We start from the raw sequence: 99,643 nt of genomic DNA, 5'->3' as shown, positions 1-99,643 counted from the left end.
TATGCCCCGGCAAGCCGGACCATAGAGTACGAATTGCGTAAACGCAATTCGAATCCCCCCGCAAGCGGGGGAATGAATTCCGCAAGCGGAATTCTGAAAGAGCGTCAATTCGCGCAAGCGCGAATTGCGAGAGTCCCCGCAAGCGGGGCCTCTTTGGCTGGCTACAGGGGAGGGTGCATCACGTGCGGGCCTGTGTAGGTGCTGGGAATTCAGGTGCCACCCCTGTCACGAAGGTGACGGTCCGTCGGCCTGATGGAGCGTCACCTGTGCCGTAGTGACGGGCTCCGCTGCGCTCCACCCGCCCCCTTCCCTGCCCTCAAGCCTGCCCGCTCACGTTCACCAATACCCTGTCAGCTTGCACGTCAACCCGCTACCATGGAGCAAGAATCAGCCAAGTGTCAGCCTCTCGGGCGAACCTTCATCGAAGGTGATGCATCACAGTGTACCCCTGTGTAGAGTCTGGGACGAGACACCACACCCATCGCCCGAATGTGCCTTCCTGGCTTTCCATTCTGATTACGCAGCACTTTCCGCGAAAAGGAGATTTCCTGTGGTCATGAGGAAGAGCGATCTACGCGATAATCAAATCGAGACCGTGGACGCGATCATTCGCGGATTCGACATTCCGACCGGTGGCATTCCTGCGAACGGATTGCGCGGACAGGTGATCTCTGCGTGTGGCACTGGAAAGACCATCTCCGCTGCTTTCGCTGCTCGCCAGATGCTGCTCCGCCGGACGCTTTCCAACGGGCGGATTCTGGTGCTCGTTCCCACGCTGGATCTGCTCACGCAGACAGTGAAGGAGTGGCGCCGTGTTGGGCACACGGGGCCGGCGGTCGCAGTGTGCTCGCTCCAGGATGACCCGGAGCTGTGGAGCATGAAGGTGCGCTCCACCACCAATCCGGTGCAGCTGGCTCTGTGGCATGGCGAGGGGCCGGTCACGATCTATGCGACGTACGCGAGTTTGGGTGTGTTGGCGGAGGCTTTTGAGGGCGCGTACGGGCAGCAGCTGGCTCCGGTGGACTTGGCGGTGGTGGATGAGGCGCACCGTACTTCGGGGTCGATGGGTAAGGCCTGGGCGGGCATTCACGATCAGGCCGTCGTGCCGGCGTACCGGCGGTTGTATCTGACGGCGACGCCGCGGATCTGGGAGGAGCGGCTCGATCGGGAGGTTGCTGAGGGGGTGCGGGACCCTCTGCCGCGGGAGATGGCGGCTTCCATGGATGACGAGTCTGTGTTCGGGCCGGTGTTCTACAAGCTGACGCTCGCGTCTGCCGTGTCGCGTGGTCTGCTGGCCCGGTATCAGATCATCGTCTTGGAGCTCCAGGACCCGGTGGTGACGCCGGAGCGGCTGATGGGTGAGGAGCGGGGCAGTGAGGAGGTGCGCGGGCAGCGGCTCGGAGCCCTCCAGGCCGCGCTGCTGCACACCATGGCGCAGCACAGCCTGAGCACGTGCATCACCTTCCATCACCGGACGATCGAAGCTCAGGCGTACGCGGAGGGCCTGGAGCGGGTGGCGGCAAAGCTGCGCGCGGACCAGCCGGAGACGTACCCGTCGCGGATCTGGGCGAACTGGCTGTGCGGGGAGCACGACCCCGAGCACCGGCGGGATGTGCTGAGTGAGTTCGGCTCGACCGGGCGGCGTGCGGTCCTCTCGAACTGCAAGGTGTTGGGCGAGGGTGTCGACATCCGGGCCGTGGACTCGGTGGCGCTGCTCGACCCGAAGGGCGCGCCGCATGACATCGTGCAGGCCATTGGGCGCGCGCTGCGGCAAAAGCCAGGGCAAGGGAAATTGGCCTCCCTGATCGTGCCTGTATTTCTCCAGCCCGATGAGAAGCCCGAGGACATGTTCACTTCGGGCTCGTATCGGCCTTTGGTGAAAGTTCTTGAGGGGTTGCGGGCTCATGATGAAGAGGCCGTTGAGTTGCTGGCCATTCCTCAGGAGCCGCAGAAGGACTTCGCGCAACCGTCCATGGATATTGGTTCGGCACCGGAGGACGGCGAGGAAGAATCTCGTATGCTGCTGCGTTTTGCGGCTCCGCGGGATCCGGCGATGGTCGCTGAGTGGGTTTCGTTCAATGTGATCGACACGGAGCGGCAGGACTGGGCGCGCGGCTGGGCGCAGCTCAAGAAGTTCACGGAGCGCGAGGGTCACGCCAGGGTTCCGTACGGGCACAAAGAGGGCGCGTATCCGCTGGGGCAGTGGATCGCGGAGCAGCGGCGGGCGTACGGGGCCGCGCAGATCACGGGCAGGCGCGCGGCGCGGCTAGAGAAACTGGGCATGGTCTGGTCCCTGGCGGACGAACGCTTTCAGGAGAACCTGGAGGCCGCGAAGGCCTACTTCGAGGAGCACTGGACACTGTGCGCGCCCCGGTCCGCGACGATGCTCGATCGGCCGCTGGGGCAGTGGCTGTCCAATCTGCGCCGCGCGGGTGCCTTGGCCGAACGCCCCAAGTGGGAGGCCGCGTTGAACGAGGTGGATGAGGACTGGAATCCGGCGTGGTCGGCGGAGTGGCAGCGGCACTTCGCTGCGGTGCGCGAGATGCTCGTGGAGGAGTTGGAGGAGAGTGAGAGCAGGCTCGTCTCCGTGGAGCCGGGCGTCACCGTGCACGGCATGGACATCGGGAAGTGGCTTGAGCGGCAGCGACAGCACGATGTGTGGCACGGCCTGATGGACGGTCAGCGTGAGCGCCTGGAGCGACTCGGCATCCGCCCCTACCCGGCACCGCAGGAGGTCACCCCGGAGAAGCCCGCTAAGGGCGGCTCTGACGCCTTCGCGCGGGGTGTCGCGGCCCTAGAGCAGTACAGGGCCCGTACGGGCTCGCTGACCGTCCCCAGGGGGCACGTAGAGACGATCGTGGTCGAGGGCAAGGAGCACGAGGTGAAGCTGGGGGTGTTCCTGTCGAACAACAAGAGCCGCCGCACCAAGCTGACCCCGGACAAGCTCACTGCACTCGCCAACCTTGGATTGGAGTGGGCAGCATGAGTACCGAGCAGGATCAGCCGGCCCCCATCCTGGATGCGCAGGAAGTCCAGGAAGCGGCTCGACAGTGCACATGGGCCTGTACCGAGCCGGGCAACTGGCTACGTGCCGATGGTTCCGACGATGTGCTGGCCGCGGCGCTGAGCGCCGTGCGCGAGCATGAGCGGGAAGGCTACGTGCAGCGGCTGGAGGTGTTCGCCGAGCAGCACCGCGCGCGCCTGGAGGAACTGCTGCAGCGCTACGGGCCGGGAAGTAGGCCCGCTTCGCACGGCCGGTACATGTTGGTCGGTCAGCCCGAGAGTCTGATCGTCTGCGAACGCATGGAGAGTGCCCCGTTCCTCCTGCGCAGCAGGTGGGGGCTGGAGTACGTCCTGCTGGACGACCTTGAGTTCGCGTGGGGGCCACGCATTCGCACCAGTCGCTGACTCTCCCCACCCGGACTCCCCGCCACGTGCTCCCGTCCCTCGCGCCCCTGCCGCTCTCGGCAGGGGCGCTTTTGGCGTTCGCGCTCGCTCCAGTGCAGGCTTGCCGCATGATGAAAGTGCGGTATAGTTCTTTCGTCGGCAGGTCAGTGGCAGGCCCCGACGTCGAAGGCACTCCCTGCATTTGGAAGGACCCCGGACCATGCAGCTGATCACCTCCCCCGCAGACAACGCGATGCGCGGTCACGACCTGTCGTCCCCCGTCGTTGTGACGGATGAGCACCGTCGGGCGGTCGCCTACACCGTTCACCACGCTGCCTCTGACCGGTACAGCGTGATGACGCTGGACGGCCGTTGGGTGATCCCGGGGAAGGACGGCTACAAGTCGCGTGGCGCGGCCACGCGGTACGTCCGCACCAATGAGGCTGAGTTGGTTCCGGCCGTTCCGGTGGTAGAGCCTGCCCGGTGCACGAGGAGGGTCTCCCGCAGTTCGTACGGCCGGTCGAGCACCGTCACGTGCAACCGCGGTCTGCAGTTGGCCATGGGCGGCCACACCGAATGCTCTTCCTGCCACGTGTTCGTGTACGACCGCCCGGAAGGCTTCACCTCGGAGCTGGACCCGCAGCGGGGCTCTCACACGCTGTCTTGGGTGCGTGAGCGGGGGGACGTCGAGCGTCGGGTGTCCCTGCTGTCGGACGCTGCGGCCGGTCGCCCGGTCGACGCCGCAGAGGCGGAAGCGTCCGGCAACGCACTGGCCGAAGCGCGTGTGCAGTGCGCGGAGGCCGAGCGTGCGTCCGGCATCGTCAAGGAGTACTACGCGGAGGCCGCGAGTGATTCGGCGGACGCGCTTGCATGGGCGGACATCGCTGCGGCTGCTGAGACTCTGGCAGAGGTGCGGCACGCTGCGGCCATGGCGCGGCAGTTCGCCAACCACGCGGAGGTCGTGAAGCGCGCGGCCCACCCCTACCCGTCGCTCGCGCAGAAGGCTTCGGAGAGTGCGTACGTCTCCGCCAACGACGATGCGGTCATGCCCGAGCACGCCAAGGCTGCAGACAGTGCGTACTCCGATGCGAACAGCCACGCATCCGACTGTGATGAGCGCATGGGTGCGATCGAGGAGTACGCCCAGGAAGCGCAGGATGCCGCGCGCAAGACTGAAGAGTGCGCGGACGATCTGTGCCTGACGTGCGGTGGATTTGAGTGCGCGTGCCGTGCGATCACAGACGCCATCCTTGCTGGGGCCCCGGTTCCGATGACGGATGTTGAGGCGGCGGACGTAGCCCCGAAGGTGTTCGACTGCGACGGGCAGGGGTCGCTTGACGATGTTCCGGCCGAGCCTGCCCCGGCGGTCCGTCCGGCACGGGCGAAGCGCGCAGCGTCGGCCCCGGTGGTCGACGTCCGGTACTCCCTGGACGTCGACGCCGACACGGGTCTGTCGGGCCGTCCGGGATGGGCCCAGGGACGTACTGCGGAGCGCGCGGCAGTGCTGCGGGGGCACGTGACGGAAGCGGACGCGCGAGAGGCTGTACGGCGCTTCCCGCGCTGCGTACAGATCAACGGGCGCGGCACGGACAGTGAGAAGCGGCGCCCGAGTGCGGACATGCACTGCGCGGGAGTGACCCTGGACCTGGACGCCGCGCGCGGCGGACGTCCGGGCAGCGACAACGCGGACATGATCGCTGCCGGTCACGCGTTCCGGGGCACGCTGCCCGACGGCACCCCCGTGGCCGGAACGTGGGGTGCGGTCGGCCGCGCGTTCGCCGAGTGGATGATCGCCAACCGGCCGGAGTACGTGTGCGCTGCGGCGGAGTCGCAGGCCTACGGTGCGGCCGTCCTGCGGCAGCGTGAAGCGGTTGCGGCGGCGGACGCTGCCACGGGCGCCGTGATGCTCGGGAAGGCCCGGACGGAGGCTGCGCGGGCGCAGGTCGCGTACGACGCGATCCGGCCGCACATGAATGACCTGACCGATGAAGTCTGGGACGCGCTGTGGGCCGTGGCGCGCCGCGCGCGGGAAGCGGCGACGGAGGCCGAGCGCGCTTACCGCGCCCGGGGCTTTGAGTTCGGTGACACGGTGGCGCGGTACGCGGCAGCAGCAGCAAAGGCGGCGGCGGAGCTGTGGGAGTTCGCGCAGCGGGGTGGACTGAGGCTGCCGCGCGTGGCGCCGGTAGCGCCCCCGGTTGCTGGCGACGTTCAGGCGGACCCCGGAGCGGTCGACGCGTGGGAGTCGGAGGGTGGCGCCTGCCCCGGAGTTGAGGTGCCGCGCGCCCCGGAAGGTGGCCAGCCTGCCGCGCTGGCCGACACCACTCCGGCGCCGAGTGCTCCCGCCGGGTGCGCCCCCGCGACGGCGGAAGTCGTCGATTACCGGAGCGGCGGGGTGCTGCTCCGCACGAGGTGCGCGTGCGGCTTCGTGCACGGCGGGCATGTGCCGGTCACTGCCCGCGGTTGCGGGGACGCGCCCGCACGGGTCATGGCGGACGTGAGCGACTGGGACATCGAGGACGCGCTCACCACGGCGGGGGTTCGCGCGACCGCTGGCCGGCGCACGTGGCAGCGAGGAGTCCTGGTCTCCTCCCACCAGTCCGACGTCCGCGGGTTCGCCACGGTCGTTCCGGTCGCCCCCGCCGTACCGGTCGACGCTGCGACGCCTTCCGACGTTCCGACCCCGGAAGCGTGGTGGGCCAAGGACAGGGAAGCCAACGCGCGCGCTGCCGACAGCAACGCCCGCAACACTCTGGCCATGATGGCCAAGGGCCCGCAGCGCTCCAAGGGAAATCCTGACGATTCCGCGCGCGTGGTGCTGTGCTGGCGCGAGGAGTCGATTCCGCAGCGGTGGGAGGTCGTGGCATCGTGGCGCGGACATCGCTTCTGGGTTGCGTGCCACAAGGGTGAGTGGTTCATCACCCGCCAGGACAAGCACCCTGCCGACCTGCGGAAATCCCCCCGCACGTGGCGCAAGACCGAGCAGGTTCGCACCGCCGACCGAAAGCCGATCCGGTCCCGCGAGCAGGCCGAAGCGCTCATGCTCGCCCGAGTCGAAGAGCGTCGCACGTTCGAAGCGACGATCCGCGGGACGATCGAGGATGCGGCGACCGCTCCCGCACCGACGTGGACTCCGGCGCCGAGCCCCCTCAAGGCGCCCAAGGCACCGACGCCGTTGACCCCCGCCGATGTTCTGGCCGAGTGGGGCGACGCCGTGACGTACGAGGAAATCGCCCCCGCAGCGGCGGGTTCTGCGGACAGGGCGCCATCGAGCGTTCCCCCCGCCCCTGTCTCCGCGGTCGACGTAGTCAGTGACCCGTGTGGGGTCGATGCTTGGGAGGCGGAGGGTGGCGCCGTGCCGGGTGTCGAACCCCCGCAGGCCGAGTACTGGCTCCCGGCGGACGAAGAGACCGGCGCTCCGGCCCAGTGGGAGTCGGACCGCACACGGCACTATCTGCGCTGGATTCGCGCGCAGGACTACGTCCCCACACTGGGATGGGCTCACGCTCACATCAAGGTCATGGAAGCCGCGGAGGCTGGCCGTCTACGCATGCTGACCGGCAATCGGTTCGTCGCTCTGACTGCCTCAGCCGGCGCGCGCCCTGTAAAAGCTGAGCGGGTCCAAGCTCTGTACGACGGGGGATTCCTGACGCGGGGAAGGGTACGCGGGGAAGGCGACGGCCGGTGGGCGGTCCTTATGGCATCGCACGCCGGACGGGAGGCTCTGGCTCTGTGCCACACGTGGCCCGCAGGAATCCATGCGACCGAAGCGGACGCGTACAGAGCTCGCCTGTCGCACGTAGCGGGCCGGTCCTGGATGACCAGCGACGAACGCAAGAGCTGGGCACGGCGTCTGCGCACGCCCCACGGGATGATGTCCGCCCCGTGCACGGGCGAGCCCGCCCCAGAGGCCGAGCACCCCGCCCCGGTCCCGGACGGGCGCGGCCGGACGCCCGACGCTGCTCCGGCGGCGCCTGTGCCGGCCCCGTCGGCGAACCCCGGCGCGCGAGGGCCGCGGACCGCAGCGGCGCATGCCCACAGCGGCACGCGGCACGAGCAGCTGCGCCACACTCCGCGCCCCCAGGAGAAGAAGACCCTCTTCTCCACATGGGAGAAGAGGTGTCAGCGGCCCATTCCCGGTTACCCAGCACGTCTGACCTGCACGAACATCAGGCAGCCCGCTTCGACGCCGGTAGTTACGCCGGTAGTTACGCCGGTACCTAGGCCGGTAGTTACGCCGGTAGTTACGCCGGTACTTGCTTGCCCGGCATACCCCGCTCGTTCTGCCCCACTGGGCCCGGCGATGAAGGCGCCCATGGCGGCAAAGTTGTTGCTCGACCGTTTCGCCGAGTTGAACGGGCTGGTGGTGGCCGAAGCACACGGTGGGGTGAGGGTGTTGAGGTGCCCGGACTGCTCGGCACCTTCCGGTCGAGTGCACAGCAGATACGTACGGCGGCTGGCCGAGCTGCCCGTCGGCGGTCGTCGAGTCGTGGTGAAGCTGACGGTGCGAACATCCGACTTACCGCCCACGCGAGTGGCGCACCCAAGGAATCCGGCCCGGCGCACCATCGCCTCCCGCTACGAAGATCACGACCCGTTTCGTGACCTTCGGAGGAGCCCGTGCGCATCCGCGCCGCAGCCGTCCTGGCTGCCCTTGCCGCCCTGCTCGCCCCCACCACCTCGGTCCACGCTGCCGACCCCGGCGACACCATCAACCTGCCCGTCCGCGATGCCCTCGCCGCACTGACCGTCACCGACGAGGTCCGCACCGGCTACGACCGAGACCTCTTCCGCCACTGGATCGACGCTGACCGTGACGGCTGCTCAACGCGGTCCGAGGTCCTTCTCGACGAAGCTGTCACTGCCCCCGACCGCACCGGGCGCTGCACCCTCACTGGCGGACGCTGGTACAGCCCCTACGACGACCAATACGTCGACGGCCCTCGCGCCCTCGACATCGACCACTACGTCCCGCTCGCCGAAAGCTGGGATTCCGGCGCCTCCGCCTGGACTCCCAAGGAGCGCGAGGCGTACGCCAACGACCTCGATGACACGAGGTCGTTGATCGCGGTCACCGCGGCCAGCAACAGGAGTAAGGCGGATCAAGACCCCGCGACGTGGATGCCGCCGGCCGCGGGCTACCACTGCGAGTACGTGACCACCTGGGTCACGATCAAGACGAGGTGGTCCCTCGCCGTCGACCCGGCCGAAGCTGCCAAGCTCGCCAGCACACTGAACGAGTGCCCCAACACACTGATCGAGGTCGAGCGGGCGCGGTAGCCCAGCACGACGGCCACTGAACTACCGGAAGCGGTCGGGCCCGGGGGCGTGAGGAGCGCCCCGGGCCCTCGCGCGTGCAGATGCGGGCAGGGCACGTCGTTCCCCGGCGCGGGGTGCGGCTCGCCGGTACGGTGACCAGCTCACAGAGCGGGTCCCACCGGCCTCCCAAGGAGCCCCATGCCCACCGCGCCCCACACCGCCGCCGAGTACTGGGACCGCTACCTGCCCGCGCACGACCCCAACGCACCGGCCCCGCAGCCCGAGTTCGAGTGGACTCAGTACGGCGGCCACGGGCCCGGCGCCGAGCTGCTCGGCGCCCCGCGCCGGGCCCTGGACCTGGGGCCCGCGCAAGGCAAGGAAGCGGTGTTCCTGGCCCGCCAGGGCGTGAAGGTAACCGGCGTCGACCTGTCCCATGTCCAGGTGGAACGGGCTCGCTCCTGGTGGAACGCCGAGCCCAACGTGCACTTCGTGCAGGCCGACGCCTGCGACTTCCTGCGCCGCGACGAGAGCGTCTATGACGCGGTCTACTCGGTGTGGGGGGCGCTGTGGTTCACCGACCCCGACGAACTGCTCCCTCTGATCTTTGGACGCCTCGACCGCGGCGGCGTCCTGGCCTTCAGCCAGGCCATGCCCGCCGCCAGCGTCTACGGCCCCCAGGCTATGGGCGGCAAACACCTGGAGCAGGCAGAACTCACGGTGCTGCGCTGGCAGTACCCGCCCCACACTTGGGCGGACCTGCTCAAACGGCACGGCTTCACCCAGGTCGAGGCCTACGTGCTGGACGCGCCCGACGACGGCAAGGCGGGAACGCTGATGGTGTCAGCTGTACGGGCGTAGCCAATCCGCACAGCCCAGTTGCCCGCACACGAGGCGCCCGCCGGGCCTACGTACGTAACCATGCTTCCCTCTCCGCGTTGTCGGATGCGATGAGCGACGCGGCGATCGACCTCAGCACGGCATGGGATCTTCTCGAGGGCCAGGAGGAGCGGGTGCCCGTCATGAGCCTGGGTGAGGCGAGAGTGGCGCTTGAGCTGGCGCACTGGATCAGCGCCAATGACGAAGGCGAGGCGGGCGAGCTCGCGGCGGCGTTCGTCGTCCAGCTCGCCGGCCGCATCCCGGCACTGGACTGAGCTGCTGATCAGAGAGTTTTCTGCCTCCTGGCCTGGCCTTCATCGGAGCGGGCACAATGCGGGGCATGACGCGAAGAGGGCGAGGGGCCATGCGGGATGCTGAGGCGTTGCTCGGGTCCAGCGATACATCGCCTGTGGTTGATCCCGGTCTGCCCGCCCATGTGCGCAAGTTCTTGTACAAGACCTCGCCTTCGGATCTGCAGAGCTATGGCGATCCCGCGCTGCCGACGCGGTCTGCCCTGTGGGATGCGGTGCCCTACCTGATCCGTGCCGGTGTTCCGCTGGGCGCGGGAACGGGCCTGTGGTGGTTGCTCGACAAGAACGCGGACAGCACGGCCTCGGCCGAATACTCCAGCAACATGGGTGCTTGGCACTACATGTTCAGCCGCGCCGCGGACTTGCTGGGCTCCATCCTGCCGTTGGCTGCTGGTGTGGCTGGCGCCTGGATCGTCATCGGGACCATGCTCGCCCACGACTGGACCCGGATCTGGAAGGAGGTCCGCACGGCACGGGACCGGTTTGTGCTGCCTTCTCAGCTCACCGAGGATGCCTCGGCCCTCCTGCGGCGGGCGCGCACTGCGGCGCGCCAGGTCCTCGGCTCCGAGGTCCTCGCCCGCGATCTGATCGACCGGCAGCATGCGGAGCTCCAGCTCCCCGCCCAGTTCTGGGACGTAGCCCGCTCCCTGGCCACATACAGCCGACTCATCGACGAGACACCCAGCGACGTGCAGAGCGGGGAGGCGGCCGGGCTCCTCAAGGCCAGGAAGAGCGCGCTTGCCACTGGGCTCGGAGACCTCGAGCGGCAGGTCGAGGCGATCGAGGCCTTCGCGGCGCAGACCGCCGAGGCCGACGCCCGTCTCCAGGAACTGCGCCAGGTCGAGCAGCTCGAGAGGGACAGCGGCGAGTTGCTCGACTTCCTCGCCTCCACCGCGCGCACCGAAGTTGCCGTCGACGGACTGGGGCAGATGTCCAACGAAGCGGCTGCGGTAGCTGACCGGTTCACGACTGCGTTGATCGCCGCGAAGGAAGCTGCGGTGCAGGCCCTGCCCGCCGCTCCTTCCCGCTCTAGCGGGTCCTCCTGACCCTTCGGGCAACGGGCATCTGATAGCAGGAAGGCAGCAAGCTCCGCGGTCACGTCACTCAGCTATCTGTCACAGAGCTTGGCCGTGCACCCCACGACGGAACCGGTCAACGGCAGCCGCCCAGACATCCGGTTCCCGATCCCTCGGCTCGCCCAGCAACTCCGCAGCCTCGTCTTCCTCATACTCCCTTTGCTCTGCGAGCGCCTGGGCGACCATCTCCCGTTCCGCTGCACGATCAGCGGCGGGCAAGCCCAGAAACAGTGCGGCGGCCTGACGGAGCAGAATTCCGGCGTCGTCGACCAGCGCCATGGCTCTGCCGATCTCCCGCCAACTCACCCCGGAGCCGCGTGCGGCCTGCGTGGCATATCCGGTCTCCACGTGCATGAAGAGCACGAGTCCTTCCACCATGGCCAGAGCCTGCTTCGGGTCCACCAGCAGACACCGCCGGAACTCCTCCCTCAGCACGCTCTCCGCCTCTGCCGGGGTATCAGTCGTACTCATACTCCGCACAACGAGCGCGAGGGTGATAGGCGACCCGCATTCATGCTGACCAGCCGATCTGCTCTCACAGCGAGCTGACACGGCTGACGGGCCGGGCATCGCCTGCCGCTGGACCGCCTTTCCGGGCGGGGTAGTCACGGACCGGCTCCTTCCCGGTGCGGTAACCGGGATCGCTGTCGCCCGCAGCCGGTTACCCACGTGTGCGCCACTTCGGTGAATCTGCGGTTACCCGGCTCTGACCTGGCCTTTTGCCGTGATTGGGGAAGCAGTTAGGTAAGGGGCGGTGGCGATGGTTCACGGCAGTTGATCCGAGAGGAGCCTGCCGTGAACACCGCGCACGTCGACAACAACGTGGTCAATCGCCTGAACGCCGAGTGGCGTTGGCTGTGCGACCGCCCCGCTCCCGCTGCTCAGGTGCGCGGCTGGCTGATCGAGGCGGGCGTCGTCGACGAGCAGACGCCGCACCGCCTGGACGAGCTCCACGACCTCCTGCAGCAGCGCTCGCAGGAGGAGGGGCGGCGCTTCAGCGACGCCTGGCTGACGGTGCTGCTCGAACGCGCGGTGAGCGAGGGCGAGCAGGCGCAGCTGGCGGCCCGGGTAGTGGTGCAGGCGATGCTGCCCGGCGCTGTGCGGATGACGCGGCGGTGCCTGCGGGCGGGCGAGGAGTTCACCGACGTGGCGCAGCTGGTCGTCGCCGCGCTGTATCAGGTGGTGCGCTCCTTCCCCATCGAGCGGCGCCACCGGCAGCTGGCGCGGAATCTGCGCCTGGAGCTGTGGCACATCGTCTCGCGTGAGTTGGGGCGGGAGTTCGCGCCCAGCGGCGAGGAGCTGCCCGGCGAGAAGGAGCTGCGCGAGGGCTCGGTGGCGGATCCGCTGGCGCAGGCCGAGGTCGTGCTGCTGGCCAACGCCGCGGAAGCCGCCGGTCTCAGGAAAGCCGCGGAGCCGGTGGAAGAGCTCGCCGGGGCCCGCGGCGAGCTGGTCGAACTCCTGGTGTGGGCGCTGGCAGAGAAGCACCTGACCACGGATGCGGCAGCCGCGATCTCGGATCACTACCGCGAGGCCGGCGCGGTGGAGGACCTTGCCGCGGCCCGCGCGGCGGGGGTGAGCGCGGCGGCAATCCGGCAGAAGCGGCGGCGCGCGGTGGTGCGCCTGCGTGCGGCGGCCCCGCTGTGGGCGGCCGCGGCATGAGCCGCGCAGCAGTACGCGGAGAAATCTCCGGACCGGCTGTCACATCCGCGGCTTGCCGCCTCCCCTTCCCGGGACGTGCGGGTCTGCGGCCTGCGCGAGGCGGGCTGATCGAAGCGAGGAGTCAGGCGATGCGTGAGGAGCAGGACGGCGTGGAGCTGCAGGCGGATGAGGAACGGCTGGTGGCGATCAAGCGGAGGGCAATGCTCGTGGCCACAGCCTTGGTGAAGGAGCCGTTCGCCGAGCGGACGGTGGAGGCGCTGCGGGCGTACATGGACGAGGACGCGGATGAGGGCCAGGAGTTGGCAGATCGTCTGCGGTCGCTGCCCGAGGGGGTGCTGCGCGCCCGCATCACCGAACTACAGGCACGCGCGACGTATATCGGCGAGCTCGGCGGGGGCAAGACGCGGCCACCGTGGTCGCTGGGTTCCGCGGGTGAGGCCGAGCGGGAGGCCGGGGCATGAGGGCGGCCTGGCGCAAGGCGCCTGCCCCGGCCGACGCGTACGAGGACCAGCCCCCGGAGTTCGAGGAGGGCGGGGCGGAGGCGGAGGCCGGGTGGGTCACCGTGTCCAGTGGCGCGGCCGCGAACCTGACCGCCCTGGTGCGGTGGACGGCCTGGGCGCTGCTGATCGCGGGACCGGCACTTGGCCTGTACGCGCTGGCGCAGCCTTCGACCGCGGTGGGTGCGCCCCAGCCGCGGGCCACGGCACCGGCAGTGGTGCGGGATGCGGCCGGGCCGGCGGGGTTCGCCGAGCTGTACGTCGCGGCGTACGCGCGAGCCGGGCAGGGCAGCGAGGCCTCGCTGCAGCCGTACTTCCCGGGCGTGCGCGATGTGGTGCTGGACGCCAAGCCCGGTGCCCAGCGTGCGGAGCGGCTGGCGACGGTGCGGGTCAGGGAGGTCTCGGACGGCTACTGGTCGGTGACCGTGGCCGCGCACCTGACCGGGACCAAGGGCCCGGCCAAGAAGGACGATTCGCCGGACGCGACGGATGCGGCGGCTGGTGAGGTGCTGCGGTACTTCCAGGTCGCCGTGCGGTCGGCCGGACCCGGTGGCGCGTACATCGCCGCCGGACTGCCGGCCGAGGTCGCCGCGCCAGAGCCGGGCGAAGCGCCTGAACTCGGCTACGGGCATCCCGTGCCCGCGGACGAGAACGAGGCCGCCAGCGCCACCGTGGGCGAGTTCCTCGCCGCCTACCTGAGCGGCACGGGTGAGCTGGACCGCTACCTGTCGCCGGGCACCAACCTGAGCGCCATCTCCCCCGCCCCGTACGAGCAGATCAAGCTCACTCAGCTCGCCGAGCGCGGAGGCCAGTTCCAGCCGAACGCGGACGTGAGCGAGGGCGCCCGGCGCGAGCTGCTCGTCGACCTCGAAGCCACGGACCGGGCCGGTCAGACCCGGCCGCTGACCTACGCGCTCGCGCTGCAGGCGCGGGACGGGCGCTGGGAGATCTCCGCGCTCGATGCCGCGCCCGCCCTGGGCAACTCTCAGAAGGGACACAACTGATGGAAAGCCTGGTCATGGCCGCCGGCGTGCTCGACGACGTCAAGTCGATCGGCACCGATTTCAACGACATCCTCGTCAACGTGGCCCCGCCGATCGCCGGCGCGCTGTTCACGCTCTACATCTGGGGGCAGACCAAGTCCCCGCTGAAGGCGTTCGTCGCCGCGGTGATGGCGGGGGCGATCTGGTGGGGCATCGCGAACATGGAGACCCTGCGGGACAAGACCGGCGAAGACCTCGACCGCAAGGACAACGCATCGGCGCAGGTCCTCGTCGTTGACGTGCGCGAGCAGCGGTGAGCGCGGCGAGCTCGGCGGCCCAGGAGCCGTTCAGCAGCGAGGCCGAGGAGACGCTGATCGGACGCTGCTACACCAAGGCGCGGCGCCATCCACTGGTGATCGGCACGTTCCCCGGCGGCGGCCGGCTGTGGGGCGGCCCGTACACGATTCCTCAGCTGGCCGTCGCGGCCGCCTCGTTCGCGCTGCTGCTGCTGTTCCGGCCGCTGTGGGCGCACTTCGGGGCGGTAGGGAACGTGCTGATCGCCGTGGCGGTGCCGATCTCGCTCGCGTTCGCGGTGCGGCGGGTCAGCGTCGATGGACGCAACCCCCTGGCCGTAGCCGGCAGCGTGCTGAGCGTGCTCGGCTCGCCCGCCGAGGGACGCCTGGGCGGCCGCCCGGTCAAGGAGTTGACGCGGCGTACGGCGGTGCGCGGGCGCTGCACGCTCACCCTGCGCCCTTCCCCCGCACCAGCCGTGGCAGCCGTGGCAGCCGCCGCGCCGTCGGAGCGGGCTCTCAAGGCACGCCCGCTGCCGCTGGCGGCCGCCGTCCCGGCCACCCCGCGGGTGAGGCCCGCACCCGCCCCGGTGGCGGCCCCGGTGGGGGTGTCGCAGGGTCCGGCCGGTCCGGTGCGGGTGCGCTCGGGGATCCAGGCGCGGCTAGCCGCGCACGCCAACGCAGCACACAAGTAAAGGGGAATTGAGTCATGCGGGTCCCGGTGCGGCACATGTCGGGCAATGTCATCTGGACGGTCCACGGCAGTGTGTGGGCGATCTGGCGGGTGGAGGGCTCGGCGCACGCCAACGCCTCGCGCCGTGCGAAGAAGGAGCGCCTGGGCAGTCTGGAGTCGCTGGTCAAGCAGCTGCGCGGCGAGTCGATGCTGCTGTCGCTGTGCCCGCAGGTCAACCCCGCCTCCGTGGTGGAGAAGATGACGGCGGGGGTGAATCTGGCCGACTCCCCGCGCTACACCCGCCTGGCACACACGGTGCTGGACCAGCTCGAGCAGCTGGAGCTGACCGGGCGCACCGACTGGCTCGCGGTGAAACTGCCCACCTCCCGCCGCCAGGCCGTGACGGATGCGGTGCGAGCCTCGAAGGCGGAACTGGCCTGGACGCTGGGCCTGCTGCCCGCGCCGGTGTCCGCCGAGGAGGAGCTCGAGCGGCTGGTGCAGGCCGCCGACATGGCCGCGACCTGGCCCTCCGCGGTGCGGATGCGGCCCGCCAGCGAGGCCGAGATCATGTGGATCTACGGGCACAGCGCGCGCCGCGGCGTCGTCGAACCGCTGCTGCCCGAGGGACACACGCTGCATCAAACACGCGGGCGGGGCCGCTCCGTTGCCGCGCTCGGGCAAGTGATCCTCGCCGAAGGCGGCCTCTCCCGCCAGAAGCCCGCCCCCCGCGGCCGGAAGCGGCGCACGGCCACGGCGCCGTCGTTCCAGCGGCGCTGGCTGGAGTCGACGACCGAGTGGGGCACCTCCTACCAGGCACTGCTCGGCCTGTCCCAGATGCCCGAGTCCTTCATCTTCCCCGGCAGCGAATTCCTCGCCGACGTCGACCAGTTCCCCTACCCCGTCGACTGGGTCGTGCGCCTGGCCGTCGAGGGCGGAGCGAGCGCCGAGGCCAAGTCCCGCCGCCAGGCCCGCGAACTGGCCGGACAGTACAGCGAGTACGACGCCGAGACCGCGGGCGTGCCCGCGAGCGTGGACAAGGCCGCCGCCGGCATGGACGAATACCGCGACCGCCTCACCTCCTCCGCCTCCGAGGTCGAGGTCCGCGCCATGGTCACGCTGTGCGTGTGGGGCGACAGCCCCGGCGAGGCCGAACGCCGGGCCACCGAACTGGCCGGGTACTTCGGCGGCAACGAGTACGTCTTTGACCGGCCGCGCGGCGAGATGGAGAACCTCTGGTACGGGATGCTGCCCGGCGCCCGCACCCCCCGCGTCATGCTCCAGTACGCCCAGTACCTGCTCGCCCGCGACTTCGCGATGGCCGGGCCGTTCGCCGGCAGCGGCCTGGGCGATGACCACGGACCCCTGTACGGGCTGCAGTTGGCCGGCGGCGGGATGCGCCCGGTCCTGATCGACTTCGCGCGCGCGCCGCGGGAGAACGCCTCCGCGTCGGCCGCGTACTGCGGCGAGCTCGGCGCGGGCAAGAGCGTCGCGTTGAAGGCGGCGGTGTACGCGATCCTGGCCGCCGGACGGCGCCTGGGCGTGCGCCGCAGCCGCGGCCGCGCGGTGATCGTGGACCGCACGCCCAAGCAGGAATGGGTGCGCTTCGCCCGCGCCTGCCCCGGGGAAACGCAGGTCATCACGATCGACAACACCGCCTCCGTCTCCCTCGACCCCCTGCGGATCTTCGAGGACGCGGGCGAGGCTCAGCGGTTCACCGAATCGTTCCTGACCCTGTTGCTGGGCACGTCGCCGATGAGCGACGAGGGCATCGCCCTGTCCGAGGCGATCGCCTCGGTCCTCGCCGGGCCACGGCCCTCGATGCGGGTGCTGGCCGAGGAACTGACCACGCGCGGCGCCGAGGATCCCGCCTCCAGGACGATGGCGCGCCGCCTGGGCGCGGTGGCCCGCAAGGACCTGGGCCGGGCCCTGTTCGACGAGACGCTGCCCGTCGTGCGCACCAGTGAGGCCGACTCCGTGGTGTTCTCCGTCGCCTCCCTCGCGCTGCCCAAGAAGCGCGAACTGGAAGGGTCGCTGGACCGCCTCGAGTTCGAGAAGACCTTCGGCCGCGCGGCGATGTATCTGATCGCCGCACTCAGCAGGAAGATCGCCTTCGCGCGCGACGAGGAATTCTCCGCGGTCGTGTGGGACGAGTGCTGGTGGCTGACCTCCAGCCCCGAAGGCTGCGAGCTGCTCCTCGAGGTCGTCCGCGATGGCCGCAAGCACAACTCGGCCGCCTTGGTCGGCTCGCACGATCCCAACGACATCGGGCCCGCGGACAGTGAGATCGGGCAGGTCATCCTCGGCCTGATCCCTCGCAAATTCCTCTTCCGTCACACCGACCGGGAACTGGCCCGCCGCGGCCTGCGCTTCCTGGGCTGCGACCCGCACGACGAGGACCTCCTCAACCTGGTCACAACCAGCCTCTCCCCCATCAACGTCGACGACGAGGAGAAAGCCGCACGGGCCGGCGAGTGCCTGCACCGCGACCTCAACGGGCGCATCGGCGGCATGCAGATCCTCATCCCGGCCGACAAACAGGCAGCGAAGAACATTCACTCCCAGCCTCTGGCAGCCGCCGCATGAACGCCCTCAACCCCGGCACCGTCCGGGCGCGCACGCTGAACGTGGGGCGGCGGTTGGGCGGCGGGGTGAAAGCCTGGGCCAGGCCGCGGCGGGCCTTCGCGCTCGGCGCGGGGCTGCTGCTGCTCGCCACGCTGCTGTCGCTGCTGCTGGCCGGCAGCGCGGGCGCGGCTCCCGAACCGCCGCCCGCCCCCTCACCCTCCCAGTACGAGCCGGGCCTGGAACCGGAGGTGCCCGGTCTGCTGCCGCCAGAGGAGCGCCGGGACGAGCCCAAGGTCCCCTACGCCCCCAACGGGGATGAGGACGCGCAGGAACAGAAGGACAAGGAGGACAAGGAGGAGGAGCGGGCGCGGAAGCGGGCTGCCTGGCTCGCGGACTGGAACAAGCGCATCGCCCAGTACAAGAACGACCGGCGCAACGGCGGCGTGCTGTCCGCGTTCGAGGTCACCGACCAGTACGGCAACCCCGTCTCCGCCTACCGGATCTACTCCGACACCGGCAGCTGGAAAGACTGGGACCTCAAGATCGAAGCGTTCTTGGTGGAGATGCTGTTCCTGGCCACCAAATGGCTCGTGTCGTTCGCGTGCTTCCTCATCGCCTGGTCACTCAGTTTCAAGCTCGCCGGGCTGCTCCTCAAACCGGCCCTGATCGTCTCCGATGCGCTGTATGCCAACGTGGTTGTGCAGATCGGGCTGCCGGGGGTGTGCCTGACCTACGCCGGGACCATCGCCGGATGGCACCTGATGTTCGGTCAGCGGGCCCGCGGCTGGGGCGAGGCCGCCGCCGCCCTGGTCATCTCCGCGCTCGCCGTGACCACCCTGGCCGCCCCGCCGCAGATGCTGCTGTCCGAGCAGGACGGCGCCGTGGCCACCACCCGCGCCCTGGCCATCGAGGTCGCCGCCCTGGTCCTGGACAACCAGGACCTCAACACCGACAAGCCCACCACCCTGACCAACTCCGGCAAGGACGGCGGCGGGTGGGAGAGCGCCGAGTCCAACCAGCTGTCGCGGCCCATCACCGACGCGCTCGCCGACGCCTTCGTCGTCCGCCCCGCGATGCTGCTGTCCTACGGGCAGACCTTCGAAGGCAAGTGCGCCAAGGAGTTCCAGGAGTCGCGGATCGAGCAGGCCGTCGCCGACCAGTACATGGACGAGCTGCTGGACAGCGGCGAGAACATGATGAAGGAGAAGATTCCGTGGGTCGGCGACACCCTCGGCGGCCTCATGGGCAGCTTCACCGAGGTGCCCGACCGGGTCATCAAGGAGAAGGCGAAGAGCAAGGGCCCGGTCGTGAAGTTCGAGAAGGCCTGCGTCAAGGGCGGCGCCACGTCGCTGAAGAAGGCGTCGATGGACAAGGTCGGCGGCGCGTTCTTCATGCTGCTGGCCGCGTTCCTGACCTGCCTGTTCATCACCGTCGTCGACAGCAGCTTCCTGTATGCGCAGTTCTGCATCGCCAAAGAGGCGATGATCGCGAAGGTCGCCCTGGTCATCGGAGTACTACCCGGCCCGGGACGCTCCTGGCTGTGGTCCAGAGCCACCTCGACCATGCGCTCGCTGGCCCTGATGGTGGCAGCCGTCCTGGCCCTGGCCGTGCTGATCGTGGTGATCACCGCCATCATCAACGCCCCCGAGAAGGATCTGCCCGGCGGTGTCACCGTCCGCTTCATCGTCATCGATTTCGTGTGCATCAGCGCGTTCGTCTACCGCAAGCGCCTGGCCAGGGCCACCGAGAGCGCAGCCCTGCGCGCCCGCTCCCGCCTCAACTCCAGTGTCTTCGGTGGCAGCGAGCCCTCCGAACTCGGTCAGCAGGCCCCGCGACGCGGCATCGGCCGCAAGCTGCTGGTCGGCGGGATGATGCTCGGCGCGATGGCCGCCAGCGGCGGCGCGGCCGGCGCCGCCTACGGACACGCACGCGGCTCCACCGCGCTGGTCGGGCGCCTCGCGCGCGGCACCGGCCGGGTGATCGGCGGCACGGCCAAGGCCGCCGTCGGCACCACGAAGGCCGCCGCCAAGGGCGGCATCGCGGTGACCAAGTTCGGGCTGAAGTCCACGATCGGCCTGCCGGTCTACGGGCCGCGGGCCGCCCGCCGCACCACCGCGGCGGTGGCGGCGGTTCCTGGACAGGTCACCGGCGGAGTTCAGCAGCTGGGCCAGCGTCTGGCCCAGGTCCACCAGCAATACGCCCCGCCCGTGGCGAACTTCGGCAAGGAGTATGGGCACAACCTGCGCTCCCTCGGACGCATCGCCACCGGCCGGCGCCCCCTGGGCCGCTACACCCCGCCCCAGCGCCCCGCAGCCGCTGCGGCCCGCGCCGGGCGGCGACCCGCCGCGCCGGTGCGCCCTGCAGGACCTGCGCGCCGCCCCTCTCCGGCTGCCGCCTCGCCCGCGCCGCGGCGCCGTCCGCTGCCGCCCCGGGTCCCGCAGCCGCCGGCCAGCCAGCAGCAGGCCGCGCTGCAGCGGCGCCTGGCCCGCGTCCAACTGCGCATGCCACCGACCGGAAACAACAACGGGAACAACGGCAACAACCCGCCGCCTCCCGCACCGCGGATCCCCGTGCGGCCCGCGCCCCGCCGCCGCAGCGGCGGCCGCCCGTGACCGGCCACAAGAAGGCGCTGCTCGCCTCCGGCCTGCTGCTCAGCCCGATCGCGTTCGTCCTAGGGATCTGCATCCTGTTCGTCGCCGCGGTCGCCGGCGGCGCCGCGGAACACGAAGACGAGGCCGGGGCCGGGGGCGCCCCGGCTGCGGGGAAGGGCGTGCCCGCGCACGTGGACGGGGTCAGCGCGGTCATGCTCGCCGCCTACGGCTCCGCGGCCGACCGCATCCGCACGGTGCGCCCCAAGTGCAGCGGGGCACGCTGGTCGGTCATCGCCGGGATCGGGAAGGTCGAGTCCAACCACGCCGGGGGCCGCAAGGTCGCCCCCGACGGGAAGATCACGCCGCGGATCATCGGGATGCGGCTGGACGGCAGCGGGGCGGGCGGGAACACCACGGCCTTCCCCGACACCGACGGCGGCGCCTGGGACGACGACACCGACTACGACCGGGCAGTTGGGCCCATGCAGTTCCTGCCCTCCACCTGGAAGGGCGACAGCGGTCAGGACGGCAACGGTGACGGCGTCGAAGACCCGCACAACGCGTTCGACGCCGCGCTCGGCACCGCCGCCCTCCTGTGTGGCACCGGGAAAAGCGACCTCAGCAACGACACCACGCTCCGCAAGGCGATCCTGCGGTACAACAACGCCGGCTGGTACGCCGACAAAGTCCTCGGCTTCATCCGCCAGTACGACCAACTCGCCCCCTCCACCAGCGACAACACCGCCGTCAGCGGCCGCGCCGGAGACGTCATCCAGGCCGCCCTCGCTCAGCAAGGCGTGCCCTATGTCTGGGGCGGCGGCAGCACCAGCGGCCCCACCGGCGGCGGCTTCGACTGCTCAGGGCTGATGATGTACGCCTTCTACAAAGGCGCCCACATCACCCTCCCCCGCACCTCACAAGCCATGCGCAGCATTGGAGAGGGCGTGTCTCGCAGCGATATGAAGCCCGGCGACATCATCGTCTTCAACAAGAACGGGTGGGGCCACGTCGGCCTCTACATCGGCAACGGGAAGATGGTCAACGCCCCCAGAACCGGCAAAAACGTCGAGACTACCCCTGTCACCACCGGCTACTGGACCCAATACGCCTGGGAAATCCGCCGCGTTCTATGACGCGCCTTTCGTCCTGATGACCGGGTTACGCGTAGGGATTGAGAGGGCTTACGCCAGTGCCGGCGTACAGCTCAGGGGCGGTGCTGATCACGTGGAGCGTTTCGCCCTGGGACAGCGCCTGCCAGTGCAGGGCGGCTGGGTGTACGACAGCCCACGGGACAGTGGTCGGCCAGGTCAGCGAGTCCCGCAGGTTCGCTGTCTCGAAGGGCGCGATCGTCATGAAGGGACGAGAGGCTGCGTGCGTTCCGGCTCCCGGCGTCTCGCGCTCGGCGGTCAGGATGGACAGGGCCGGGGCGATGATGTGGCCCCGGCGGTGTGAGGCCTCCACGTACAGGCTGGTGAAGAACTCCTCTCCCCTGAAGAGGCCGATCAGCGCGGTGTGATCGAGGACGACGGTCAGGTTCACGCGGCGTCGGTCCCGCTGTTCTTCCCCTGCTGCTCGGCGTGACGCGCGACGAGATCCCACGCCGCCTGGCCCCGGGCCTTGAGCTCGGGGGTGTAGGCCAGGCCGAGATCAGCGGCTGCCTCGCGGGCACGCTCCTCGCGCTCAGACGCCGTCAAGCGAGACAGGGCAAGTTCCTCGACCAGGTCGGCGATGGTCGTGCCGCCCTCTTCCGCGAGGACGCGCAGCCGGTCGCGGGCTTGCTGGGTCGTCTTGATGCTCGTGTCCGGTTTCCCCATACCCGCCACTCTACCGCCGGTAGAACCGGTGTGAAGCGTCTCCGTACTGCTGCAGTGGGGTCTGGGCCCTGACCAGCACGAACTGCTTACAGCGAAGGTGTGACACGGCTTCTTGGTGTGCGCCGTCCGCCCCACGCTGTGGGCGAGGTGGAGAAATTCTTCGGCCGGTGTCACATCTGGTGCCGCTGCGCTCCCCTTCCCTCAACGCACCCCGGATTGGGGACCACCGATGCGGAAGGCAGGCACCATGCCCGACCTCCACGGCCCGACGGCCGTTGCTCCCGATGTCGTCTCCCCCGCGTCCCCGGACGATGCAGTGTGCAACGACGTGCTGCGCCCCTTCGCCGGCCAGCCGGGACGCTGGGAGGAGCAGTGCCGCCGGGTTCAGCGGTATGGCGCTGAGCTCCACTCTCCCGAAGCGCCCCATTCCGCTTCGGTGTTCATTCGCATCGGGCGGCGAACGAGCTGGGGCTGGATGCGCTGGCAGGCCTCACTCGGCGAGGCAGAACCCGAGGAGCCCTGCCAGATCGGTGTCCTGCCACCGCAGATGCCTCGTTCCGCGGTCCTTGCTCGGAGGTGGCTCAACCGGCGCCCGCCCGGGTTGCGGCTCTTCTCGCTCACCCTCCCCACAGCGTTCACCGCGCTCGTCAGCCTCACGGCAGGGCTCCACGCCCTGGCCAGGGATCTGCTGCCGGTCGGTGTCGTGGTCCCGGTGATGCTGCTTGTTCCGCTGTATGTCTCGGTCCTGCCGCGTCATCTCGACACCGTCGCCCGTCGCTTCGTCCGCGTCATCGAGGCCGAGCCGGCCCGCGCGTACCTGGGGCGCCTGATCGTCCTGCACGACCAGGTCGCCCAGGCGGCCGCCACCATCGACCTGCCGGAGCTGTCGCACGCGGCCCGGCTCGGTCACCGCGTGTTGTGGGACGCTGCCGGCCTGCTGGCCGAACGCGTCACCTGGCCGAACTGTGACGCCAGGCTGCGCGCTTACGAGGACCTCTACAGCGCGCTCGCCCGCCAGGTCGCCGAAGCCGCCGCTGCGCATCAGGACTTGGACCGGACGGTGAACCTCCGCGCGGAACCTCAGGACGAGTTCCCCGACGGCCCGACCGGGTCGGTAGAGCTGGACGGCGACACGCTGCCCCCGCAGGTCCTGGCCGACCACGCCGCCGCGTTGGGCGAGCTCGCTACCGCGCACCGGTATGCCGCCACCCAACTCAACTCGCTGCGCGTCAACCGAAGGGGCCGGGCATGACGCCCCATCGCGACGGAACCCTCGACGACCCGATCAGCCAGGCCGAACGCGTCATCACGGCCAGCTCCCACCGCCTCCAGCGCCTTCGGCGATTCATGACCTGGCTGGGGGCCCTTGGCCCCTTCCCCGTACTGATCGCCATCGTCTGGCTGCTCGCCCTCGTCGTGCAGCACCAGCTGCATCGGTGCTCCCAGATCCTGAACGAGTTGTACCTGTCACCGGGTGGTCTTGTCGGTGCGGTCCTTCTGATCCTTGGTGGCTCGGTCGCCGCACTCGCCTACGCGTGCCTCTTCCTCGCCGGCGCTGCCCATCTCCTGCGCCACCGCAACGTGGGCAGCCTCGCGCGCTTCTGGCGGTACCTGCGCCGCCAGCCGGAGAGCTGATGCTGCGCGCCTGCGCTTTGCCTCGGCACCGGCGAGATGTGGTTGGAACGCTGATCGTGCTGGTGACGGCGTCAACGTCGCCCTGGGCACCCCAGTACGGGTCACGGGCGGTCGGGATGCCGCCTTCCTCCTGGCCATGGTGGATATCCTCGCCCCATGGTCGAGGCCTTCGTCAGTGGGGACGTACTCCACCTCGCGTGTGGCGTCTGCCCGTCGCGACGCCTGCCCGTCGGTGAGTTCGACGTGTACGAAAGGCCCTGCAAGGAGGCGCCTTTCGATCCCTCCGACGGCTTTCGCTACTCCGCGGACCGGGTGCCGGTGTGTGTGCACCCCGAGAAGGTCGGCCTGCCTGTCGCCATGTACAAGAGCGAGGGCGCGCCGCTGGTCAAGAAGGTCGAGCTGCCGGAAACGGAAGCCGAGCTGGTGCCCTACCTGCATGATCTGTTGTATGGCGCGGCGCCTGCTCTGCTCGATGGCCTCATCGAGCAGGCGTACGCGGAGATCCCTCGGGTGTTCCCGGATGTCGATGTGCTGGAGACGCTGCGCCGTGCGCTCAGCTAGCGAGGACCTCCCCATCAGGCGCAGTGCCCGTCCACGCGCCTGCGAGCGTACAAGCAGAAGGGCCTCTCCCGGTCCGTCGTGGAACCGGGAGAGGCCGTGCCGGGCTTGGGCTAGGCCGCAGGCGCCGGGGCGAACGTGAAGCCGTGGGACAGTCCGTTGTCCCTGATCCCGATCTTCTGGTGCTCAATGTCCAGGAGCGCGAGACGACGGTCGACTTCACCCTTGTCGATCCAGTACCGGGTGGGCGGCTCGTCGCCGAATGCGGCGACGTAGCAGGCGTAGGTGTAGCCGCCGGTGTCGTAGGTGAGGTGTTCCTGGTCGGTCTGGTGGATCACCGTCATGCCCAGTCGCTCGGTCATCCGCGTGAGCATCTGCGGCTGGGCGAGCATGGCGTGGGTGACGTCGTCGACCGGGTTGGGCAGCGCGATCTCCGCCGCGCGCTCGTCTCCGGTCAGCGCGAACACGGCAGACTTCAGGAGTAGGGCGCGCAGGCCCTCGGTGAACAGGGGCTCGCCGTCCCTGGCGATGTCCCACTCGGAGATCACCGCGAAGCCTGAGTAGCAGGGCCAGTCCTTGTTGTAGGTGAGGACGGCGGTGCGGAACGCGGTGAACTCCTCATCTGTCTCGAACGCCGTACGCATACGGCGTGCGGCCTCGCCCACCTCGTGGGGCTGCGGCATGGTGACGCTCATGGATGTGCTCTCCTTTCCCCCGCCACACGTTGTGGCGGAAGCCTCTGTGCACCGGGCTCGGCGTCGTGCTGCCTGATGAGGGGCTGGCCCAGGCGAGTTGAGCCCCGCGCCCCTCCTCCGAGTCGTCATCACCGAAGGAGGGGGCGGGAGAAGGCGGTCGATTTGCCCTCGACGCGGGACGCGCGCAGGACGCCGGGGATCCGGCGGGCTTTTGTCCTCACCGCGCGCCTCCGTCGGCTGCCGAGCGCGTTGCGCGGGCTCCCGCTCGCCCGGCCGCGGCCAGGTCGTCCAGGTCGACCGTGGTGCAGCCGTGCAGGCTGACGCGATGTAGGGCACCCGCACGTGGTTCCAGTAGTGCTGATGTGCGCTCATGGCGTCACCCGTCTCCCGTCGGCGTTGCAGGGAGGCGATCGGGTGAGGGGCCGGGGCCCAGGAGTTCTACCACCGTGATCAGAGCGGGCCCCGCCGGGAGGTCGAGCCTGCCCGTCATCGCGGTGTGGCCCCGTACTGCCTCGACTACGCCGGGATCCTGGGGTGCCTCCAGTTCCGTCAGGTCCTGGCGGCCGGTGAGGGCGACCACGCCCACGATGGCGCGGCTGGCGTCGAGGGCCGCGGTGACGGCCTGGCGTGCGCCGGGGAACTCGAGCTCTGCGGCGAGTGCGGTCAACGCGGCGGCCTCGTTGCCGAGCTCGTCGGCCACTGCCCCGGGCAGGCCCCACCCGAGGGCGGCCAAGCCCACGTTCAAGCACGCGTACTCGCGGGTTTCCGTGGCGTGGGATGGAAACGTCCAGGTCATCGACCGGATGGTCTGGTGGGGAGTCCTCACACGTAAGCGGCCGTACGGCGGCACCCTCTCCAGCTGAGGCCGCACCACGTGCGGGAGGTAGCTGGGGTTCATCTCCGCGTACAACGCGCGGGCGTGTTCAGGGGTGATCTCGGGGGGCATCGGGGGTGTCCTCGGTGGCGTGGGGAGTGGTTGGCAGCTGATGGCTGGGGAGGTCGATTTCCGCTCGCACGGTGGTGCCGCCGTCGTCGGTCTCGCTCTGCTCCCACCGGCTCGCCACGGTGGCGACGAGCCACAGGCCCCGGCCGTGTTCGGCCTCGGGACCCGCACTTTGGGGGCTGAGATGGCGGTGGGGACCTTGGTCGTCGACGCTCACTGCGGCCGTCTTGTCGGTGAGCGTGACGGAGACGACGACTTCTGGACTGCGGGTGTACGTGACGGAGTTGGTGGTGAGTTCGCTGACGATCAGCTGCAGGTCCCTGCGTACGGCCTCGGCGACGCCCCAGTCAGTGAGCGTGGTGCCGACCTTGGCGCGGGCGTCGCCCGGCGTCTGCTTGGAGGACCCGGACAGCCGGAGCACAGTGCACAGCGTGCCAGGCTCGTGGTCATCACCCGGGCGTGCCTCTGCGTCGCGGTCCGGCTCGACGGCGCTCTGGCTTCCCGGTGCTGATCTGTACATCATCCGCGCCCTCCCGGGCGGCTCGGCGGGGTGTCGGCGCGGGCATCGCGCCGGTGGGCAAGTGCGGTGGTGACGGCCTCGCGCAGGGCGTTGGCGTCGGTTACGGCGTGCGGGGTGTGGGACGGCGAAAGGATCCAGCAGCGGCCGCCCACACGACGGCCGCTGGCGGCCGTCACATCGGGGGCGGGGCACCGGAGTTCGGCCTCGGAGACGCATTGGGTGTCGGGCAGAGGCGGCCAGGTGGCGGAAGTACCGGCGGGCACGGTGAACTCGACGGCGCCGCGCGGGCGGGTATCCAAGACCGGGCCGAGGGGGATCTTCCGCTCCTCGAGCAAGGTCCGCACCGCGTCGGCCAGAGAGGCAGTGATGCGCACGACGTCGGCCCCGGTGACGCGGACGGTGGCGCACCGGCCTACCTGCCAGGCCTGCCAGAGGTGTTCGCCGGGAGGGGTGCCCGGCGTCCAGGACTCGGCGGGGCGGCGGGGTCGGGTGCCGGGTGTCCATCGCTCGGCGGGGCCGTAGGCGGTCATTGGGTGCCCCCGGTGTTCCGGCAGTGGCGGCAGACCTTCACGGGCCAGGCAAGGAGGCCCTGGCCCACCGGGCCGCTGATCGTCTTGGCCATTCCGCCCGGTCGTAGGTCATCGGTGCCGCTGCATCGTGCGCAGGCCCGGCCGTTGAGCCGGGCGTCTTGATCGGGCGTCGTGTGTAAGGGGTCTAGCGGTGCCGCGCGTACGTCGGCGGCTGCTGGCCGTTTCGCGGACATCACGCCCACCCCTCTTGATCAACTCTGCGCTATCGCGCTGCTACATCACGTAGCGACTGCCCCTAGAGTGCCGCTGTACGCACGTTCTGCACAAGTGCTACGCACGTGCGTGGAACGTGCGGGAGCATTTGTGCGAGATCGCAGAGAGGGAGAGACCTGATGTGTGCAGCTCGTCCGGGAGATGCGGCAGACTGGGGCCAAGCAAGTGCGCGCACTAAGCGCCGGAAGCGGAGAGCGAGGGCGGGGATGCCGGCACCAACCAGTCCGACGGTGCACCGTCGCCAGCTCGGCAAAGAACTCCGACGGCTGAGGAAAGACGCGAACAAGGAACTTGAGGACGCTGCGGTCCTGCTGAAGTGCCACCGCACCCGCATGAGCCGGATCGAGAACGGCCGCGGCGGCGCCGTGGCCAAGCCCGGCGACGTGATCCAGCTGTGCGAGTTCTATGGCGTGACGGACGAGACCGTCGTCACCCGGCTTCTTGGACTCCTGAGCGACAGCCAGAAACAAGGCTGGTGGGAGGCATTGGAACTTCCCCCGGGCCTGGAGGCATACATCGGCCTCGAGACCGATGCCCGCAAGGAGAGCGCCTTCGAGCCGCTCCTCGTGCACGGCATCCTGCAGACCGCGGAGTACGCGCGGGCCATCCTGAACGCCACACGCACCCACCGGCCAGACGACGTCGACGACCTCGTCAAACTGCGCGAAGGACGCCAACAGCTCCTCACCCGCACCGAGGCGCCGCTCGACCTATGGGCGGTCATGGACGAGAACGTCATCCGACGTCCGATCGGCGGGCGCGAAGCGATGCGCGAACAACTGCAGCACATCCGGGACCTGGCCCAACTGCCGAACGTGACGATCCAGATCTTCCCCATGGACAAGGAAAGCCACCCCGGACTGGGCGGCGCCTTCAGCCTGCTGGAGTTCGAGGAAGATCCGGCCGTCGTCTACGTCGACTCGCCTGCCGGAAACCTGTACTTGGAGAAGGAGCGCGACGTGCGCCGCTTCGTCAAGACCTTCGATCTGCTGAAGGCTTCCGCTCGCGACCCCGATGAATCAACGGCGCTCATTGAAAGCGCCGCGGAGGAGATCTGATGAACAGCACGACCGGGCGCCCGTCGTCCGTCGACCTCACGAACGCTCCTTGGAAGAAGGCGTCCGCCTCCAGCTCCAACGGCGGCTGCCTCGAAGTTGCCCTGCTGGGCAACGGATACGTCGCGATACGGGACAACGAAGACCTGGGCAACGCCCCCTTCATCGTCACCGAGCACGTGTGGCGGTGCTGGCTCGACGGCGCCAAGCACGGGGAGTTCGATCTCCCCTCTGCCTGATCAAACCCGTATACGCATTGAAGGGGGCCGTCCTCGGCCCCCTTCGGCATTTCCGAAGGCCACGGCGTCCACCAGGTTGGGTGGGAGGGAGCCTCTCAATTCGCCATCATCGGCGTACCGCACGCACCACTCCTGCATGATCTCGCTGCAGAGGAGACCTAATCATGAATCGCCCCACCCCTCCCCGCTACAACCCCGAGGAACTCGCCTGGTAGAAGTCGTCGGCGAGCAGTGAGAGCGGCGCCTGCGTAGAGGTGGCACGAGCTCCGGAGGGCTGGATGGCGATGCGTGACTCCAAGATCCCGGACGGCGTGAACGTCCTGGTTCCGACGTCGGCGTTCGTCGGCTTCGTCGCAGGTGTCCGCAACGGAATGATCTGACGGCTGACCACGCACGCACGTGGTGAGTGGGGTCGGGCCCAGGCTGGGTCCGGCCCCACTCACGTCTCGGCTGTCCGGCTCCGCTCTGTTGCCGGGCCCGACCGCTGCCCAGGTCCCCGTCCGCTCACTGCTTCTCGGCGGGCGGCAGGTCTACACGCCGCCCACTCACGGGCCGTGAGAATTTCTTGTCGTTGGCTGTCACATCCCGCCCGTCGCGGGTCCCCTTCCCCAAGTGCAGGCGGAGTTCGTCCGCCGCACGGTGAAGGGAGGCGTGGTCGTGATCAGCGACGTGGTGCCGCAGGGGCTGGACGTGGGAGCCGGGCTCGGGATCGTTCTGGATGCTGCGGTCTCGCATGCGGGGTGGATTCTTTCGGCCGGTGCGATCGCTCTGGTCTGCTGGGCGTCCTCCACTGTGTGGTGGCGCCGGCGTGCGGTGCGGGAGTTGGCCGCTCGGCGCCGATTCGCGATGGTTCCGGCGGTGACGTTCGATCCGCAGCTGGCGGATGTCGGGCAGGCCGCGGCGCGTCTGAGTGAGGCGCGGGCGGCAGCGGGGCCGATCCCGGAGCGGGCGGCCGCGATGAGGGTCTGGGTGACGGCCGGGCAGGAGAGCCGTCTGAGCTATGGGTGGGAGGGGCCGGAGCGTGCGGCGAGTGTGCTGCGGCTGCCCGGCTACCGGCAGGTCGAGGTGCTGGCCGCCGAGGCCGCACGGGACTGTTCGGCCCGGGTGCGGTTCGAGGGCGTCGACCCGCTGACCGAGGGCGGTGGCTGGTGAGCCCGGCCGTCCTCGTCAAGGACGAGGCGAGCACGCAGTCCGCGGAGCCCACGGCAGTGGAGGCCGGGCGGGGGCTGTATGTGGCGCGGGCCGAGCTGGTCCTGGCCCGCGCCGATCACCGGCCGCTGGGCAAGCCCGTCTTGAATCCCGACCCGCTGGAACAGCTGGCGGCGGCGTTCGCCGAGGTGCGTACCGAGAGCGGCGAGGAAGCAGACCTCGCCATCGACCTGCTGCCGGTGCCCGGAGCCAAGGTGGCGCGCCGCCGGCGGCGCCTGGTGGCGCGGGCCACCCGCCGGGGTCCCTCCGCGTTCGGCGAGCAGCTGGAGGGATCGGGCAGGCAGGGCGGCGGCTGGGCCGCGGTGTGGGGCGTGCTCAACGGCACGGCCGTGCAGTCCTCTTCACAGGGCCGCCCGCGGGTGCCGCGGCAGTCTGATCTCACTGAAGGGGTCGGCAAGTTCACGCCGGATGCAGAGGTGTTCGCGCTGCAGGTGCTGGTGCGGTGTACCGCGCGGCATCCGGCCCGGGCGCGGGCGCGGCTGCATCAGGTGATGGCCGCGCTGCAGGCGCTGCGTGGGGAGAACCGCTTCGTGCCGGCGGGGCCGCGGGTGGGGATGTGGCGGCCGTACTCGAACGCGTGGTGGCTGCGGCGCGGGTTCGACCGGAAGTTCGTGCGCGGTGATTTCGCCCCGGCCCGGCGCAGTTGGGTGACCTGGCAAGAGGTCGCCGGGCTGCTCAAGCCCCCCACGGTGCATTGCACCGCGCAGAACGTGGTGCGCACCGGCGGGGTGGTGGCGCCGGCCCCGGCCGGGCTGCCCACCTGGACCGGACAGGCCGACGTGCTGCCGCTGGGCATGGTGACCGGCGCCGACGGCGTACGACGGATGGCGGGGGCCTACGCGGACGAGGTGCTCTTTGGCGCCTCCTTCGGTAAGAGCGGCTACGGCAAGACGGAGCAGGCGCTCGTGCAGTTCGCCGCGCGTGCGTACGCGGGTGATGGCGGCTGGTTCCTGGACCCGCACCGGGCGGCCTGGCAGCGCATCAAGCCCTACCTCGCCCACCCCGCGCTCGCCGGCCGGGTGTGGGAGATCGACCTGTCGCGGTCCCGCGATGAGGAGTTGATGACGTGCTGGAACCTGCTGTCGATGGAGGGGCGGCGCCCCGATGAGGTCCAGGAGGTCGTCGGGGCGGTGGTCGGGGCTATCGCCTCCGCGCACAGCTGGGGCGAGCGGGCCACCCGGGCCCGCACCATCCTGTCCAACGCGGTCCGCACGCTGGCCGAGCTCTCCTACCTGATGGTGCAGCAGGGGCACCCCGAGCTGCAGCCAACGATCTTTCAGATCTCCTCGCTCCTGGAGGACGAGGACTGGCGCGAGCAGGTCCTGGCCCACCTCCCGCCGAGCACCGCGAAGTACTGGCGCCGATCGTTTCCGAATGTCGAGCCCAACGCCCTCAACACCGTCACCAACGTCCTCTACCGCATGGGCAACTCCCGCTCTCTCAAGGCCTTCCTCGGTTCGCCGCGCTCCGGCTACGACCTGCGCCGGGCCATGGCCACGTCGGCAGTGGTGGGGGTGTGCCCGGGTGGGACTGGTGAGAGCGACGAGTTGATCTGCGCGTTGCTGCAGTTCGATCTGTTCCGCGAAGGGATGGCGCGCGCCAAGATCGCCGGGCAGCTGCCGGTCTGCTGGGCGTTCGTGGACGAGCTGACCGCGGTCGACGGCGCCTCGCACGGCTACGTGGCCAAGATCCTGGAGCAGCTGCGCAAGTACAACGTGCGCTTCATGGGGATGACGCAGATGGCCATGCGGCTGTCCGACACCACCCGCCAGGCCCTGCTGCAAAACCAGTCCTGGCTCTCGGCGACCGGCGCGGACTACGACGAGGCCGCGTTCCTCGCCAAGCGCATGCCGGGCCTGGACAGCCAGACCATCCAGCAGACCCCGCGCTACCACTACATCCAGTCCGTCGACCTGCGCGGCGAGCGCACCACGCCCTTCCGCGTCGAGGGCGTGGCCGTCAGCGAGCTGTTCGCCGACTACTACAACCCCGACGGACTGGACGCGCTGGACGCGGCGATCGACGCCACCCTCTCCCGGCGCCCCATCGGCGAGATCCTCGCCGACCTCGAGGTGCTCGACGAGCAGATCACAGACCACCTCGCCACCCGCTCCGCCCCCGCCAGCCGGCGGCCGTCCGGCGGCACGGGCCAGGACGTCGTCCACCGCCTTCCCCAAACCTCGTAAGCAAAGGAGACCTCTCTCGTGCCGACCGCTCCCGTCTGCCGTCCCAGCCTGTCCCGGCTCGCCCAGGAACTGCTGCCCGTCCTCTACACCCACCGGCTACTCACAGCCGCCCAGCTCAACCGCCTGCTGCGCCCCCAGACCACCAGCAACCGCTACATGCGCAGCCAGCTCCAGGCCCTCCAGGAGCACGGCCTGGCCGACGCGACGGTGCGCCACCACAACCATGTCGGCGAACTCCTCTGGTACGCCACCGCGCTCGGTGCCGACGCCATCGAAGCCGGGCAAGAACTTCCCTCTCGCAGCTACCGGATCACCGAGCGGGCCGCTGCCAGCGCCCTGCAGGAACACACCCTGGCCATCAACGAGACCGGGTTGGCCATGACGGAGCACGCACGACGCCTCGGTGACGAATGCGGGCCGCTGAGCTGGGACATGGAAGTCCTCCACCGCGTCCGCGACGGCGCCCGCCACGGCGACGAGGCCTGGCTCACCCCCGACGCCGTCCTGCGCTACACCCGCACCGACGGCAACGAGCGGCGCCTGCTCAACTTCTTCATCGAGGTCGACCGCACCACCATGAGCGTGGCCCGCCTCGCCGCGAAGCTCCACGCCTACGCCCGCTACGCCACCTACATCCCCCAGCCCGCCCCCGGCCGCAGCCGCCACAGCACGAACGGCGACCTCGTCCAGGAAGCCTGGCGCGAGCGCTACCCCACCCTCCCGCGGATCCTGATCGTCCTCACCGGTGCCCCCGAGCCAGTCCTGGCCCGACGGGCCTGGGACCTGCGTGCGCTGGCCGCCGCCGACACCCGTCTACAGCGCGCCGCCGCACGGACACCGCTCCAGGCCGGCGTCACCAGCCTCGGCCTCCTGGGCAAGCACGGTCCCTTCGCGCCGATCGTCACCCCGCTCCTGGGCGAGGACGCCACCGCCACCGACGTCCTCCTCCAGCCGCGCTCCCCCGCCGCCGTATGACAGCTGCCACGTACCCACGCACTGCCCACCACGTCACCGTCAAGGAACAGGAGATGTCGTGCGCCTTCGCATACGCCGCCGCCCCACCCCGTCCGCAGACTCGCCCGTGCGCGCGACCGGATGGGATCCGGCGCAGCACTCCTGCTCCGAGGTCGTGGACGGGATGCCGCAGCTCGAGTCCCCGCTCGTCACGGAGCTCATCGCCCTGCGCGCCCACACCCGCCACCTCGGCTGGCTCAGCAGCCGCGAGACGTGCCCCGACCAGTACCGGCACCTCGCCCGGATCGCACTCCAGGGGCTCCTCGAGGGCTGGCAGCACCAGACCGGCGGGTGCGGCCGTCTCGAGGATCTTCTCCCCACGTGCCCGCCCGACCCGGGCGAGCGAGGGCAGGACTCGCATCTGAAGGCAAAGGAGGACTCGCCTCGTTTGGATGTCACATCCGGAGCCCGGGGGCTCCCCTTCCGTGGATAGGGAACGACCTGCCCTTCAGTGACGAGAGGAAATCACGGGTGCACAGGACAACTTGTCGACTTCAACGACCGCTTGTGACCAGATACGTACCGAGTTGTGAATGTGAACTGCCGGAACCGGCTGGGAACTTGCCTGGCATATGCGTAACCTCCTGATTACTGAAAACACATCGCCGCAGCTCGACGAAGCTAAGCGGGGTGGCTCCACGCCAGATGCACCCTGTTCTGCGGCCCGCTCGCCTAGCGCCGTACGGGGAGGCACCGTGACACGAGCAGAACAGCCCGAGGCAAAGCCCTCTGCCGTTCGCATCCGAAACCGGTACGCCGGAGTAGTCCTGGCTGGATGCACCGTAATCGCTCTATCTGGCTGCAGCAGCGATGACAAGAACGACGACGCGCGAGAGACCACTCCCGCGCCCAGCACGCCGGCAGCGCAGAAGTCGACGCCGAGTGCGGACCCGCAGGCAGCTGCCGAGGAGGAAGTGCTCGACATCTACCGCCGCTACTGGGACGACAAGGCCGCCGCGTACAGCAAAGCCAGTCTCAAGGGCAGCGATATGAAGACCTACGTCAAGGGCAACGCCCTGGGGCAGGTTCAGGCGGACGTGAAGAATCTGAAGACCCTTGGTCAGATCACACGCAGCAAGCCCACGCTCGACCCCGAAGTCGCGAGCTTGGACCTCAAGAAGAAGGTCCCGCTGGCCAAGATCTCTGACTGCCTCGACGTCTCGAAGTGGGATCTCGTCGACAGCAAGACGAAGAAGAAGGTCGTTCTTCCCGAGGACAGGCGCACCAAGTACGTAAACAACGTGACTGCGGAGAAGTGGGGGAAGCAGTGGGTCATTCTGGAAGTGCAGCCTCAAGACCGAGCATGCTGAAGAACCGCCTCTTGACCATCGCGTCAACCACGGTGCTGCTGGGGATGGTTGGGACGACGCTGGCCAGCGCCAAACCCGAGCCGAAACCCAACGTTGGTTCCTGCGCCGTACTCGACTTCTGCGTTGGAAGCAGCGTGGCTGGTTCTCCCGGATCGAGTCATCAGAAGCCCGGTAAGCCCAGCGGCAAGGGACGTAAGGGGCCCAACATCCCGGGCCCTTGTGTCGTGACCAAGATGGACCCACAGCCGCCCGCGGGCAGTGCCGCGTGGGATGGGCACGACCCCAGCGAGGGCGCCATCTACACCCGCACGTGCCCCGCGAGCCTCGCGGCCGGCAACGTCCTCGGCGGGCTCGCAGGCGCGCCTCAGACTTTCTGGGCCGCCCAGCCTCCGGTAGCCAAGGTTGACCCCGCGCAGCTGGCCCAGGAGGCGGTGGACAAGATGACGCTGCTGGGCCCGGACATCGACATCAATCCGAAGCCTGGCGGTAAGGGGCTGACCGGGATGCCGGTGTGGATGGCTGCCGATCAGTCACAGACGACGTGGGGGCCCAACTCTGCCTCGGCCTCGGCCGGCGGGATCACGGTGACCGCGACGGCGAAGGTGTCCAAGGTCGTGTGGGACATGGGTGACGGCAAGAAGATCCCGTGCGTCACGGCAGGAACCCCGTACAAGAAGTCGTTCGGAATGCGGAAGTCGCCGGACTGCGGCCACATCTACACGCAAACCTCGCGGGAGGAGCCGGGCGGCAAGTTCGGGGTCACCGCGACCGCCACCTGGTCCATCGACTGGCAGGTGAACGGGGGCGGCGGTGAAACCGGCGAGCTGACGGAGATCCGCCAGTCCCAGGTCGCGCTCACCATCATCGAATCGCAGGCCGTCAACTAGGCCTCGCTGGAAGGACCGTACGGATCATGGACAGCACCACGGCGCCGCTGCCTCCGCGTCTGGAGGGAAAGCGCCAGCCCGATCTGCCGATCAGCGCGGGCGCGAAGAAGTCAAAGAAGGCCTCCGGCGGCCCCAAGGTGAAGTGGGTGGCGGCCGGGGTCCTGACGATCCTGGTCGGCGTGCTGGGTGCGCTATATGCGGTGAACGTCGCCGGGGACCGGGTCAATGTGTTGGCCTTGACCCGGAATGTGGCGGCGGGAGAGAAGATCACGGCCCAGGACCTGACCGTGTCGTCGTTCGCCGAGGACCCGGCGCTCTCGCCGGTGCCAGCATCGGAGCGGGCCACGGTGATCGGGCAACGGGCCGCGGTCGACCTGCGCGCCAACAGCATGCTGACCCGCTCACAGTTGCGGGCGGGCGGCGCGTTGGGGGATGACAAGCAGCTGGTGGGGGTGGAGGTCAAGCGCGGTCAGGCGCCCCGCGAGGGTCTGTTGGCCGGCGATGCGGTGCTGGCGGTGGTGCTGCCCGCCCAGGGTGAGGAGACGGCTTCCGACGCCAAGGGCAACCAGGCGCCGGCGGATCCCGAGACGGTCAAGGCCACCGTGGTCTCCGTGGGCCGGGCGGATGCGACGGGGTCGGTCACGGTGAACCTTGCGGTGCCGACCACGGACGGGCCCCGGCTGGCCATGAAGGCGGCCGCCAAGCAGGTCGCGCTGGTGCGCGAGCCCAGGAGCTGACCGATGGCCCTCATTTCTTTGGTGTCCGCGAAGTCGGACGGGGTGACCACCGCGGCTGCCGCTTTGGCGCTGGCCAGCCGGAATCCGGTGCTGCTCGCTGAGCTCGACTTGGCCGGTGGGAAGCTGCGGCATGGGCTGCTGCGTGACGTGCAGCGCGGTGACCGCCACCTCGACGGCACGGTCGGCCTGCACCGGCTGCCGCAGGCGGACTGGGAGCGGGCTCGCGGTGAGCAGAACTTCACACCGCAGGTGGCCCAGCATCTGTGGCCGCTGGACGATACGGAGTTCCGCTTCGCGTTGCCGGGGCTGACCGATCCGCGCCAGGCCGCGTCGCTGTCGTCGACCTGGCCGGCGCTGCTGAATGTGCTGCAGCTGACCGACCAGCATCTGGGCTGGGACGTCATCGTCGACGGCGGCCGGCTTGTGCTCGATGGCGGTCGGCTGCACCCGGTCCTGACTCCCGCATCGGTGCTGCACGAGGCGGATGTGGTGCTGCTCGTGGTGCGCATGACCGAGGACTCTCTCGTGCTGGCGCATCCGATGGTCGAGGCGCTGCAGGACGAGCTCCAGGCGCGCGGGCATGGCGCACGGTCTCTGGGGCTGTTGGTCATCGGGCCAGAAGACGCGCGCACCGGGGTCGGTATCGACGACATCGTCGCCGAAATGCAGGCGCCGGTGCTGGCCCGGCTGCCGTGGGATGAGCGGGTGGCCCGCTATCTCACCCAGGGGGGTCCGATCCCGCGGGGATTGTCGCGGTCGGTGCTGATGCGCAGCGCCCGCGATACGGCTGGCCCGCTGCGCGAGTTCGCTCAGCGGCGGCGGGTGCACCTGCAGTTGCGTGCCGCGCAGGCTGCCACGCCCGGTGTGCAGCAGATCGTGCGGCAGTTGGGCCGTCTTCCGCAGGGGGCATTGGATGGCTGAGGGAAAGGGCCCCAACGGGCACGGCGCGGGGACCCGCTTGGGTGCTCTGCTCACCGAAACGCAAGCCGCTCGTCCCGCCGTCGAGGCGGCACGGCAGCGTCCGGAGCCGGTCGCGCCGGCAGCCCCGAGCGCGGGCCCTGCTGATGTGGCGGGTGCCGCGTCGCTTCCTGGGGTGCTTCCGGTTTCGCCGCAGGACGTGCAGGAGTTGCGGCTGCGGGTGGCGGACGACATCAAGGAGGAGCGGCAGCGTCGCGGTCATCCCCTGGAGCGTCAGGATGTGGAGGAGGTCGCGGAGGCCTTCACCCATCGGCGGGTGGCCGAGTGGGCGGCCGAGCATGCGCTGACCCATCCCCCGCTGACTCGGGAGCAGCAGGAGCAGCTGCGCACCGAGGTGTTCAACCTGTTCTTCCTGGCGGGGTCGCTGCAGCAGGTCCTCAACCGGCCCGGCGTGGAGAACATCGTTCTCGACGGTTCGTGGATGTACATCGACTACATCGACCAGCCGCGACAGAAGGTGCCTTCGCCGTTCGGCTCCGACAAGCGGGCGCTGGACTGGGTCAATCAGATGGCCTCGCAGTCCGGACACGGTGAGCGGCAGCTGACGTACGCCAACGGCTGGGTCGACTTCCGGCTCCCGGATGACTCCCGAGTCGCGGCCACTGTGCTGACCAGCCGGCAGGCCATCGCGATTCGCCGCCACCGGATGGAGAAGGCGGGGCTGTCGGACCTGGTGGGGTGGGGCACCCTGGATCCGCTGCTGGCCACGTTCCTCTCGGCGTGCGTCAAGGCCGGTCTGAACGTCGTGCTCGCGGGCGACATGAACAGCGGCAAGACCACCATGCTGCGGGCGCTGGGCCGTGAAATCCCGGCGCGGGAGCGCGTGGTGACGCTGGAGACCGACCGTGAGCTGCTCCTGGACAACGACGACACCCCCGCTCACGTGCTGGCGTTTGAGTCCCGGGCATCCAACGGCGAGCGTGATGACAGCGGCCGCCTGATCGGCGAGATCACCATCGCGGATCTGGTGCCGGTGTCGCTGCGCTACAACGCCACCCGCGTGATGGTCGGTGAAGTCCGCTCCGATGAGGCGGTGCCGATGCTCGAGGCGATGTCAGCCGGAGGGTCGGGGTCGATGTGCACCTTGCACGCCCGCGATCCGGAGGGCGTGATCGAGCGGCTCATGCTGCGGTTGTCGATGGCAGGCCTGACGGACAACGCCGCCTCCCGTCTCATCGCCACCGCGGTGGATCTGATCGTCTACATCGACATGATCGACGAGTTGGAGATCGGCGGACGACTGCACCGCTTCGTCTCCCATGTCTGGGAGGTCGATGGCCGGAGCGAGAGCGGCGGAGTGGCGCTCACCCGGCTGTTCGCCCCGCAGGGCGAGGATCCGCGGGCGATGCCGACGAAGGCACCGATGACCGCACGGCGGATCGCCAAGCTCGAGCGGAAGGCGGACTTCGACCGACGGTGGCTGGCCGCCTACCCCCAGGGGCAGTGGCCGCCGATGGAACTGGTGAGGCCCACATGAGCAGCAGCGAGCTGACCCTGGTGGCCGCGCTTGCCGGCCTGCTGATCGCCGCCGGGCTATGGGTGAGCATTGCCGCGCTGCGCGGCTGGGCCCCCCAACGTGCCCCGCGCCCCCGGGCGGGCGCCGGTCGGCGTGCGGGCAAGGCGGTGGAGGAGCTGCCGGAGGTGTGGCGGCGCAACTACCGCCACTTGCTGATCGGTTCCGTCGTCATCGGTGTCGGTGTGTGGGTATGGACGGGCTGGCCGGTGCACGGGCTGCTTGCCGCCGGGGCGCTGTCCGGGCTGCCGTTCCTGCTGCACCCCGGAGGTTCGGCGCGCCTGCAGATCGCGCGCCTGGAGGCGATGGCGCAGTGGCTGCAGCAGCTGGCCAGTGTGCACGGCGGCGGCAAGCCCCTGGAGCAGACCGTCATCGACTCGCTGCCCAACTCCCCCCGTGCGCTGCGGCGCGAGATCACAGATCTGGCCGGGCGGCTGGAGGCACAGCTCCCGGCGGTCGACGCCTACCGGCTGTTCGCCGACGATCTGGGTGACCGCACCGGCGATGAGGTCACGATGCTGTTCATGGACCACGCCGGCACCCGGGGACCGGGTCTGGCCAAGGCGTTGACGCGGATGGCAGAGCTCGTGGGCCGCAACGCATCGGACTTCCGCGACATCGACACCGACCGCGCCAAGGTGCGCTCGAACGCGCGGCGGGTCTCGCTGTTCGTGTTGGCGGTGGTGTCGGTGGCGCTGGCCAATCCCGCTTACACCGCCCCCTACGGCACGCTGCCCGGGCAGGCGTTCCTGACGGGGCTCGGCGTGCTGTTCGTGCTGGCGCTGCGCTGGATGCGGCGGATGGCTCAGCCACGGCCCGAGCCGCGCCTTCTGCATCCGCTGACCAACCGTGAGCTTGAGAAGGAGGAGGTGCCGGCATGGTGACCTCCACGCCCGCCCTGCTCAGCGGTGCCCTGGTGGGCGTCGGCGTGCTGGTCGTCGTGCGCGCGCTGGTCCCTGCCCGGCCCCGGCTGGGACAGGTCCTGCGCCGCACCCACCAGCCCGCCGCCGTGCCCACCCACGCCCTACCGGCCGATGGAGGCAGGGGCGCGGTGTGGGCGGAGAGGATCGGTACACGGCTGCTGCAGACCGAGTCGGTGGCCTCCCGCCTGCCGGTCACCGACCTGAAGCTGCTGCAGATGTCACCGGCTCAGCTGCTGGGCCGTTGCGCCCTGTACGCCCTGGTCGGGCTGCTGCTGCCGCAGTGGTTCCTGCTGCTGGTGACGCTCGTCGGGGCGCATCTTCCCCTGGCGGTGCCCGCGTTGGCGTCGCTGGTCATCGCCGCCTTCTTCGCGTTCAAGTGCATCGATGACGTGAAAGACAAGGCCAAGGCCCGTCGCGAGGAGTACCGCTACACCAGCGCCTCGCTGCTGGAACGGATCTCGCTGGCCCGCTCCGCGGAGGCCGGCGCGACCGAGGCCTTGATGCGAGCGGCCTCCTTCGGCGACGGACCGGCCGCCGTACGCATCCGCGAGGCGCTGGACGACGCACGCCTTTCCGGCATCAGCCTGTGGACGGCACTGGAACAGCTCGGCGACGAGCTGGGCGTGCCCGAACTCTCCCGCCCCGCACACATCCTGGCGCTGGCGGCCGAGGAACGCGCCTCGGTCTCGCGGACCTTGGAGTCTCAGACAGTGGCGCAGCGCAAAGCACTGCTGTCCGACCGCAAGGCCGAAGCGAATGAGGCCACCGAGAAGATGGTGATCCCCGCTCTGATGGTCGGCTTCCTGATGATCGTGTTCATCGCGGCCCCCTCCTTCGTCCGGATCATGTCCATCTGACCTCACCCCTGCCTGATCACCCTCTTAGACCACCACCATTGGAGGACTGCGATGAACGACTCCCGATTTTCCCGCACCATCGCCCGCGCGCGCAGCCACTGGGAGCTGGTGCGCTCCCGCTGCACGGACGCCGGCTACTCCGTGACCGAGTGGGTGTACATCACCGCCGGCGGCGTCACCGTGGGCGGCCTCATCTATGCCGCGATCCAGACGAAGGCGCTGGAGAAGATCGGCATCATCAACGGCGGATGACGACCATGACCCCTCAATTCGCTGCCAGATCGCGCTGGTGGATGCGCCGCTGGACGCGATGCCGACAGCAGCCGGATCGCGGCAGCGGCGTACTCGAGCTGGCCATCGGCTTCCCCATCGTGATGCTGCTGATGTTCAGCATCATTCAGGGCGGGTTGTGGTTCCACGCCCGCGAAGTGGCCGCCCACGCCGCACAGAAGGGCGTGGATGCCGGGCGTTCCTATGACGCAGCGCCCGGCGCGGGCTCGGATGCCGCCAACGCGTTCCTGACGAAGATGGGCGGCTCCCTGCAGCATCGCAGCGTCGCCGAGGACTCCGACGGAGACCAGGTTGCCGTCGAGGTGCGTGGCGAGGTGGTCACCCTGATCCCGGGCGTGACCATCGCGGTACGCCAGCGCGCCCAGGCCCCGGTGGAGGAGTTCACCCCATGACGTGGTTCAACCGCCCACCCGATCGCGGCAGCGTGTCCCTGACCACGGTGATCTGCGCCCCCGGATTCTTCCTGCTGCTCGGCCTGGTGATCGCGTTTGGGCGGGTGGACCTGGCCACGGGCTCCGCAGACGCCGCAGCCCGCGCCGCGGCCCGCACCGCCTCCCTCTCTCGCGATCCGATCCTGGGCGAGCAGGAAGCGCGCACCGCGGCGCTGACCAGCCTTCGCGAGTCCGGTCTGAAGTGCTCCAACGTGGATGTGGCCGTCGACACCAGTGGCCTGTCCGCACCCCTCGGCGAGGCCGCCACCGTGTCCGCCACGGTGACCTGTACCGCCCGACTGGATGACATCGCCCTGCCGGGCCTGGTCGGCCACAAGAATCTGACATCCACCATGACGTCCGTAGTAGACACCTGGCGTTCCCGCGCTGGCGGCGCCTCATGAGGCGCGCGATGTGGCAACGGATCCGCCACCATGCCGGTGACCGTGGCGGGTTGGAGCTGTTCTATCCCGTCATGGCACTGGCCGCGTTCATCCTGATCGGGCTGGTCGTCGACGGTGGTGGCGCTCTGAACGCCTCCAGCCACGCCGACTACGTCGCCCAGGAAGCCGCCCGCGCCGGCGCCCAGCAGGTCGACCCGGCCCAGGCCATCACTGGCGAGGCCATCGTCGTTGACCCCGATGCGGCCGCCGGGGCGGCCCAGGCCTTCCTCGACGCAGAGGGCCTGACCGGAACGGTGAACGTGAGCGGCGACGGAAAGACCCTGTCCGTCCAGGTACAGGGCACCTACGACACCAACTTTGCTTCCCTGCTCGGCTACACCCAGCTGAATGTCACTGGGGAAGGTTCTGCCACCCTGCTCCACCAGCCTGGAGGCTGACGATGCCCCACTCCCCTGCCCGCCGCGCCGTCCGTGCCCCGCTGGCTCTGGCCCGCGCCGTGCTCGCGCTAGCGGCGCTGGGCATCCTCGTGGTGGGCATCCCGGCGGCACTGTGGAAGATCGGTCATCTGCCGGGCAGCCTCCCCTCGTTCGACGATGCTGTGAACGCGCTGTCGGCGCCTGACGACGGCAGTCTGCTGATGACCGCGCTCACGCTCGCCGGATGGATCGCCTGGCTGTGGCTGACCGTGCCACTCCTCGTGGAGATCGCTGCGGTGATCGTCCGCCGGGGCACTCCGCACCTGCCGGGGATGGGGACCGGGCAACGCGTCGCCGCGTTCCTGGTGGGCAGCATCCTGCTCGCCGCGCCCACAGCGGCCAGCGCCGCAACCCCAGCCGTCGCCGTCAGCGCCCCGCAGCAAACCGATGTGGCCACCCCCACGTCGACGACCGCAGCCGCTGACCCGGATACCAACCCGGCCGCGCCCGATACGCCAAGCCACGAACGACTCCACCAGGTCGAGCGGGACGGGGCCATCGCCTACGACCTCGCCCAGGACTACCTCGGAGACGGGCTTCGCTGGAAGGAGCTGGCCCGCCTCAACCCTGAGCTGCCCCTCACCAAAGCCTCCTCCGAAGTTCCCAGGGGCACTCAGCTACGACTGCCTGCGGACGCCCGCCCCGCCCCTGCCGGCGCGCACCACGGCCAGGACCGCGTCGACCACGAGACGGCCGCCCAGGCAACCTCCGACAAGCCGCAGGAGCGCGTCGCCGAAGACGGCGACACGCTCTGGGGGATCGCCAAAGACGTCTACGGAGACGGCACCCGGTACCCCGAGCTGTACAAGGCAACCAAAGGCCAGCCGCAGCCCGGCTCCCTGCCCACCGTCAACGACCCCGATCTGATCTATCCCGGGCAGCACATCAACCTGCCCGCCGACACCTCCACCGACCGCCCGGCCACCGACGGCGGTGACGGTGGCCAGGATCCTGGCAGCACTCCCCCGCCGTCTGCTGACGACGATGCTCCCTCGCCGGACGAACGCGACGCGGACAAGCCGGATGCCGGAGCGGCGAAGCCGTCCGCTCCGCCCACCACTGCCTCGCCCAAGCCCGAGACCTCGAAGCCCGAGGAGGCCGCGCCGGACGAGAAGACGCCCTCGGCGCCCACACCCAGCGCCACGGGAAGCCCGGCCGCCAAGGAGCCCGCACAGCCCTCGCCCGGCACGAAGTCCCCTCAAGAGTCCGCCGACGCACCAGAGTCCGGCGCGGGCCAAGGGCAGCAGGCGGGGGTGATGGGGCTGGCGGCCACCGGCGTCCTCGCCGCCGGATTCCTGACGTTCCTCGGTGTCCGCCGCGTCAAGCAGCTGCGCCGGCTGCGGCGCGGTCAGGCCATCGCCCTGCCGGACGGGCAGGCAGCGAGCACCGAGCACGCGCTGCGCGTGTCCGAGGCGACCATGGACTCCTCCGTCCTGGTCACCGCGCTGCGTACGGCTGCGGTCCATCTCGCCGAGGCCGGGGCGGCGCTGCCGCCGCTGGCGGCCGCGGTCGTCGGCGAGCGCGAGATCGTGCTGCATCTGACCGCGCCTGCCCCCGCGGTGGCGCCGTTCGACACCGAGCCCGGCACGCTCGAGTGGAGCTGCCCCACCGCCAGCCCCGAATTCTTGGACCCGGAGGAGGCTGACGCGGTGGAGGATCCCTATCCGGCGCTGCTCAGCCTCGGCTGGGATCCCGCGGGCCGATTCGTCCTCGTCAATCTCGATCACGTCGGTCATCTGCACCTGACCGGCCCCGCTCGCACCGCGGTCCAGCGGGCCCTCGCCCTGGAGCTGTCCACCAGCGAGTTCGCCCACCACCTCGACCTGAGCCTGGCGGGCTCGGCGGTCCGCGAGCTCGCGGCGGAGATCCCCGACCGTCTCACCGCGCACGACGACCTAGACCAGGCGCTGCCCGCCGTGGCGGCCCACCACCGCGAACAGCAGCAGGCCTTCACCGTGCTGGGCTGCGAGGGTCTGCTGAGCGCGCGGACCGGAGCCGACACCGCGGCCGCCTGGACACCACATCTGGTGATGGCCGACGGCCTCACCGACACGGACGCGGAGGCGCTGGCCGAGCTGGTCCAGATCGTGGAGGCCCAGCCGCGCAGCGCCACCGCGCTGATCACATCGGGGCCGCTCCCCCTCGAACTGCCCGACACTGCCTGGGTCCTGAACACCGATCCCGCCGCCGGACCGGTGCGGCTCCCGCTGCCGGGCACAGAGCTGGACTGCGAGCTGCAGGCGTTCTCGGATGAGGAGTGGTCCAGCGCCCTGGAGATCTTGGAGCGCAGCCGGGCTGAGGCCGTCCCGGAGGAGACCTACCGGGAATGGGCCGCTCCCCTGCCTCCGGCCGACTCGGATGCTGCTGTGCCTGCGGCCGGAGCCTGGGGCGGTCTCCCGTGGGAGCCCAAGGTCGTGAGCACGCCGACGGAGGCTGCGGACGATCCGGGGCAGGTGCCGAGCCTGGCGCACTTCGCGACATACGAGGACCCCGAACCGGGCGACGACGACCAGGACCTCGGCGAGGTTCGACAGCTCCCGCCCGAGCTGATGCGTACGCCGCGCGAGATCGCGCAGGACGCTGCCGGCCTGGAGAGCGAGGCGGGCGAGGGCTTCGACGCAGCGATCTCGTTGGCCAAGACGCCGGTCCCGGCCCAGCAGAGCACGCCGACGCTGAACGTTCGCCTCCCCGAGCCCGAGTCCGAGCTCGCTGTCCAGGAACCGGCCGGGCCTGTCCCGGCCCAACCGCCGGTCATCGGTCCCGGAGTCACCTCCGCTGGCCCGGTCATCCGGGTACTCGGCCCCGTCGACGTCATCGGTGCCCGCGGCGAAGTCAAGGAGAGCAGCAGAAGGCGCACGAACACCGAGTTGGCCGCTTGGCTGATCCTGCACCCTGGTCGTGATCACCAGCCGCTGGATTCCGCGATGTGGCCCACCAAGGAAACCCAGACCGAGAAGCACACCAAGTACCGCAACGTGTGCGTGAGTCGCTTGCGCTCGTGGCTGGGCCAGGACGACACCGGACGCCCGTTCCTGCCCAAGTTGCCCCCCAGCGCCGATGCCCGGTACTCCCTCTCCCCCGCCGTCACCTCCGACTGGCACCAGTTCCTCCAGCTCGTCGACGCCGCCTCCGCGACGAGCGGGCCGCATGCCACCCAGGCGCTGCGTGAGGCCCTCGAACTCGTCCGCGGTCGGCCGTTCATGTCCGATGACCGACGCCGCTACCGGTGGGCCGAACACCTGGCCCAGGTCATGCTCAGCAAGATCGTCCTGACTGCGGAGGATCTCGCCCAGCGCTGCCTCGACAACCGCGACCCGCGCGGAGCGGTGTGGGCGGCCGCCAAGGGACTGGACGTCGCCCCGGAGGTCGAGAGCCTCTACCGGATCCTCTTCCAGGCCTACGCCGCGCTCGGCGACCACGACGCCCTGGAGCGAGCCGCGGAGGCCCTCGAGGACTTCAACATGCGGCTCGGTACCGAGACCGAGGACGACACGATCGCGATCCTCAACGAGCTGCTGGTGAAGGCCTGACGCCGGTCGTCGGCCATCGTCGGCCATCCGCCGTGCTGCGGTGGGCCGACGATGGCCGGCGTGGCCGGTGGACGTGGCCGACCCATCGCCGGGTCGTCGTCGCTTCATCGCCACCCATCGCCCACCCGTCGTTGGCCAGTCGCTGACCCGTCGCGGCTGGAACCGCCCTCCATCGCTCATCGCTGTGTCGGTCATCGCTCGCCGGATACCAGGGGCAGCGGAGCGATGAGGGGGCCATCGCCGGTGCGCACCCCTCGCGCCATGGCCAGCCTGGATGAAGCCGGGTAACCGCGGTCCCGCGCGGCCGGTTACCGGGGCTCATCGGGGCCAGCCAGGATCGGTCATCGGTTACCCGATCCGGGTAATCAGCACCGACGGTGGTTGATACCTGCAGGTCAGCCCGCGGTTACCCGCAGCGGCCGTCGATGATGATGGGTGAGGCGTCGGCGCCGCCGTCGATGCGCGGGAGGCCCAGGAGCCTGCTCGTGCGTGGTCATCGGTGATGGCCGGTGCTGCGGGATCGGCCATGGCCGGTGGCCGATCCGGCCTGATCGGCCAACTCATCGCTGGACATCCAACGGCCAATCGCAGGGACTACACGCTGGCCGGTTGGTTGAATCCGCAAGCAACCGGCCAGCGATAGCCGGCTTCTAGCGCTGATTCGGTACCGACTGCAGCGGCCGGTACGTCGCTCGCTCCTGCTCATCGATGAAGGCGCGCGCCTGACCGGCCACCCTCCGCGCCGTACGCTCCGAGAGGTTCAGCTTCCGGCCGATCGCCGCTCCGCTCATCGTCGGCTCGGCGCGCAGCAGCTCCACCGCCGCACGGACCCGATCGTCCTCCGGCACCGTTTCCGCCTCCTCGGGTGACGGCTCCGGCTGCAGGGCAAGCTGGCCGGCCACCGCCAAGTCAGTCTCACCGTCGCTCGGAGCCGAGGCGGATTCCTCAGCCGCTCCGGCCGATGCCGGAGCTGCCTCCGCGTTCCCGCCCGCCATCCGCAAAGCGGATGACTCGGCGGTGGCCACGGGCAGCGACGTGGCCACCGGCTCCGGGGAACGGGACGGTTCAGCGGACGGTGCGCCGAAGAAGGCATGCGGCTCTGCTGCCGCAGTCGCGACGGCGGTGGCCGCCATCGCACCCATCGGTGCCGGTGACGTATCCGGACCGCTCGCACTCTGCTCCTCGGCCACCAGGCCGGCGCCCACCTCTCGCTCCCGAAGGATCTGCAGCAGGGGGCGCAGCTCGCCATCCGAGAACGGGCGACCGTCAGTGCCGGCTACGCCGTAGGTGTCCATGAGGTAGTAGCCGAACTGATGGCCCGTGGGAGCCACGCCGTACTGGCTGACGTAGGCGCGGAACGCCTCGCCGTAGCCCTCAAGTTCCGCATCGTCGACCGGCGTGACGGCGACGTACGACTCATGCGTCGTGGCCTGAAGAGGCAACGGCTCTGGCAGCGAAGCCTCCCCAACGCCCGCCTTAGCCGGCTGCTGCTCCGGCGCCTGGAGCTGCTCGCGTTCAACCTCCGGGGCCGTGACGGCGGTAGGGGTTTCTGCACGACCGCTCGGCGAGCGCCGCGTCGGCTCGATGCCCGCCGCTGCGAGCCCCGCGGGCGCCGTCTCCGCCAGCGGTACGCCGAAGCGCGCGAGCCGCAGCGGCATCAGCGATTCCACGGGAGCCTTGCGGCGCCAGGAGCGGCCGAAGCGGGCCTGGAGACGGGCCTGGTAGATCAGGCGGTCCTGCTCCAGCTGGATGACCTGCTCGTACGAACGGATCTCCCACAGCTTCATGCGGCGCCACAGCTTGAAGGTGGGCACGGGGGAGAGGAGCCAGCGGGTGAGGCGCACGCCCTCCATGTGCTTGTCCGCGGTGATGTCCGCGATCCGGCCCACCGCGTGCCGCGCCGCCTCCACGGCCACCACGAAAAGGATCGGGATGACCGCGTGCATGCCCACGCCCAGTGGGTCCGGCCAGGCCGCCGCGCCGTTGAACGCGATCGTCGCCGCCGTGAGCAGCCACGCCGTCTGGCGAAGGAGCGGGAAGGGGATACGGATCCACGTCAGGAGGAGGTCGAGCGCCAGCAGGACGCAGATGCCCGCGTCGATGCCGATCGGGAAAACCACCGAGAAGCTGCCGAAGCCCTTCTTCTCGGCAAGCTCGCGCACGGCCGCGTACGACCCCGCGAAACCGATACCGGCGATGACGACCGCACCGGCGACGACCACGCCGATGAGTATTCGGTGCGTGCGTGTCAGCAGGATGGCAGCCCGGCCGTTCCCCTCAGCCACTTCTGTTGTCACTCCCCTACTCGAACCACACAACTGAGCAGCCATCACAATTTCACAGGCACGTCATGCAAGGCAGGTCCCGACGCTGTCGAGCACCCCACACGACGAAGATCACTTCTCCCGCTCCACTCGGCTGAGTGCCGGTGAGTACACGTCCGACTGGACGCCCCCACGCAAGTTGGTCAGCGCCGGTCGGCGCCTCACGTCGGACTGGGTTCCCTGCCCTGTCCACGGACAACAGTCGAGTCGAGAACACGGAGGGCGGCACCAAGTCTGGTGCCGCCCTCCGTGTTTCCCGCAGGAAACATGTCGATCTGTCGAGAGGTCAGCCTGCGCGCTGGGGGAAGCCGAGTGCAGAGGCGACCTTGTTGTACTCCTGGGCGGGCATGCTGTTCGGGGCCAGGATCGGCACGGGGCACTCGTCCCTGTAGATCTTCGGGACTTCGCCGGACCAGTGGACGAGCGGCAGCAGGACGTCGGCGTATGCCTCCTCGATCTCGCCCAGAGTCCGGAAGTGTTCCTTAGTACCGAAGGAGGAGTTGGGGGCGCAGCAGACCAGGACATGCCGCATCTCGGGTTGGATGCCCTTGACCGCGTACTTCCGCAGCTCCCTGATCTCCTGGAGCTTCTTCTCGAGGCGGACCAGGGCGCCGCCCTCCTTGAAGGTGCACAGGATCGGGGGGACGACCTCGCCGTCGACGTTCTTGTCGAGGGCGACGAACGCAGTGACGGTAGCGCGGCCGTAGGTGGCAGGGCAGTCGATGAGGACGGCATCCCACTGGCCGTCCATGTCGGCCAGGCCGTCGCGGATCCAGTAGGAATCGGCGTACTTGGGGTCGTTGAGGAGCCGCTCGGTTTCGTCGACGTCGGGGTCGTCGACGTTGCCGGGCACGATGAATACATTCTCGATCGGCTCGTACGCGGCGTCGGGGTCCTCAGGGTCGATGTCGTCGACCAGGTAGCGGGCCTGGACGACAGCGTCTTGGAGCTGGACCTCCTCCTTCATCACGTGAGTGATGCCCTTTTGCTCGGGGCGGAACCTACCGAACCCGAGTACTTGGCTGGAGTTGCACTGGGGGTCGAGGTCGATGACGAGGACCTTGTAGCCGCGGGCCCCGAGGATCGCGGCAAGGCTGGTGCAAGAGCTGGTCTTGGCGGTGCCGCCGGCCTTGAGAGCGAAGACCAGGACGCGGGTCTTCTCGAGGACCCTGGTGCGGGCTTCGAGCACGGTGCTGGATGTCATGGATATCTCCGGGGGAGCGAGAAGGGAGCGGCGGTCACTGCGCCTCGGAGGAGACCAGCCCGAGGAGCTCCTGCTCGTACGCGGTGGGCTCGTACGCGACGGCCTTGTTGGTGATGAGGAAGTTCAGGTGGGCCCGGTCGCGGTCGTCCCAATCGGGGGCGTTCTCGGTGGCGTGCACCTCGTTGGCGGCCAGGGCGATCGCGAACGCGGCCCGGCGCTGGAGGTTCGCGTCGTCGCCTTCGGAGATCTTCGTGAAGTAGGCAGAGGGCCGCCGCTCGGCCTTCGATCCCTTCCCTAGTTCGCGGAGCCAGGAGTGGGCGAGAGCGGCGGCGTTCTTCCACTCGATCGGATTGAGGACGGCCTTGACCAGCAGCGCCGATAGATCGGGTGCGCTGGCGTACTTCTCCTGCGCGAGCAGCAGCTGGCAAGCGAGGCTGCGGCGCTCCGCCGATTGCTTAGCCGCCGCGAGCTGATCCTGTTCCTCTTGGTGCTCACCCTCGTTCGAGCTGGCTCCCGTTCCTTCAGCGTCCGGGCCCTGCTGCTCCTGGTCGTCGCCTTCGCCCGTGCTCTGGTGCGGGATCACCGACGACGAAGCGTCAGCCTCGGAGTCGGCTCCGTCAGGCTGGCCGGAGGCCTCCGTCTCGCCCCCTTCGTGTTTCCCGCGGGAAACATCGTCGGAGTCGCGCTGCCCGTCCCGATCGGCCTCGGATGTTCCGGGCGCCTCGATCTTCGTGTTTCCCGCAGGAAACACGGTCGACTGCACCTTGAGTCGGCTCTTCGCCGCCTCTGCGGTGATGCCCTCGTCCCGCATCCAGCCGAAGGCTCGCAGCTGGAGCTCGTGCGCAGCCTCGGTGTCGTTCTTCTTGTCCGCGTCCCTGATTGTGGACAGGGCGTACCCGTCGCTGAGCGACAACCGGCGCTCGTGGAGTTCTGTCTGGATCTCCTGGGGGAGGTCCAGCAGGTTGAGGAACTTACTGACCGTGCCGCGATTGCCGTAGCCGGAGCGCTCCGCAATCTGCTCGCCGGTCATGCCGCGCTGGCGCAGCAGATCGAGCTGGAGGGCCTGCTCAATGGGGGAGAGGTCGTCGCGGTCGTTGTTCTCGGAGATCAGATTCTCTTCGACCGTACGGTCCTTGGCCCACTTGTCGCGCAGGATCAACAGCATCGGCTTACCTACCGCGAGTGCTGCGGCGTGGCGCCGGTGGCCGGGCCCGAGGATGAAGGTGCGTTCCGGGTGCTGGACCTGCTCGGCCCACTCCGGGTACTGCTCCATGAACAGCTTGGTGTGCATGGCAGCGCCGGGCGTGTGTACACCCTGCCGCGTCACACTGTCGATCATTTCGTCCATGTTCCGCAGCGCGAGACGGCGGTTCATGGGGTTGGGGCCGACGTCAGCCGGGTCGTGCTCGAAGAGCTCGCCGTCCTCTGGCTCCAGCGCGTGAATCCCGGTAGGACCAGCAGCAGGGGCCTCCGGGCTACCGACGCCAGCCTCGGTGCGCGCTTCGTTGAGCTTTCCGCCACCCTTGTTGCGCTTGGGCTTGCGGCGAGCCGGCGTCGTCATAAGGTCCTCCGAGATGGTGCAACTACCGATGCACCGAACCCTAGCGTTCACGCCACCAGTAGCAGGCGGCACGGGGCAGAAACGGCACCTCACCCCGCGCCCACTTGACGTCCCGAGCCTTCAACGGAACATCAAGGGGACGTCATTAGTGCATCCGTGGGTTTGATTCCGCTACCGAGCGAGGCGAAAGGCGCTGTGCGGCCCGCTGGCGGCCGATCTCTGCCTCCGATGACCGGCCATGCCGGACCCCTCGCGTTCAGCCACGTACACCCCCGTTCTGGCGGTCGCTTTTTTGCCGATTTGCACAGAGAGACCGAAAGGCCTGCTCGCAAGCGGCGGTTGCGGTGCATGACCAGGTGGGGCTCGGCGGGCCCTGCAGCACCGCGGGCTCGCCTCACCGCCGGTGCCCTGAAACGAACGAAGGCCTGCAGCCCCTGCGATTGCAGGGGCTGCAGGCCTTCGCCGAACTCGATCGTGGGTCAGACAGCCAAGTGGGCAATCCCGTCGTCGACTTCACTGGTCTCGATCTCACACGCGATCGTGGTGGTCACGCCCTCGCTCCTTCGACGGCGACGGCTAGGAGCTCGGCGGCGTCGTTCGCGTACGGGTCGCTGTAGCTCTCGTGACTACTGACGTCGAATGGCGCGCCCACCGCCCGGGCAGTGAACCTGGACTCGCCGGGGGCCGCCCGGCCCTCCAACTCGGCATTGAGGAAGCGAACATCGTATTCGGCGTGCCGGGTCTGGGTGTATGGGCCGAGGCGGAGGAGCGTGTGGCTGGTGTCGTCCTCGCAGCGGGCTTCGACGTGAATGCCGTAGTGGGCCGGGGGCATACCGACGTCGTCGGGGAGGTCCAGGCCTGCTGCGGCGTGGGTGAGCGTCGCGTAGACCGGCTGCCAGACACCGAGGATCGCGGCCGTCTCGCAGCGGAGCCACCCCCGTCCGGTGTAGCCGAGCTTGCGGCCCTGGAGGTAGGCCGCTGCCTGCGGGGTGTCGGGGTGAATCAGCGCGACGGCGATCAGGTCGGGACCATGGTCGTCGCCGGGGCGCGGGTGAGCGCGCTCGACGAACGGGCCGACCCTCAGGGCGACATCCTGCGCGCTGCCGGGCGTCCAGAGCTCCGGGTCGCGCAGCGCGGCAAGCATCGCGCGGTACGCGTCGACCACGACCTGGTCCTCGGAGGAGAAGGGGCCGGGCGTGTGGCCACAGCGGCGGAAGAGGCGGCGCTTCATCGAGTGAGCTCCTGTTCACGGGTCGGGGTGTGCCAGCGGAGGGCGAGGCCGTTGTCGGCGTTGTGAGGATCAGTGGCCGCAGGGCAGTCGGTGCAGGGGGGGGAGACGCCCAGGGCGTCGCCCCCCCTGCACCCGCCGCTGATGTCACACCACGGTGATCAGCAGGGCGGATGCCAGCAGCGCGGTCTGGTGGAGGGCTTGGTCTGTGAGATACATGCCGTTCATCCCGGCTGCCTTGAGTTCGGCGAATCCCTTGGAGCCGATGTGTTCCAGGAGCCAGCGGACTGGCCATCGGCGATCGAGGAAGGCGTGGGTCACGGCCGACACCACAAGGCCCGCCACCAGGCCGGACCAGGACATCTGGAGCGGTAGAACAGCCCAGACGATCGTCAGCATCACGGCCATCACCAGGTGGTACTGGGTGACGTGTCCCAGGCACGCGCCCCAGCCCTGCCTCGGACTGGCGCCACCGGCGATCTCGGCGGTCGACGGCGCGGCTTTTCCTGCGGCCTGGTGGTCGGTCTTGCCCGATCACGTGGTCCGCGAGGTTGTGGCCGACAGAGAGCACGGCCCAGACCGAGCCGAACGTCGCCAGGGTGGCGATCTGGTCGATGGAGGTCATCAGTGACCACCTACAAGAGCGAATCGCGGGGCGAGACGGTGACGCCGTACGGCCGCGACACCGATGCCCCTCAACGGAGGACCGCCGGTCGCGGTCACGGGCCACGGGACCGAGACCCTCGGCATGGTGGACATGGTCTTTGCCGCGATAGACCAGTGGTCACAGGTGGGATGTAAGTCGCCGAACGTGGCCAGGAGCATGCCGGATAGGGCCAGTCGTTCGACGCTGATGGGCAGTTGAGGCATGCGGGAGTTCTCCCTCGTCGTGAACGGAGCGGGCTGACCGCATCACTTGATGCGGTCAGCCCGCTCATGTCGGTTCGGCGGTGCCGCCGTGGTCGTCGTGCACACCCGTGAGGGGATTCAGCTCGTGCAGTTACTGCCGTGCGCGGCGAGGTCGCCCCTGGTGTGCAGGTCTGCGAGCGTCACGATCAGGTCGTCTTGGTCTCGGAGTTCGAAGGTGGCGCCGCGGCAGCCGGGTGCGCTGTCGCATGGTGCGATCAGCGTGAGGACGTGGCGCGTGCTTCCCTGGTCGTCGGTGTGCACGGTGTGGTGGAGGTGGAGGCCATGGCCGAGGTCGACGTGTGCGCTCGGCGGTGTGTCGGGGTTGAACTGTGCGGGGCTGCCGGTCCAGTTGTGCTGCTCCAGCACGGAGCCGAGCGTGGCCGCGTACGAGCTGCAGACGTGGCGCTGGGCGGCGAGTTCGGCTTCTGTGCGCTGTTGTTCGGCGAACTTCGCGCTGTATGGGAGCACGAGGCGTAACAGGGCCCGGAGCAGTTCATGGGATTCGTCCTGCGGGCCGGAGTGGGGGTGGTCGTGGAGCTCGGTCATGGGAATCTCCGATTCGTGTCACAGGCCGGGCTGTCCGTGCCTCGGCGCCGTCCCGGCCTGTGAAGCGGCTGGGACGGCACTGAGGTTCGTCAGTGGAAGGGTGTGACGCGGGGTCGGCCGCGGTCGCGGGACGGGCTAGGCCGCCAGGTCCTCGTTGGACTCATCGTCGTCTTCGAGCGCTGAGGGGTCGGCCCCGAGCGCGTAGCGGCCACGTTGTTCCTTGCCGTCGATGATCTCCAGGTGGATCTCGCCTTTGCGCTTCAGGGCGGTGAGGGTGTTGCCCAGGGTGGAGTCTTCGAGGTCGAGCAGGGCTGCCAGATCCTTCTTGTCGACGTAGTCGAAAGCGCCGCCCATCTCCTTGAACGCTTCGAGGATCTTCTCCGCTGCGGTTTTGGTCTTGGGGACGTCCACGCCCGCGTACGAGGATGGCCTGCTGTCCTCGTCGTCGTCGCCCGTGATCGGCGTCGCGGCGATCTCGTGGCGGTTGTGCCAGTCCGGCCAGTCGGCGGGGTAGGCGACCTCGTCCGGGTTCACGTAGGGCTTGGCCCGCTCCAGGATGAAGGTCCGCATCATCTCCGCGGCGCCGCCGGGGCCCAGGGTGTAGCCCAGGCCGAAGGTGGAGCGCGGGTCGTCTAGGACGGTGTCTTCGGTGAAGACCAGGGGCTCTTCGACGTCCCAGGTTGCGGGGATCTGCCCGGGGTCGATGCCGTCGAAGCCTGTGGAGGCGAGGTTTGACTGGTCGGAGTCGGTGCGCAGCAGGACGAGCGATCCGCCCTGGATCAGGTTGGTCCGAAGGCCGGTGGAGCCGCCGAGTTTGTCTGCGTTGATGGCCTGGTTGACGATGCCGAGCGGAATACCCAACGAGCGGCTCTTGGCGCCCATGGCTTCCAGAATGATCTTTGCTTCGCGCCGGTACTCGTCGAGTTCGGTGAGTGGGACGTGTGCCTCGTCGACGAGCATGCGTACCCAGGGCCGCTCCGGGGTGGCGATGAAGTTCTTCATGCCGAGCCTGGCGGACTGGGCGATGCGCCACTTCATCAGGGCGTATCCGACGCGGAGTCCGCCCACGCAGCCCTCTTCGCCTAGCCCCGAGTAGGCGGCCATGTCGACGATGTCCGGGTTGGATGAGCCCTTGGGGTCGCTGTACAAGATGGCGTGGCCGTTGACGTGGTCGGCCAGCGCGATGATCTGGCACAGGCCGCCCTTGCCGGAGCCGGTGACGCCGGCGACGAAGATGTGGCGCGCGCCCAGGACCGGGTCGGTGAACTGGAGCCGGGCTGGGCGGCCGCTCACGTGCCGGCCGATCTGCACGTAGCCGCCCTTGGAGGCCTTCAGGACGTGAAGGCCGGGGAAGGGGACACCCTCTTCGAGTGGGTTGTGCTGCATCTTGCGGATCGTTCCCAGTCGGGGGTTGCCCGGCACGCGGGAGTAGGAGCACAGGAGTGTGGTCGTGCGCAGTGCCCCGGCGAGGTCCTCCTGTGAGGGGGTCAGCAGGCGCGGGGTGTCCTCGTCGGCGACGACCTGGGCGACCTCGCCGCCGGTCATCGGGTCGGCCTGGACGTCTTCGAGGTGGGAGCCCTTCATCACGGACGGGGCGACCCACTTGGCCCAGGCGCCCTGCAGGGTGCTCGTGTCCAGTTCGGCGGGGGCCGTCAGGTTCACGGTGATGTGCCGCTGTCCGGCGTGGGCGCCTGGTGCGAATTTGATCCATCGGGCGTCGACGCGGAAGACGCTTGAGACCGTCTCCGCGGTCACGTTGACCGCGACGCCGGCGGGTGCGGTGATCGTGCCGGTCCACTGCTTGGGGCGGACGACGAGGTCGCCCAGGACCTGGTTCTTGTTCGTGCCGTTGTCGGGGTGGGAGATGTGCTCCCCCCAGGCCCGCATGATCAGCTGCCATTCGGTCGGCGGCAGGTTCGGGGCGTTCACCGGAATCGGCGGCACGGGAGCCTGTTTCTTCTGTCGGCCCAGCACCTTTCGCAGCTTGTACGGGGCCAGGGCGACCGCGGCCCACCAGCCCAGGGAAAGGATGCCGGGCACGGAGGGCAGGGTGAGGAAGCCCGCCATCAGCGCGTCCGTGCCCTGTGCGCCCAGGGTCGTGCCCATGCTGAGCGCCAGGCCGCTGGTCACGGAGGACAGGAACAGGGTGGAGCGGTGCGCGGACAGGACGTCGCTGGCGGGGAGTTGGTCCATGACGGCCTTGGGGATGGTGCCCATGTAGTTCGCGGCGAGGAAGGTGCCGCCCGCCAGGAAGGCCAGGGGGCCGACGACGGCGGCGGACCCGCCGAGCATCGGGGCCAGAGCACCGACGGCGATCGGCGCGGCGGAGGTGGTGAGGGCGACCGTGCGCTCCGTCGACGCTGCGCGCGCCGTGGTGTTCGTGGACACGGGAGTTTCTCCTTGCGGGGTTGCGGCATGGCCGTGTGGGTGGGGGAGGGCAGGGCCCAGGTCGTGTGGGCCCCGCCCTTCGCGGCTATTCCTGTTGGAGCCAGTCGGCGCTGATGTCGTACTTGCCGATGAGGGTCGAGCGGTCCATGGCCTCCTGCAGGCCGCCGTAGGTGGTTTTCGCCTGCTCGGCGGAGGCCTTGGCTTGCTTGGACGTGTCGTCGGCGGCGGCGGCGAACTCGATGGCGCCTTCGGACACTCCGGCTGTGATCTTCATGAGGTCGCGGGTCTCGCCGACCGTTTCGGGGTCGACGGACTTGCCTGCGATCTGGTCGGCGACGCGGCCAGTGTCCTGCGCGTCATCGTCGATGATCTTTGCCTGGGTGCGGATCTGCTCCGCGCTCTTGGCCAGGTTCTTCTCGTAGGCGTTCACCTGGGCGACGAGCGCCTTGTACGTGAGGTCGGACATGGTCCATCTCCTTCTAGGCGGCCTTGGTGTATCCGGCGTCGCGGAAGAACCGCAGTTCCGGGGAGGTCGACTCATCGGAGTCGACGATCGCCTGGTAGAGCGGCTGGTAGCGGGTCTCGATGTTGGCGATGAGTGCCTTGCAGGCGTCTGCGGCCCTCACGGCTCGCTTGTGCAGCTCCTCCGCCTTGCCCGCCTGGATCGTGGCCCTCTCCACGAGCTTCTCCAGGTGGCCGATGAGCTTCTCGCCGCCCTTGACGCCCTTCGCGTCCTCTACGAGCTGCTGGATCTCCTTGGCCTGCTCTTCGGCGGCGGCCTGGAGCGCCTTGGTGGCTTCGGCGACCTGCTGCATGGCCGCGGACTTCGCCTCCAGACGCCGCTGGAAGCCCTTGTACGTACGGACTTCCTTGCGCTCGAGGCTCTTGCCGTTGCCCAGGGTCAGCTTCGACGCGTCGATCTTCTTGACCTCAAGGGGCGTTGCTACGGCCGCTTTGCCCATGCCCTGCTCCTCCTTCTCGTTCTCCGCCTGGTCCTGCTGCCACGTCGCGTGCGCCTGGTCCAGGCGCTGCTCGTCCTTCTTGCGGACCTCCTCCTGGTCGCCCCAGCCGTCCTTCACGCCGCGCCCGTATGCCTTGATGTGGCCGTAGACCCTGTTCGCGCGGACACCGTCGCCGTGACCCGTCTCGCGGGACTTCTGGGTGTCGTAGGGCTTACCGTCGGCGCCCGTCAGCGGCTGCTTGCCGTTCCTGCCGTCGTCCTTGCCGGCCGAGCCGGGTCCCGATCCACCGCTGGAGCCCTTCGAGCCGGCCGCGCCGTTCTTGCCTGAGCTGCCCTTCCTCGCCGGGCCGCCGCCCGGGGAGGACCCGCTGGCGCCGCTCTTCCCGGAGCCGGTGTCCTTTTCCTTCGTACTCTTGCCGCCCCCGGACGAACCGGAGCCGTCCTTCCCCTTCGACGCGCCGGGGGAGTGTCCGTTCTTTCCGCCCCCGGATCCGTCGATGCGTCCGTCCCCTTTGGAACTCTTCGGGGACTTGCCGCCACCGTTCTTGGGCCCATCCTTTCCGGGGTTTCCTTTGCCACCTCCTCCGCTTCCTACCGGACTCGCTCCGGAACCGGAACCTGAGCGCCCTGAAGGGCCCTGGCGGGAATCCGTTCGGGAATTCTTGGGCCCCTTTTCCGTCCCGCCCGTGGGGGATTTACTCCCCATGGACTTTCCGTTCGGGGCTGCCGATCCGCCGCCACTTCCGCCCCTGGATGGGAGTCCTCCGGAACTGCTTATCGTGACCGTCTTGGCCGTCTTGGTCTGGTTCGCCTGGGCCTGCGCTTTCTGCAAGTCCAAGCGCTTGTTCTCGGTGCCGCCGCCTTTAGCCCAGCGCTTCACTCCGGCCAGGCAGAGCTCCTTCCAGACACTCTGCTTGTACCGCGATCCGGCGGCCTGGGTGCTCTCCTCACCGCCCTCGTCCGGTGCGTGGTAGGCGGCACTGGTGACGCCGGGCGGGGCGCTGTGGGTGTCACTGTCTCCGCCCCCGTCGGTGCTCGCGGCACTTCCCTGGTCGGGCACGGGCCGGGCGACCTCTTCGGCGGCGAGCGCCTGCGCGATCAGTCCCCGTACGGGCCCGCCGGGGAGGTTGCTGTCGGGTGGGTCGTTCGGGCCTGGTTCGGCCGCAGGGACCGTGTCGGTCGCCATCGCACTCCTCACTCTCTGGAGTTCCTACTTACTTACCTCCCGCCCCAAAACCGCAGGCAGCCCCTCGCATGGGAGTGCTGATCCGGGGTTCTCGAGCCGGGAAGTAAGTAGGAAGTAACTACGCTGCGTTGCCCTTGCGGCCGCGGATGACGAAGTACCCGACGAGCGCCGCGCCAGCGCCGAAGCCGATCAGGGTGCCCTGGTTCAGCTCTACGCCGTCCCCGGCGCCGGCGTCCTTGGCTGATCCGGCTGCCGCCATGTCGGAGCCGTCCTCCGAGGTCGGGTACTGGGCTTGGCAGTCATCCACGATGTCCCTCTGGGAAGGCGCACCGTAGCCCTTGCCGACCTTGCTGGCGTTGCTCTTCACGCACGCGTCGACGGACGCCTGGCGGGTCCTCTGCGCGGTCGTCTGGTCCTTTCGGTCGATCGCGTCCGCACGGTTCAATTCCTTGAGCCGCTCCAGCTCCAGGCGGTCTTTCTGCAGCGCAATCTCCTGAGTTTTTGCCTCCTGCGCGGCCTGATCGGCTGCATTCGACTGGAACCAGGTGATCCCGACGCCGGAAAGGATGGCCGCGCTAATAGCGATTCCCGCCTTCCCGCGTGGCGTCAGGCCCGTCTTGGGTGTTGCCTGCGGGGAACCGTATGGCCCGTGCCCGGCGCTTTCCTGAGGGGTGCTCATTCCATTTCCCTTGATAATTTCGATGAACTGCTGATCGTCGTTGGATGGCACCTTCACTCTCCGTTCTCAAGAGCCATTCGAGCAGCCGCCGTGAGCAGTCCTTCGACCTTTTGGAGGGTTTGTTCCGGCAGGTCATTCCAGGCGTGAAATGCCATGGTGACGCCGTGATTTGCCAGTTCCTTCTGCATGTACTGGACGGCTCTTTCGCGATCGTGCCCGGTGACGTGGCCGGTGCGCTCGAGCATCGACTGGGCGCCGCGCACGCACATGCGCCCGGTCACCGTGATGTCCAGGGACTGGGCCCACCCGAGGGCCTTCAGCACGTCCCTGACCTGGAGCAGATGGACTGAGGGCGGCTGGGCTACCGGCCCCTGCCACCAGCCCCAACTGGTCAGCACATTCCGCACGCTCACCGGGATCAGACGGTGAGATCGGGGAGGAACGACCTGCGGAACGGCGATGCCGTGGATGTCGCTGCGTTCCTGGGCGAGCGCGGCGGCGATGAAGCGGCGCATCGCGGGCGTGGGCGGCGCATCGGGTCCGTCGAGGTGGAGTGGTGCGGTACTCGGAGGCGCCGCTGTGCGCGTCGGCGACATGGGGGTTCTTTCCTTTCGTAGCCGGGGCGGGTGTTTCGGCCGGGGTGAGCGGCCTGCCGGCCGTGGCCGTCACCGGTCCGCGCTCACGCTCGAGCGCAGGCCGGTGGCGGCCAAGGGCAGCAGGGGATGAGCGTCAGGCGCTCGCCGGGGCGCTCGGGCTCGGAGCTTCGACCTGAGCGCGCAGTCGCTGGGCGGTCGGGCGGGAGACTGGTTCGTCGGACAGGCCCGCTTCGGTGAGCGCGTCGATGATCTCCTTCGCCTCCGGTCGGCGTCCGAGCTCGGTGTAGAGGAGCCGGATGCGCGCGTGGCGGCGCTCGGTGAGCGCCTCACTCTCGCTGCGCGTACGAGCACTCTCCGCTCGGTGAGCGTCTGCGTCCTCAGTGGCGCGCTCACCCTCGTGAGCGCCGGAGGTGAGCGCCGGGCGCTCATGCTCACCGCGAACGTTTCCGGAGGTGAGCGTGCTCACGCCGGAGTGAGCGTGCTCGGGTTCTGCCTCGCGCTCGATGGCGTGAGCGTCCTGGGGGGTGAGCGTGTCGGCGAGCGCGGCGGGCGCCTCTCCGAGCTTGAGCGCCATCCGCTGCTCCAGCGGAGCCTTGCTCCGCCACCGCCGCCCGTACTTCTCCTTGAGCTGCGCTCGCAGGTAGGTCTGCTCCTGGAGGCGGGTGAGCGCCTCGCCGTAGGAGGTGATCTCCCAAAGGATCATCCGGCGGCGGAGGCGAGCGGTGGGGATCGGGGCGAGCAGCCAGCGGCTGCGGCGTACGGTCTCCATCCGCTTCTTGCCGGTGACCGCGCCGATCCGCGTGGCGTACACGTGGGAGGCGATCTCCGAGAAGATCACCCACAGCAGGGTGAGGGCGGCGTGCCCGAGGCGGCCCGCGGTGGAGTCCGAGGCGTTCCAGTTCAGGTAGACGGTCACCGCGGTGAGAGCCCGGGGCACCCACCGGATCCAGCGCAGCTCCATGCCCATGCGGATCAGGACCAGGCTGGCGCCGGTGAAGGCCGGGACCGCGACGTCGATCCCGACGGGCAGCAGCCACGGCCACTCCCAGCCCCACCCGGCCGCCTTGGTCTCCAGCGCGGTGTAGGAGGAGAGCAGGCCGAGGGTGGAGACGGTCGCGGCGGCCAGCACGATCGCGACCACGCCCGCCAGTTCCTGCCCTGACAGCGGCGGCACCACGCCGGCGGGCCGGGCGTCGTTGCGTGCCTTGCGGCGGGCGGCACGCGACTCGGCCCGGATCTCCCGGCGCCGGGCCCGCCGCACGGTGCGCTGCGTCGCCGCCTCCAGGATCCGTTCGCCCTCAGCTCGGGCCTGGGCGGCGGCGTCCTGGTCGGCCGTGGCCTGTGTCGCCGCTCCCCGGGCCGCCTCCGCATCCTGTTCGGCCCGTTCGCGCAGCCGGGCGACATCCTTGTCGACGGTGGCCCGCAGCTCCTCAGCGGTAGACCGGGCGTCGGCCAGAGCGCGGTCGGCGTCCCACCGAAGGCCGGCGGCCACCTTCTCGGCCCCGGCCCGCACCTGCGCGGCCTGGTCGTCCGCGCTCTCGCGCATCCGGTCGGCCTCGCCCCGCGCCCGCTCCAGGAGCTGTTCAGCATCGGTGGTGGCGCGGGTGCGGGTCTCGGCCGCGGTGCGCTCCGCGTCGGCGAGGGTCTTCGCGGCGGCCTGCGCGGCCTCGGTCCGGACCTCATCGGCCTGCACGGCCGCCGTGGTGGTGGCCTCTTCCGCCTGGCGGCGGGCGTCGGCGAGCAGCTGCTCCGCCCTCGCTTCGGCGTCGGCACGGACTTGGTCAGCGTCGGCGGCCGCGGTGGTCGCGGCATCCGTGCGGACCTGGTCGGCGTCGGCCCTTGCCGCGGCGAGAGCACGGGCCTGCTCGGTCATGGCCGCTTCGGTGATCGAGGCGGCCACGGTGCGGGCGCCGTCCACGAGTTGGGCGGCGCGGGTCTCGCCATCGACAAGGAGGCGGGCGGCGGAATCGGCGGCCTGGTCCCGGACGTCGGCGGCGCGGTCGGCGGCGTCGGCCAGGACCGGGTCGGCCTCCGGGACCACCAGCGGCGCGGTGTCCTCGAGGGTCTGGGAGGGGATGGAGGCCGGCGGCGTCGACGCCTTGGCCCGCCCGGCGCTGCGGGGCTTCGCGGCCGGCGCAGCCTTGCGCCTGCGGCGGGTGGCGGTCTTGGGGGCCACGGGGGAGTCCTCTCGTGCAATCCGGCGCCTCCGTGTAAGAGGTCACCGCGGGTCGGCGTCGGTCGGTAGGGTCGTGACCAGGCCCTCCGAGGCCCCGGCAGCTCTAATGCCGAGGACTCGGAGGGCCGTCTGTTGGGAGTGGTCGGTCAACGCCGGGCGGGCGGCGTGCTGTTGATCTGCCCGAGGTACTGGCGCAGCCAGGCGACGGCGGCCGGGGCCATTGCCCCAGGGGGTCGGTCTCGCGCAGCGGCGCGGTGTCGATGTCGTGCATCGCGTCCGCCGCCGGGAGCAGCCGCGTGTAGTCGGGGTCGATCCCGGCGACGCAGCGGTTGCCGCTCAGCCCAGCCGCCCGTGCGACGGGCGACCGGCCTGGTGGAACAGCGTGGTGTGGGTGAGGGAGTTGCCTGCTGCTCCCGTCCGGCGGAAGGTCAGGCGGCGTTCGCGGTGGTACGCCTGCGGGCGGCGCGCCGCTTCATGTTCCTGCGCTCGTCCTCGGAGAGGCCGCCCCAGACGCCCTCGTCCTGTCCGGACTCCAGGGCCCACTGCAGGCACTGTTCGATGACCGGGCAGCGGCGGCACACCGCCTTGGCCTCCTCGATCTGCATCACGGCCGGGCCGGTGGAGCCGATCGGGAAGAACAGCTCGGGGTCCTCTTCGCGGCAGACCGCGTTGTGACGCCAGTCCATGACATGTCCCTTCGAATGCGGTGTGCTGGGCTTGGTGGAGGTGGGGCGGGCTCGTAGTGATCTCCGGCCCTCAGAGGCGGACCGACCTGTGCGGCCGCGCCGTTGAGGGCTGACCTTCCACGTGCCCGCCCCGTGTGCGTGACGGCAGACAGCGCTACGTGCCGGGGGTGCGGAGGTGGCAGCAGATCTGCTTGCCGATGGGGGAGCGCCTGATCGTCCAGCCAGGGGCAAGGACGTCCAGGAGGACCAGGCCCCGGCCGGACTCGGCCTCGGCGTCGTCCGGCGCCGCAGATCGGCGGGGAAGAACGGCGGGGGCGGGGTCATGGACGTGGACGGCGACGCCGGTCCAGGTGGTGTGCACGTCCACCACGAGCGGCACGTGCTCGCCGCAGGCCTGGACCGCGTTGGCGTACAGCTCCGTGATCACGAGCTGGACGTCGTCGATGGCCTCCGGGGCGACCCCGTAGGCCTCCAGCACGGTGGCGCTCTGCCTGCGCAGCGCCCGAAGGTTGTCCCGGGACGCCGTCACGTACGCGACGAACCCCTGACTGCGGTGGCGCAGATACAAGCCAGCGACCGGTGCCGGGAGTTCGGGCCGCAGCTCACACATGGCTCCGGTTCCTGAGACCGTCGCCGTGCTCACCGCACTCCTCCGCTGCCACTCTGGCCCTGGCGGACCCGGCGCAGCGCCTCGTCCATGTCCGGGTCGCTGTCCACGCTCAGCGGGACTGGCATGATGTGGGTGTAGTTCACAGTCGGTTCCTCTCTGAGTGATCGGCCGACAACGGCCCTGGGGTGCATCCCAGGGCCGTCGTCGTTGAGTCAGCTGGTGTTTCCGGTGTCGCCGCCGCCCTCTGGGCGGGCGACGACGGGCAGGCGGGCGGCGGTTAGATCAGCCGCCGCTCGGCCTGCCATTCCCTGTACTGGTTCTGCAGCTCGACAAACCGCTCGTGAAGCGGCGTCCCCGTCTGACACAGCTGGTCGTCGTGGCAGTTCGCGCACTCCGAGGTGTGTTCTTCGGAGGCCTGCCAGGCCTCCATGTAGTCGAGGAACAGCTGGTTCTCTGCCACGTACTCGGTTCCTTTCTGCTCGCCGGGTCGTGCGTTCTCCGCCGTGACCGGGCCGATTTCGGGCCGGTCACGACTGGGCAGCGCACGGCTGCGACGTATGAGTTGATGAGGCGCGGCGGAGCCGGGCCTGTTGCCCTGTGCGGGCTGCAAGGTGCGTGCGTGAGGTGAGTTGAGCCGGGCCTAGACGACTGATCCCGTGACGCATCACGGGGCGCGGCGGCGCGGACAAGGACTTACAGGCCCACCGACGTGGGCAATGCGACCTAGCCAGGGACCTACCTGGGGGTCTGCCGGAGGGAGCTCCGGCTTCAGTCCTTGCATCAACTGTGGAGTTCTCAAGGCGCAGGCGAATCCGCGCAGATCCCACTACCGCGACGTGCACGGCGAGGGCTGTCTGAATTGCGGCCGACGGGTGTTGCAAGTTCCCCCAACTTCGTGTCTGAAGTGGGCACAGGCATGAACTTAGCCCCTGAGATCCACCTCGTCAACGACTTCAGACACGAAGTTGAATCACCTGATGGGCGCCCAAAGTATGGGTATCCACGGGTGCATGCAGGTCATCGCGCGCTTCGCCCACTAACTTCAGACTCGAAGTCCACTGAGTTAAGTCGGGGTGCCGTTACTTCAGACTCGAAGTTCGGCTAATCTGCGGACCATGCCGCCGAAGCCAAAAGAAGCGCCAAGGGTCCGCGAGATCGCGGCCGACCTGCTGGCCCAGATCACCTCGGGAGAGCTGTCGCCAGGCGAAAAGCTCCCGAGCACCGCCGAGCTGGCGGCACAGCACGAGGTCTCGGACAAAACGATCTTCCGCGTCATCGCCCTGCTCAAGGCGACGGGGCACGTCAACAGCCGCCAGGGGAAGGGGACTTTCGTCCGGAAGGTCCAGCCGCTCGAATGGCACTTGCACACCTTCGAGAGCGGGCAGCGCCGTGACGATCCCGCACTGGGACGCGACGACTGGAAGGCGGCCGTGGCTGAGCAAGGTCGTGTCGCCACCCAGGACACACCGCGCGTCTCCGTTGTGCCGGCGCCGGCGGACGTGGCCCAGTGGCTGCGCGTCAAACCAGGGACACACGTGGTCGTCCGGCGGCGCGTGCGGCGAGTCGACGGCGAGGCCTATCAGCTCGCCGACAGCTGGTTCCCGGCGAAGATCGCCCTCGATACCCCGCTCATGTTCGAGGAAGACGTCACGATGCCTGGCGGGATCCTGGCCAGCACCGGGAACCCGCAGAAGAGCTGGCGGGACGAGTTCATGGCATGGCCCCCGATCACGGCCGAGGAAGCCGAGCGACTGGAACTGCCGCCAGATATCGGTACGCCCATCGTCCGGCACGCCCGGATCGGCTTCGGCGCCGACGGCGAGCCCGTGCGCGTGATGGTCACCGTCGCCCCAGGTCACCTGAACAAGTTCGTCTACGAGGGCGAGGCCTAGATGCCGTCCGCTCTGACCGTACGTGTCGCCACGACAGCCGACGAGGGGGCCTTGATGCGCCTTCGAACCGAGGCAGAGGAGTGGCTGGCGGCCGCGGGTATCGACCAGTGGCGCGCCCCGGGATTCCGCGAACGGGCCTTGGCCAAGTGGCACGCTGACATCGAGGCGGGCCGTACGTGGGTGGCCGTCGACAACACCGACGAGGTGCTCGCGACCGTGACACTCGCCCCTGCGGACCGCGACTTCTGGACTGACGACGACATCCCGGAGTCGGCTCTGTACGTGGCCAAGCTCATCACCGCGCGATCGACCGGAGGCAAGCATCTCGGTGGCCGGCTGCTCGACTGGGTCGGCTCAGTTGCCCGCGAACAGGGCTTGTCCTGGGTGCGTCTCGACTGCTGGCGCGCCAACACGCAGCTGCAGAAGTACTACTTCGCCGAGGGGTTCACCCACGTCCGCACCGAGGCGCCGGAGCACCGACTTTCCGGGTGGATGGCTCAGCGCCCGGCCTCCGTTGTGATGCATCCCAGCGACCGGCTGCAAACGCTGCGGCGTTAACCACGCAGGGAGTTATGACGTTGTGACAGGCGTGGCACGCCGCTGGTCAGCGTGGTGGTAACCGGCACGGCGAACGGTAGTGCCAGCGCCGTACGTGCTGTGTCGAACGTGTCGCGGTTCGACCAGGGGCCAGGCGGAGGAGAACTTCAAGGGCCGACACACCATCAACTTGCGTACAGAGCAGCCTCACCAGTTGTAGTGTCTGTGTAGCTTCTAGAGTGATCTTGGGAGGAGAATCGAGTGAAGCAGCACGACATTGGCGCTTCTGTCGACTCACTGCTTGCCCGCTCCGCGTCCTTGCCCTCTCCGGCTGAGCGTGCGCGCCTTCGCCGGGCAGGGGGCTTCACTCAGGCCGAGTTCGCCGAAGCGCTCGGCGTCCACCGCGTACAGGTGGCCCGTTGGGAATCCGGGCGGGCCGAGCCGAGGCCGCCTCACAAGCAGGAATACGCCCGGCTTCTGCAGGGCCTCGCCGCGAAGCACCCCGCACCTGAACCCGACCCAGTCGCCGGCTAGAGAGCGAAGACCATGACCAGCCCACCGTAAAAACGCGGAGCGGCCTCCGTCGCCACAACGGAGACCGCTCCCTAGCGATCGACTCGGCCTCATCAAAGCCATCGAGTCGTGAGCAGCGAGGTGACCTCGACTGCCGGGTGATGCCCGTGGACCCTAGGGTCCGCGTGGTCACCTACCCACAGGATAAGCGCGACAGCCCGAGATTCCAGAGCACGGGCCCTTTTGTCCGCTATCTGACTGGTCGCAATGCTGATCACGGCTCCCCGATCAGGGGAGATCCACCAATGCACCACTTCCGTCGCCGCCCCGTCGCGGCCGCGGACCTGCCCACCCTGCACGGCGTGGGCAGAGATTCTTCCGCTCGTTCTGTCACATCCGCGGCTCATCGCGTCCCCTTCCCGGGCATGCGCAAGTTCTTGATCACCTCCCGTGCGGCAGTCTGCTTCGGGCCGCTCCTGGCCCTGTTGCCGCCGCTGCGGATTGCGGACCCGGCGGCAGCTCTCTTGAGCGTCGCGCAGGACCTCGCCTTTGCGAGGGCGGACCGATGACCGGCTACGCCCCGAAGCAGTACGGCCCCGAAGTCCGCCGTGGTGGCGGCTTGCCGTTTGGGCAGATCGTTTCGCAGTGGATGTGCGATCCGCGGTACAGCACGAACCTGCGAACGCTGTACGGGATTTTGGTGACGTACGCCGACACCGGGGCGCGGGACACCAGGCAGGGCAAGCCGTACCGCCGGGAGCTCGCCGCGCAGCTCGGCGTGTCGGAGAAGACGCTCGACCGCACCGTTCTGGAAGGCCTGTGTGCCGGTCTCTGGACGGTTACCGAGCGCAAGAAGCGGGGGTCGAAGAAGGTCAACGACGCGAACATCTACTTCCTGAACGATGCCGAGTTCTGGCGTGGCCAGTGGTCTGACCCGTTGAAGCCGGGCGAGGCGGCGGCAGACGTGGCCAAGGCCGTGGTGGAGCAGCGCGTGGAGGCCAAGCGGCGCGCTGGGGTCGAGCCGAAGGGCGGGCGGAAGAAGGAGGGGGTGGCGTCACCGGTGACGCCACCTTCCGACGAGGGGGGTGGCGTCATGGGTGACGCCAGGGGTGGGGTCACCCATGACGGGACGGTGGCGTCACCGGTGACGCCCAATATCTATAACCCTGTCCAGAGCCCTTCTCCAGATCCCGCGACCTCCGTCCCTCCGTCCATGTCTGAAGCTGGAGAAGACGATTCAGAGATCGGTTCGGACACGGACGGAGGGACGGACGGGGGCGGCAGCAACATCGAGGACCAGGAGCCGGGGCCCGCATCGGCCGGTGGATCTGGGACAGCGACGGCTGACGCCGTGCTGAAAGACAGCAGCAACGAAGAGGGCTGTGCCTCGCCAGGCGTTGTCGTCGTGCGGGTCGAGATGACGCCCGGGGTGGAGGTACTGCGGGCGATCGCGGCAGAGGCTCCCGAGTGGACGATCACCCATGCGCAGTCCCTGCGGGATCAGGGCCTGGTCGTCTCCGGAATGCTGGAAGAGGGGTTCACCCCTCAGGAGATCCGGCACGCCCTGCTGTCGCGATCGCTGCCGCAGCCGCTGCACACCACGGTCGCTGCGGTCGTCGGGCGGCGACTGCGCGACCTGATGGCCGCGGGTCCCACCGCAGGAGTACGGCCGATCCCCGCTCAGCAACGGCCCGTCGGGCAGTTCCTCCAGCCGACCCTGGAGGAGCGGGAGATCTGGACCCCACCGCCCGTGGATGTGCACTCCGTGCATGACACGCACCCTCCCTGCGCCGGCGAGGATGGGTTCTGCCCTCGTCTCGCCCTGCCGGGCCAGGACTTGTGCGGGGTCTGCCTCGGTGGCGAGCAGTCGGTGTGCGCGGACGGATGCGGCCGTGGGGTGATCGCGCCCGGCACGCTGTGCCTGGTGTGCCGGGAGACGTCATCGGACGGGGAGAACTGCCCCGGATATGGCGGGAAGCCGTGCGGTCGGCCAATTCAGACCGAGGGCTTGTGCGGACGGTGCAAGGTCTTGGCAGAGGAAGCCAAGCGCACCGCCGAAGCTGAATGGGAGCAGACCCTCACGGCCGCAGCTGCCGCGACTGCCGTAGATCAGCAGATCCCCTCTACGGCCTTCTGATCAAGGCCTGAGTGCCGATCTCCGCCATTGGGTACCCGCCTTTACCCAGGGGAGAGATCGGCGCCCAGGAGGGCGCATGGGCGACCAGCTCCCTCGTTAGAGGGATGGTTGACCGCATGGCCCTCGTGCACCGCATTGGTCGTCTCACATGCGCAAGAATCCTCCGTGCCCCTGCCGGAGAGCCCTGCAGTTTGGAGGACGTATGGCTGACTCGCACAACTGGGTGGACCTGTGGCGGCGTGCTGCCGAAGCGGACGCCGAGGGCAGCCGGCGCTTGATCGGTGATGTGTGCGGCGGGCTCGAACTGGTCACCGACAGTGGGGGACCGGACGATCCGGACGAAATCATCGCGCTCGCGATTGCCGGGGCCAAGGCCGCTGAAGCCACCACTGCGGGGCTCGGCCTCGAATGGGCGCTCTACACCCCGCAGCAGGCCGCTGTCGTCGCCTCGGCCCTGTATGCGCAGATCGACGCGGCCGGAGCAGCGTTGGAGGAACTGGCCGGATACCTGCATGTCATGGACGCGCGTCACGACGTCGTGCTGCCGGAGTTCAACGACCCTGAGACACCGAACCTCAGCAACGCCGAGATGGCGACGGCATGTGCCGGACAGGAGGCGCGTGCCGCAACGTGCGATGCGGAGACAGCGGTACGCATCCTGGCTGAAACCCCGTACCTGGGGCGACAGCCACAGGACGCGCACGAGACCATCACGGCGGTGGCGGACCTGCTCGGGGAACAAGCAACGCTGATCACCGAGCACCACGTTCACGACGAGGCGGAACTGCGCGAGAACTACGACGACGGCTCCGGTTGTGGCTGCTTGGTCCAGATCACCGACAGCGCTGGATCCCCTTGGGTGTTCCAGCGGGGCGACAACTCCTGGAACCTGTGGAAACACACCGACATTGACGAGAGCAGCATCCTGCGGACCTGGATCGAGCTGGACGCCGGGGATGAGCGGGCCCATCCCGGGCACGTAGTTTCCTTGATCAACCAGGAGATCGCCGCTGCCCCACAGCCGAACACATCCTCGGCGCTGGCGCGTCCCTGATCGCGCAGGACCGGTTGTTTGAGCTCCCGGCCCGACTTCTCAGTGTCCGTAGGAGTTGCGGGCGCGATGACAGATCGCGTTGCGATGAGACTGACCCGATTCCGCTAACTCCCCACCATTCACTAAACACTTCGTTTAGCGTGCGGTGGGTGAACCTACTCCGCTCCCGCGGCACTCTCCGCAACCTCCCCCCTGCCTGCAGCAGTGCCGACATCGCCCGGATGACCGGCCTGTCCAAGGGCCGTATCACCCAACTCCGCTCACCCGGCACGGCTGGTACGGCCACCCCTTTGCCTGTGCCGGATGCCGAGGACAGCACCGAGGAGCGGCCGTTGTGGCGCGGCCGCACGGTGGCCCGCTGGTGCGCGGCATCCGGCCGCCGACTGCCGGTACACGTGGCGTCGTGGCTGCTGCCGGGCCCGGACGGCCCGCACCTCGAGCACAGCGGGCAGCGCACGGTCCAGCTGTGTCAGGAACCCGGCGTGGATGCCGACATGAGGCGGGCGCCGGTCGATGTGCATGTCGCCTCCTACACGCCGCACGGTGGGCCGGGCAGCGGCCCCTCGCTCTGGCTGGCCACGGTGATGGCGCCGGGGGAGAGCGCCCGCCTCCTGGGGTGGCCGCCTGCGTGGCCGTACGGGAGTCCGCTGCAGCACCTGGTGCACGAGCTGCTCGCCGGCCTTGACCCGTACGAGGAGGCGCAGGGTGCGTTGCTGGGCACACTCGTGATCCTGCCGACGGAGGCCGAGCCCAGCTTCAGCAGCTACGCGGGCCTGGTCCGCCTGCTCGACCTTCACCGCTCCGACACGACGGGCGCCGACGAGCTGAAAGACCTCGTGGATCGGATGCGGCAAGTGCCCGCCGGTGCAGACGAGTTCAACGACATCGCCGCCGCGATCGGGCACCGGCTGCCCTGGTGGCCCGCGGGATGTGCGACACCACCGCTGGTCACCGCGTGGCGGCCCGGCATCCAGCTCACCGAGCCCCTCCCGCCGCCGCTGGCCGAGGCCGACGCGTTCCGCCGCCGCTGCGAGGCCAGCGCCGACCGGCTCACCGGCGACCTGGCCGCGTCGGTGCGCGAGCTCGGCGACTCCCGCTGGGGCCAGGCCTCCGACGCCTGGCGACCCGGCGCACTCCCCGACCGCACCGCTCTGCCTGCCGACTGCGACGAGAGCGTCTGGCAAGTCCCGGTCCGGTTCACTCTCGCCCCCGAGCAGCATGCCTACAACGGCGACTTCTGGCAGGGCCTGCGCTGGTTGATGGAGCACGCGCCCTCGCAGCGCCTGGCCCGCGATGCTCACCGGATCTTCGGCGACCCTGACAGCGCCCGCACCGTCGTGATCGACACGGCCCAGCTGCCCGCGTGCGCCGCCCCCCGCCTGACCGAGGCCGTCAAAGCGGCCCCGGCGAGCGGAAGTTACCGCGCCCAGCTGGTCCTGGACGCCCTCGACGCCCACCCGCTCGGTGCCGCGGGAGCGGTCCTGGGCACCTGGCCGGCCTTCGCCGGACCCGGCTGGTGCGCCACCGCGCCCGGCACCAGCCTCGTCGCCCTCCACGTCCCGCGCGCTCTGCCCGCATTCGACACCACCATGGGCGCACCGCTGGAGACCGTGATGCTGCGCACGGTCAAATCCGACGGCCGCTACGGCCCGGCGCCGGTCATCGCGCTCGTCGTCACGGACCAGGACCAGCTCGTGGTCCTGCCCGAATGCGGGGACGCAGCCGACCTCGCCGCTGCGATCGAGCACGTCGTGTGGCACCCCGTCACCCCGGTGCACCTGGTGGGCCTGGCCCCCAGCATGAACGAGGAACTGACCGGCGCGGTGAAGTCCCTGATCGACACGACTACCCGCAGTACACCCTGGGAGCAGCTCACCCGACTCGTCGGCCCACACCCGGAAGACGGGTACTGCATGTACTGCCGTAAACGCAGTTAGGCAGTGCTCAGGAGATCCTTCCGTGGAACGCCGCCCTGCCGCGGGCCCGTTGTCGAGGCGCTGCGGTTGACTGAGTCCGCGCCGCGCGGTGGTCTCCGGGACTTGGCCGCGGCTGCCGCGGGCATCGGCCGCTCGGGGCCGCGCACGCCGGTCTCGCACCCTCTGCCGTAGTTGATGCTCGTCCTACTGCGGTACGTCGCGTAATTCCCCAGACCTAACGTCACGGACGTCCCCGTGGGGAACGCGGAGTTGCTCCGCGACGACCAGGCGGATGGCGTACTTCCCGGGCCGCCCGTCAACCAGCTGATACTTCTCGGCGCCCTTCTCAGGATGCGATTCCGCCGGAGCGGCGGCGACTCGGCGACGAAGCACGCGGCCAGCGTGATCCGCTCGCTCTTGGGGGTGGTCATCGTGGGCTTGCCGTGACGGCAGGATCGGGTGGGCCTGTTGTGGCGATCATGCGACCTTTGATCACTGCGGCCTTGGCCGCGACCGGTGCCCTATTGCTGATGGCTCCCGCTTCGTCAGCGGCGGTTCCGGCAGATGCGAACGTTCACGAGGGCAAGGTGTCCATCTCTGTCCGGGGGAAGAAGCTCCACGTCGCCAGTGCGGGCGGTTCGATGGACGGACACGTCAACGGTACGAAGGGCAGGTTGTACAGCGTCTACAAGGGAAACAGGTACGCGGTCACGCGGTGGAAGATGGCCAAGTTTGCGTCAGCGGGCATGACGAAGTTCGCGTACGTGGACTGGAAGCTCAACAAGCGCTTCTACAACGGCGAGTGGCTCTGCATTGAGTTCAACAAGGCCAACGGCACGCCCTGCGCCAAGATCCACCGCTGACAGCCCTCAGCGACCGAAGTTCTCCCGGCACAAGGCCACGATGGCGGGGTCGGCCACACCGTGCGCCATCTGGCACACGACCTTGCCGTCGTACGTCTGCCGCGGCCGCGCGGGCCGCGGCGCCACCGGCTCGGCACGCCGCTCCCGGCGATGCGCTGCGTGCTGGGGTGGCGCCGGCTCCTGGAGGACGGGGGTGGGGGGACGTGGAGGGACTGGCGCTGGACGCGTGCGGGCGAGGGCGGCGGGCTTCTCACGGGGAGGCGCTGCCTCCTTGGCCTTCTTGAACCTTTTGCCCTCTGGCTTGCCGGTGCCGCTCTTCAGCAACGCGTCATGGACCGCAGGCTGTACGGCCGGAGTGCCGGACTTGAGCGGAGAGAGGGCCTCGCCGCGCGGTTGGCGAGGTGGCAGTCGATCCGGATCGACGTGCGGGCTCACGGAGGTGCACCCGGCGGTACTCAGCAGGGCGAGGGCTACAAGGGTCACGATCCGGCGGCGCACACGGCCCACTCTTCCCCAGCGCGGAGCCCGGAGGCGGGTGCCTTACGGGTGGTCAACCTGACCGAGTGATCACGGGCCGCGCGATGACGACGTAGACCAGACCGGGAGGGGAGGTCTCTCATGCAGCCCGGCGCCGTCGCACGAGGGATCAGGGCCGTGATGGGCGCCCACCTACCTCGCCGTTCGTACACTTGTTCGGGTAGCGTGAGAGGTGGAGGTGAGGGCCGTGAGTGAGCGGAGCAGCGGGGCCGGGGCGGCGAGCGTGATGCATGTCCGGTGTCCGGCGGGGCTCCCGGAGCGGCTCTACCGGCAGGTGCTGGAGCTGCTGAGGGACCTCACGCCGACGGTTCAGGCGATCCCACCGGGCAGCGCCCTGGCCGAACTGCGCGGCGCGTTCCGGTGCCTGGGCGCGGATGCGCGCCGGATCGGTGAGGTCGTCAGGATCCGCGCGCTCGCGCACCTCGGTGTCGACCTCCGGATCGGTGTCGGCCGGTCCTGGGCGGTTGCGGCGACCGCCTCCGGGCAGATCGAGGGGCCGGGCGGGCTGCTCGTCGTCGAGGCGGACCAGACCCGGGAGTTCCTCGCGCCGCTGCCGGTGGGCGCGCTGTACGGGGTGGGCCCGAAGCAGGCGCAGGCGCTCACGGGGTACGGGTTGCACACGGTGGGTGCGCTCGCGGCGGTGCCGGTGGCCACGGTGCAGCGGATCCTCGGCGGCCGCGCCGGACGCCTCGTGGCCGAGCGCGCACGGGGAATCGACCCGCGCCCGGTCACACCCAAGGATCTGCCCGCGTCCGCTGTGGTCCGCCGTCGCTTTGAACGGCACGAGCTCGATGGCGGCCGGGTGCGCGCTGCGCTCCTGGACCTCGTCGTGCAGCTCGGCGCGACGGTGCGCGGCCGCGAGCAGGCGGCACGCGCGCTCACCCTGCAGTTGAAGTTCGCGGGCGGGGCGAGCTGGGAGCGCTCGCGCCGTCTGCCGGAAGCCACTGCCCATGACCTGGACCTCAGGACGATGGCGTACCGCCTCATGGACGCGGCCGGGCTCGAGCGCGCCAGGCTGATCGGAATGGCTCTTCGCGCCGAAGACCTTGTTGACGCGAAGAGAGCCGCGGTGCAGATCACTTTCGACAGGACCCGCGAGTCGCGGCTGCTCGCCGAGGGCGCCATCGACCACGCCAACTCGCGTTTCGGCGCGGGCGCGGTGGTTCCCGCGGCCACCCTGCTCGGCAAGGCCTCGTAGGAGGACGGGATGCGCCCCGAAGAGCTGTTGCCACACGCCCCCTACATCGCGGCGGTCGACCGTGAGCTCGCCGCGCGCGGTATCCCGCCTGGGCGATTGTGGACCTACGGCGCCGCCTACCCGGGCCAGCACGCGACCAGACCAGCGCAGCAGCGGCTGTGCGCACTGCTGGAGTGGGACCGCAGCCGCTGCACGGGCCTGGGAGTGACCTGGCACTGGGGCGACGACACCGGATGGCGCTCCGCTCGCACCGGCCGCGGAGGCCGGCGACTCGCCGACACCACCCGGCCGCTGGGACCACCGCTCTATGCCGATCCGGTGGCGCTCGCCGACGTCGCCCAGGCCCTCGTGCGCGGGCAGCGCCCGGTGCCGTGTGACCAGGTGGGGGAGTGGAGCGGGGCGGCGCAGGTCAGGCGGGCAGTGGTGGCCTTCCGGGGTGCGCCGCCAGCCGGTGCCTGACCGGGGCACCGGCCCGTCAGCCGACACCATTGTCAGACGTACGGACTAATCTCGACGACGTGACCGACGACTCCCACACCCTCGAATTTGATCCGTTCGACTTTCCCGCTGACCTGATCGCCCTGCAGCTGCGCGCCGCGACGCTCTACGCCGAGCTGCACGTTTTCCAGGCGACCCTCCCGTGGTCGCGGGTACCGCACGAGGGATGGGAGGCCACCGGTCAGGGAGGCGGCCTTCGCGGCTACGAGTCATCACGGCCCAAGACCGATGGATGGACCGCGGAACAAGGCGCGAAGTACGACAAGCTCTTTGACGACCTGCGCGAGGCCGCCGCCGACGTGCAGGCACACCCCCACTGGCAGCGCTGCACCAGCGACGTCGCCGTCCGAGCGCGCATGGCACTCAAGCACGCCGAGGGCGCAGCACCTGCCGTCCCCGAGACTGAGGGGCTGACGCAGGCCGCCTAGTCACACCGCGCCCCCGTCCGGCCGGTCGTAGGTCCCTGACCGCGCCAGAAGACGACGGCTGATCAGGCGACCTCCTCCCCGCTCCGTCCCGGCGGTGGAAGGGGTTGGTCATGTCCTGGACGCTGCCCGACCCCATGCTCGCCGCCGCCGTGCACGACCCCGCTCTGCCGCCCGATTGGGCGGCAGAGCCGAAATGGGACGGCTACCGGGCTCTGCTCGCCCGCTACGCGGATGGCCGCGTGGTGCTGCGCTCACGCCGCGGCACCGACATGACGGCCGCCTTCCCCGAGATCGCCTCGGCAGCCGCCGCTCTGCCCGGCGACACCGCGCTCGACGGCGAACTGGTGGTGTGGGAGAACGACCGGCTCGCCTTCGAGCGCCTGCAGGGCCGGCTGAACCGCACCGCGGCCGCGGCCGCCAACATCGCCGCCGTGGCGCCGGCCCACTTCGTGGCCTTCGATCTCCTGCGCCAGGGCGAGGACCTCACGCGCAAGCCCTACGCGTCGCGCCGGGCGGCCCTCGAACGGCTCTTCACCGACTACGAGCTGGGACCGCCATGGACCCTGTGCCCCTCGACCACCGACCCCCGGCAGGCCGCCGAGTGGCTCACCTGGAGCGCGGTGGGAATGGAAGGGCTGGTCTTCAAGCGGCTCGCCGAGCCGTATCTGCCCGGCCGGCGGGGCTGGCGGAAGTACCGGTCGCGGCAGAGCACCGAAGCGGTGATCGGCGCCGTCAGCGGTAGCCTCGCCGCCCCTGCCACGGTGCTGCTCGGGCGTCTGGACCGCGCGGGCCAGCTGCAGTTCGCCGGCCGCACCACTGTCCTTCCCCGCCCCCTCGCGCAGACGCTGGCCGGCCAGCTGACGCCCGCACGCCACGGGCATCCCTGGACGGGATGGTCCTTTTCCGCGGGATGGGGCACCAACAAGAAGCTGACGGTGCAGCTGGTCGACCCACTCCTGGTCGCCGAGATCGCCGCCGATGTCTCCCTGGACACCGTGGGGCGCTGGCGACACCCCGTACGCCTACTGCGCATTCGAGACGACCTCACCCCCGCCGAGGTGCCGCAGTACGGCACGGATGCCTAGGACACGGGCTGGCTGCGGGCACTGTTCCTCGCCGCCGGCTATCTCGCCGACGCCCTGCACTCGGCCACTGGCGGCGGCAATGATGTAGTGAACATGGATAACGTCGAGCGGTCGCCGTCACTCCTCCTCGTCGCCCGCCTCCTCGTCGTCCGTCATCTTCTCGTCGAGCCCTCGCAGCAACGAGTGCATGTTCAGCAGCGCTGGAACCAGGTACTCCTCACGAATCGAGGTGGACGATGCTGTGTGACAGATCGCGTGCCTGTTGTGCTTGCCATCCACAGTGGCGCTTGGTGCGAAGGTCTCCGACAACGGCCGGATGACGAGGTGCGCACGAAGTTCAAAGATGCCGACGCGCCTTGATGGCAACGGCACGGTGGTGATGATGGCGGTCAGTGTTGTTCCAGGTCCGAGCTGCTGGATGGGGCCGCCGCGCGGACCACGGACTTCCTTGAACTCATCGTGGTACCAGGCAAGCGCCTTGGTTTCCATCGCCGTGTAGCAGACATTGGTGGCTAGGGACAGACCCGCCTCCCACAGGCCAGCCCGTGCTGCGTCGACCGCGCGCAGCCCCAAACCGGCGAGGTCCTCGAGCTCCTCCTGCCTCACCTGGCGCAGCCCGTCGGCCACCTCGTCGAACAAGTCCTCACGCTGCTCGTGCAGGTAGGCGTATCGACTCTCCCGGTCGGGCTGAGAGAGCAGGGCCCGCAGATGCCGCTTGCTCGGCGCCCAGATGAGGCCGATGCCGTCCTCGGTCACCATGTCGATGAGCTGCGTCCACTCGGTCTCACTGAAACCTTGCAGGTTCGGCGGAAGGAGGATGTCTGCAAGTTTCTCGGCAAGCCCCGGCAGCTGCGGCGACAGCGGCCACACCATGTTCCGGAAAGGGTTCGGCAGCACATCATTGATGTCGAACCGTACGGTCGGCGCAAACCCCTCGAAGAAACAGTCGATGCCCGCAGCCTCGATGATGCTGCGACGCAAGGTGTCAGCGATTCCCGTGATACTCCTGTTCAATCCGAACGGGTCGAACCCCAGGGACGTGGTCAGGCTCGGAGTGAGGTCTACGTAGTAGGGCTTCATGAACGTATCCCGCACCCACGGGACGTCGACCGGCCTGATCACCAGGTTGCTGACATGGGACCTGAGCACAGCCTCTCGCTGTTGCGTGAGCCGGCCGAGAGCGTCTTGGATCCCTGAACTCTTAATGATCTTGCTGGACATTGCCTCATATGCCGGTGCCTTCATGACGTCAGCGGCGATCGAACGTCCCATCAAGTCGTATGCAGTCAGCACATGCGGTTTCTTCCGCTTCTTCTCGCCCATGCATCCATGATTCCGGATAGCACCGACACCCCGCGCGACGTTAATGCCACGCGCCCTGCACAGTGCGTCCTCCCTGATCGCTATCTGCGGACTAGTACGGCCTGGCCTGCGCGGCCGACTGAGCTCTGTACTTAGCGAACGGTGCCAACTCGCGTGCTCGGTCGCAGCCTCTCGCCTGGCCGGTGGGAAAAGATCTTGATGGGCGCGGGACGAAGCTCCAGTGGGCGAGCGGTACAGCCTGATCAGCGCATTCCGTCGGTTCCCCACTCCTCCTGCCTGGCGGCGGACACCAAGCCGATGCCTGCCGACGCTGACCCGTGCGCCGGGCACTGAAGACCGCGTGAGCGTATGAGAGGTCAGTCTTCCCCTGGGATTTCCTCGCCGTGCAGCCGGATATCAAGGTCGCCGGCCCAGGCCAAGGCCCACGCGCGCAGGGCATCTACCCGGGCGGGTTCCAGGCCGTAGTCGGCGAAGTCCTCGTCGTCCCACCATTCGGCGCCGACGAGGCGGTCGCGCAGCTCGTGCAGGCTGAATTCGTAGCGGGCGTGGCGGCGGCCGAGCGTTTCGAGGTCGGCGGTGGTGCGCAGCCGGGAGGCGGCGTGGACGTCGATGAGGTCGCGGACCGCGCCCCGATCGGCGAGTGCGCGGACCTTGGTGCCGATCACATCGTCGAGGGCGAGGACCGGTCCGAGCTCGGTCGTGGTCGGCGAGGACCAGAAAGCTTCCTTAAGGATGTCGACCTCGCACTCCTCGCCCGTATGCGGGTCGGCGGCGATGAGCCGACCGGAGAGTGGGCTGGTCTCGATCTGGCGGACATGCCAGCCGCGCCGGGCGAGGCCGTCGCTGACCGTGCGCGTGATCTCGTCCATAGGAGAGGGGTTCTCGGTGGCCACGTCCAGGTCCTGGCTGAGGCGGTCGACCAGGCCATGGGCCTGGACCGCGTAACCGCCGGTGATGACCAGGGGATAGGGCGTACCGATGGCCAGGACGTCGGCCAGGAGCCGGCGGTGCAGGTCGCTCAGATTCACGCGGCCGTGGTCCTGGCGGTGGCCAGTTCAGGGAAGGCCGCTTCCCAGGTGTGGCGGAGCGGGCGGCTGATCAATGTCCGCAGCGTGGGCCACTGAGCGGTCAGTAGGTCCCGGTTCAGGAGGTTGATCAGGTCCTGGTGCTGTCCTTCGGCCAGGACGGTGCGGTACAGACCCATCCGCGACCGGGGCTGATCCAGCGTGTACGAGCGCCGGCCCGACCAGGCCACATGCAGAGGCAACTCGACCGAGCCGCGGCTGGGGCCCGTCAGGTCCGCCAAGCTGGCCGGTAGACGCCTCGCGTACTGCTCGCACAGCACCTCGAAGGCGTCTGGCACCGGAAACGATGAGGACGGAACAGCCATGCCCCCAGTATCACCTGCGGGGCCTTTGGCGGTCACCATCACGCCTCAGCTTCGCGTGCGCCAGCTGGGGGGCAGTTCATCGAGTGGGAAGATGGCCCACTCCCAGTTTCGAGCGGGCGTGAGCCGTGCCGTCACTGCACGGCCACGCCCTTCCTGTTCTGCTTGGCTGCGCGCCTGCTCGAGGGCTTGGACCAGGCCGAGCGCGAAGTGTTCTGGCAGCGGCGGCTCATCGATGACTCCGATGGCATGAGCCACAACCAGACTCGAGTCGAGCGCTTGGCGGTCGACGCGGACGCCGTGGGTGCGTTCGCTCTGCTCGATGTGGAGCACCGATTCGGCACGCACCAACTCCAGGCCGTTGTATCGATCTGGGGCCACGTAGATCCAAACGTCCACCACTCTGTGCTCCTCTTCCGTGTCTCGGCTTGGCCGATGCGTGCGTGCGGTCTCTGCCTACTGGGGGCCTAGCGGCTGGTGCGCAGAACCTCGCGGCGGCTGGAGACGAGGTCATGCCACCGCGCCCGGGTGGCCTGTTCACCGTCGAGCCATTGAGGGGCGGTGTGGTCGGCGGGAAGTGGGAGGTCGGCCATGAAGCACGCGATGTCGACGTAGTAGGCGTAATCCCTGCCGCCGGTGAGTTCGCGCAGGCGGGAGACGGTGGTGCTCAGCCTGTCGTGGTCGTCCAGGACGGCTTGGTGGAACGCGGCGGCGAGCTCGAGGGTGGGCGTCATGGAGGTGAGGCCCGCGACGTCGAGCTCGGTGCGCAGGACGCGGACGCGTTCGTCGAGCGCGGGGCTGCCGGCGTCACGGATGAGGCCAGCGATGGCTGCGTTGATCGTGGTGGCGCGCAAGTCGAGGTTCGCGAGGAGCTGCTCGGCCAGGTCGAGTTCATCGTCGGCCTGGGACGGGTCGACGAAGGCGACGGCCAGGGCGCGCAGCGCCTGGTTGTGGGCGGCCTCGCCAGTCTTCGCGTGCTGCTCGGCCTCGCTGCGCCCGGCCAGATAGGCGGCGGCCGCGCGGGCCGGTTCCCCCTGCAACCACCACACGTCACCCAGGACCCGCTGGTGGCGTCCCTCCCAGCCAAGCGTTTGCGCGGCGGCGAAGGCGGTGGGGAAGTCCCCGGCCAGGCGCGCGGCTTGGGCAAGGCCTCGCCGGGCGGCCGGGGCCAAGCGGCCGCCGCCGTCGGCGACCTGCTGATAACCGCGGCGCGAGTCCGTGCTCTGCCCAATGTCGCGCAGCGCCTTGGCGCGGTAGTAGACGGCCATCTCGTGCAGCTCTGCGGGCAACAGCCCAGAGTCGATGATGTCGGTGAGCCGGGCGACGGTACGTCCACGATGCTCGCGTTGACGGCGCGCCAGGGCACTGAGCATCTCCACCAACGCCTGGGCCGGCGTCTGCAACGCGGCCGTTTCGTGGTCGTGAGCAGGCGGGGCTAGCGGCTCCCACACGGAATCCCCGACGTACTGAAAGGCAGCCTCGGTGAGCCAGGCCAGTTCGAGGCCGAAGTCTCTGGCCAGGCGCAGGCCCTGGCGCAGACAGCCGATCAGCATGGCGCGATCGCGCCGCGGCCCATGGCTGAACTCGCGGCCCAGGGCGGTCAAGGCGCGCGTCGCTGCCCGTTGCCAGTCCTGAGGTGACCAGCGATCGTCCGTGTGGTCCTCGGCGTGACGGATCGCGGAGCGGACGACCTCGTGGAGATGGAAAGGCCACAACGCTGTCAGCTCGTCGCGAATGAAGGGGCGCTCGGTCAGCCGCAGCGCTGCCGCATCATGGGCGAGTCCCGCGACCTCAGTGGCCAGGGAGACCGAGAAGGCATCCAGAAGGGCCACCGAACGCAGGACGTGGCGTTCATCGGTGGTCAAGTCACTGACCGTGCGGGCGATCAGGGCGGGGAAATCACCGAAGTCATCCGGCTGCGGCGGGCGTCCGGTGCGCCGTATCTCCAAGAACCGCATCACCGCCAGGTCGAGGTACAGGGGCAGGCCATGGGACCGGTCGGCGATGGCCCGGCGCAGGTCCGCTTCGATCAGCGGCCGTCCGTCGCGCGACAGGCGCCGGGCGAGGTGCTCGTCGCGGTCCTGGGGGGAGAAGTCGCCGATCAGGATCTGGCGTGCGGTGGGCGCGCTGTGGCCGCGGGAGCCCGGCACGTGGGGGATAAGGCCGGGCCAGGCGGCCGGTCCGGCCCAGTCGAGCTGCCCCTGCAGACCCTCCTCGGCCCACTGCAGCCGGTTGCGTCCGGTGATCACGAACATGGCGTTGGGCATCAGCCACACCACGCGCTGCAGCAGCCGCTCCAGGTCGCGATTCGTGCGGTCGCCGACGTCTTCGAAGGTGTCGAACAGGATCACCGGTGTGACCTGCTGCTCTGCGGGGAGTTGGGCCAGGTCCCAGGCGAGCAGGTGGGTGGCGAAACTCAAGGTCTCCAGGTCGGGTTCGGCTTCCAGGATGTCGGCCAGGCGCGTACAGCCGGCCAGGGCCCTCACGGTCTGGCGACGCTCGCGCAGCGCCCCGACCAGGGCGGTGGTGAGCTGGCCGACGGCGCCGCCCACGGTGCCGGGCATGGCCAGGGCCTGGGCGACATCGGCCATCGCGGACTGCAGCTGGCTGGGCAGGTTCACCGCGCTGGTGAACCTGGAGAACATGCCGCCGCGCCGCAGGTACTCCTCGATCGGCTCGCCGGGATGATTGCGCTCCCAGTGCCGCCGCAGCGCCAGGTCGAAGGCAGGCATGGGCCGGCCCAGAGCGGCGAGCGCCAGGCGGATGGAGAGCACCACGCGTTCGAAGTCGACGCCGGTGGACCGAGAGAGGTCGACGCGTACCGGCAGGAGCCGCTCGATCGGCCAGGCGGGCGCCTCCCACTGGGCGGGACGGCTGCCGGAGTGCGTGAGCGCGGCTTCGATCTTGCGGGAGAGCGTGGACTTGCCGATACCGCCCACCCCGTGAGCGACCAGGATGTTGTGCCGCGCGCTCGCCAAGTCCTCGACGTCGAAGGCCGGGCTGGCGACGCGCTGCAGATGGTCGGTGAGCGCGGCGACGACGGACTGCCACTGGGACTGCCGGTTCGTGAACGCCTCCCCGGCCTCCACGGACCGGTCATTCGCACCGAACAGCATCCGCAGATCCCGCGCCACAGCATCCCCCAAGAAAGATCATCAGCGGTCTCAACTTATGTGCCGCGCCCCCGCTTCGTGCAACCTTCCCCGCAACCCCGGCCCCGGGCCACACGGTCTCGGCCAGAGACAATGACGTCCCCTGATCCCGATCTCCGAAGGAACACCCCGTTTTGTCTCAGCATGAGTACGAGAATCCCGAGGACGCCGAGCAGCTGGTGCAGAAGGTGAGTCGCTGGTATTCGGTCCAGATCATCGAGGAGCGGCGAGCCGCGGCGCCTGACCCTGAGCGCCTCAAGGTCCTGAGGGACGGGCTGGCGCAGTGCGCCGCCGATCAGCAGGCCCTGGGCGCCGCCGAGCCGGACGAAGTGGCCGAGATCGCAGCCCGCTATGCGGCCCGGGCCAAGGAGCTGGGGGGCCAGTAGCCAGGCCCCTGTTGGAGGGGAACGGGCAGCGGTGCCGAGACGACCGTCGTGGCCAGGGTGCGTGGCTGGAAGCGTGCGGGCATCAATGGCCAAGCCAGTGCGGCGATGTCGACCAGGTCGGAGCGGTACTGCGGCAGCTCACCCTGCAGGAGCTGGAGAGTGGTGAGGAACTGAGCCGCCTCGGCCGATGTGTAGGGGAGTTGCTGCGCTTCCTCCAGCGCATGCCCCGCCCGGGGCGGCCGGGCCCAGGCCCCGCTGAGGGTGCGCTCATTGCGATACAGCGCGCTCAGGTCCCTGCGGATGATGGAGATGGAGCCCACGATGTCCGGCTCTGCCTCGGCCGCGCGGACCACGTCGGCCAGGACGCCGAAGGACACGTCGTGCGCGGCGGCCGACGTGAAGCGGGAGCCGCCGCCCAGGCGTGCCACTGAGGCGCATCGGGACGCAGTGCCCAGTCGGCTGTCCGCGGCGCGGACCCCCAAGACGATCAGCTCAACGCGCCGTCCCGCCCGGTGGTCGCGGCGCGCACTGGCCAGGAAGTGCTCGACGCTGTCCGGGGCGATCTCCACCAGCAGGTCGCCCCCGCGGCCCCGTACATACGCTTCGGCCCGTTCCTGCCACGCCCGGTAGTCAGCCCGGATGCGCAAGGAGGCGGTGCGCGGCTCTTCTTCGAGGAGCTGGTCGTAGTCGGGGTGCAGGGATTTGAAGATTCCGCCCTCGATGCGGGTGGGGTTGCGGAGCCGCAGAGCGCGGCGCAGGGCCCATGAGGCCCGGGTCTTTCCGGCTCCCTGCTGGGCCATCACATACAGCGTGACCGGCTCGCTGTGGGCGGTGATGTTGCTCAGGTACATCGGGACGATCAAGTCGTCGAAGATGAAGTCGTGTTCGTCGCGGGACAGGCGGTGGTAGTCGATCCCGGGCGGCACCGCGAGGGGCTGGGCGATGCGGCGTACCGGCTCGGCCAGCGCGCTGGCGCGTTGAAGACCACCGGTCACGGCAAGGCGCCGCTCCGGCGTGCTCACTGCCGGGTGCACCCGCTGTTCAACGCCGGTGATCTGGCCGCGGAATTGCCAGGTCTGCGGCGCGGTCCACGGCCGGGCCAGCTCCCCAGCATGCGCCTGCTGTACGCCCACTGCGGACCGCCATACTCCGTCCTCGGTGAGCTCGTTGTCGTAGAGCACCTCCAGATCCCGGCGCACCACCATCATCCGGTCGACCAGGTGCTCGGCCTCGATGACCGCAAGTGACTGGGGCAGACCGTGCACGCATCGGTCGAGGTTGTCCCAGGAGACATACCGCCCTGTCCCGCTCTCGCTCGCCACCAGGCGGTCCAGCACGCTCACCTGCAGCACGGCCTCCGCCGTAGTCACCACCACGACCTCAACGCGGAACCCCGCCGCGCGGAAGGCGATGGCCAGGGCGCGGGCCTCCTCGGGGTCGGCGAGTGGCGTTTCCAGCACCGCGTCGAACCGCATGCGGCGCACGTACTCCTCGACCGCCGCCTGCCACCGCAGGACATCAGGGCGGACCTTCACCCCGGCTGTGCGCTCGTCGCTCTGCAGGAGCGCGGCGTACTGGGGGTGAGCGGACTTGTAGAGGTCGCGGCCGATCAGCACCGCGCCGCCGCGCTGGCCAAGGACTGCCATCAGGAGCTCGCACAGAGTGGACTTGCCGCTGCCCGGAGGTCCGACGACGAGCACCACGACCGGCTGTTCCTGGGGGACCGCGTCCTTGGTCCAGGTCGGCAGGATCTGGGACGCCAGGATTTCCTGGTGCTGCCCCTCGTCCAGCACGACCGGCACGACCTCCGCGTCCCTCACCGCAGAACCTCCTGAGCTCACCGGAACCACTCGCCACATCCGTCACTGCCATGCAACATACAACACTCGAACGGGTTAAACGAACAGGTTAAATTGAACTTCCCGCAAAGGTTAAAGAGTGATAGTGTCCGGGGTGGAGGTAGAGACGTATGGCATCTGAAGAAGAGCTGTTCGCGTCGGTCGACGCCTTGCTGGAGGAGGAGCCGCAGCTCCCGCCCCCGGCGGAGCGCGCACGACTGCGGGAGGCTGCGGGCATCACCCAGGCACGCCTGGCGACCGCACTGAGGTCGACGACCCAGACGGTGAAGAACTGGGAGAACGGCCGCTCGGAGCCGAAGCCGCCGCGCCTGGAGGCGTATCAGCGGCTGCTGAACGGCTGGGCGGCGAGGTTCCCCGCACACGGCACCGCTCCCGCAGCGCCCTCCCCGGCTCCCGCACCGCAGACTCCGGCGACCTTCACCGGCCCGGCCGCACCCGAACCCGAAGTCGAGGAGACGCCCGCGCAGCAGGCTCCCGCAGTCACGGCCGCCCCCGAACCCCCGGCCGCGCGCCCGGCGGCGTCACGGCGTCCGGCGGCGAAGAAGGCCGTGAAGTCTGCCGTCGACCCGCGGTTCCCGCACGGCCCGCTCGCCGTGCTGGACGGGGACGGCTCCGCGTACGGCGTCAACGGGATCGTGCTGGACTGCCCGGCGACCACCGTGGTGGAGCTGGTGGAGTGGACCCTCAAGGAGTCCGGTCTCGGTGCCGCGAAGCTGAACCGCAACGGCAAGGACAGCGACCCGCTGATCGTGCTCACCGCGTCCGCAGCCATGAAGCTCGGGCTGCCGGAGCGCCTGGAGGGCCACGAGCAGCGCCGCTCCCTGCGCCTGCCCGAGGACCACCCGGTCGTCAAGCAGGTGATGAAGGCGAAGTGGAAGCTCACGCAGCGCGGGTTCGGCCCGTGGGCCCGCATTTACCGCAAGGTCCAGGATCGCGAGCGGCAGTGCGTGCAGCTCGCCATCCTGTCCTGGGACGCCCTCGATGAGCGGTCCTGGCCGGGCGTTGGCGACATGGACGCGGCCGACGTCGCCCGCGTCCTGGGCATCTACGCGTCCCGGGTCATCACCCCGCGCGGCTCCACGGCCGTCTCGGGCCTGGAGTTGATGACGGCGTTGCGCCCGCCGACGAAGGCCGTCCAGGACCCGGCATCCGGCAACTGGGTGCCCGGCTACAACCCGGGCTCGCTGGGGAGCGAGCCGATGGACCCGGCGCCGCCGGAGGCCCGGCCCGAACACCCCGTCGCGCAGGGCTGGACGGGCGGGTTCCTGAACGAGGAGGCCTACCAGTGGGTGCGCGACCCGAAGCTGCTCTCCGATGAGGAGTGCCTGCTGCCGTGGGCGGTGGGCCTGGACCTGAACACGGCGTTCCTCGCGGCCGCCGCGAGGCTCACGGTCGGTCTGTCCGGACCCGACCACTTCCATCACCCGGCGTTCAACCCGAAGATCCCCGGCTCCTGGCTGGTCGACCTGAGCCACGTGGAGATCGACCCGCGCCTCCCGTCGCCGTTCACGCCGACCGGCGAGCGCCCGACCGGCCCGGCCTGGTACCAGACGCACACCGTCGCCTACGCCCAGGAGCTCGGCCACAACGTCGCCCCGATCGAGGCGTATCTGCGCCGCGAGACCGGCGCGTACCTGGATCCGTGGCATGACCGGCTGAAGACCGCCTACGTCGACACCCTCGCCGACTTGGGCGTGACGAAGGACCTGTCCGACACCGAGTTCCTCGCGGCGATGGAGCGGCACAAGGAGGTCGACCCGGCGCTGACCGCCGTGCTCTCCGCGATCAAGGGCACCGTGAAGGGTGGCATCGGCAAGCTCCGTGAGGGCCCGCAGGGCAAGAAGTACCGCGACGGCGAGACGTGGCCGGCCCTTCAGCGGCCGACCTGGCGTCCGGACATCCGCGCTGCGGTGATCTCCAAGGCCCGGGTGAACATGCACCGCAAGTTGCTGAAGATGGCCGACATGACGGGCCTGTATCCGCTCGCGGTGCTGTCCGACTGCGTCGTCTACCCCTCGCCGGGCCGCTCGCCGATGGACTTCCTGCCGTACGCCGCCTCCGGCAAGCCGCAGCCCGGCGGGTTCCGCCTCGGACCCACGCCGGGCCTGGCGAAGCTGGAGGGCGTCCAGGAGATGTCCTGGGCGGTCGACCTGATGGAGAAGGGCCTCAATCCGGCCCGGCACATCAAGGGCGGCGACGCCGTCCTGGACGAAGGCGAGTAGGTGGTGCCCGCCGAGACCGGCACGCCCTCACTGGAGGCCGGCGCGGAACGGGAGCGGACGCTGGACCGGCTGGAGGCGCGCATGGAAGCTCTGCAGTTCTCCCTGCGCGCCCACCGGGCCTCGCCGCGGTTCGAGTTGTGGCGGCATGACCTGCGCGAGACGCGCGAAACCTGGTTCCGGCTCGTCGATCCCGACGGCCAGGACCCCACCCCCGAAGGGAGCTGAACCGTGGCAGGAGAGATCGAGGACGCCATCGAGCGGGCCGATCAGGAGGCGTTCACCCGCGAGCCGCCCAAGACCCTCAAGGGCCAGATCAGCTTTCTGCGCAAGTACCTCAGCGCGAAGGAGATCGGCGAAGGCGCCGGGGTCACCGGCGACTCCGTCAACCGCTACCGGCGCGGCGTGCGGCACCCGTCGAAGGACATCGCCGCGAAGATCGACGCGATGGTGCGGGCACGTTGGCAGCCTCAGGTCCGCAAGCGCCGGCGCAAGGAGGCCGCCACCAGGGGGGTCACGGTGGAGACGAGGGCCCGGTTCGGCTACACCGCGCCGGTCGGCACGACCGACGACGGCCGCTTCCGCCGCCTGACCGTCCGGCTCCCTGCGACGTACGCGCAGCGCCTGTTCGACGCCCGCGACCAGGGCGCCAGCGACCAGCAGATGCGCGAAATCGTCGCTGAAGGGTTTAAGGAAGTGTATTTCCAGGACGGCGGAGCGCGCGCAATGGGACTCTCAGACGTCGCCATTAACGACATCGATTACATCGATCTGGACTTCTAGAAAGAAGAGCCGTGAGCACTGAATTCCCGGCCATCGACCGCGACAAGAGCCCGCTGGCAGATGCCGACCGCGACGCCGTCCGCATCGCCGAGGCCCTGCGCCACAGCCCGCGCATCGTCGCCGCCGACGGGTATCCCGGCGACGACGTTGTCACGTTCACCACCGTGTCCGGCATGGGCTTCAGCCTGACCCTGCACGATGCGGAGCCGACCGAGGACGACCTCTTGCCCGAGCCGGTGCTGACCGAGGCTCTCGCCGCGGCGATCCTCAACCACCCCGCGTTCGTCACCGCGGACGCCGACTCGCCGCGCGAGGACACCATCACCGTCCAGACGCGCAACGGGATCCGTTACCTCCTGGCCCTGGGCGTCCACGGCGATGCCAACGACCAGGAGGAGTCCTCCACGCCCGCCGCCGATATCGCCCTCGCCGCCGACCGGCTGCTCGCCAGCGACCCGCTCGATTCAGAGCGCGCCACGGCCGAACTCCTCAACTACGTGGCGGCCACCTGGGAGAAGCAGGACGTGCCCCTGCGCCAACACGCCCAGGCCGTCGCCCGTTCCCTGACCTTCTAGAAGACTGGCGATGACGCCGGTCTCGCACCCAGCCGGAGAACTCGACGAGCTCGCGGCCCGGCTGCGGTTCGATCTGGCGGGCGCCGGTTTCCCCCTACCGACCCCCACCGGCATCGACGGCACGGAGGGGGGGAGTGGTGGTCTATCTCGACGATGACCAGGTGCACGTCGACTGGCACACCCATGACCGGCTGGACCGCGCGTCGCTCGACATGGTGGGAGCCGAACGCCTCCAGGAGGACGTCGTCAGGCGTTACGAGACGGTCCGAGAGGCGATGCACACCGCCCTCTGTTCCGTCCTGAACGCCTTTGGCTACCGCACCCAGGAGCCAGCCTTTGGACTCGGCTTCGTGGTCACACCAGAAGGAACCACAACATGACGGCCCCTGCCGCTGCACGGCACGCGTACCGTGGCGGTACGCCTTGCCAGGAGGATGCGATGAGCGCGCAGCCCGAGGAAGCCCCCGCCCCGCCGGCCCCGGCCGCCGCGGCCCAGCTGCTCGCCCAGTTGCGCGGCGATCGCCGCGCCGACACCTGGGTGCCGGCCTTTGAGCGGGACTGGGCCAAGGCCCTTGAGGACTCCCGCCACAGCTACAGCCTCACCCCGGTGCACGACGTCGTGCGTGCCTGGCAGATGCGCGTCGCCGCGGCCCCGGCCGTCGACGCCTATCTGGACTCCGGCCGGGACGAGACCGGGTTCGTGGACTTGGACGACGTCCTCGGTGCCCGCAGGTGACCGGTGAGTCCTGGTCAGTACGCCTGTCCCCGCAGGTCGCGAAGGCCCTCACCGAACTCCCCGAACCTGCCAAGGAGATGGTCCGCGACGTTTTGGACATCGCGATGCGCTCCCCATGGGGCTGGCCGCAGTGGAATACGGGTGACCCGGAAGGCGAGGACGTCCGCGCCGCCTCGATCGGGCAGTTGTCCGTTGTCTACGTGATCAATCGACCCACGCGGGGTCTGTCCGTCTTGGACATCGTCTGGGTCGGGTAGCCACCCGAGAGAGGGCCCAGCCCCGGCAGCACAGGTGCCAGGGCGGGCGGCTATAGAAGGGCGAGTCCCGACCATCACAGGCTCTGGAGTAGCCGATCCCGCTCGCGCGCGGCCTCTTCCCGCTCGCGCCCGAGCGCGAACTCCGCAGAGCTCGCCACGTCTTCAGCATCGACATGAAAGAGGTAGATCCAGCGCGCCTGGTGATAGCCGTCGGCGTCATGCCATCGCTCCGCGAAGCGGACCAGCCGGTTCCAGTGACGCATTCGGGCCAGGAGGAGCTTTGGCGAGCCGTCGTCGTAGTGGAAGCAGGCGCGGACAGACTTGACCAGGTCATGCAGAACATCCGCCAAGGCTGAAGCCGCGCGATACAAGTCGCCGGCGACGTGGTCCGGGTCCGCCCGCCACATCGCGTTGAACCGTCCCTTGAGGAAGGTCTCCAGGGCGTCGACGTCGGCCTTGGTAAGAGCCGCGGCGTGGAGCAGCTCGTCGGCTGCGGGCTCAGTGGTGGTGCTCATCAGTTCCTTTCAGGGAGGCCGGGACTGACCGTCCCGCATGTCGCGTTTGTCTCTCCTCGGCTGCGGAGATGTTAGCCCGGCGTGATCCTTTGAACGGGGGCGCTCTTGTGCGCCTCGGGCCGGCTTCACCTCCGGCCTGAGGGGGCCTGCGGTGCCTCCGGCGGTGCTGCGCCAAGGTGCGTTGGCGGCCGCAGCAGGCGCTCCCTCGGGGATGAAGAGATGGCGTGGCTGATCCCGGAGTGGGTTGATCGAGGCATACGTGACGAGTGATCAGCCGCCTGCGGGAGCACCGTGGTGGACTTTCGGTGGCTGAGGTAGCGGCGGGCAATGAGGTCATGCACCGTCAACTCGAGTGGGGCGAGACGCCGTCGCGACGAGAGAGAAGGGCGCGGGGGGTGAGCGACGGCATCGCCGACGTTCCTCTTTACTACAAGAGACCCGGCGCGCTGCACACCTCCTGACCTGCATGAACGCCAGACAGGATGTGTCCCAGCCGACACATTCCAGGGCGTGATATGTGCTCGCTCCGCCACAGAACGGCGCGAAACACAAGGGGCAGTTGACTTTCGTTGGCCATGCATTTCCGCAGGTCAGACGCGCGAGGCGAGCCTTAAGTTGCCGCCTCGGAACCTTCCGGATGTGTCCCCGAGGACACTAAATCTCAAGTCACACTTGATAAACCGCGCACCCTGGCCAGGAAACTAAAGCAGGGTTTGATTCTTGAGGGGCGCCGCCCGTGGTGCATCAAGTCTCTGCGCCGCGATGTGCGACGGCGCGTCAAAACACAAGTGACAGTTGTCTTTTGGGGTAGGGTCGGCTCCGCCTGAGTAGAAAAGGAGCCATCGTGACCTCTGATCCGCCGGACGTGGAATACCACCGTCCGCGCGTCGTACCCGCCCAGTCGTCCGACCTCGGACTCGACGACATCCTGACCGTGCTCGGCCAGCAGCTTGGCGAGACCGTCGGAGAACAACAAAAGCCCCGCGGCCGCAAGCTCAAGGGCGTCTCGTTCGAGTACGACAACGACCCGCGGACCGTCCACGACATGGCCGGGGACGCCGGATACAGCATCACCAGCAACTGGTTCGTCCAGTTCCTGGCCCAGCTCGCCGTCGCCAAGCGGGTGACGAAGAGCGAGATGTGCGTCTTCCTGTACATCGCAGGCGGACAGATGCGCGGCACCGGCATTACCCACTACACACAGCAAGAGATCACCGAGGGCCTCAATCGCGAGGCCCGCCGGGTAAAGGGCGCCACTCAGATGAGTCGCTCCACCGTCACCCGCGCCATCGGAGCCCTGTGCGAGTACGGCTGGCTGGAGCGCTACGGCAACGGGGCGATCCGCCTGAACGTGCACTTGTGGTTCAACGGAAACAGCACCGCGCAGCAGGGCGTTCTCGCGGAGATCGAGCAGGACCACGGGGACACTCCCCAGTCCTTCGGCAACTTCATCGGGCCGGTCCTCAAGCAGGAGCAACTCACCATGGACTTCGACCAGGACAGTGGCGAAGGCCAGCGGGAGGAGCGGGCCGGGTGATACATCGCCGATACTGGAGCTCACCGCACACCGCCCGGGAAGGGGAGCGCTGATGGCCGAGGTCCTGTCCCCGATCGTCGCCGACCGTATCTGGGCCCTGCCGCTGTCCGGCAGCGCCGTCAAGTTCTTGCAGTACCTGATCTCCCGAAGCGACTTCGGCGGCCACCTGCCCGTACGCCAGGTCGACATGGCCCGCGAGTACCACGGCAAAACCCCTCAGGCCATCAGCGCCCTGATGGCCCCGCTGTGCGACCTCGGCCTCGTCATCCGCCCCGAAGGGGGCGAACGCAAGGGCAACAGCTATCGCCTGCACCCTCTCGCCGCCAAGTACCAAAGCCATAGCGACCTGGAGAAAGCATTCCGCCAGGCGCTCGTTGACATCAAGGCCGGCACCCTGCCGAACCTGGACCTGCCCCGCTACGCCGTGGCCCCGCCCGCCGAAGGCGCCGGCCCCAACCTCCAGGTCGCGTAGGCAAAAATGTGAGGCCCCGCCGAAACCGGCGGGGCCTCACATGCCTGAGTAGAAGCCCTGACTATACCCAGTGGCACCGCAACACTCGACCACACAGCGCCTGATGGGTGAGCGCGTACGGCGAGGACCAGGACAATGCCGTCGAACCGGCGCCACTGCAGTTGAACGCCGCGCATACCAGGACAAGCACAGCCGGGCTCGGCGGCGCGCGTGTGCGGGACCCCTGGGCCGGCCCGCCTGGTGGTGCGATAAAGATGGCCGGCGCCCAATCCGCCGAAGCGGGTGGCAAGGGCGCCGGCCTTCGAAGACACACACCTGAAGGAGAACCTTGCAGGACGTGATGGGTGAAAGTGTAGCGGTGCGGCGCGCGCCGGACACGCTCCTTGCCGCATGTGATGTAAGTCCCGTAGCCTTCTCTCGACGGCGCGTGGGCGCCGGCCGCGTCGAAGTCCTCCTCCCGAGCCAGTTCCGCAGCGCGCGTGTGCGGTCGGGGCCGGGCTTCGCTGCCAGCGCCGACCTGACGGGGAGTGAGTGATGATTCGCGCGGGACGCAGTTCTTTCGTGCAGCACAGCGCGGATCTGGCCGCGGCCATGGGCCTTAAGATCGGCAGCTTCCGCAATCAGAAGCCGTACGAGCGGGCAGGGTTTCCGGCGACGATCAGTGCGCCGGAGGCGAAGTCGAAGCTGTGGGACGGTGAGCAGACCGCGGCGTACCTCGCCGGCAAACTGGTGCCCGCGCTGCCCCAAGTAGATGACGACGAGGACCTGCTGGAGCGCACCGAGGCCGCCGGCGTCCTCGACGTCACGCCCAAGACCTGGGACTCCTACAAGAAGGATCCGCGGATCGAGCCGCACCTGGTGAAGGTGAAGGGCGTGGAGCACTGCCCGCGCGGCGTCCTGCGCGCCTTCCGTGACCCGGTGCCCGGTCAGGATCGGGCACCGGCACACCGTCCCAAGGGCAGCGGAGACATGGTGCCGCGCGACGAACTCGAGCCCCGGGTCGGTGAGCTCCTGGACGACGATCCTGGGCTGACGCTCGCCACGGTGCAGGAGCAGCTGGGCATCGCCTACTCGGCCGCGGCGCGGGTGCTGCCGCGTCTGCGCGGGGAGCGCATCGCCGACCAGGTCGCCGCCGAGCCGGACCTGACGCCGGAGCAGGCAGCTCACCGGCTCGGCTATCCGGCCGCGGTACACCGTGCCGCGGTCGCCCATGCCCGGACCGAGTTGCGCGGCCGCGAGGTCCGGCCGTACGTGCAGGGTGTAGCCGACGAGCTCGCGGCCGCCGGCCTGGCGCCAGAGCAGGACGTCGCCATGGTGCACGTGGCCGATGATGCGGTGGCCGCGGCCGTGGCGCTGTCCTTCGATGCCCCGGCGCCGGCACTGGTGTGGGATGAGCGCTACGGCTGGCGCACGGCGACGAGCCGCCGCCATCCGATCGGCAGAGACACGGGGAAGCCTCCCGAGGGGGAGGGAATCCGCTACCTGGGACCGGATCGGCGACCGTCCGGTGAGGAGGTGCTCGCCGCCGTCTATGACGGTCGGCGTGGAACCCGCCGGCCGGCGGGGGCTTACCCGGCAGGAGCGTGAAGCCGCACGTTGCGCGAGGACATGAGTTGTGGCGCTCAGTACAGTGCGATCGCGTCGATGATGACGGCTGGCCCGGAGATGTACGCGTGGACGTCGTCGTCGGGGAGATTGAGGCCCAGCCGCTGCAACTGCGCGGTCACCTCTTCGAGGTCGTCCTGGAGCTGAGCCATCATGATGCGGCGCATCAAGAACTCCCAGCCATACAGCAGCCATTCATCAGTGACCCGGAACTGGCCCGCCGGGATCAGCTTGGACACGCTGCCCAGGACACGCAGGTCTCCCTCGATCCGGTCAGCGGACGCTTCGTCGATGAAGAAGTCCGGGCGCACGTTGACGTAGACCTTGTGCGGAAGCGAGCTTTCAGTGAGTTCCAGCAGGACGGGAAGGGGGAGCAGCTCGTTCTCCAGGTAGACCCGCCGGATCTCCTCGGCGACGGCCGCGTCTTCCATATCCAGGTTGGCCAGCTCGTTGAGAGCATCGATGTCGCGGGCGATCATGAGGCGGCGGAAGAGGAAGAACACCTTGCTCAGGACGCTTACCGCAGTGATCCGCGCGGTGCCCTCGATCTCAATCAGCACGTCCCTGGAGAGCGCTGAGTCGCCAACGGGATTGACCAGGACGGCGTCCTGACTGACCAGATCGTCGATCACCCTGGAGACCGTCGCCTTCTCTCGCGGCTCCAGGCTGTACGTCGACTGGTACTGCACGTCGCTGCCAGCGGATCCGTTCAACGCGAGGGCGCCAACGCCCAACTTGCCGCCGCCGGACCGCTTGCGCAAGGTCGTCTCGACGATGTCCTCGGGCTTGGGAACGTTGATGTCGTGGTACTCCGCCTGGGACAGGAGCGTCTCCAGGTCCAGGAAACTCGGGGACCTCAGTGCCATCTAACAAGTCTCCCACCCGTCACTGACATCCCGTCTTGGCTTGGTCTGGTCACGGGGACCTGCCTGCTTTCGCCGCGTGCCAGTGAGCGCTTCAGAGTGATCTAGCTGGTGCCGATACGTCGTGTGCAGGAACGTGGAGAGGGAAGGCAGCGCAGATGACACCCACCTCAGTACAGGTACAGGCGGACCCGGAGTACTGGGCTGATCCGCCGGACGTGGAATTGTGCGGGAAGTGTGGGTGGTGTCATGAGGCCCGCCCCCACTTCGACGTGGTCCTGGACGGCATCGAGGGCGACCGGGCTCGAGTGCAGGAGCCGGAGCGTTTTCCCTACACCAGCAAAGGGAGCCACCTGCACCGGACCACTTGCCGCAAGGTCCGGAAGGCCATCTCAGGGCAGCCTCCCCGGCCCGAGGGCGAGGAGTACCTCCGCCTCCTGACGAAATGGGCCCATGAGCATCATGACTACCGCTCCCCGGCCGGCTGGTCCCGCTACCGCGGCTACATCGACATGGCAGTGATGAGCATGGAGGAAGCGCAGCGGTGGGCTGACCACCTCAGAGGCCCTCAAGGCGGCAGGAACTACGCCACGTGCAAGATCTGCAAGCCGGTGCCAATCAGCTCGAACAGCTGACTCGTCGGCGTTCATCCGGCTGAACCATGAGGTGCCGACCGGCATTTGAGAAGCCTCGCTTCCCGACGCCACGAGGCGGTGATTGCCGGTTTCCCGGGGGCAAGCAAGGCCGATATTCGGAGACGTGAGGATGAAGAACGCCGAACTCGGCGACCTGGCACAGTGCGACGTTTGCCGGATGGGAGTCCGTCGGCATAGCGACAGCGAGGGCAGCACGGTGGACCTCGATCTCCGTGAAGCCCCGGTCGGCCTGGTGCCCGCAGGCCTGCGTTGGTACGTGGCAGGAGACGGTACCGCGATCAACCTGGGGCAAGCGGGCCCCGAGACCGTGCGCGTCCGCCACCACGACGCCTGTCACTCCGGGCGCGCAGACCTGACCACGCTGCGTACTCTCTGGCCGGTCCCCTTCGTCGCGGTCGGGCCCCTGCCACCAGGAGTCAACTCGGAAAACGAGATCCATGAGGCGCTCCGTCGCCCGACCACCCGTGAGCAGGCCCGGTCGATTCCCTGCCCCGTCTGCGAGGTCGACGCCGGTCTCCCATGCACCGGCCCCGATGGCGAGAGGCGCAGCGCCAACCACAGGGAACGCGCCAATGCCTACCGCAGCGCCCGCTGGCAGACCTGGCTGCCCGGAACCCCCACTCCCACGCGGAACCAGGTACGGACTGTGGCCTGCCCGGTCTGCGCGGCACCGGCACACGCGCCGTGTCGTCAGCCAGGAGGCGCCCCGCGGCAGGCGAACCATTTCGAGCGTTTGGAGGCCCTGCTGAGCCCAGAGGAGTTGGGCTCGGCATCACTCGCGACCGACGCAGCCGTGCCTCCGCAGGCAGCCGGGGAGGTGCCGGCGCAGGAGACCCAGGAGCGTCCGCGCGGCCGCTGCGGCGGCTGCGGCGCCGTGATCCTCCTGATTGGCCGGGCCCTTGAGGACGGGCTGTGCAAGCTCTGCCGTGAAGAAGCCGCCGAGCTGGCCGTTGAGGCCAAGCGATGAGCAGCTGACGAGCCTCTCGCCTACCGGGGCGGGCGACCGGCCCGGTGCATGGAACGCGCGTCTACACGCCCCGGTCCGCGGCATCCATTCGAGCGGAGGAATGCCGCGATGGAGTGATACGAGGTGTCCCGACCTCCTGGATCAGAGCATGGTGGGCGCGATCACCGGACTGCGTGGGCGGGAGAACTTCATGTCGTTGTTCGAGGTCGAGGCGGTCATGCCGTCTCCGCGCCGACCCCATTGCCCCCTGGACGACTTGAGCGGCGCCGCGCTGCGCACTGAGTTCACCCTCCGCTCGAACGCCGCGGCCGCTGCTGTCGGCAAGAGCACCGACGAGGCTCTCGCCCGCCTGATGCGCAACTTCAAGCTGAAGACCCTGGACGAGGCCGACGAGCACGATCTGCGCGAAGCCTCCCGTGAGTTCCAGAGCTGGGTGATCAACCCCGCCGGCTACCGGGCTCCCGCACAGCGCACCCGGGTGGAGCGTCCCCCGGGTATGGGACAGCTTCCCCTGCCCCGCACGACGAAGCGGGCCGCCGCCGACATCGCATGCGGACTGTGCGCCGACGTCGTGGCGAGCGGCAGCATCATCGGCCGGATGAAGCCGCCCAAGGGCCGCGAGTACGTGCCGATGGGCTGGCTGTGCCACCACTGCCTCTACACCCGGCGCGCGACCCCGCGCCGCCGCGACGTCCTCGTGCGCACGTTCCATCACCTCTTCGCCGCCACCGGCGTCGGCATCAACGCCCACGAGGCCCAGGTGCTGCTGGAGTGGCTCACATCCGATCCGGCCGTCACCACCTCCGAAGCCTGGCTGCGCGACCCGCTGGAGACGACCGTGATCCGGCTGCGGACCAGCATCAAGGAAGAGAAGCCGACGACCTGGCTGAGCGCGAACACCGGGCTCACCATCGTGGCGGCCCTGCAAGAGGCACCGGCCACAGAAGCCGACACCAGCCTGCTGCGCGTCATCCTCCAGCACAGCGAGGAGTGGCAGACCAACCCGCAGAAGGTGGATCACCGCCGTTACGGGAGCGGGATTCCCTTCCGCCGCGCCGTACTGGCCAGCACGCCCTCTCCAACCGAACTGTCGGCACGCGGAGGCCCCTTCGACCTCCACCAGGCCCCTCCGCCCGTGACCGACGAGGACGACCCCGCAGAGGCAACGCCGGAGGGCTGACCATTTGCGGCGCCCCCTCCATGTCAGTGGCAACAGGCATGCTTGAAGCCGTTGTTGGCTGCGATGAAGGGCTGCGTCATGGGACTCGCCTTCGACCACACCAAGCGTGTGGTCGGCCTGCGCAGGCAGGTGGAACTGGTGGAGGCGGTCGTCGGCGCGAGCAGCGGCGACGAGAGCCGGTGGCTGGAGTGGAAATCCACCCTTGACCTGTCGAAAGCTGAGGGACGGTTCAGTGTCGCGCGCGGCATTCTCGGGATGGCGAACCGCATGCCTGATATTGCGGCGCGTTACGTGGAAGGGCACGGCTACTTCCTGGTGGGCGTGGAAGAAGGAGCTGTCCACGGGGTGGATGAGCACGACGTGGAGAAGGTCGTGCCGTGGCTGGAGCGCTATCTCGGATCGTTCGACCGGTACGACCTGACATACGTGCCGATCGAGTGGGAGGGCGAGCGCCGCAAGGTGCTGCTTGTAGACGTCGTGCCCCCGCAGTGGGGCGACCCGCTCTTTCCCCTGCGCCGGGACTATGACACCTACCGGGAAGGCACGGTGTTTCACCGGAGCAACGGGTGTACCGAGCCCGCACGTGCCAAGGAGATCGACGCGCTGAGTGCTCGTGCACGAAGAGCCGCTCAGCAGCTTGCCGTGCGTTTGTCTGCGTCCGGGGCCGTCACACAGATGCCACCGAGTGCGGACATCCGTCTGGAGGTGCTGCGGGAGAGGCGTGAGGCTCTGCTGGCTCAGCTGACACCCCGGCGGGTGGCGACGTTCGGTGCAGCGGAGGAAGACGGATCCCGCGACCGCGAGGCCCTGTCAGGGATGTCCACGGCCCAGGTTATGGACCTTAGGCACCGCGCAGCCGATGGCCAGGAACTCTCTCCTCAGGAGCAGACGACCCTCGCCGCAGTCCGGCGCTGGGAGAGGCGAACTGCGGCGTTCCTAGGGTTGGCATTTCCCGAGCTCTCGGCTTTGTCGAGCCTTCAACGGGACGCACGCACCCCCGACCGCTTCCGTCAGCAGGTAGACGCGTACATCGAGGAGTGCCAGCAGGCGCAGGGCCGGTCTCTGCTCCAGGCGGTAAGCCGTCGCAGCATCCCGCTGATCGTGCGGATGACCAACCCGAGCGAGGACTTCATCCAGCAGGTGAAAGTGGTGGTCACCCTGCCCGCGGACGTCTGGGCCTACGACCCCGAGGGGGACGCTGCCGATTGGCCAAGCGTCCCCAAGACCTATGGCACGGTGTCTCCGTTTCTGCCGGGCATGCGCCCCAGCATCCTCTCGGCAGCGGTCAACAATGCCGCCTTCCGGCAGGCCCTGAGAGGCCGACACGGCCCGGACATCGATAACGACCGGGCCCGAGCCGTGATCACCTTTCCCGCCAGGGACGTGAGGGGGAGCGAGACGGTCGAGTTCTCCCCCTTGAGGCTCTTCACGCGCTCGGCGCACGCTGAGCCTGCACACGCAGAGTGGACGGCAACAGCCACCAACGTCAGCGGCGTTGAGCGGGGCCAGTTGGCGCTACCCGTGTTGACGACCAAGATGAACACCTCGTCGACCTCGACCCCGATGGCGTCGGCGTCGAACACGCGACTCCGGCCTGCACAACGCGCCCCCGGCATCGTCCCGGTTCTACCAAGGAGTTGGAGCCGGACGCCGAGCGCCTGGCCGCCTACGACGAACTCGCGCACGGTGCCGCCGACTTCATTGCGCGATACAAGGCAGGGGTCAACACCTTCCGCCTGCCCGCAGAGGACGGCCAAGACGCCTCCGAAGCTGACATTGACCCTGCTCAGTACCCCGCGTACGACGACATGCGCGCCGACTGGGGCGAAGCTGCCCTGAGCCTTGTGGAGCGCCTGGCCCCCCCCCCCCCCACGCCCGGTCGCACACGTTGGCCACCTGACAGCAGCCGGCCACTAAGCCGGGCAGCGCGCGGCCCCGGCTGCCCTATCGGGCGCGGGCGCAGAACGTTCCCGCCTGCGGGCCGGATGGGGCGCAGCTCCCTTTTACCGGGTCGGTGGGGCGCAGCACGGGACGTGCCGGGGCGGAGGGTGCAGCGCTCCGCGCTGCACCCTCCTGGCCGCGTGCCGGGCGGCCGCTCCGCGCCCGCCCGGACCGAGCGCTCCGCGCTCTCACGCGCTGCGGAGGACGGCAGGCGTTCCCGGAGCGCTCCGCGCCCCGCTCACTCGCTCCGCGCTGCCGACCTCCTTGCCCACGGCGCGATGCGCCGTGGGCCCCGACACGCGCCGCGCTGCGCCCCACCGACCCGGTGATCATGCCCCTGACCTCGCAAAACGGCCAGATAAGAGCCCGAAAACTCCCCATGAAATGATGCAAGTGCGGTATCCTTATCTTGTTGGTCGGGCTTGTGGCAAAGCCCCCAACACCGAAGACACCCACCCAAATCCGGGGAGAACCATGCCCAACAACAGCTTCGCGGTGCTCATCCGCACCGACGGACAGTTCCGCGTGATCGACTGGCCCGCCACCAGCGACGACCACGACAAGATCCTCTACACGGCCATCGACTGCATCCGCTACGACGCCGTGCGCATCACCGAGGCCCTGACCATGTGGGTCGACGACGAAGGCATGTTCAACGGATCCCGCGTCAACCGCAGCGCACTCCGCCTCTACGCCCTGCACAAGCCCCCGCACCAGCCGTACCACGGCCACGCCGTCTTCACCGGCGGCACCGACAGGCACGGCAACAGCCTGGGACTGACCAGCGACGAGGCCGCCCATCTCATCGAGCTGCACCTGACGGCCCGCCGCATCCCCGAGCAGCGCACCGCCAACTGACCACCCCAACGCCGGGGGCGGCGCCGTGGCAGCGCCGCCCCCGGTCCCGAAGACACGCCCGAAGGACACCCATGAACGACATCGACCACACGCCGAGCCAAACCCAGACCTACACATTCGTGTGCGACTGGCTCAACTACATGACCCAGCTCACCGACAACAAATTCGCTGTCGTCGCCAGCGGCGACACCTACGAAAACGCCGTAGACGCAGCAGCAAAAGCAATCCTCGATTTCTTTCCCAACGTCGCCGAATACGCCAGCCCCAAAACTCTGTGGGATAGCGAAAACGGCGTAGTCCGCATCACTGAATTCTACGGCGACGTGATCAGCAACCTCGTCGACCGCGACACCTACGACCACATCCGCGCCTGACCCAACCACTCGGCCGGGGCGGGGGAGTGGCACCCCCGCCCCGGCGGCCACGAAGACACACCCGAAGGAGCACCCATGATCCCGGCGAAGAGCACCGAGCAACAGCGCGAAAGCTACACCCAGGCAATTGTAGAAAAGTGGAGCAGCGCCACTCCAGACCAAAGGCGACGCGGGTGCGACTGGTACGTCACTGCACACGAACTGGCCTCCAGAATCGCCGAGGGACACACAGAAAAGGGCGCGGGTGTCCTGGCAGCACTGTCCGCTAACAAGTCATGGGCCGAAAATTGCAGACTGGCCCGAAAAGCATTCACCGAAGGAAAAGCCAGTGGGCACGTCCGCGACGCAATCACCAAAGCAAACCGAATCATGGGGGGAACCGATCCAAGTGAAATTCTCCCCATGCATCTAAAGACCGGATACTTCTATCTGTGCATCGCCGACCCGGAGAACACGGAATCTGTGGTAATCGACCGCCACGCACACGATATCGCAGTCCGCAAAATCTACGGGCAACGTGACCGAGGACTAGGAGCAATCGGCCGCTACAATCTCCTCGCCGATTGCTACCGCGCCGCCGCCCGAGAAATCGGGGAGGTACCCAGCAAGGTCCAGGCTGTTACCTGGGTGGCGCACATCGAGCGGGAGTGAGGGGGAGCAGCTGAACCCCAATCTCTACACAGACATGATACGTGATGCAGTCGTAGATTCATGCGCGAGTCTCGCGGCTGCGTAACCCAATCGCTATGTCAGAAGGCTATCGAGGCCCCCGTCTCACACTATGCTTACCCGGTGGTCAACGGGGCAAGGTGTTCGGGTGGAGCGCAGCGGAGCCCGTCCCTGCGGCGAGGGTGACAGCCTGTCAGGCCGACGGGCCGTCACCCTCGCAACAGAGGGTAGTGCCTGGGATTCCCAGCGGCTACACAGGCCACCATGTGATGCACCCTCCCCTGTAGCCAGCCAAAGAGGACCCGCTTGCGGGGACTCTCACAATTCGCGCTTGCGCGAATTGACGCTCTTTCAGAATTCCGCTTGCGGAATTCATTCCCCCGCTTGCGGGGGAATTCGAATTGCGTTTACGCAATTCGTACACTATGTTCCGGCTTGCCGGGGCATA

General features: G+C 69.1%; 93 protein-coding genes and 2 pseudogenes. 65 read left to right on the top strand and 30 right to left on the bottom strand.

Translation table 11 applies throughout. From position 1 onward, the window contains the following. Positions 1-556: 556 nt before the first annotated feature. The 7 genes and pseudogenes from OG453_RS44830 (at position 557) to OG453_RS44800 (ending at position 10,876) form a co-directional block, all read left to right on the top strand. On the top strand, positions 557-2,986 hold the full coding sequence (locus OG453_RS44830) for a DEAD/DEAH box helicase (RefSeq protein ID WP_266874603.1): 2,430 nt from the start codon (positions 557-559) through the stop codon (positions 2,984-2,986). After that, a complete protein-coding gene (locus OG453_RS44825) occupies positions 2,983-3,408 on the top strand; it encodes a hypothetical protein (RefSeq protein WP_266874602.1) in 426 nt (141 codons plus the stop codon). The genes OG453_RS44830 and OG453_RS44825 overlap by 4 nt, the downstream gene beginning before the upstream one ends. A gap of 4,375 nt (positions 3,409-7,783) precedes the next feature. Further along, positions 7,784-7,894: pseudogene (locus OG453_RS44820) on the top strand (transposase family protein); the annotation flags it as partial. A gap of 110 nt (positions 7,895-8,004) precedes the next feature. Continuing rightward, on the top strand, positions 8,005-8,664 hold the full coding sequence (locus OG453_RS44815; protein ID WP_266874601.1) for an HNH endonuclease family protein: 660 nt from the start codon (positions 8,005-8,007) through the stop codon (positions 8,662-8,664). 177 nt (positions 8,665-8,841) lie between these two features. Continuing rightward, positions 8,842-9,501: a bifunctional 2-polyprenyl-6-hydroxyphenol methylase/3-demethylubiquinol 3-O-methyltransferase UbiG gene (locus OG453_RS44810; RefSeq protein WP_266874600.1), complete on the top strand. Its 660-nt coding sequence runs from the start codon at positions 8,842-8,844 to the stop codon at positions 9,499-9,501. Positions 9,502-9,578: 77 nt separating this feature from the next. Further along, positions 9,579-9,794, top strand: a complete 216-nt coding sequence (locus OG453_RS44805) for a hypothetical protein (protein WP_266874599.1) — start codon at positions 9,579-9,581, stop codon at positions 9,792-9,794. A 134-nt stretch (positions 9,795-9,928) separates the two neighbouring features. Continuing rightward, positions 9,929-10,876, top strand: coding sequence for a hypothetical protein (locus OG453_RS44800; RefSeq protein ID WP_266874598.1), 948 nt, complete (start codon positions 9,929-9,931; stop codon positions 10,874-10,876). Positions 10,877-10,945: 69 nt separating this feature from the next. Here OG453_RS44800 and OG453_RS44795 read toward each other — a convergent pair whose 3' ends face one another. Further along, complete coding sequence (locus OG453_RS44795; protein ID WP_266874597.1) at positions 10,946-11,515, bottom strand: hypothetical protein; 570 nt, start codon at positions 11,513-11,515, stop codon at positions 10,946-10,948. Between the two features lie 186 nt (positions 11,516-11,701). Between OG453_RS44795 and OG453_RS44790 the strand changes: the two genes are divergently transcribed. The 8 genes from OG453_RS44790 (at position 11,702) to OG453_RS44755 (ending at position 21,294) form a co-directional block, all read left to right on the top strand. Continuing rightward, on the top strand, positions 11,702-12,565 hold the full coding sequence (locus OG453_RS44790) for a hypothetical protein (protein ID WP_266874596.1): 864 nt from the start codon (positions 11,702-11,704) through the stop codon (positions 12,563-12,565). A gap of 128 nt (positions 12,566-12,693) precedes the next feature. After that, positions 12,694-13,026, top strand: coding sequence for a hypothetical protein (locus tag OG453_RS44785; protein WP_266874595.1), 333 nt, complete (start codon positions 12,694-12,696; stop codon positions 13,024-13,026). Then, entirely contained in the window at positions 13,023-14,066 is a 1,044-nt protein-coding gene (locus OG453_RS44780) for a conjugal transfer protein (RefSeq protein ID WP_266874594.1), read from the top strand. Before OG453_RS44785 ends, OG453_RS44780 begins: the two co-directional genes overlap by 4 nt. Beyond that, the gene (locus OG453_RS44775; RefSeq protein WP_266874593.1) at positions 14,066-14,362 is read left to right on the top strand and encodes a hypothetical protein; all 297 of its coding nucleotides are present in this window, start codon (positions 14,066-14,068) and stop codon (positions 14,360-14,362) included. The genes OG453_RS44780 and OG453_RS44775 overlap by 1 nt, the downstream gene beginning before the upstream one ends. Beyond that, the gene (locus OG453_RS44770) at positions 14,359-15,030 is read left to right on the top strand and encodes a hypothetical protein (RefSeq protein ID WP_266874592.1); all 672 of its coding nucleotides are present in this window, start codon (positions 14,359-14,361) and stop codon (positions 15,028-15,030) included. Before OG453_RS44775 ends, OG453_RS44770 begins: the two co-directional genes overlap by 4 nt. A 14-nt stretch (positions 15,031-15,044) precedes the next feature. Then, the gene (locus tag OG453_RS44765) at positions 15,045-17,591 is read left to right on the top strand and encodes an ATP-binding protein (RefSeq protein ID WP_266874591.1); all 2,547 of its coding nucleotides are present in this window, start codon (positions 15,045-15,047) and stop codon (positions 17,589-17,591) included. Further along, the gene (locus OG453_RS44760) at positions 17,588-20,182 is read left to right on the top strand and encodes a hypothetical protein (protein WP_266874590.1); all 2,595 of its coding nucleotides are present in this window, start codon (positions 17,588-17,590) and stop codon (positions 20,180-20,182) included. Before OG453_RS44765 ends, OG453_RS44760 begins: the two co-directional genes overlap by 4 nt. Beyond that, complete coding sequence (locus OG453_RS44755; RefSeq protein WP_266874589.1) at positions 20,179-21,294, top strand: bifunctional lytic transglycosylase/C40 family peptidase; 1,116 nt, start codon at positions 20,179-20,181, stop codon at positions 21,292-21,294. The genes OG453_RS44760 and OG453_RS44755 overlap by 4 nt, the downstream gene beginning before the upstream one ends. Before the next feature lie 25 nt (positions 21,295-21,319). Here the strand turns inward: OG453_RS44755 and OG453_RS44750 are convergent, their stop codons facing one another. After that, on the bottom strand, positions 21,320-21,700 hold the full coding sequence (locus OG453_RS44750) for a hypothetical protein (RefSeq protein WP_266874588.1): 381 nt from the start codon (positions 21,698-21,700) through the stop codon (positions 21,320-21,322). Next, positions 21,697-21,975 (bottom strand): hypothetical protein, encoded by a 279-nt coding sequence (locus OG453_RS44745; protein WP_266874587.1) that lies wholly within the window; start codon positions 21,973-21,975, stop codon positions 21,697-21,699. The genes OG453_RS44750 and OG453_RS44745 overlap by 4 nt, the downstream gene beginning before the upstream one ends. A 247-nt stretch (positions 21,976-22,222) precedes the next feature. On the opposite strand from OG453_RS44745, the gene OG453_RS44740 reads away from it, so the two are divergent. The 3 genes from OG453_RS44740 to OG453_RS44730 all read left to right on the top strand — a co-directional run bounded on the left by OG453_RS44740 (position 22,223) and on the right by OG453_RS44730 (position 24,171). Continuing rightward, the gene (locus tag OG453_RS44740) at positions 22,223-23,227 is read left to right on the top strand and encodes a hypothetical protein (protein WP_266874586.1); all 1,005 of its coding nucleotides are present in this window, start codon (positions 22,223-22,225) and stop codon (positions 23,225-23,227) included. Then, positions 23,224-23,610: a hypothetical protein gene (locus OG453_RS44735; RefSeq protein WP_266874585.1), complete on the top strand. Its 387-nt coding sequence runs from the start codon at positions 23,224-23,226 to the stop codon at positions 23,608-23,610. The genes OG453_RS44740 and OG453_RS44735 overlap by 4 nt, the downstream gene beginning before the upstream one ends. Positions 23,611-23,766: 156 nt before the next feature. Next, positions 23,767-24,171 (top strand): hypothetical protein, encoded by a 405-nt coding sequence (locus OG453_RS44730; protein ID WP_266874584.1) that lies wholly within the window; start codon positions 23,767-23,769, stop codon positions 24,169-24,171. A 110-nt stretch (positions 24,172-24,281) separates the two neighbouring features. On the opposite strand, the gene OG453_RS44725 is transcribed toward OG453_RS44730, so the two are convergent. The 4 genes from OG453_RS44725 to OG453_RS44710 all read right to left on the bottom strand — a co-directional run bounded on the left by OG453_RS44725 (position 24,282) and on the right by OG453_RS44710 (position 26,856). After that, on the bottom strand, positions 24,282-24,863 hold the full coding sequence (locus tag OG453_RS44725; protein ID WP_266874583.1) for a hypothetical protein: 582 nt from the start codon (positions 24,861-24,863) through the stop codon (positions 24,282-24,284). A 376-nt stretch (positions 24,864-25,239) separates the two neighbouring features. Then, complete coding sequence (locus OG453_RS44720; RefSeq protein ID WP_266874582.1) at positions 25,240-25,659, bottom strand: hypothetical protein; 420 nt, start codon at positions 25,657-25,659, stop codon at positions 25,240-25,242. A 127-nt stretch (positions 25,660-25,786) separates the two neighbouring features. Next, positions 25,787-26,227 carry an ATP-binding protein gene (locus tag OG453_RS44715; RefSeq protein WP_266874581.1) on the bottom strand — a complete coding sequence of 147 codons (441 nt, stop codon included), beginning with the start codon at positions 26,225-26,227 and terminating at the stop codon, positions 25,787-25,789. 98 nt (positions 26,228-26,325) lie between these two features. Then, positions 26,326-26,856, bottom strand: coding sequence for a hypothetical protein (locus OG453_RS44710; RefSeq protein ID WP_266874580.1), 531 nt, complete (start codon positions 26,854-26,856; stop codon positions 26,326-26,328). Positions 26,857-27,335: 479 nt separating this feature from the next. Between OG453_RS44710 and OG453_RS44705 the strand changes: the two genes are divergently transcribed. The 19 genes and pseudogenes from OG453_RS44705 (at position 27,336) to OG453_RS44615 (ending at position 45,169) form a co-directional block, all read left to right on the top strand. Next, positions 27,336-28,187 (top strand): helix-turn-helix transcriptional regulator, encoded by an 852-nt coding sequence (locus OG453_RS44705; protein WP_266874606.1) that lies wholly within the window; start codon positions 27,336-27,338, stop codon positions 28,185-28,187. Continuing rightward, the gene (locus tag OG453_RS44700) at positions 28,187-28,423 is read left to right on the top strand and encodes a DUF397 domain-containing protein (RefSeq protein WP_266874579.1); all 237 of its coding nucleotides are present in this window, start codon (positions 28,187-28,189) and stop codon (positions 28,421-28,423) included. The genes OG453_RS44705 and OG453_RS44700 overlap by 1 nt, the downstream gene beginning before the upstream one ends. A 227-nt stretch (positions 28,424-28,650) precedes the next feature. After that, positions 28,651-28,803: pseudogene (locus tag OG453_RS44695) on the top strand (DUF397 domain-containing protein); the annotation flags it as partial. Positions 28,804-29,035: 232 nt separating this feature from the next. Continuing rightward, on the top strand, positions 29,036-29,575 hold the full coding sequence (locus OG453_RS44690; protein WP_266874578.1) for a hypothetical protein: 540 nt from the start codon (positions 29,036-29,038) through the stop codon (positions 29,573-29,575). Beyond that, positions 29,572-31,818 (top strand): ATP/GTP-binding protein, encoded by a 2,247-nt coding sequence (locus OG453_RS44685; RefSeq protein ID WP_266874577.1) that lies wholly within the window; start codon positions 29,572-29,574, stop codon positions 31,816-31,818. Before OG453_RS44690 ends, OG453_RS44685 begins: the two co-directional genes overlap by 4 nt. An 18-nt stretch (positions 31,819-31,836) precedes the next feature. After that, a complete protein-coding gene (locus tag OG453_RS44680; protein WP_266874576.1) occupies positions 31,837-32,793 on the top strand; it encodes a replication-relaxation family protein in 957 nt (318 codons plus the stop codon). A gap of 58 nt (positions 32,794-32,851) precedes the next feature. Next, on the top strand, positions 32,852-33,265 hold the full coding sequence (locus OG453_RS44675; protein ID WP_266874575.1) for a hypothetical protein: 414 nt from the start codon (positions 32,852-32,854) through the stop codon (positions 33,263-33,265). 262 nt (positions 33,266-33,527) lie between these two features. Then, a complete protein-coding gene (locus OG453_RS44670) occupies positions 33,528-34,142 on the top strand; it encodes a hypothetical protein (RefSeq protein WP_266874574.1) in 615 nt (204 codons plus the stop codon). Next, complete coding sequence (locus tag OG453_RS44665; protein WP_266874573.1) at positions 34,136-35,029, top strand: ATP/GTP-binding protein; 894 nt, start codon at positions 34,136-34,138, stop codon at positions 35,027-35,029. Before OG453_RS44670 ends, OG453_RS44665 begins: the two co-directional genes overlap by 7 nt. 26 nt (positions 35,030-35,055) lie before the next feature. Beyond that, on the top strand, positions 35,056-35,766 hold the full coding sequence (locus OG453_RS44660; RefSeq protein ID WP_266874572.1) for an SAF domain-containing protein: 711 nt from the start codon (positions 35,056-35,058) through the stop codon (positions 35,764-35,766). Between the two features lie 3 nt (positions 35,767-35,769). Beyond that, positions 35,770-36,687, top strand: coding sequence for a hypothetical protein (locus tag OG453_RS44655; protein ID WP_266874571.1), 918 nt, complete (start codon positions 35,770-35,772; stop codon positions 36,685-36,687). Further along, entirely contained in the window at positions 36,680-38,221 is a 1,542-nt protein-coding gene (locus OG453_RS44650; protein WP_266874570.1) for a CpaF family protein, read from the top strand. Before OG453_RS44655 ends, OG453_RS44650 begins: the two co-directional genes overlap by 8 nt. Next, positions 38,218-39,141, top strand: a complete 924-nt coding sequence (locus tag OG453_RS44645; protein WP_266874569.1) for a type II secretion system F family protein — start codon at positions 38,218-38,220, stop codon at positions 39,139-39,141. The genes OG453_RS44650 and OG453_RS44645 overlap by 4 nt, the downstream gene beginning before the upstream one ends. Next, the gene (locus OG453_RS44640) at positions 39,135-40,037 is read left to right on the top strand and encodes a type II secretion system F family protein (protein ID WP_266874568.1); all 903 of its coding nucleotides are present in this window, start codon (positions 39,135-39,137) and stop codon (positions 40,035-40,037) included. Before OG453_RS44645 ends, OG453_RS44640 begins: the two co-directional genes overlap by 7 nt. 51 nt (positions 40,038-40,088) lie before the next feature. Further along, entirely contained in the window at positions 40,089-40,289 is a 201-nt protein-coding gene (locus OG453_RS44635; RefSeq protein ID WP_266874567.1) for a hypothetical protein, read from the top strand. Beyond that, positions 40,286-40,720, top strand: coding sequence for a TadE family protein (locus OG453_RS44630; protein WP_266874566.1), 435 nt, complete (start codon positions 40,286-40,288; stop codon positions 40,718-40,720). Before OG453_RS44635 ends, OG453_RS44630 begins: the two co-directional genes overlap by 4 nt. After that, positions 40,717-41,163, top strand: coding sequence for a pilus assembly protein (locus OG453_RS44625; RefSeq protein ID WP_266874565.1), 447 nt, complete (start codon positions 40,717-40,719; stop codon positions 41,161-41,163). Before OG453_RS44630 ends, OG453_RS44625 begins: the two co-directional genes overlap by 4 nt. An 8-nt stretch (positions 41,164-41,171) precedes the next feature. After that, positions 41,172-41,600, top strand: coding sequence for a TadE/TadG family type IV pilus assembly protein (locus tag OG453_RS44620; RefSeq protein ID WP_266874564.1), 429 nt, complete (start codon positions 41,172-41,174; stop codon positions 41,598-41,600). 2 nt (positions 41,601-41,602) lie between these two features. Beyond that, the gene (locus OG453_RS44615) at positions 41,603-45,169 is read left to right on the top strand and encodes a LysM peptidoglycan-binding domain-containing protein (RefSeq protein ID WP_266874563.1); all 3,567 of its coding nucleotides are present in this window, start codon (positions 41,603-41,605) and stop codon (positions 45,167-45,169) included. A 650-nt stretch (positions 45,170-45,819) separates the two neighbouring features. Here the strand turns inward: OG453_RS44615 and OG453_RS44610 are convergent. From OG453_RS44610 to OG453_RS44540, 15 genes are all read right to left on the bottom strand, one after another. Further along, on the bottom strand, positions 45,820-47,454 hold the full coding sequence (locus tag OG453_RS44610; protein ID WP_266874562.1) for a DUF2637 domain-containing protein: 1,635 nt from the start codon (positions 47,452-47,454) through the stop codon (positions 45,820-45,822). A 325-nt stretch (positions 47,455-47,779) separates the two neighbouring features. Next, the gene (locus OG453_RS44605; protein WP_266874561.1) at positions 47,780-48,697 is read right to left on the bottom strand and encodes a ParA family protein; all 918 of its coding nucleotides are present in this window, start codon (positions 48,695-48,697) and stop codon (positions 47,780-47,782) included. Positions 48,698-48,731: 34 nt separating this feature from the next. Beyond that, positions 48,732-50,258, bottom strand: coding sequence for a ParB/RepB/Spo0J family partition protein (locus OG453_RS44600; protein ID WP_266874560.1), 1,527 nt, complete (start codon positions 50,256-50,258; stop codon positions 48,732-48,734). A gap of 547 nt (positions 50,259-50,805) precedes the next feature. Then, the gene (locus OG453_RS44595; protein ID WP_266874559.1) at positions 50,806-51,489 is read right to left on the bottom strand and encodes a hypothetical protein; all 684 of its coding nucleotides are present in this window, start codon (positions 51,487-51,489) and stop codon (positions 50,806-50,808) included. Between the two features lie 144 nt (positions 51,490-51,633). Beyond that, entirely contained in the window at positions 51,634-51,894 is a 261-nt protein-coding gene (locus tag OG453_RS44590; RefSeq protein ID WP_266874558.1) for a hypothetical protein, read from the bottom strand. A gap of 579 nt (positions 51,895-52,473) precedes the next feature. After that, positions 52,474-52,941, bottom strand: coding sequence for a hypothetical protein (locus OG453_RS44585; protein WP_266874557.1), 468 nt, complete (start codon positions 52,939-52,941; stop codon positions 52,474-52,476). A gap of 135 nt (positions 52,942-53,076) precedes the next feature. Continuing rightward, positions 53,077-55,329 (bottom strand): hypothetical protein, encoded by a 2,253-nt coding sequence (locus tag OG453_RS44580; RefSeq protein ID WP_266874556.1) that lies wholly within the window; start codon positions 55,327-55,329, stop codon positions 53,077-53,079. Positions 55,330-55,414: 85 nt separating this feature from the next. Then, positions 55,415-55,795, bottom strand: a complete 381-nt coding sequence (locus tag OG453_RS44575) for a hypothetical protein (protein ID WP_266874555.1) — start codon at positions 55,793-55,795, stop codon at positions 55,415-55,417. Between the two features lie 13 nt (positions 55,796-55,808). Next, a complete protein-coding gene (locus OG453_RS44570; protein WP_266874554.1) occupies positions 55,809-57,476 on the bottom strand; it encodes a hypothetical protein in 1,668 nt (555 codons plus the stop codon). A 118-nt stretch (positions 57,477-57,594) separates the two neighbouring features. Next, positions 57,595-58,206: a hypothetical protein gene (locus OG453_RS44565; RefSeq protein ID WP_266874553.1), complete on the bottom strand. Its 612-nt coding sequence runs from the start codon at positions 58,204-58,206 to the stop codon at positions 57,595-57,597. A gap of 2 nt (positions 58,207-58,208) precedes the next feature. Next, on the bottom strand, positions 58,209-58,670 hold the full coding sequence (locus OG453_RS44560) for a hypothetical protein (protein ID WP_266874552.1): 462 nt from the start codon (positions 58,668-58,670) through the stop codon (positions 58,209-58,211). A gap of 214 nt (positions 58,671-58,884) precedes the next feature. After that, on the bottom strand, positions 58,885-60,927 hold the full coding sequence (locus tag OG453_RS44555; RefSeq protein WP_266874551.1) for a DUF2637 domain-containing protein: 2,043 nt from the start codon (positions 60,925-60,927) through the stop codon (positions 58,885-58,887). Positions 60,928-61,355: 428 nt separating this feature from the next. Next, positions 61,356-61,613 carry a WhiB family transcriptional regulator gene (locus OG453_RS44550; protein ID WP_266874550.1) on the bottom strand — a complete coding sequence of 86 codons (258 nt, stop codon included), beginning with the start codon at positions 61,611-61,613 and terminating at the stop codon, positions 61,356-61,358. Between the two features lie 154 nt (positions 61,614-61,767). Then, on the bottom strand, positions 61,768-62,256 hold the full coding sequence (locus OG453_RS44545; protein WP_266874549.1) for an ATP-binding protein: 489 nt from the start codon (positions 62,254-62,256) through the stop codon (positions 61,768-61,770). A 244-nt stretch (positions 62,257-62,500) separates the two neighbouring features. Further along, positions 62,501-62,683, bottom strand: a complete 183-nt coding sequence (locus OG453_RS44540) for a hypothetical protein (RefSeq protein ID WP_266874548.1) — start codon at positions 62,681-62,683, stop codon at positions 62,501-62,503. A 655-nt stretch (positions 62,684-63,338) separates the two neighbouring features. On the opposite strand from OG453_RS44540, the gene OG453_RS44535 reads away from it, so the two are divergent. From OG453_RS44535 to OG453_RS44490, 11 genes are all read left to right on the top strand, one after another. Next, positions 63,339-64,115 (top strand): GntR family transcriptional regulator, encoded by a 777-nt coding sequence (locus tag OG453_RS44535; RefSeq protein ID WP_266874547.1) that lies wholly within the window; start codon positions 63,339-63,341, stop codon positions 64,113-64,115. 54 nt (positions 64,116-64,169) lie between these two features. After that, the gene (locus OG453_RS44530) at positions 64,170-64,673 is read left to right on the top strand and encodes a GNAT family N-acetyltransferase (protein WP_266874546.1); all 504 of its coding nucleotides are present in this window, start codon (positions 64,170-64,172) and stop codon (positions 64,671-64,673) included. Positions 64,674-64,913: 240 nt separating this feature from the next. Further along, positions 64,914-65,186: a helix-turn-helix domain-containing protein gene (locus OG453_RS45475; protein WP_353962316.1), complete on the top strand. Its 273-nt coding sequence runs from the start codon at positions 64,914-64,916 to the stop codon at positions 65,184-65,186. 544 nt (positions 65,187-65,730) lie between these two features. After that, positions 65,731-67,302: a hypothetical protein gene (locus tag OG453_RS44525; protein WP_266874545.1), complete on the top strand. Its 1,572-nt coding sequence runs from the start codon at positions 65,731-65,733 to the stop codon at positions 67,300-67,302. A gap of 202 nt (positions 67,303-67,504) precedes the next feature. Next, complete coding sequence (locus OG453_RS44520) at positions 67,505-68,356, top strand: hypothetical protein (protein ID WP_266874544.1); 852 nt, start codon at positions 67,505-67,507, stop codon at positions 68,354-68,356. A 149-nt stretch (positions 68,357-68,505) separates the two neighbouring features. Beyond that, positions 68,506-70,293, top strand: a complete 1,788-nt coding sequence (locus tag OG453_RS44515; protein WP_266874543.1) for a hypothetical protein — start codon at positions 68,506-68,508, stop codon at positions 70,291-70,293. Between the two features lie 566 nt (positions 70,294-70,859). After that, the gene (locus OG453_RS44510) at positions 70,860-71,135 is read left to right on the top strand and encodes a hypothetical protein (protein WP_266874542.1); all 276 of its coding nucleotides are present in this window, start codon (positions 70,860-70,862) and stop codon (positions 71,133-71,135) included. 724 nt (positions 71,136-71,859) lie between these two features. Then, the gene (locus OG453_RS44505; RefSeq protein WP_323178758.1) at positions 71,860-72,870 is read left to right on the top strand and encodes a hypothetical protein; all 1,011 of its coding nucleotides are present in this window, start codon (positions 71,860-71,862) and stop codon (positions 72,868-72,870) included. 9 nt (positions 72,871-72,879) lie between these two features. Continuing rightward, complete coding sequence (locus tag OG453_RS44500; protein ID WP_266874541.1) at positions 72,880-73,329, top strand: hypothetical protein; 450 nt, start codon at positions 72,880-72,882, stop codon at positions 73,327-73,329. A 59-nt stretch (positions 73,330-73,388) separates the two neighbouring features. After that, positions 73,389-73,796: a hypothetical protein gene (locus OG453_RS44495; RefSeq protein WP_266874540.1), complete on the top strand. Its 408-nt coding sequence runs from the start codon at positions 73,389-73,391 to the stop codon at positions 73,794-73,796. Positions 73,797-73,906: 110 nt separating this feature from the next. Next, positions 73,907-74,881 (top strand): ATP-dependent DNA ligase, encoded by a 975-nt coding sequence (locus OG453_RS44490; protein WP_266874539.1) that lies wholly within the window; start codon positions 73,907-73,909, stop codon positions 74,879-74,881. 117 nt (positions 74,882-74,998) lie between these two features. On the opposite strand, the gene OG453_RS44485 is transcribed toward OG453_RS44490, so the two are convergent. From OG453_RS44485 to OG453_RS44465, 5 genes are all read right to left on the bottom strand, one after another. Then, positions 74,999-76,204, bottom strand: coding sequence for a hypothetical protein (locus tag OG453_RS44485; RefSeq protein ID WP_266874538.1), 1,206 nt, complete (start codon positions 76,202-76,204; stop codon positions 74,999-75,001). A gap of 356 nt (positions 76,205-76,560) precedes the next feature. Continuing rightward, positions 76,561-77,232, bottom strand: coding sequence for a nucleotidyl transferase AbiEii/AbiGii toxin family protein (locus OG453_RS44480; protein WP_266874537.1), 672 nt, complete (start codon positions 77,230-77,232; stop codon positions 76,561-76,563). Next, positions 77,229-77,594 carry a hypothetical protein gene (locus OG453_RS44475; protein ID WP_266874535.1) on the bottom strand — a complete coding sequence of 122 codons (366 nt, stop codon included), beginning with the start codon at positions 77,592-77,594 and terminating at the stop codon, positions 77,229-77,231. Before OG453_RS44475 ends, OG453_RS44480 begins: the two co-directional genes overlap by 4 nt. A 45-nt stretch (positions 77,595-77,639) precedes the next feature. Further along, entirely contained in the window at positions 77,640-77,990 is a 351-nt protein-coding gene (locus OG453_RS44470; protein ID WP_266874534.1) for a hypothetical protein, read from the bottom strand. Positions 77,991-78,058: 68 nt separating this feature from the next. Continuing rightward, positions 78,059-80,737, bottom strand: coding sequence for an ATP/GTP-binding protein (locus OG453_RS44465; protein WP_323178757.1), 2,679 nt, complete (start codon positions 80,735-80,737; stop codon positions 78,059-78,061). A 140-nt stretch (positions 80,738-80,877) separates the two neighbouring features. On the opposite strand from OG453_RS44465, the gene OG453_RS44460 reads away from it, so the two are divergent. Beyond that, entirely contained in the window at positions 80,878-81,129 is a 252-nt protein-coding gene (locus OG453_RS44460) for a hypothetical protein (RefSeq protein ID WP_266874533.1), read from the top strand. Here the strand turns inward: OG453_RS44460 and OG453_RS44455 are convergent. Further along, on the bottom strand, positions 81,093-82,949 hold the full coding sequence (locus tag OG453_RS44455; RefSeq protein WP_266874532.1) for a zeta toxin family protein: 1,857 nt from the start codon (positions 82,947-82,949) through the stop codon (positions 81,093-81,095). The genes OG453_RS44460 and OG453_RS44455 overlap by 37 nt on opposite strands. Positions 82,950-83,098: 149 nt before the next feature. Here OG453_RS44455 and OG453_RS44450 point away from each other — a divergent pair, with 149 nt between their 5' ends. The 7 genes from OG453_RS44450 to OG453_RS44420 all read left to right on the top strand — a co-directional run bounded on the left by OG453_RS44450 (position 83,099) and on the right by OG453_RS44420 (position 87,558). Continuing rightward, positions 83,099-85,210: a helix-turn-helix transcriptional regulator gene (locus tag OG453_RS44450; RefSeq protein WP_266874531.1), complete on the top strand. Its 2,112-nt coding sequence runs from the start codon at positions 83,099-83,101 to the stop codon at positions 85,208-85,210. A gap of 3 nt (positions 85,211-85,213) precedes the next feature. Continuing rightward, on the top strand, positions 85,214-85,435 hold the full coding sequence (locus OG453_RS44445; RefSeq protein WP_266874530.1) for a hypothetical protein: 222 nt from the start codon (positions 85,214-85,216) through the stop codon (positions 85,433-85,435). 3 nt (positions 85,436-85,438) lie between these two features. Then, on the top strand, positions 85,439-85,990 hold the full coding sequence (locus OG453_RS44440; protein ID WP_266874529.1) for an XRE family transcriptional regulator: 552 nt from the start codon (positions 85,439-85,441) through the stop codon (positions 85,988-85,990). Between the two features lie 11 nt (positions 85,991-86,001). Continuing rightward, complete coding sequence (locus tag OG453_RS44435; RefSeq protein ID WP_266874528.1) at positions 86,002-86,565, top strand: hypothetical protein; 564 nt, start codon at positions 86,002-86,004, stop codon at positions 86,563-86,565. Between the two features lie 134 nt (positions 86,566-86,699). Next, complete coding sequence (locus tag OG453_RS44430) at positions 86,700-86,945, top strand: hypothetical protein (RefSeq protein WP_266874526.1); 246 nt, start codon at positions 86,700-86,702, stop codon at positions 86,943-86,945. Positions 86,946-87,004: 59 nt separating this feature from the next. Then, positions 87,005-87,301, top strand: coding sequence for a DUF6247 family protein (locus OG453_RS44425; RefSeq protein ID WP_266874525.1), 297 nt, complete (start codon positions 87,005-87,007; stop codon positions 87,299-87,301). Beyond that, the gene (locus OG453_RS44420; protein ID WP_266874524.1) at positions 87,298-87,558 is read left to right on the top strand and encodes a hypothetical protein; all 261 of its coding nucleotides are present in this window, start codon (positions 87,298-87,300) and stop codon (positions 87,556-87,558) included. Before OG453_RS44425 ends, OG453_RS44420 begins: the two co-directional genes overlap by 4 nt. 74 nt (positions 87,559-87,632) lie before the next feature. Here OG453_RS44420 and OG453_RS44415 read toward each other — a convergent pair whose 3' ends face one another. Further along, on the bottom strand, positions 87,633-88,073 hold the full coding sequence (locus OG453_RS44415; protein ID WP_266874523.1) for a hypothetical protein: 441 nt from the start codon (positions 88,071-88,073) through the stop codon (positions 87,633-87,635). 844 nt (positions 88,074-88,917) lie between these two features. On the opposite strand from OG453_RS44415, the gene OG453_RS44410 reads away from it, so the two are divergent. From OG453_RS44410 to OG453_RS44400, 3 genes are all read left to right on the top strand, one after another. Beyond that, entirely contained in the window at positions 88,918-89,610 is a 693-nt protein-coding gene (locus OG453_RS44410) for a hypothetical protein (protein WP_266874522.1), read from the top strand. A gap of 52 nt (positions 89,611-89,662) precedes the next feature. Then, positions 89,663-90,082, top strand: coding sequence for a hypothetical protein (locus OG453_RS44405; protein WP_266874521.1), 420 nt, complete (start codon positions 89,663-89,665; stop codon positions 90,080-90,082). 534 nt (positions 90,083-90,616) lie between these two features. Further along, on the top strand, positions 90,617-91,669 hold the full coding sequence (locus OG453_RS44400) for a DUF6292 family protein (RefSeq protein ID WP_266874520.1): 1,053 nt from the start codon (positions 90,617-90,619) through the stop codon (positions 91,667-91,669). Between the two features lie 35 nt (positions 91,670-91,704). Here the strand turns inward: OG453_RS44400 and OG453_RS44395 are convergent, their stop codons facing one another. Then, positions 91,705-92,553 carry a hypothetical protein gene (locus OG453_RS44395; protein ID WP_266874518.1) on the bottom strand — a complete coding sequence of 283 codons (849 nt, stop codon included), beginning with the start codon at positions 92,551-92,553 and terminating at the stop codon, positions 91,705-91,707. A gap of 762 nt (positions 92,554-93,315) precedes the next feature. Here OG453_RS44395 and OG453_RS44390 point away from each other — a divergent pair. The 6 genes from OG453_RS44390 to OG453_RS44365 all read left to right on the top strand — a co-directional run bounded on the left by OG453_RS44390 (position 93,316) and on the right by OG453_RS44365 (position 99,177). After that, a complete protein-coding gene (locus OG453_RS44390) occupies positions 93,316-94,173 on the top strand; it encodes a DUF6083 domain-containing protein (RefSeq protein ID WP_266874517.1) in 858 nt (285 codons plus the stop codon). Positions 94,174-94,321: 148 nt separating this feature from the next. Next, entirely contained in the window at positions 94,322-95,353 is a 1,032-nt protein-coding gene (locus OG453_RS44385) for a hypothetical protein (protein WP_266874516.1), read from the top strand. A gap of 78 nt (positions 95,354-95,431) precedes the next feature. Next, entirely contained in the window at positions 95,432-97,192 is a 1,761-nt protein-coding gene (locus tag OG453_RS44380; RefSeq protein ID WP_266874515.1) for a hypothetical protein, read from the top strand. A 576-nt stretch (positions 97,193-97,768) separates the two neighbouring features. Next, positions 97,769-98,152: a DUF3846 domain-containing protein gene (locus OG453_RS44375; protein ID WP_266874514.1), complete on the top strand. Its 384-nt coding sequence runs from the start codon at positions 97,769-97,771 to the stop codon at positions 98,150-98,152. 71 nt (positions 98,153-98,223) lie between these two features. Continuing rightward, positions 98,224-98,526, top strand: coding sequence for a hypothetical protein (locus tag OG453_RS44370; protein WP_266874513.1), 303 nt, complete (start codon positions 98,224-98,226; stop codon positions 98,524-98,526). Between the two features lie 75 nt (positions 98,527-98,601). Continuing rightward, positions 98,602-99,177 carry a hypothetical protein gene (locus tag OG453_RS44365; protein ID WP_266874512.1) on the top strand — a complete coding sequence of 192 codons (576 nt, stop codon included), beginning with the start codon at positions 98,602-98,604 and terminating at the stop codon, positions 99,175-99,177. The last annotated feature ends 466 nt before the right edge of the window (positions 99,178-99,643 follow it).

This window comes from Streptomyces sp. NBC_01381 (genome assembly GCF_026340305.1).
Taxonomy (GTDB): Bacteria; Actinomycetota; Actinomycetes; order Streptomycetales; family Streptomycetaceae; genus Streptomyces.
Note: the sequence above shows the minus strand (reverse complement) of the source record. Positions and strands in the feature narration are given on the sequence as shown.

What these genes read in the sequence shown, in the direction of transcription:
- OG453_RS44775 (WP_266874593.1), top strand. Translation starts at nt 14,066, where the DNA reads ATGGAAAGCCTGGTCATGGCCGCCGGCGTGCTCGACGACGTCAAGTCG.
- OG453_RS44605 (WP_266874561.1), bottom strand. Translation starts at nt 48,697, where the DNA reads ATGACATCCAGCACCGTGCTCGAAGCCCGCACCAGGGTCCTCGAGAAG.
- OG453_RS44575 (WP_266874555.1), bottom strand. Translation starts at nt 55,795, where the DNA reads ATGTCCGACCTCACGTACAAGGCGCTCGTCGCCCAGGTGAACGCCTAC.
- OG453_RS44730 (WP_266874584.1), top strand. Translation starts at nt 23,767, where the DNA reads ATGGTCGAGGCCTTCGTCAGTGGGGACGTACTCCACCTCGCGTGTGGC.
- OG453_RS44830 (WP_266874603.1), top strand. Translation starts at nt 557, where the DNA reads ATGAGGAAGAGCGATCTACGCGATAATCAAATCGAGACCGTGGACGCG.
- OG453_RS44385 (WP_266874516.1), top strand. Translation starts at nt 94,322, where the DNA reads ATGGTGGGCGCGATCACCGGACTGCGTGGGCGGGAGAACTTCATGTCG.
- OG453_RS44550 (WP_266874550.1), bottom strand. Translation starts at nt 61,613, where the DNA reads ATGGACTGGCGTCACAACGCGGTCTGCCGCGAAGAGGACCCCGAGCTG.
- OG453_RS44615 (WP_266874563.1), top strand. Translation starts at nt 41,603, where the DNA reads ATGCCCCACTCCCCTGCCCGCCGCGCCGTCCGTGCCCCGCTGGCTCTG.
- OG453_RS44745 (WP_266874587.1), bottom strand. Translation starts at nt 21,975, where the DNA reads ATGGGGAAACCGGACACGAGCATCAAGACGACCCAGCAAGCCCGCGAC.
- OG453_RS44570 (WP_266874554.1), bottom strand. Translation starts at nt 57,476, where the DNA reads ATGGCGACCGACACGGTCCCTGCGGCCGAACCAGGCCCGAACGACCCA.
- OG453_RS44535 (WP_266874547.1), top strand. Translation starts at nt 63,339, where the DNA reads ATGCCGCCGAAGCCAAAAGAAGCGCCAAGGGTCCGCGAGATCGCGGCC.
- OG453_RS44530 (WP_266874546.1), top strand. Translation starts at nt 64,170, where the DNA reads ATGCGCCTTCGAACCGAGGCAGAGGAGTGGCTGGCGGCCGCGGGTATC.
- OG453_RS44635 (WP_266874567.1), top strand. Translation starts at nt 40,089, where the DNA reads ATGAACGACTCCCGATTTTCCCGCACCATCGCCCGCGCGCGCAGCCAC.
- OG453_RS44735 (WP_266874585.1), top strand. Translation starts at nt 23,224, where the DNA reads ATGACGCCCCATCGCGACGGAACCCTCGACGACCCGATCAGCCAGGCC.
- OG453_RS44585 (WP_266874557.1), bottom strand. Translation starts at nt 52,941, where the DNA reads ATGACCGAGCTCCACGACCACCCCCACTCCGGCCCGCAGGACGAATCC.
- OG453_RS44760 (WP_266874590.1), top strand. Translation starts at nt 17,588, where the DNA reads ATGAACGCCCTCAACCCCGGCACCGTCCGGGCGCGCACGCTGAACGTG.
- OG453_RS44705 (WP_266874606.1), top strand. Translation starts at nt 27,336, where the DNA reads ATGCCGGCACCAACCAGTCCGACGGTGCACCGTCGCCAGCTCGGCAAA.
- OG453_RS44380 (WP_266874515.1), top strand. Translation starts at nt 95,432, where the DNA reads ATGGGACTCGCCTTCGACCACACCAAGCGTGTGGTCGGCCTGCGCAGG.
- OG453_RS44640 (WP_266874568.1), top strand. Translation starts at nt 39,135, where the DNA reads ATGGTGACCTCCACGCCCGCCCTGCTCAGCGGTGCCCTGGTGGGCGTC.
- OG453_RS44375 (WP_266874514.1), top strand. Translation starts at nt 97,769, where the DNA reads ATGCCCAACAACAGCTTCGCGGTGCTCATCCGCACCGACGGACAGTTC.
- OG453_RS44765 (WP_266874591.1), top strand. Translation starts at nt 15,045, where the DNA reads ATGCGGGTCCCGGTGCGGCACATGTCGGGCAATGTCATCTGGACGGTC.
- OG453_RS44655 (WP_266874571.1), top strand. Translation starts at nt 35,770, where the DNA reads ATGGCCCTCATTTCTTTGGTGTCCGCGAAGTCGGACGGGGTGACCACC.
- OG453_RS44785 (WP_266874595.1), top strand. Translation starts at nt 12,694, where the DNA reads ATGCGTGAGGAGCAGGACGGCGTGGAGCTGCAGGCGGATGAGGAACGG.
- OG453_RS44725 (WP_266874583.1), bottom strand. Translation starts at nt 24,863, where the DNA reads ATGAGCGTCACCATGCCGCAGCCCCACGAGGTGGGCGAGGCCGCACGC.
- OG453_RS44600 (WP_266874560.1), bottom strand. Translation starts at nt 50,258, where the DNA reads ATGACGACGCCGGCTCGCCGCAAGCCCAAGCGCAACAAGGGTGGCGGA.
- OG453_RS44740 (WP_266874586.1), top strand. Translation starts at nt 22,223, where the DNA reads ATGCCCGACCTCCACGGCCCGACGGCCGTTGCTCCCGATGTCGTCTCC.
- OG453_RS44810 (WP_266874600.1), top strand. Translation starts at nt 8,842, where the DNA reads ATGCCCACCGCGCCCCACACCGCCGCCGAGTACTGGGACCGCTACCTG.
- OG453_RS44415 (WP_266874523.1), bottom strand. Translation starts at nt 88,073, where the DNA reads ATGAGCACCACCACTGAGCCCGCAGCCGACGAGCTGCTCCACGCCGCG.
- OG453_RS44395 (WP_266874518.1), bottom strand. Translation starts at nt 92,553, where the DNA reads ATGGCACTGAGGTCCCCGAGTTTCCTGGACCTGGAGACGCTCCTGTCC.
- OG453_RS44590 (WP_266874558.1), bottom strand. Translation starts at nt 51,894, where the DNA reads ATGGCCGTGATGCTGACGATCGTCTGGGCTGTTCTACCGCTCCAGATG.
- OG453_RS44500 (WP_266874541.1), top strand. Translation starts at nt 72,880, where the DNA reads ATGCGCCCCGAAGAGCTGTTGCCACACGCCCCCTACATCGCGGCGGTC.
- OG453_RS44825 (WP_266874602.1), top strand. Translation starts at nt 2,983, where the DNA reads ATGAGTACCGAGCAGGATCAGCCGGCCCCCATCCTGGATGCGCAGGAA.
- OG453_RS44520 (WP_266874544.1), top strand. Translation starts at nt 67,505, where the DNA reads ATGGCTGACTCGCACAACTGGGTGGACCTGTGGCGGCGTGCTGCCGAA.
- OG453_RS44370 (WP_266874513.1), top strand. Translation starts at nt 98,224, where the DNA reads ATGAACGACATCGACCACACGCCGAGCCAAACCCAGACCTACACATTC.
- OG453_RS44365 (WP_266874512.1), top strand. Translation starts at nt 98,602, where the DNA reads ATGATCCCGGCGAAGAGCACCGAGCAACAGCGCGAAAGCTACACCCAG.
- OG453_RS44450 (WP_266874531.1), top strand. Translation starts at nt 83,099, where the DNA reads ATGGCATCTGAAGAAGAGCTGTTCGCGTCGGTCGACGCCTTGCTGGAG.
- OG453_RS44780 (WP_266874594.1), top strand. Translation starts at nt 13,023, where the DNA reads ATGAGGGCGGCCTGGCGCAAGGCGCCTGCCCCGGCCGACGCGTACGAG.
- OG453_RS44525 (WP_266874545.1), top strand. Translation starts at nt 65,731, where the DNA reads ATGACCGGCTACGCCCCGAAGCAGTACGGCCCCGAAGTCCGCCGTGGT.
- OG453_RS44425 (WP_266874525.1), top strand. Translation starts at nt 87,005, where the DNA reads ATGAGCGCGCAGCCCGAGGAAGCCCCCGCCCCGCCGGCCCCGGCCGCC.
- OG453_RS44400 (WP_266874520.1), top strand. Translation starts at nt 90,617, where the DNA reads ATGATTCGCGCGGGACGCAGTTCTTTCGTGCAGCACAGCGCGGATCTG.
- OG453_RS44710 (WP_266874580.1), bottom strand. Translation starts at nt 26,856, where the DNA reads ATGACCGCCTACGGCCCCGCCGAGCGATGGACACCCGGCACCCGACCC.
- OG453_RS44625 (WP_266874565.1), top strand. Translation starts at nt 40,717, where the DNA reads ATGACGTGGTTCAACCGCCCACCCGATCGCGGCAGCGTGTCCCTGACC.
- OG453_RS44490 (WP_266874539.1), top strand. Translation starts at nt 73,907, where the DNA reads ATGTCCTGGACGCTGCCCGACCCCATGCTCGCCGCCGCCGTGCACGAC.
- OG453_RS44560 (WP_266874552.1), bottom strand. Translation starts at nt 58,670, where the DNA reads ATGCGCCGCTTCATCGCCGCCGCGCTCGCCCAGGAACGCAGCGACATC.
- OG453_RS44595 (WP_266874559.1), bottom strand. Translation starts at nt 51,489, where the DNA reads ATGAAGCGCCGCCTCTTCCGCCGCTGTGGCCACACGCCCGGCCCCTTC.
- OG453_RS44645 (WP_266874569.1), top strand. Translation starts at nt 38,218, where the DNA reads ATGAGCAGCAGCGAGCTGACCCTGGTGGCCGCGCTTGCCGGCCTGCTG.
- OG453_RS44630 (WP_266874566.1), top strand. Translation starts at nt 40,286, where the DNA reads ATGACGACCATGACCCCTCAATTCGCTGCCAGATCGCGCTGGTGGATG.
- OG453_RS44720 (WP_266874582.1), bottom strand. Translation starts at nt 25,659, where the DNA reads ATGACCTGGACGTTTCCATCCCACGCCACGGAAACCCGCGAGTACGCG.
- OG453_RS44700 (WP_266874579.1), top strand. Translation starts at nt 28,187, where the DNA reads ATGAACAGCACGACCGGGCGCCCGTCGTCCGTCGACCTCACGAACGCT.
- OG453_RS44485 (WP_266874538.1), bottom strand. Translation starts at nt 76,204, where the DNA reads ATGGGCGAGAAGAAGCGGAAGAAACCGCATGTGCTGACTGCATACGAC.
- OG453_RS44390 (WP_266874517.1), top strand. Translation starts at nt 93,316, where the DNA reads ATGAAGAACGCCGAACTCGGCGACCTGGCACAGTGCGACGTTTGCCGG.
- OG453_RS44620 (WP_266874564.1), top strand. Translation starts at nt 41,172, where the DNA reads ATGTGGCAACGGATCCGCCACCATGCCGGTGACCGTGGCGGGTTGGAG.
- OG453_RS44660 (WP_266874572.1), top strand. Translation starts at nt 35,056, where the DNA reads ATGGACAGCACCACGGCGCCGCTGCCTCCGCGTCTGGAGGGAAAGCGC.
- OG453_RS44665 (WP_266874573.1), top strand. Translation starts at nt 34,136, where the DNA reads ATGCTGAAGAACCGCCTCTTGACCATCGCGTCAACCACGGTGCTGCTG.
- OG453_RS44405 (WP_266874521.1), top strand. Translation starts at nt 89,663, where the DNA reads ATGGCCGAGGTCCTGTCCCCGATCGTCGCCGACCGTATCTGGGCCCTG.
- OG453_RS44650 (WP_266874570.1), top strand. Translation starts at nt 36,680, where the DNA reads ATGGCTGAGGGAAAGGGCCCCAACGGGCACGGCGCGGGGACCCGCTTG.
- OG453_RS44475 (WP_266874535.1), bottom strand. Translation starts at nt 77,594, where the DNA reads ATGGCTGTTCCGTCCTCATCGTTTCCGGTGCCAGACGCCTTCGAGGTG.